At 56.4% G+C, this 115,343-nt stretch carries 101 protein-coding genes and 1 riboswitch (1 of these 102 running past the window's edge); of the genes, 60 read left to right on the top strand and 41 right to left on the bottom strand.

From position 1 onward, the window contains the following. Together mog and VSX58_RS15360 are read left to right on the top strand one after the other, a co-directional pair. On the top strand, window positions 1–406 hold the 3' portion of the coding sequence (gene mog, locus VSX58_RS15365; protein ID WP_327618852.1) for a molybdopterin adenylyltransferase. It extends 182 nt beyond the left edge of the window; only the last 406 of its 588 coding nucleotides appear in the window; its start codon lies off the left edge, out of view; its stop codon occupies window positions 404–406. 127 nt (window positions 407–533) lie between these two features. Beyond that, window positions 534–1,871 carry an MFS transporter gene (locus VSX58_RS15360; protein ID WP_327618851.1) on the top strand — a complete coding sequence of 446 codons (1,338 nt, stop codon included), beginning with the start codon at window positions 534–536 and terminating at the stop codon, window positions 1,869–1,871. Between the two features lie 152 nt (window positions 1,872–2,023). Here the strand turns inward: VSX58_RS15360 and satP are convergent, their stop codons facing one another. Then, window positions 2,024–2,596 carry an acetate uptake transporter gene (gene satP, locus VSX58_RS15355; protein WP_327618850.1) on the bottom strand — a complete coding sequence of 191 codons (573 nt, stop codon included), beginning with the start codon at window positions 2,594–2,596 and terminating at the stop codon, window positions 2,024–2,026. Between the two features lie 526 nt (window positions 2,597–3,122). On the opposite strand from satP, the gene dnaK reads away from it, so the two are divergent. After that, window positions 3,123–5,039, top strand: coding sequence for a molecular chaperone DnaK (gene dnaK / locus VSX58_RS15350; RefSeq protein WP_327612198.1), 1,917 nt, complete (start codon window positions 3,123–3,125; stop codon window positions 5,037–5,039). A 111-nt stretch (window positions 5,040–5,150) separates the two neighbouring features. Continuing rightward, complete coding sequence (gene dnaJ / locus VSX58_RS15345) at window positions 5,151–6,278, top strand: molecular chaperone DnaJ (protein WP_327612197.1); 1,128 nt, start codon at window positions 5,151–5,153, stop codon at window positions 6,276–6,278. A gap of 189 nt (window positions 6,279–6,467) precedes the next feature. Here the strand turns inward: dnaJ and rpsT are convergent, their stop codons facing one another. After that, a complete protein-coding gene (gene rpsT, locus VSX58_RS15340; protein WP_009111382.1) occupies window positions 6,468–6,731 on the bottom strand; it encodes a 30S ribosomal protein S20 in 264 nt (87 codons plus the stop codon). Window positions 6,732–7,147: 416 nt separating this feature from the next. On the opposite strand from rpsT, the gene ribF reads away from it, so the two are divergent. The 9 genes from ribF (at window position 7,148) to VSX58_RS15295 (ending at window position 19,906) form a co-directional block, all read left to right on the top strand. Then, window positions 7,148–8,089 carry a bifunctional riboflavin kinase/FAD synthetase gene (ribF, locus tag VSX58_RS15335; protein WP_327618849.1) on the top strand — a complete coding sequence of 314 codons (942 nt, stop codon included), beginning with the start codon at window positions 7,148–7,150 and terminating at the stop codon, window positions 8,087–8,089. Between the two features lie 32 nt (window positions 8,090–8,121). Next, entirely contained in the window at window positions 8,122–10,935 is a 2,814-nt protein-coding gene (ileS, locus tag VSX58_RS15330; RefSeq protein ID WP_327618848.1) for an isoleucine--tRNA ligase, read from the top strand. Continuing rightward, window positions 10,935–11,432 carry a signal peptidase II gene (gene lspA, locus VSX58_RS15325; protein WP_327618847.1) on the top strand — a complete coding sequence of 166 codons (498 nt, stop codon included), beginning with the start codon at window positions 10,935–10,937 and terminating at the stop codon, window positions 11,430–11,432. The genes ileS and lspA overlap by 1 nt, the downstream gene beginning before the upstream one ends. Before the next feature lie 11 nt (window positions 11,433–11,443). After that, window positions 11,444–11,917, top strand: coding sequence for an FKBP-type peptidyl-prolyl cis-trans isomerase (gene fkpB, locus VSX58_RS15320; RefSeq protein WP_327618846.1), 474 nt, complete (start codon window positions 11,444–11,446; stop codon window positions 11,915–11,917). Then, on the top strand, window positions 11,898–12,848 hold the full coding sequence (gene ispH / locus VSX58_RS15315) for a 4-hydroxy-3-methylbut-2-enyl diphosphate reductase (RefSeq protein ID WP_327618845.1): 951 nt from the start codon (window positions 11,898–11,900) through the stop codon (window positions 12,846–12,848). Before fkpB ends, ispH begins: the two co-directional genes overlap by 20 nt. A gap of 268 nt (window positions 12,849–13,116) precedes the next feature. Then, on the top strand, window positions 13,117–13,938 hold the full coding sequence (dapB, locus tag VSX58_RS15310) for a 4-hydroxy-tetrahydrodipicolinate reductase (protein ID WP_327618844.1): 822 nt from the start codon (window positions 13,117–13,119) through the stop codon (window positions 13,936–13,938). 433 nt (window positions 13,939–14,371) lie between these two features. Next, a complete protein-coding gene (gene carA, locus VSX58_RS15305) occupies window positions 14,372–15,520 on the top strand; it encodes a glutamine-hydrolyzing carbamoyl-phosphate synthase small subunit (protein WP_327618843.1) in 1,149 nt (382 codons plus the stop codon). A 15-nt stretch (window positions 15,521–15,535) separates the two neighbouring features. After that, window positions 15,536–18,763, top strand: coding sequence for a carbamoyl-phosphate synthase large subunit (gene carB, locus VSX58_RS15300; protein ID WP_327618842.1), 3,228 nt, complete (start codon window positions 15,536–15,538; stop codon window positions 18,761–18,763). Window positions 18,764–18,973: 210 nt separating this feature from the next. Continuing rightward, window positions 18,974–19,906 carry an SDR family oxidoreductase gene (locus VSX58_RS15295; protein ID WP_327618841.1) on the top strand — a complete coding sequence of 311 codons (933 nt, stop codon included), beginning with the start codon at window positions 18,974–18,976 and terminating at the stop codon, window positions 19,904–19,906. A 44-nt stretch (window positions 19,907–19,950) separates the two neighbouring features. Here the strand turns inward: VSX58_RS15295 and VSX58_RS15290 are convergent, their stop codons facing one another. Further along, window positions 19,951–20,565 (bottom strand): LysE family transporter, encoded by a 615-nt coding sequence (locus VSX58_RS15290; RefSeq protein WP_327618840.1) that lies wholly within the window; start codon window positions 20,563–20,565, stop codon window positions 19,951–19,953. Between the two features lie 163 nt (window positions 20,566–20,728). On the opposite strand from VSX58_RS15290, the gene VSX58_RS15285 reads away from it, so the two are divergent. From VSX58_RS15285 to folA, 3 genes are all read left to right on the top strand, one after another. Continuing rightward, window positions 20,729–21,505 carry a threonine/serine exporter family protein gene (locus VSX58_RS15285; protein WP_327618839.1) on the top strand — a complete coding sequence of 259 codons (777 nt, stop codon included), beginning with the start codon at window positions 20,729–20,731 and terminating at the stop codon, window positions 21,503–21,505. Then, entirely contained in the window at window positions 21,496–21,966 is a 471-nt protein-coding gene (locus VSX58_RS15280; RefSeq protein WP_327612186.1) for a threonine/serine exporter, read from the top strand. The genes VSX58_RS15285 and VSX58_RS15280 overlap by 10 nt, the downstream gene beginning before the upstream one ends. A 105-nt stretch (window positions 21,967–22,071) precedes the next feature. After that, window positions 22,072–22,554: a type 3 dihydrofolate reductase gene (gene folA / locus VSX58_RS15275; protein WP_327618838.1), complete on the top strand. Its 483-nt coding sequence runs from the start codon at window positions 22,072–22,074 to the stop codon at window positions 22,552–22,554. A 50-nt stretch (window positions 22,555–22,604) separates the two neighbouring features. Here the strand turns inward: folA and apaH are convergent, their stop codons facing one another. The 6 genes from apaH to lptD form a co-directional block, all read right to left on the bottom strand. Beyond that, the gene (apaH, locus tag VSX58_RS15270) at window positions 22,605–23,441 is read right to left on the bottom strand and encodes a bis(5'-nucleosyl)-tetraphosphatase (symmetrical) ApaH (protein WP_327618837.1); all 837 of its coding nucleotides are present in this window, start codon (window positions 23,439–23,441) and stop codon (window positions 22,605–22,607) included. A gap of 2 nt (window positions 23,442–23,443) precedes the next feature. After that, window positions 23,444–23,821 (bottom strand): Co2+/Mg2+ efflux protein ApaG, encoded by a 378-nt coding sequence (apaG, locus tag VSX58_RS15265; protein ID WP_327618836.1) that lies wholly within the window; start codon window positions 23,819–23,821, stop codon window positions 23,444–23,446. Between the two features lie 14 nt (window positions 23,822–23,835). Then, the gene (gene rsmA / locus VSX58_RS15260; protein ID WP_327618835.1) at window positions 23,836–24,654 is read right to left on the bottom strand and encodes a 16S rRNA (adenine(1518)-N(6)/adenine(1519)-N(6))-dimethyltransferase RsmA; all 819 of its coding nucleotides are present in this window, start codon (window positions 24,652–24,654) and stop codon (window positions 23,836–23,838) included. After that, the gene (gene pdxA / locus VSX58_RS15255; protein WP_327618834.1) at window positions 24,647–25,648 is read right to left on the bottom strand and encodes a 4-hydroxythreonine-4-phosphate dehydrogenase PdxA; all 1,002 of its coding nucleotides are present in this window, start codon (window positions 25,646–25,648) and stop codon (window positions 24,647–24,649) included. The genes rsmA and pdxA overlap by 8 nt, the downstream gene beginning before the upstream one ends. Further along, window positions 25,648–26,943 carry a peptidylprolyl isomerase SurA gene (gene surA, locus VSX58_RS15250; protein ID WP_327618833.1) on the bottom strand — a complete coding sequence of 432 codons (1,296 nt, stop codon included), beginning with the start codon at window positions 26,941–26,943 and terminating at the stop codon, window positions 25,648–25,650. Before surA ends, pdxA begins: the two co-directional genes overlap by 1 nt. Window positions 26,944–27,035: 92 nt before the next feature. Next, window positions 27,036–29,396 carry an LPS assembly protein LptD gene (lptD, locus tag VSX58_RS15245; protein ID WP_327618832.1) on the bottom strand — a complete coding sequence of 787 codons (2,361 nt, stop codon included), beginning with the start codon at window positions 29,394–29,396 and terminating at the stop codon, window positions 27,036–27,038. Window positions 29,397–29,705: 309 nt separating this feature from the next. Here lptD and djlA point away from each other — a divergent pair, with 309 nt between their 5' ends. Beyond that, window positions 29,706–30,572, top strand: coding sequence for a co-chaperone DjlA (gene djlA / locus VSX58_RS15240; protein WP_327618831.1), 867 nt, complete (start codon window positions 29,706–29,708; stop codon window positions 30,570–30,572). 90 nt (window positions 30,573–30,662) lie between these two features. Here the strand turns inward: djlA and rluA are convergent, their stop codons facing one another. The 4 genes from rluA to VSX58_RS15220 all read right to left on the bottom strand — a co-directional run bounded on the left by rluA (window position 30,663) and on the right by VSX58_RS15220 (window position 38,534). Then, entirely contained in the window at window positions 30,663–31,316 is a 654-nt protein-coding gene (rluA, locus tag VSX58_RS15235; RefSeq protein ID WP_327618830.1) for a bifunctional tRNA pseudouridine(32) synthase/23S rRNA pseudouridine(746) synthase RluA, read from the bottom strand. 13 nt (window positions 31,317–31,329) lie between these two features. Further along, on the bottom strand, window positions 31,330–34,233 hold the full coding sequence (rapA, locus tag VSX58_RS15230; protein ID WP_327618829.1) for an RNA polymerase-associated protein RapA: 2,904 nt from the start codon (window positions 34,231–34,233) through the stop codon (window positions 31,330–31,332). Window positions 34,234–34,479: 246 nt separating this feature from the next. Beyond that, complete coding sequence (locus VSX58_RS15225; RefSeq protein WP_327618828.1) at window positions 34,480–36,846, bottom strand: DNA polymerase II; 2,367 nt, start codon at window positions 36,844–36,846, stop codon at window positions 34,480–34,482. A 119-nt stretch (window positions 36,847–36,965) separates the two neighbouring features. After that, on the bottom strand, window positions 36,966–38,534 hold the full coding sequence (locus VSX58_RS15220) for a sensor domain-containing diguanylate cyclase (RefSeq protein ID WP_327618827.1): 1,569 nt from the start codon (window positions 38,532–38,534) through the stop codon (window positions 36,966–36,968). A gap of 788 nt (window positions 38,535–39,322) precedes the next feature. Between VSX58_RS15220 and VSX58_RS15215 the strand changes: the two genes are divergently transcribed. The 11 genes from VSX58_RS15215 to VSX58_RS15165 all read left to right on the top strand — a co-directional run bounded on the left by VSX58_RS15215 (window position 39,323) and on the right by VSX58_RS15165 (window position 51,139). After that, a complete protein-coding gene (locus VSX58_RS15215) occupies window positions 39,323–40,387 on the top strand; it encodes an ABC transporter substrate-binding protein (protein WP_327618914.1) in 1,065 nt (354 codons plus the stop codon). Between the two features lie 179 nt (window positions 40,388–40,566). Beyond that, a complete protein-coding gene (locus tag VSX58_RS15210; RefSeq protein ID WP_327612173.1) occupies window positions 40,567–41,466 on the top strand; it encodes a branched-chain amino acid ABC transporter permease in 900 nt (299 codons plus the stop codon). A gap of 59 nt (window positions 41,467–41,525) precedes the next feature. Beyond that, window positions 41,526–42,509, top strand: a complete 984-nt coding sequence (locus VSX58_RS15205; protein WP_327618913.1) for a branched-chain amino acid ABC transporter permease — start codon at window positions 41,526–41,528, stop codon at window positions 42,507–42,509. Continuing rightward, the gene (locus tag VSX58_RS15200; RefSeq protein WP_327618826.1) at window positions 42,499–43,278 is read left to right on the top strand and encodes an ABC transporter ATP-binding protein; all 780 of its coding nucleotides are present in this window, start codon (window positions 42,499–42,501) and stop codon (window positions 43,276–43,278) included. Before VSX58_RS15205 ends, VSX58_RS15200 begins: the two co-directional genes overlap by 11 nt. Next, window positions 43,271–43,966, top strand: a complete 696-nt coding sequence (locus VSX58_RS15195; protein WP_327612171.1) for an ABC transporter ATP-binding protein — start codon at window positions 43,271–43,273, stop codon at window positions 43,964–43,966. Before VSX58_RS15200 ends, VSX58_RS15195 begins: the two co-directional genes overlap by 8 nt. Before the next feature lie 234 nt (window positions 43,967–44,200). After that, window positions 44,201–44,971, top strand: a complete 771-nt coding sequence (locus VSX58_RS15190) for a DedA family protein (protein WP_327612170.1) — start codon at window positions 44,201–44,203, stop codon at window positions 44,969–44,971. Window positions 44,972–45,480: 509 nt separating this feature from the next. Further along, window positions 45,481–46,089 (top strand): fimbrial protein, encoded by a 609-nt coding sequence (locus VSX58_RS15185; protein ID WP_327618825.1) that lies wholly within the window; start codon window positions 45,481–45,483, stop codon window positions 46,087–46,089. Between the two features lie 194 nt (window positions 46,090–46,283). Further along, window positions 46,284–46,985 carry a fimbrial biogenesis chaperone gene (locus VSX58_RS15180; RefSeq protein ID WP_327618824.1) on the top strand — a complete coding sequence of 234 codons (702 nt, stop codon included), beginning with the start codon at window positions 46,284–46,286 and terminating at the stop codon, window positions 46,983–46,985. Between the two features lie 11 nt (window positions 46,986–46,996). Beyond that, entirely contained in the window at window positions 46,997–49,483 is a 2,487-nt protein-coding gene (locus tag VSX58_RS15175; RefSeq protein WP_327618823.1) for a fimbria/pilus outer membrane usher protein, read from the top strand. Next, window positions 49,474–50,472, top strand: coding sequence for a fimbrial protein (locus VSX58_RS15170; RefSeq protein ID WP_327618822.1), 999 nt, complete (start codon window positions 49,474–49,476; stop codon window positions 50,470–50,472). The genes VSX58_RS15175 and VSX58_RS15170 overlap by 10 nt, the downstream gene beginning before the upstream one ends. A gap of 13 nt (window positions 50,473–50,485) precedes the next feature. Further along, complete coding sequence (locus VSX58_RS15165) at window positions 50,486–51,139, top strand: fimbrial protein (RefSeq protein ID WP_327618821.1); 654 nt, start codon at window positions 50,486–50,488, stop codon at window positions 51,137–51,139. A gap of 113 nt (window positions 51,140–51,252) precedes the next feature. Here VSX58_RS15165 and VSX58_RS15160 read toward each other — a convergent pair whose 3' ends face one another. The 10 genes from VSX58_RS15160 to sgrR form a co-directional block, all read right to left on the bottom strand. Further along, the gene (locus VSX58_RS15160; RefSeq protein WP_327618820.1) at window positions 51,253–51,957 is read right to left on the bottom strand and encodes an EAL domain-containing protein; all 705 of its coding nucleotides are present in this window, start codon (window positions 51,955–51,957) and stop codon (window positions 51,253–51,255) included. Window positions 51,958–52,126: 169 nt separating this feature from the next. Beyond that, window positions 52,127–52,696: a helix-turn-helix transcriptional regulator gene (locus VSX58_RS15155; protein ID WP_327618819.1), complete on the bottom strand. Its 570-nt coding sequence runs from the start codon at window positions 52,694–52,696 to the stop codon at window positions 52,127–52,129. Between the two features lie 11 nt (window positions 52,697–52,707). After that, window positions 52,708–53,409 (bottom strand): flagellar brake protein, encoded by a 702-nt coding sequence (locus tag VSX58_RS15150; protein WP_327618818.1) that lies wholly within the window; start codon window positions 53,407–53,409, stop codon window positions 52,708–52,710. An 853-nt stretch (window positions 53,410–54,262) separates the two neighbouring features. Further along, window positions 54,263–54,556 carry an acetolactate synthase small subunit gene (gene ilvN, locus VSX58_RS15145; protein ID WP_327618817.1) on the bottom strand — a complete coding sequence of 98 codons (294 nt, stop codon included), beginning with the start codon at window positions 54,554–54,556 and terminating at the stop codon, window positions 54,263–54,265. A 4-nt stretch (window positions 54,557–54,560) separates the two neighbouring features. Beyond that, complete coding sequence (gene ilvB / locus VSX58_RS15140; RefSeq protein WP_327618816.1) at window positions 54,561–56,225, bottom strand: acetolactate synthase large subunit; 1,665 nt, start codon at window positions 56,223–56,225, stop codon at window positions 54,561–54,563. 112 nt (window positions 56,226–56,337) lie between these two features. Further along, window positions 56,338–56,439, bottom strand: a complete 102-nt coding sequence (locus tag VSX58_RS15135; protein WP_327612159.1) for an ilvB operon leader peptide IvbL — start codon at window positions 56,437–56,439, stop codon at window positions 56,338–56,340. Between the two features lie 117 nt (window positions 56,440–56,556). After that, entirely contained in the window at window positions 56,557–57,195 is a 639-nt protein-coding gene (gene thiQ, locus VSX58_RS15130) for a thiamine ABC transporter ATP-binding protein ThiQ (RefSeq protein WP_327618815.1), read from the bottom strand. Next, window positions 57,179–58,789: a thiamine/thiamine pyrophosphate ABC transporter permease ThiP gene (gene thiP / locus VSX58_RS15125; protein WP_327618814.1), complete on the bottom strand. Its 1,611-nt coding sequence runs from the start codon at window positions 58,787–58,789 to the stop codon at window positions 57,179–57,181. Before thiP ends, thiQ begins: the two co-directional genes overlap by 17 nt. Then, window positions 58,765–59,754 carry a thiamine ABC transporter substrate binding subunit gene (gene thiB, locus VSX58_RS15120; protein WP_327618912.1) on the bottom strand — a complete coding sequence of 330 codons (990 nt, stop codon included), beginning with the start codon at window positions 59,752–59,754 and terminating at the stop codon, window positions 58,765–58,767. Before thiB ends, thiP begins: the two co-directional genes overlap by 25 nt. Window positions 59,755–59,848: 94 nt before the next feature. After that, window positions 59,849–59,966: riboswitch (TPP riboswitch) on the bottom strand. A gap of 42 nt (window positions 59,967–60,008) precedes the next feature. Further along, entirely contained in the window at window positions 60,009–61,667 is a 1,659-nt protein-coding gene (sgrR, locus tag VSX58_RS15115; RefSeq protein ID WP_327618813.1) for an HTH-type transcriptional regulator SgrR, read from the bottom strand. Between the two features lie 90 nt (window positions 61,668–61,757). Between sgrR and sgrT the strand changes: the two genes are divergently transcribed. Beyond that, complete coding sequence (gene sgrT, locus VSX58_RS15110) at window positions 61,758–61,922, top strand: glucose uptake inhibitor SgrT (protein ID WP_327612155.1); 165 nt, start codon at window positions 61,758–61,760, stop codon at window positions 61,920–61,922. Window positions 61,923–62,121: 199 nt separating this feature from the next. Here the strand turns inward: sgrT and phnE (VSX58_RS15105) are convergent, their stop codons facing one another. The 8 genes from phnE (VSX58_RS15105) to leuA all read right to left on the bottom strand — a co-directional run bounded on the left by phnE (VSX58_RS15105) (window position 62,122) and on the right by leuA (window position 70,575). After that, window positions 62,122–62,940 (bottom strand): phosphonate ABC transporter, permease protein PhnE, encoded by an 819-nt coding sequence (gene phnE / locus VSX58_RS15105; protein ID WP_327618812.1) that lies wholly within the window; start codon window positions 62,938–62,940, stop codon window positions 62,122–62,124. Next, complete coding sequence (phnE, locus tag VSX58_RS15100) at window positions 62,940–63,746, bottom strand: phosphonate ABC transporter, permease protein PhnE (RefSeq protein ID WP_327618811.1); 807 nt, start codon at window positions 63,744–63,746, stop codon at window positions 62,940–62,942. Before phnE (VSX58_RS15100) ends, phnE (VSX58_RS15105) begins: the two co-directional genes overlap by 1 nt. Beyond that, window positions 63,746–64,576: a phosphonate ABC transporter ATP-binding protein gene (gene phnC / locus VSX58_RS15095; protein WP_327618810.1), complete on the bottom strand. Its 831-nt coding sequence runs from the start codon at window positions 64,574–64,576 to the stop codon at window positions 63,746–63,748. Before phnC ends, phnE (VSX58_RS15100) begins: the two co-directional genes overlap by 1 nt. 57 nt (window positions 64,577–64,633) lie before the next feature. Next, the gene (phnD, locus tag VSX58_RS15090; RefSeq protein ID WP_327612151.1) at window positions 64,634–65,596 is read right to left on the bottom strand and encodes a phosphate/phosphite/phosphonate ABC transporter substrate-binding protein; all 963 of its coding nucleotides are present in this window, start codon (window positions 65,594–65,596) and stop codon (window positions 64,634–64,636) included. Window positions 65,597–65,884: 288 nt separating this feature from the next. After that, the gene (leuD, locus tag VSX58_RS15085; RefSeq protein WP_327618809.1) at window positions 65,885–66,487 is read right to left on the bottom strand and encodes a 3-isopropylmalate dehydratase small subunit; all 603 of its coding nucleotides are present in this window, start codon (window positions 66,485–66,487) and stop codon (window positions 65,885–65,887) included. Between the two features lie 13 nt (window positions 66,488–66,500). Continuing rightward, complete coding sequence (gene leuC, locus VSX58_RS15080; RefSeq protein WP_327612149.1) at window positions 66,501–67,901, bottom strand: 3-isopropylmalate dehydratase large subunit; 1,401 nt, start codon at window positions 67,899–67,901, stop codon at window positions 66,501–66,503. 2 nt (window positions 67,902–67,903) lie between these two features. Further along, window positions 67,904–68,995: a 3-isopropylmalate dehydrogenase gene (leuB, locus tag VSX58_RS15075; RefSeq protein ID WP_327618808.1), complete on the bottom strand. Its 1,092-nt coding sequence runs from the start codon at window positions 68,993–68,995 to the stop codon at window positions 67,904–67,906. Further along, on the bottom strand, window positions 68,995–70,575 hold the full coding sequence (gene leuA / locus VSX58_RS15070; RefSeq protein ID WP_327618807.1) for a 2-isopropylmalate synthase: 1,581 nt from the start codon (window positions 70,573–70,575) through the stop codon (window positions 68,995–68,997). Before leuA ends, leuB begins: the two co-directional genes overlap by 1 nt. A 518-nt stretch (window positions 70,576–71,093) precedes the next feature. Here leuA and ilvI point away from each other — a divergent pair. The 5 genes from ilvI to def all read left to right on the top strand — a co-directional run bounded on the left by ilvI (window position 71,094) and on the right by def (window position 76,384). Continuing rightward, entirely contained in the window at window positions 71,094–72,812 is a 1,719-nt protein-coding gene (ilvI, locus tag VSX58_RS15065; protein WP_327618806.1) for an acetolactate synthase 3 large subunit, read from the top strand. A gap of 2 nt (window positions 72,813–72,814) precedes the next feature. Beyond that, the gene (ilvN, locus tag VSX58_RS15060; RefSeq protein WP_327618805.1) at window positions 72,815–73,306 is read left to right on the top strand and encodes an acetolactate synthase small subunit; all 492 of its coding nucleotides are present in this window, start codon (window positions 72,815–72,817) and stop codon (window positions 73,304–73,306) included. A gap of 227 nt (window positions 73,307–73,533) precedes the next feature. After that, on the top strand, window positions 73,534–74,538 hold the full coding sequence (gene cra, locus VSX58_RS15055; protein ID WP_327612145.1) for a catabolite repressor/activator: 1,005 nt from the start codon (window positions 73,534–73,536) through the stop codon (window positions 74,536–74,538). A gap of 87 nt (window positions 74,539–74,625) precedes the next feature. Beyond that, complete coding sequence (locus VSX58_RS15050) at window positions 74,626–75,876, top strand: DUF2075 domain-containing protein (protein WP_327618804.1); 1,251 nt, start codon at window positions 74,626–74,628, stop codon at window positions 75,874–75,876. Then, complete coding sequence (def, locus tag VSX58_RS15045; protein WP_327618803.1) at window positions 75,863–76,384, top strand: peptide deformylase; 522 nt, start codon at window positions 75,863–75,865, stop codon at window positions 76,382–76,384. The genes VSX58_RS15050 and def overlap by 14 nt, the downstream gene beginning before the upstream one ends. Window positions 76,385–76,424: 40 nt before the next feature. On the opposite strand, the gene VSX58_RS15040 is transcribed toward def, so the two are convergent. Continuing rightward, a complete protein-coding gene (locus tag VSX58_RS15040) occupies window positions 76,425–76,898 on the bottom strand; it encodes an L-alanine exporter AlaE (RefSeq protein ID WP_327618802.1) in 474 nt (157 codons plus the stop codon). 893 nt (window positions 76,899–77,791) lie between these two features. On the opposite strand from VSX58_RS15040, the gene mraZ reads away from it, so the two are divergent. The 16 genes from mraZ to lpxC all read left to right on the top strand — a co-directional run bounded on the left by mraZ (window position 77,792) and on the right by lpxC (window position 95,636). Beyond that, window positions 77,792–78,250, top strand: a complete 459-nt coding sequence (mraZ, locus tag VSX58_RS15035; RefSeq protein WP_239782261.1) for a division/cell wall cluster transcriptional repressor MraZ — start codon at window positions 77,792–77,794, stop codon at window positions 78,248–78,250. Between the two features lie 2 nt (window positions 78,251–78,252). Then, window positions 78,253–79,194 carry a 16S rRNA (cytosine(1402)-N(4))-methyltransferase RsmH gene (gene rsmH, locus VSX58_RS15030; protein WP_327618801.1) on the top strand — a complete coding sequence of 314 codons (942 nt, stop codon included), beginning with the start codon at window positions 78,253–78,255 and terminating at the stop codon, window positions 79,192–79,194. After that, a complete protein-coding gene (gene ftsL, locus VSX58_RS15025; protein ID WP_319604624.1) occupies window positions 79,191–79,511 on the top strand; it encodes a cell division protein FtsL in 321 nt (106 codons plus the stop codon). Before rsmH ends, ftsL begins: the two co-directional genes overlap by 4 nt. Before the next feature lie 23 nt (window positions 79,512–79,534). Further along, window positions 79,535–81,298 (top strand): peptidoglycan glycosyltransferase FtsI, encoded by a 1,764-nt coding sequence (locus VSX58_RS15020; RefSeq protein ID WP_327612140.1) that lies wholly within the window; start codon window positions 79,535–79,537, stop codon window positions 81,296–81,298. Continuing rightward, entirely contained in the window at window positions 81,285–82,772 is a 1,488-nt protein-coding gene (murE, locus tag VSX58_RS15015) for a UDP-N-acetylmuramoyl-L-alanyl-D-glutamate--2,6-diaminopimelate ligase (protein WP_327618800.1), read from the top strand. The genes VSX58_RS15020 and murE overlap by 14 nt, the downstream gene beginning before the upstream one ends. Continuing rightward, window positions 82,769–84,130, top strand: coding sequence for a UDP-N-acetylmuramoyl-tripeptide--D-alanyl-D-alanine ligase (gene murF / locus VSX58_RS15010; RefSeq protein WP_327618799.1), 1,362 nt, complete (start codon window positions 82,769–82,771; stop codon window positions 84,128–84,130). Before murE ends, murF begins: the two co-directional genes overlap by 4 nt. Beyond that, window positions 84,124–85,206: a phospho-N-acetylmuramoyl-pentapeptide-transferase gene (gene mraY, locus VSX58_RS15005; RefSeq protein WP_327618798.1), complete on the top strand. Its 1,083-nt coding sequence runs from the start codon at window positions 84,124–84,126 to the stop codon at window positions 85,204–85,206. Before murF ends, mraY begins: the two co-directional genes overlap by 7 nt. Before the next feature lie 3 nt (window positions 85,207–85,209). Beyond that, complete coding sequence (murD, locus tag VSX58_RS15000; RefSeq protein WP_327618797.1) at window positions 85,210–86,526, top strand: UDP-N-acetylmuramoyl-L-alanine--D-glutamate ligase; 1,317 nt, start codon at window positions 85,210–85,212, stop codon at window positions 86,524–86,526. After that, window positions 86,526–87,728 (top strand): cell division protein FtsW, encoded by a 1,203-nt coding sequence (gene ftsW / locus VSX58_RS14995; RefSeq protein WP_327612135.1) that lies wholly within the window; start codon window positions 86,526–86,528, stop codon window positions 87,726–87,728. Before murD ends, ftsW begins: the two co-directional genes overlap by 1 nt. Beyond that, window positions 87,725–88,816: an undecaprenyldiphospho-muramoylpentapeptide beta-N-acetylglucosaminyltransferase gene (gene murG, locus VSX58_RS14990; protein WP_327618796.1), complete on the top strand. Its 1,092-nt coding sequence runs from the start codon at window positions 87,725–87,727 to the stop codon at window positions 88,814–88,816. Before ftsW ends, murG begins: the two co-directional genes overlap by 4 nt. A gap of 70 nt (window positions 88,817–88,886) precedes the next feature. Then, the gene (gene murC, locus VSX58_RS14985; protein ID WP_327618795.1) at window positions 88,887–90,347 is read left to right on the top strand and encodes a UDP-N-acetylmuramate--L-alanine ligase; all 1,461 of its coding nucleotides are present in this window, start codon (window positions 88,887–88,889) and stop codon (window positions 90,345–90,347) included. A gap of 8 nt (window positions 90,348–90,355) precedes the next feature. Then, window positions 90,356–91,276, top strand: coding sequence for a D-alanine--D-alanine ligase (locus VSX58_RS14980; protein ID WP_327618794.1), 921 nt, complete (start codon window positions 90,356–90,358; stop codon window positions 91,274–91,276). 1 nt (window position 91,277) lies between these two features. After that, window positions 91,278–92,144, top strand: a complete 867-nt coding sequence (gene ftsQ, locus VSX58_RS14975) for a cell division protein FtsQ (protein WP_327618793.1) — start codon at window positions 91,278–91,280, stop codon at window positions 92,142–92,144. Then, on the top strand, window positions 92,141–93,397 hold the full coding sequence (gene ftsA, locus VSX58_RS14970; protein WP_327612130.1) for a cell division protein FtsA: 1,257 nt from the start codon (window positions 92,141–92,143) through the stop codon (window positions 93,395–93,397). The genes ftsQ and ftsA overlap by 4 nt, the downstream gene beginning before the upstream one ends. 67 nt (window positions 93,398–93,464) lie before the next feature. Further along, on the top strand, window positions 93,465–94,616 hold the full coding sequence (ftsZ, locus tag VSX58_RS14965) for a cell division protein FtsZ (RefSeq protein WP_172290714.1): 1,152 nt from the start codon (window positions 93,465–93,467) through the stop codon (window positions 94,614–94,616). A gap of 102 nt (window positions 94,617–94,718) precedes the next feature. Next, window positions 94,719–95,636, top strand: coding sequence for a UDP-3-O-acyl-N-acetylglucosamine deacetylase (lpxC, locus tag VSX58_RS14960; RefSeq protein WP_327618911.1), 918 nt, complete (start codon window positions 94,719–94,721; stop codon window positions 95,634–95,636). Between the two features lie 11 nt (window positions 95,637–95,647). Here the strand turns inward: lpxC and VSX58_RS14955 are convergent, their stop codons facing one another. Beyond that, window positions 95,648–96,175, bottom strand: coding sequence for a DUF721 domain-containing protein (locus VSX58_RS14955; RefSeq protein ID WP_327618792.1), 528 nt, complete (start codon window positions 96,173–96,175; stop codon window positions 95,648–95,650). Window positions 96,176–96,203: 28 nt separating this feature from the next. Between VSX58_RS14955 and secM the strand changes: the two genes are divergently transcribed. The 3 genes from secM to mutT all read left to right on the top strand — a co-directional run bounded on the left by secM (window position 96,204) and on the right by mutT (window position 100,121). Next, on the top strand, window positions 96,204–96,716 hold the full coding sequence (secM, locus tag VSX58_RS14950) for a secA translation cis-regulator SecM (RefSeq protein WP_327618791.1): 513 nt from the start codon (window positions 96,204–96,206) through the stop codon (window positions 96,714–96,716). 98 nt (window positions 96,717–96,814) lie between these two features. Beyond that, window positions 96,815–99,523, top strand: coding sequence for a preprotein translocase subunit SecA (gene secA, locus VSX58_RS14945; RefSeq protein WP_327618790.1), 2,709 nt, complete (start codon window positions 96,815–96,817; stop codon window positions 99,521–99,523). Window positions 99,524–99,725: 202 nt separating this feature from the next. After that, a complete protein-coding gene (gene mutT, locus VSX58_RS14940; RefSeq protein ID WP_327618789.1) occupies window positions 99,726–100,121 on the top strand; it encodes an 8-oxo-dGTP diphosphatase MutT in 396 nt (131 codons plus the stop codon). A 47-nt stretch (window positions 100,122–100,168) separates the two neighbouring features. Here the strand turns inward: mutT and yacG are convergent, their stop codons facing one another. The 3 genes from yacG to coaE form a co-directional block, all read right to left on the bottom strand. Then, on the bottom strand, window positions 100,169–100,366 hold the full coding sequence (yacG, locus tag VSX58_RS14935) for a DNA gyrase inhibitor YacG (RefSeq protein WP_327618788.1): 198 nt from the start codon (window positions 100,364–100,366) through the stop codon (window positions 100,169–100,171). A gap of 121 nt (window positions 100,367–100,487) precedes the next feature. After that, window positions 100,488–101,240 (bottom strand): cell division protein ZapD, encoded by a 753-nt coding sequence (zapD, locus tag VSX58_RS14930; protein WP_327618787.1) that lies wholly within the window; start codon window positions 101,238–101,240, stop codon window positions 100,488–100,490. Beyond that, complete coding sequence (gene coaE, locus VSX58_RS14925) at window positions 101,233–101,859, bottom strand: dephospho-CoA kinase (RefSeq protein WP_327618786.1); 627 nt, start codon at window positions 101,857–101,859, stop codon at window positions 101,233–101,235. Before coaE ends, zapD begins: the two co-directional genes overlap by 8 nt. A 174-nt stretch (window positions 101,860–102,033) precedes the next feature. On the opposite strand from coaE, the gene VSX58_RS14920 reads away from it, so the two are divergent. Further along, a complete protein-coding gene (locus VSX58_RS14920; protein ID WP_327618785.1) occupies window positions 102,034–103,074 on the top strand; it encodes a GMP reductase in 1,041 nt (346 codons plus the stop codon). 98 nt (window positions 103,075–103,172) lie between these two features. Here VSX58_RS14920 and hofC read toward each other — a convergent pair whose 3' ends face one another. Genes hofC through ppdD form a run of 3 tightly spaced genes read right to left on the bottom strand, consistent with a single transcriptional unit; the run spans window position 103,173 to window position 106,269 of the window. After that, complete coding sequence (gene hofC, locus VSX58_RS14915; RefSeq protein ID WP_327618784.1) at window positions 103,173–104,378, bottom strand: protein transport protein HofC; 1,206 nt, start codon at window positions 104,376–104,378, stop codon at window positions 103,173–103,175. Then, window positions 104,378–105,823 carry a type II secretion system protein GspE gene (gspE, locus tag VSX58_RS14910; RefSeq protein ID WP_407654877.1) on the bottom strand — a complete coding sequence of 482 codons (1,446 nt, stop codon included), beginning with the start codon at window positions 105,821–105,823 and terminating at the stop codon, window positions 104,378–104,380. Before gspE ends, hofC begins: the two co-directional genes overlap by 1 nt. Continuing rightward, entirely contained in the window at window positions 105,823–106,269 is a 447-nt protein-coding gene (ppdD, locus tag VSX58_RS14905) for a prepilin peptidase-dependent pilin (protein ID WP_327618783.1), read from the bottom strand. Before ppdD ends, gspE begins: the two co-directional genes overlap by 1 nt. Between ppdD and VSX58_RS14900 the strand changes: the two genes are divergently transcribed. Beyond that, a complete protein-coding gene (locus VSX58_RS14900) occupies window positions 106,268–106,468 on the top strand; it encodes a hypothetical protein (RefSeq protein WP_327618782.1) in 201 nt (66 codons plus the stop codon). The two genes, ppdD and VSX58_RS14900, sit on opposite strands and share 2 nt — an antisense overlap. A 99-nt stretch (window positions 106,469–106,567) precedes the next feature. Here the strand turns inward: VSX58_RS14900 and nadC are convergent, their stop codons facing one another. Continuing rightward, the gene (nadC, locus tag VSX58_RS14895) at window positions 106,568–107,458 is read right to left on the bottom strand and encodes a carboxylating nicotinate-nucleotide diphosphorylase (RefSeq protein WP_327618909.1); all 891 of its coding nucleotides are present in this window, start codon (window positions 107,456–107,458) and stop codon (window positions 106,568–106,570) included. A gap of 380 nt (window positions 107,459–107,838) precedes the next feature. On the opposite strand from nadC, the gene ampD reads away from it, so the two are divergent. Further along, window positions 107,839–108,414, top strand: a complete 576-nt coding sequence (gene ampD / locus VSX58_RS14890) for a 1,6-anhydro-N-acetylmuramyl-L-alanine amidase AmpD (RefSeq protein WP_327612118.1) — start codon at window positions 107,839–107,841, stop codon at window positions 108,412–108,414. Then, window positions 108,411–109,265, top strand: coding sequence for a beta-lactamase regulator AmpE (ampE, locus tag VSX58_RS14885; protein ID WP_327612117.1), 855 nt, complete (start codon window positions 108,411–108,413; stop codon window positions 109,263–109,265). Before ampD ends, ampE begins: the two co-directional genes overlap by 4 nt. 57 nt (window positions 109,266–109,322) lie before the next feature. Here the strand turns inward: ampE and VSX58_RS14880 are convergent, their stop codons facing one another. Further along, a complete protein-coding gene (locus VSX58_RS14880) occupies window positions 109,323–110,681 on the bottom strand; it encodes an amino acid permease (protein ID WP_327618781.1) in 1,359 nt (452 codons plus the stop codon). Window positions 110,682–111,334: 653 nt separating this feature from the next. Between VSX58_RS14880 and pdhR the strand changes: the two genes are divergently transcribed. The 3 genes from pdhR to VSX58_RS14865 form a co-directional block, all read left to right on the top strand. Beyond that, entirely contained in the window at window positions 111,335–112,099 is a 765-nt protein-coding gene (pdhR, locus tag VSX58_RS14875) for a pyruvate dehydrogenase complex transcriptional repressor PdhR (RefSeq protein WP_327612115.1), read from the top strand. A 146-nt stretch (window positions 112,100–112,245) separates the two neighbouring features. Next, entirely contained in the window at window positions 112,246–114,909 is a 2,664-nt protein-coding gene (aceE, locus tag VSX58_RS14870) for a pyruvate dehydrogenase (acetyl-transferring), homodimeric type (protein ID WP_327618780.1), read from the top strand. A gap of 14 nt (window positions 114,910–114,923) precedes the next feature. Continuing rightward, a partial coding sequence (locus VSX58_RS14865; RefSeq protein ID WP_327618779.1) for a biotin/lipoyl-containing protein occupies window positions 114,924–115,343 on the top strand: 420 nt, incomplete at its 3' end.

Raw genomic sequence — 115,343 nt, 5'->3', positions numbered from 1 at the left:
GGTTGATGAACGCGGTTGTCATCTGGTGCTGACGACCGGCGGCACCGGGCCTGCGCGCCGCGACGTCACTCCCGATGCGACGCTGGCTATCGCCGATCGCGAAATGCCGGGTTTCGGTGAGCAAATGCGTCAGATCGGCCTGCAATTTGTGCCGACGGCGATTCTATCAAGGCAGGTGGGGGTGATTCGTAAACATGCGTTGATTCTTAATTTGCCGGGGCAGCCTAAATCGATCAAGGAAACGCTGGAAGGTTTAAAGGACGCAGATGGCAAGGTTGTCGTCGCCGGGATCTTCGCCAGCGTTCCCTACTGTATCCAGCTATTGGAAGGGCCTTACGTTGCAACCGACCCGACGGTAGTAGCAGCTTTTCGTCCTAAAAATGCCATACGCGAAATAAAAAACTGAAGTTAAACGATTTCAGAAATAACATTCAGCTTCGCTGGTGTATAAATATTTTGCCGGTATAGTAATTATAGGTTTACACTCTACGGCAAGATTTATTTTTCTTCACACTGGCATCGTACGGTAACTTATGGAAAGCGGGCATCAGCAACCACACTGTCGATTAAACGGACAGGATTACAAAACACTTTCTCTGGCGGCGCTCGGCGGCGCGCTGGAGTTCTATGATTTCATCATTTTCGTCTTTTTCGCGGCGGTTATCGGCGATCTCTTTTTCCCTGCCGATATCCCCGAGTGGCTGCGTCAGGTTCAGACCTTCGGCATTTTCGCCGCCGGTTATCTGGCGCGCCCGCTCGGCGGCATCGTCATGGCCCACTTCGGCGATCTGGTCGGGCGTAAAAGAATGTTTAGCCTGAGCATTTTGCTGATGGCCTTGCCTACGCTGGCGATGGGGATGCTGCCCACCTACCAATCGATCGGCATCGCCGCGCCGCTGTTACTGCTGCTGATGCGTGTGCTGCAAGGCGCGGCGATTGGCGGCGAGGTCCCCGGCGCGTGGGTGTTTGTGGCGGAGCACGTTCCCCGCGCCCGCATCGGTTTGGCCTGCGGTATTTTGACCGCCGGCCTGACGCTGGGAATCCTATTCGGATCGGCGATCGCCACATTGCTGAGCACCTTTTTGACCGCCGAACAGCTACTGGCCGGCGGCTGGCGTCTGCCTTTCTTTATCGGCGGGATTTTCGGTCTGGTGGCGATGTATTTACGCCGCTGGTTGCAGGAAACCCCGATCTTTATTGAAATGCAGGCGAATAAGAAGCTGGCCGCGGAAATGCCGCTGAAATCCGTGGTCGTCAATCATAAGCGGGCGGTGGCGGTGTCCATGCTGCTTACCTGGATGTTGTCGGCCTGTATTGTGGTCGTGCTTCTCATGGCGCCGACCTATTTGCAGAAAGTTTACGGCATCTCTGCCGCGCTGGCACTGCAGGCGAACAGTCTGGCGACGATCGCCCTGATGTTCGGCTGCGTCGTCGCCGGCCTGCTGATCGATCGTTTCGGCGCCAGCAAGATTTTTATTGGCGGCAGCCTGTTCCTGGCGGCGTGCAGCTGGTTTTTCTACAGCGTGGCGGCAGGCGACGCGCAATTGCTGTTCGTTGGGTATACGCTTACCGGGTTCAGCGTCGGGGTTGTCGGCGCGGTCCCCTGCGTGATGGTGCGGGCTTTCCCCGCCGAGGTGCGTTTTTCCGGGATCTCGTTTTCCTACAATGTGGCTTACGCCGTTTTTGGCGGATTAACGCCGATTTTCGTCACGTTGATTATGAAAGCGACGCCGCTGGCTCCGGCCTGGTATGTGTTAACGCTGGCGGGCCTTGGGGTGTTGATGGGGATCTATCTGCATCGCGATTTGAATAGCGAAGAAACGCGCCGGGATATCGGCGAAGAGGATTCGCGCTCCACGGTCGGCATTTAATACGTTTTCGCCGCCGAGAGTAGTACGGCGTAGATTGCTGACAAGCCCGTCGGTCAGCTCGAGATACTCGGAGCGGCCACGGGGGAGTCATCTCTAACGTTGCCGACAGCCTGACGGCGCCGGCCGGCTGGGCCGGCGCCGTTGCTTTACCTTTACTCCGCGCCGCGTTCGCCGATGGGCAGCACTTTACGGCCCGACTGTTCGTTGATCACTTCCGCCATCGCCAGATAGATGGCGCTTGCTCCGCAGAGAATGCCTTCGAAACCGGCAATGGTCAGCAGCGTATGGTTGCCGGTGAAATTGCCTATCGCCAGCAGTGCGAACAGCACGGTCAGGCTGGCGAATACCAACTGCAACGCAAAGCTGGCGCGTAATGTTGCGAAGAACATAAACAGGGTGAAAATCCCCCACAGACCGAGGAACGCCCCCAGGAAACGGGCGTCGCTGGCTTCAGCCAGGCCCATTTTAGGCAGCATGATAATGCCGACCAGCGTCAACCAGAAAGCGCCATACGAGGTGAACGCGGTAACGCCGAAGGTGTTGCCTTTTTTATATTCCAGCAAACCAGCCACGATTTGGGCGATGCCGCCGTAAAAGATGCCCATGCTGAGAATGATGGAAGAGAGTGGAAAAAAGCCTGCGTTGTGCAGGTTTAATAAGATCGTCGTCATCCCGAAGCCCATCAATCCTAACGGACCAGGATTCGCCAACTTGTTCGCGTGCATATATCCTCTGCGATAACAGATTATGAGTATTCCCTCTCGCTCTCGACGTTGACGCCGGGATGGCGACGACAGCAAGCACGTTGGGGTAAGTGTTTTATTACGGTGCCATTGTCGCCATCACGCCGGGAGTTTCCCTTTTTGTGGCGGTCTATCCTTGCCCGCCCCTTTACGGGCCGCGGCGCGGCCGCGGTAAAATTTTTTTCGCGGCGGGCGCGGCATCATATCGGCCGTTTTGCGGGGATACAACAGGGTGAATCAAGAATAGTTCGCGCGAACTGGTAATAAAGCCCACTTTTTTTTATTTCCCCCCTTGATGATGGGATTGTTGACCCCATCTTATTCTCAACCAAAACGGTTTGACCGAATAAGAAAGGGTTATGTCGGGTCGTTTAGCGCGTTTGGCCTTGTTGATATGAGGGGGCCGGAACAGCGGAAAAAACGATGCCGTGCAGTTGAAATACCGCATTCCGCCCGCATAGTAGGTTGAACTACCACACCGAATAGACTTTTTAGTGGAGATGTTTAGATGGGTAAGATTATTGGTATCGACTTGGGTACAACCAACTCTTGTGTAGCGATCATGGACGGTACGCAGGTTAAAGTACTGGAAAACAGCGAAGGCGATCGTACCACGCCTTCAATCATTGCTTACACGCAGGACGGTGAGACTCTGGTTGGCCAGCCGGCTAAACGTCAGGCGGTGACTAACCCGCAAAATACGCTGTTTGCAATTAAGCGTCTGATTGGCCGTCGTTTCAAAGATGAAGAAGTACAGCGTGACGCCAATATCATGCCGTATAAAATCGTTGAAGCCGATAACGGCGATGCCTGGTTGGAAGTGAAAGGCCAGAAAATGGCGCCGCCGCAAATTTCAGCGGAAGTGCTGAAGAAAATGAAGAAAACGGCGGAAGATTATCTGGGCGAATCGGTTACCGAAGCGGTTATCACCGTGCCGGCCTACTTCAACGATGCCCAGCGTCAGGCGACGAAAGACGCCGGCCGTATCGCCGGTCTGGAAGTAAAACGTATTATCAACGAACCTACCGCCGCGGCGCTGGCGTACGGTTTGGATAAAGAGGTCGGCAACCGCACTATCGCGGTGTATGACCTGGGCGGCGGTACTTTCGACATCTCTATTATCGAAATCGATGAAGTCGACGGCGAAAAAACCTTTGAAGTGCTTGCCACCAACGGCGATACCCACCTGGGCGGCGAAGACTTCGACAGCCGTTTGATCAACTATCTGGTCGACGAGTTCAAGAAAGAGCAGGGCTTCGATCTGCGTAACGATCCTCTGGCGATGCAGCGTCTGAAAGAAGCGGCGGAAAAAGCGAAAATCGAACTCTCTTCCGCGCAGCAGACCGACGTTAACCTGCCGTACATCACGGCGGATGCGACCGGTCCGAAACACCTGAATATCAAGGTGACGCGCGCCAAACTGGAATCGTTGGTCGAAGATCTGGTTAATCGTTCTCTGGAACCGCTGAAGGTTGCGCTGAAGGATGCCGGTCTGTCCGTTTCTGAAGTTAAAGACGTCATCCTGGTCGGCGGTCAGACCCGTATGCCGCTGGTGCAGAAGAAAGTCGCCGACTTCTTCGGTAAAGAGCCGCGTAAGGACGTTAACCCGGATGAAGCCGTCGCCATTGGCGCCGCGGTGCAGGGCGGCGTGTTGTCCGGCGACGTGAAAGACGTGCTGCTGCTGGACGTGACTCCGCTCTCCCTGGGTATCGAAACCATGGGCGGCGTGATGACGGCGCTGATCGCCAAGAACACTACGATCCCGACGAAGCACAGCCAGGTATTCTCTACGGCGGAAGACAATCAGTCCGCGGTGACGATTCATGTCCTGCAGGGCGAGCGTAAACGCGCGCAGGATAACAAATCCCTGGGGCAGTTCAATCTGGACGGCATTCAGGCCGCGCCGCGCGGTATGCCGCAGATCGAAGTTACCTTCGATATCGATGCCGATGGTATCCTGCACGTTTCCGCCAAGGACAAAAACAGCGGACGCGAACAGAAAATCACCATCAAGGCTTCTTCTGGTCTGAATGAAGATGAAATCCAGAAAATGGTGCGTGATGCTGAGGCGAATGCGGAGTCCGACCGTAAGTTCGAAGAGCTGGTGCAGACGCGCAACCAGGGCGACCACCTGCTGCATAGCACGCGTAAGCAGCTGGAAGAAGCCGGCGACAAGCTGGCCGCAGACGACAAAACGGCTATCGAGGACGCGCTGAAAGCGCTGGAAAGCGCGCTGAAAGGCGAAGATAAAGCGGATATCGAAGCGAAAATCCAGGCGCTGATTCAGGTTTCCGGTAAGCTGCTGGAAGCGTCTCAGCAGGCTCAGGCTCAGGCCGGAGCGGAGAGCGCCGCCGGCGATAACTCCGCCAGCAAAGACGACGACGTCGTTGACGCTGAATTTGAAGAAGTCAAAGATAAAAAGTAATCGCCCTTAAGCGGGCGCAGTAACGGTGACTAGGGACTGTTGCTGGCAACCAGCACGGGCGTTGAGGAAACTCTGCGCCCGTGCACGCATGTTGAGGGCAGGAAAAAAAGAATGGCGAAGCAAGACTATTACCAGATTTTAGGCGTTGCCAAAGATGCCGATGAGCGTGAAATCAAGAAGGCTTATAAGCGTCTGGCGATGAAGTTTCACCCGGATCGCAATCCCGGTGACCAAAATGCCGAAGCACGGTTCAAAGAGATTAAAGAAGCTTACGAGATCCTCACCGACTCGCAGAAACGTGCCGCCTACGATCAGTACGGCCATGCTGCATTTGAACAAGGTGGTATGGGCGGCGGCGGTTTTGGCGGCGGCGCCGATTTCGGCGATATCTTTGGCGACGTGTTCGGCGATATCTTTGGCGGCGGCCGTCGCCAGCGCGCCAGCCGCGGTTCCGATCTCCGCTATAACATGGAACTGACGCTGGAAGAAGCCGTGCGCGGCGTCACCAAAGAGATCCGTATCCCAACGCTGGAGGAGTGCGATGCCTGCCACGGCAGCGGCTCCAAGCCCGGCAGTTCCCCCGTCACCTGTCCGACCTGTCATGGCAATGGTCAGGTGCAGATGCGCCAGGGCTTTTTTACCGTTCAACAGGCTTGTCCGCACTGTCATGGCCGCGGGAAAATCATTAAAGATCCGTGCACTAAATGCCATGGCCATGGCCGGGTAGAAAAGAGCAAAACGCTATCGGTCAAAATCCCCGCCGGGGTGGATACCGGCGATCGCATTCGCCTGTCCGGGGAAGGGGAGGCCGGAGAACATGGCGCGCCGGCGGGCGACCTGTACGTTCAGGTTCAGGTGAAAGCGCATCCGATCTTCCAGCGCGAAGAAAATAACCTGTACTGCGAAGTGCCGATTAATTTTTCCATGGCGGCGCTGGGCGGAGAGATCGAAGTGCCGACGCTGGATGGCCGCGTGAAGCTGAAAGTGCCCGCCGAAACGCAAACCGGGAAACTGTTCCGCATGCGCGGCAAAGGCGTGAAGTCGGTACGGGGCGGCGCGCAGGGCGACCTGCTGTGTCGGGTTGTGGTGGAGACCCCCGTCAGCCTGAACGAACGGCAAAAACAGCTGCTGCAAGAGCTGCAGGAGAGTTTCGGCGGCCCATCGGGTGAAAGAAACAGCCCGCGCTCCAAAAGTTTCTTCGATGGCGTGAAGAAGTTTTTTGACGATTTGACCCGTTGACAGGCGCGTACCGTTAGCGAGACAGGATAAGAAAAACGCCGGCTATCTTTTTCAGCCGGCGTTTTTTTTACGTCGATCGCCAGGCGCAAAAAATTTCCGGGAGAAATTTTCGGCGTCGCGCCAGCGACGGCGGGCCACAAAAAAACCGGCCTGAGCCGGTTTTTCTAGCAGCAATATGCGAAACCGCAATTATTGCATAGCGTTGATGCGCGCAACCAGATTGGATTTATGACGTGCAGCTTTGTTCTTATGGATCAGGCCTTTGCTTGCCTGGCGATCCACGATCGGTTGCATATCATTAAACGCATTCTGCGCCGCTTCTTTATCGCCGGTAGCGATCGCCGCGTATACTTTCTTGATGAAAGTACGCATCATGGAGCGACGGCTTGCGTTATGCTTGCGGCGCTTCTCAGACTGTACGGCGCGTTTCTTAGCTGATTTGATATTAGCCAAGGTCCAACTCCCAAATATATTCTATCGAGGACAATTCAAAGGCCGAGGAATATGCCCTTTTAGCCTTCGTTTGTCAATGGATTTGTGCAAATAAGCGTCGTTTGTACGTCAACGCTTGTTACGTTGTGATGGCGCAGGATTTTAACAGCTTCACGCGGTGGAATACAGCTTTTCGCGCCATAAATTTGCCTGGGTGCCATTAATCATTGCTAAACCCGCCGGGCGCGGGGAAAACCCCGGCGGAATAGCGGATTTCTCGCCTGGCGGCAGCCGACGGCCGGCGCCGAAACGGCAAAAATTGCGGCGCTATCCGGCTCTCGGCTGCAAAAGGCGCGAATCGCGGGTTAACCTTACTCGCTGTACAAGGTATAATCCGCCGATTTCCATTATCTTAACCAATGTGTTCTGAGCCAGCCATGCAGCTAATTCGCGGTATTCACAATCTTCGGGCACGCCATTATGGCTGCGTGCTCACTATTGGCAATTTTGACGGCGTACACCGCGGACATCAGATGTTGCTGGAGCGCCTGAAGCGGGAGGGCCAGTCTCGCGGCCTGCCTGTGATGGTGATGATCTTTGAACCCCAGCCCCAGGAGCTGTTCGCCGCCGAGAGGGCGCCGGCGCGGTTGGCGAGCCTGCGCGATAAAGTGAATTATCTGCGAAAAGCGGGCGTCGACTATCTGCTGTGCGTCAGGTTCGACGCCCGCTTCGCCGCCAATAGCGCGCAAACTTTTATTTCTACCCTGCTGGTGGAAAAACTGGGCGTCAGGTTTCTGGTGGTCGGGGACGATTTCCGTTTCGGGGCTGGTCGGCAGGGCGATTTCCTGTTATTACAGAGGGCTGGCGCCGACGCGGGATTTGAGGTTATCAGTACGGATTCATTCTGTAATGATGGCCGGCGGGTGAGCAGCACGGCGGTACGCGAAGCGCTGATGCGCGACGATTTAGCGCTGGCGGAAAATCTGTTGGGGCACCCTTACAGTATTTCCGGGCGCGTGATCCATGGCAATGCGTTGGGCAGAACGATTGGCTTTCCCACCGCCAACCTGCCGTTAAGGCGGCAGGTATCGCCGGTCAACGGCGTCTATGCCGTCAGCGTGTACGGCCTTGGCGATGAGCCGGCGCCGGGCGTGGCCAACATCGGTTCGCGCCCGACGGTAACCGGAGACCAGCGCCAGCAGTTGGAGGTGCACCTGCTGGATAGGACGATGAATTTATATGGTCGTCATATCGAAGTGGCGCTGCGTAAAAAGATACGTAATGAACGGCGGTTTGCTTCGCTTGAAGCGCTAAAGCAGCAAATCGCCGACGATGTGGTGACTGCCCGACGCTTTTTCGGGTTAAAGACACCGGTTTAATTTTTCTAGCCGAAGACGAAATCGAGAATCTAATGAGTGACTATAAGACTACCCTGAATTTGCCGGAAACAGGGTTCCCGATGCGTGGCGATTTGGCCAAGCGTGAACCTGACATGCTGAAACGTTGGTATGAACAGGATCTGTACGGGATTATTCGCCGCGCTAAAAAAGGGAAGAAGACCTTTATTCTGCACGATGGCCCTCCGTACGCGAACGGCAGTATTCATATTGGTCACTCAGTCAATAAAATTCTTAAAGATATTATCGTTAAGTCGAAAACCCTGGCCGGCTACGACTCGCCGTATGTGCCCGGCTGGGACTGCCACGGTCTGCCGATCGAACTGAAGGTCGAACAGCTGATCGGTAAGCCGGGTGAGAAGGTCAGCGCCGCCGAGTTCCGCGCCGAATGCCGTAAATACGCGGCCGAACAGATTGCCGGCCAGAAGAAAGATTTTATTCGTCTCGGTGTGCTGGGCGACTGGGATCATCCGTACCTGACCATGGATTTCAAGACGGAAGCCAACATCATCCGTACGCTGGGACGGGTGATTGAGAACGGTCACCTGCATAAAGGCGCCAAGCCGGTTCACTGGTGCGCCGACTGCGGCTCCGCGCTGGCGGAAGCCGAAGTGGAGTACTACGACAAAACGTCGCCTTCCATCGATGTTGCCTTTAATGCCGTCGATGCCGCCGCCGTGTGCGCCAAATTCGGCGTGAAGCAGGTCGACGGCCCGCTGTCACTGGTTATCTGGACCACCACGCCGTGGACGCTGCCGGCCAACCGCGCGATTTCGCTGAATCCGGAATTTGTTTACCAATTGGTGCAGATTGATGGACGAGCGCTGATTCTGGCCGCCGATCTGGTCGACAGCGTGATGAAACGCATCGGCGTCGAGCAGTGGCAAGTCCTGGGCGAATGCAAAGGCAGCGACCTTGAACTGCTGCGTTTTCAGCACCCTTTCATGGGCTTCGACGTGCCGGCGATTCTGGGCGACCACGTTACGCTGGACGCCGGCACCGGCGCGGTGCATACCGCTCCGGGCCATGGCCCGGACGACTATGTCGTCGGACAGCAGTATGGGTTGGAAGTGGCCAATCCCGTCGGACCGAATGGCTGCTACCTGAGCGGAACCTACCCTGAGCTGGACGGCAAGTTCGTCTTCAAGGCCAACGATATCGTTGTCGAGATCCTGCGCGAACACGGCGCCCTGCTGCATCTGGAAAAACTGCTGCACAGCTACCCATGCTGCTGGCGCCATAAAACGCCGATTATCTTCCGCGCCACGCCGCAGTGGTTCATCAGCATGGATCAGAAAGGGCTGCGCAAGCAGTCGCTGTCCGAGATCAAACGCGTGCAGTGGATCCCGGACTGGGGCCAGGCGCGTATTGAAGCCATGGTCGCCAACCGTCCGGACTGGTGTATTTCCCGCCAGCGCACCTGGGGCGTGCCGATGGCGCTCTTCGTCCATAAAGAGACGGAAGAGCTGCATCCGCGCACCAAAGAATTGATTGAAGAAGTGGCGAAGCGCGTTGAGCAGGATGGCATTCAGGCATGGTGGGATCTTGACCCGAAAGCGGTGCTGGGCGCCGACGCCGAGCATTACGTCAAGGTTCCCGATACGCTGGACGTGTGGTTCGACTCCGGGTCGACCCACGCTTCCGTGGTTGACGTCCGTCCTGAATTCGGCGGCCATGCGGCGGATATGTATCTGGAAGGTTCCGATCAGCACCGCGGCTGGTTTATGTCTTCCCTGATGCTGTCGACGGCGATCAAAGGCAAAGCGCCTTATCGTCAGGTGCTGACCCACGGTTTCACCGTGGACGGCCAGGGACGCAAAATGTCCAAATCGATCGGCAATACCATCAGCCCGCAGGATGTGATGAACAAACTGGGCGGCGATATTCTGCGTCTGTGGATCGGTTCGACGGACTATTCCGGCGAAATCGCGGTATCCGATGAGATTCTGAAACGTTCGGCGGACGCCTATCGCCGTATTCGCAACACCGCGCGCTTCCTGCTGGCCAACCTGAACGGATTCGATCCGCAGAAAGATAAGGTGAAGCCGGAAGAGATGGTGGTGCTGGATCGCTGGGCGGTCGGCTGCGCGCAGGCGGCGCAGGAAGAGATTGCCGAAGCCTACGACAGCTACGATTTCCACCGCGTGGTGCAGCGTCTGATGCAGTTCTGTTCTATCGAGATGGGTTCATTCTATCTCGATATCATCAAGGACCGTCAGTATACCGCGAAGAGCGACAGTATCGCCCGCCGCAGCTGCCAGACGGCGCTATACCATATTGCCGAGGCGCTGGTGCGCTGGATGGCGCCGATTCTCTCTTTCACCGCGGATGAGATCTGGGGATATCTGCCGGGAGAACGCGCGCAGTACGTGTTTACCGAAGAGTGGTACGACGGCCTGTTCGGTCTGGATGCGGATGAAGTCATGAACGACGCATTCTGGGCCGACATGCTGAAAGTGCGCGGCGAAGTGAATAAGGTCATCGAGCAGGCGCGCAACGACAAGCGTATCGGCGGATCGCTGGAAGCCTCCGTCACGCTGTATGCCGACGCCGCTCTGGCGGATAAGCTGAATCAACTGCATCAGGAGCTGCATTTTGCCCTGCTGACCTCCAAAGCCAGGGTCGAGTCGTATGAAAATGCGCCTGCCGATGCGCAGAGCACTGAACTACCTGGATTGAAAATTGCCTTAAGCAAGGCGGAAGGGCATAAGTGTCCGCGCTGCTGGCATTATGAGTCAGATATCGGTGCTGATAGCGAGCATCCCGACATTTGTGGCCGCTGCGCGACCAACGTCGGCGGCAAAGGTGAAGAGCGTAAATTTGTCTGATGAATAAATCGATCTGTTCGAGTGGGCTGCGCTGGCTTTGGCTGGCGCTGTTGGTTCTGGTCGTCGACCTCGGCAGCAAACAGTGGATTCTATCCCACTTCGCGCTGGGGGAGACCCAGCCGCTGATTTCGCATCTTAATCTGCACTATGCCCGTAATTATGGGGCGGCGTTCAGTTTTCTGGCGGATAAAGGCGGCTGGCAGCGCTGGTTCTTCGCCGGCATCGCCATCGCCATTGTGGTGGTTATGCTGGTGCTGATGTATCGCGGCAGCGCGAGCCAGAAGCTGAATAACATCGCCTATGCGCTGATTATCGGCGGCGCGGTGGGGAATCTGTTTGACCGGATGTGGCATGGCTTCGTCGTCGATTTTATCGACTTCTATGTCGGCGACTGGCATTTCGCCACCTTTAATCTGGCGGATAGCGCCATCTGCGTCGGCGCGGCGCTCATCGTGCTGGAAGGCTTCGTCAATAAGCATGATGATACGGCTAAATAAAAGGGTCGCTGATGTCTGAGACGGTACAGAGCACCAGCGCCGTGCTGGTGCATTTCACCCTGACCCTGGAAAACGGCACCGTGGCGGAATCCACCAGCGAAAACGGCAAGCCCGCGCTGTTCCGCCTTGGGGACGGCAGTTTATCCGCGGCGCTGGAACAGCAGTTGCAGGGCTTGGCGCGCGGCGCGCAAAAGAGATTCACGCTGCCGCCGGAGTCGGCCTTCGGCCCGGTGAACCCTGATATGATCCAGTTCTTCCTGCGGCGCGATTTCGCCCGTACCGGGGTGCCGGAGGTGGGGACGATTATGTTGTTCAGCGGCGCCGGCGGCAATGATATGCCGGGTATTATCCGCGATGTGACGGAAGAGTCGGTTACGGTGGATTTTAACCATCCGCTGGCAGGCCAATCTATTACGTTCGATCTGGAAGTATTAGCTATTGACCCATCTCGGCAGGAGGTCCCGCATGCAAATCTTGCTGGCTAACCCGCGCGGCTTTTGCGCCGGGGTTGACCGCGCCATCAGCATTGTTGAACGGGCGTTGGAGATATTCGGCACGCCGATTTATGTGCGCCATGAAGTGGTGCATAACCGCTATGTCGTCAACGGGCTGCGCGAGCGCGGCGCGATATTTATTGAGCGGATAGAGGAAGTGCCGGACGGCTCGATTCTGATTTTCTCCGCGCACGGCGTCTCCCAGGCGGTGCGCAACGAGGCTAAAAACCGCGATTTGACGGTGTTCGACGCCACCTGTCCGCTGGTGACGAAAGTGCATATGGAAGTGGCGCGCGCCAGTCGGAAAGGGGTTGAGGCTATCCTGATCGGCCATGCCGGTCACCCGGAAGTCGAAGGCACCATGGGGCAGTACAGCAATGCCGAGGGCGGCATGTATCTGGTGGAGTCGCCGGATGACGTGTGGTGCTTGCAGGTAAAGGACGAAAACAACCTGTGCTTTATGACGCAAACCACGCTGTCGGTTGACGATACCTCGGCGGTCATCGACGCGCTGCGCGCGCGTTTTCCGCGTATCATCGGCCCGCGTAAAGATGATATCTGCTATGCCACCACCAACCGCCAGGAGGCGGTGCGCAGTCTGGCGGACATGGCCGACGTTGTGCTGGTGGTGGGCTCGAAAAACTCTTCCAACTCCAATCGGCTGGCCGAGCTGGCGCAGCGCGCCGGTAAGGCGGCTTATCTGATTGATACGGCGGAAGACATTCAGGAGTCGTGGCTGAGCGGCATCGCCCACGTCGGCGTGACGGCCGGCGCCTCGGCGCCGGATATCCTGGTGCAGCAGGTGCTCAGCCGTTTACAGGCGCTGGGCGGGAAGGTCACGGTTGAAATTCAGGGGCGGGAAGAAAATATCGTTTTTGAAGTGCCGAAAGAGCTGCGCGTCGAGGTGAAGCAAATCGACTAGACGCCCTGGGGGCGGGCGTTCTGCCCGCCCCCATCCCCGCCTGCTGAATAATCGTTATCTCCCAGTAATAATAATCTGATAAAAATGCATGTTTATGCGTTATTGCCGTTGAGCGGCCGGTTCGGACGCGCGCTGACGACGGTTTTTGCCGATTTGATTTCCCGCCGGCATAAATTTCTCATCGGATTAGAAATGCGCTGGCGGTCAGGCCTTGCGCCCGTTAACCTAATACGCATTTCGCAGCGGAAATAGCAAAGAGAGGGAAAAAATGCAGAATTCAACCATTCGTATCGCGGTTGCCGGCGCCGGCGGCCGCATGGGGCGTCAGCTGATTCAGGCGGTGGCGCAGGCCGAAGGCGCCGTACTGGGCGCGGCGCTGGAGCGTCCGGGCTCCTCGCTGGTCGGGGCCGACGCGGGCGAACTGGCGGGGCTGGGCAAATCCGGCGTGACGGTAAGCGATAGTCTGGAGGCGATTGGTGATGATTTTGACGTTCTTATCGACTTTACCCGCCCTGAAGGCACATTGGCCCATCTGGCGTTTTGTCGTCGGCGGCATAAAGCGATGATTATCGGCACCACCGGTTTTGACGAGCAGGGCAAGGACGCCATTCGCGAGGCCGCGCAGGAGATCGGGATTGTTTTCGCCGCTAATTTCAGCGTCGGCGTAAATGTGATGCTGAAGCTATTGGAGAAAGCCGCCAAAGTCATGGGGGATTATACCGATATCGAAATTATCGAAGCGCACCACCGTCATAAGGTGGACGCGCCTTCAGGCACGGCGCTGGCGATGGGCGAAACCATCGCCGATGCGTTGGGGCGGGATCTGAAAACCTGCGCGGTTTACGCGCGCGAAGGGCACACCGGGGAGCGCGATGCGAAAAGCATCGGTTTCGCCACCGTTCGCGCCGGCGATATCGTCGGTGAACATACCGCGATGTTTGCGGATATTGGCGAGCGGATTGAGATTACCCACAAGGCCTCCAGCCGTATGACCTTTGCTAACGGCGCGGTTCGTGCGGCAATATGGTTGAAGGGTAAGAAAAATGGACTTTTCGATATGAAAGATGTGCTTGGTTTGGATTGTTTATAGAAATATTTTTATTTAATTTATTGATACAAGTAGCGATTATTTATCTCTACTTGTATTTTATTAATCTTTGCGTATTTTTTAATTCTATTGCTTATTTTTTCTGGTTTTCTTGTTTTTTCTGGCCGATTGAGGCCGCTAAAAGCATAAAATCGTCAATGTTGGTTGATTATTGCGCTTTTTTTAGCTATGTGGGTTGGCAACCGTTTACTTTCCCTAGTTAACATGCTTTTTTAAGCTAAAGGTGGAGTATTCATATCATAAAGCATAAAAAGAGAGGAAAAAGTGCGGTTGAAGTGGACAACTTACCCGGCCATCATTAAAATGCGCCCAATTTGCCAAAAATTTACCTTGAAGGTGGTTTTTGCGTTGATTTAGATCGATTAATCTGAATTAATATGCAAATAACATGATTTTTTATTCCTTGGAGGGTGTTTTGATTAAGTCAGCGCTGTTGGTTCTGGAAGACGGAACCCAATTCCATGGTCGGGCCATCGGGGCAGAAGGGTCGGCAGTGGGGGAAGTGGTCTTCAATACGTCGATGACCGGATATCAAGAAATCCTTACCGACCCATCCTATTCCCGCCAGATCGTCACTCTCACTTATCCCCATATCGGTAATGTCGGCGCCAACAAAGCCGATGAAGAATCCTCATCCATACAGGCTCAGGGCCTGGTGATACGCGACCTGCCGCTGATTGCCAGCAACTATCGCAGCGAAGAGAGCCTGTCTGAATACCTTAAGCGCAACAACGTCGTCGCCATTGCCGATATCGATACCCGCAAACTGACCCGGCTGCTGCGCGAGAAAGGCGCGCAAAACGGCTGCATCATCGCGGGCGATGAGCCGAACGCCCAGCTGGCGCTGGAAAAAGCGCAGGCTTTCCCCGGTCTGAAGGGGATGGATCTGGCGAAAGAGGTCACGACGACGGAGAGCTATAGCTGGTCGCAGGGGAGCTGGACGTTGGCGGGCGGCTTGCCTGGCGACAGGCCGGAGAGCGAACTGCCGTACCATGTGGTGGCCTATGACTATGGCGTGAAGCGCAATATTCTGCGCCTGCTGGCGGATCGGGGATGCCGGCTGACGGTGGTGCCGGCGCAAACTTCGGCGGAAGAGGTTTTGCAGCTTAATCCGGACGGTATTTTCTTGTCGAACGGTCCCGGCGACCCGGAGCCTTGCGACTACGCCATCCGGGCGATTAAAACTTTTCTGGCAACGGATATCCCGGTATTCGGCATCTGTCTCGGCCACCAGTTGCTGGCGTTGGCGAGCGGAGCGCGGACCATCAAAATGAAGCTTGGGCACCACGGCGGCAACCATCCGGTAAAAGATCTGGATAACAACCGGGTGATGATCACCGCGCAGAACCACGGTTTTGCCGTCGATGAAAATAATTTGCCCGACACGCTGCGCGTGACGCACATATCCCTGTTTGACCAGACGGTGCAGGGAATTCATCGCACTGATAAACCGGCGTTCAGTTTTCAGGGGCACCCGGAAGCCAGCCCCGGCCCACATGATGCGGCGCCGTTTTTCGACCATTTTATTGAATTGATTAAGACTTACCGTTCTTCAGCTAAATAAATCAGGAGCGAGAAAATGCCAAAACGTACAGATATTAAAAGCATCCTGATTCTGGGCGCGGGTCCGATTGTCATCGGCCAGGCCTGTGAGTTCGACTACTCGGGCGCCCAGGCGTGTAAAGCGCTGCGCGAAGAGGGATACCGCGTCATCCTGGTGAACTCGAACCCGGCGACCATTATGACCGATCCGGAAATGGCCGACGCCACCTATATCGAGCCGATTCACTGGGAAGTGGTGCGCAAAATTATCGAAAAAGAGCGCCCGGACGCGGTATTGCCGACCATGGGCGGCCAGACGGCGTTGAACTGCGCGCTGGAGCTGGAGCGTCAGGGCGTGCTGGCTGAATTCGGCGTCACCATGATCGGCGCCACCGCCGACGCCATCGATAAAGCCGAAGATCGCCAGCGTTTCGACAAGGCGATGAAGAAGATCGGTCTGGAAACCGCGCGCTCCGGCATCGCGCACAATATGGAAGAGGCGCTGGCCGTCGCTGCCGACGTCGGTTTCCCCTGTATTATCCGTCCCTCCTTTACCATGGGCGGCACCGGCGGCGGTATCGCCTACAACCGCGAAGAGTTTGAAGAGATCTGCGAGCGCGGCCTGGATCTCTCGCCAACCAAAGAGCTGCTGATTGATGAATCCCTGATCGGCTGGAAAGAGTACGAAATGGAGGTCGTGCGCGATAAAAACGACAACTGCATCATCGTCTGCTCCATCGAAAACCTTGACGCCATGGGGATCCACACCGGCGACTCCATTACCGTCGCGCCCGCGCAAACGTTGACCGACAAAGAGTACCAAATCATGCGTAACGCTTCGATGGCGGTGCTGCGTGAAATCGGCGTGGAAACCGGCGGTTCGAACGTGCAGTTTTCGGTGAATCCGAAAAATGGCCGTCTGATCGTTATCGAGATGAACCCGCGCGTTTCCCGCTCTTCGGCGCTGGCGTCCAAAGCGACCGGCTTCCCGATTGCGAAAATCGCCGCCAAACTGGCGGTCGGCTATACGCTGGATGAGCTGATGAACGATATTACCGGCGGGCGCACGCCGGCATCGTTCGAGCCTTCCATCGATTACGTCGTCACCAAGATTCCGCGCTTTAACTTTGAGAAATTCGCCGGCGCCAACAACCGTTTGACCACGCAGATGAAATCGGTGGGCGAAGTGATGGCGATTGGCCGTACGCAGCAGGAGTCGCTGCAGAAAGCGCTGCGCGGCCTGGAAGTCGGCGCGACCGGCTTCGATCCGCAGGTGGATCTGGACGATCCGCAGGCGCTGACCCTGATCCGCCGCGAGCTGAAGGATGCGGGCGCCGATCGGATCTGGTATATCGCCGACGCTTTCCGTGCCGGGCTATCGGTGGACGGCGTCTTTAACCTGACCAATATCGACCGCTGGTTCCTGGTGCAGATTGAAGAGCTGGTGCGTCTGGAAGAGCAGGTCGCCGAGAAGGGCGTTACCGGCCTGGATGCCGAATTCCTGCGCCTGCTGAAACGGAAAGGCTTCGCCGACGCGCGTCTGGCCGCGCTGGCCGGCGTGGCTGAAAACGAAATCCGCAAGCTGCGCGATAAGTTCGATCTGCATCCGGTGTATAAGCGCGTGGATACCTGCGCGGCGGAATTCGCCACCGACACCGCCTATATGTACTCCACCTATGAAGAGGAGTGCGAGGCCAACCCGCATCAGGATCGCGATAAAATCATGGTGCTGGGCGGCGGGCCGAACCGTATCGGCCAGGGCATCGAGTTCGACTACTGCTGCGTTCACGCCTCGCTGGCGCTGCGCGAGGATGGTTATGAAACCATCATGGTGAACTGTAACCCGGAAACCGTTTCGACCGACTACGACACCTCCGACCGCCTGTACTTTGAGCCGGTTACCCTGGAAGACGTGCTGGAAATCGTACGCATCGAGCAGCCGAAAGGCGTTATCGTGCAGTATGGCGGCCAGACGCCGCTGAAGCTGGCGCGGGCGCTTGAGGCGGCCGGCGTGCCGGTTATCGGCACCAGCCCGGACGCCATTGACCGCGCGGAAGATCGCGAACGCTTCCAGCAGGCGGTGAACCGTCTGGGCCTGAAACAGCCGGCCAACGCCACCGTCACGGCGATTGAGCAGGCGGTGGAGAAAGCGCGCGACATCGGCTATCCGCTGGTGGTGCGTCCTTCCTACGTGCTCGGCGGCCGGGCGATGGAGATCGTGTACGACGAGATTGACCTGCGCCGTTACTTCCAGAATGCCGTCGTGGTTTCCAACGACGCGCCGGTGCTGCTGGACCGCTTCCTGGACGACGCCATTGAGGTCGACGTCGACGCCATCTGCGACGGCGAACAGGTGCTGATTGGCGGCATTATGGAGCACATTGAGCAAGCGGGCGTTCACTCCGGCGACTCGGCCTGTTCTTTACCGGCCTATACGCTGAGCAAAGAGATTCAGGACGTGATGCGCCGGCAGGTAGAAAAGCTGGCGTTCGAGCTCTGCGTGCGCGGCCTGATGAACGTGCAGTTCGCGGTTAAAAACAATGAGGTCTACCTGATTGAGGTTAACCCGCGCGCGGCGCGTACCGTCCCGTTCGTTTCCAAAGCCACCGGAGTGCCGCTGGCGAAAGTGGCCGCCCGCGTGATGGTGGGACAGTCTCTGGCGCAGCAGGGGGTAACGCAGGAAGTGATCCCGCCGTACTACTCGGTGAAAGAAGTGGTGCTGCCGTTCAACAAGTTCCCGGGCGTTGACCCGATTCTGGGGCCGGAAATGCGGTCCACCGGCGAAGTGATGGGCGTGGGGCGCACATTCGCCGAAGCGTTCTCCAAAGCGATGCTGGGCAGCAATTCACAGATGAAAAAATCCGGGCGCGCGCTGCTGTCGGTGCGTGAAGGCGACAAGGCCCGCGTGGTGGATCTGGCGGCCAAACTGCTGAAGCACGGCTTTGAGCTGGATGCGACGCACGGTACGGCCATCGAACTGGGTGAAGCGGGCATTAATCCGCGTCTGGTGAACAAAGTTCATGAAGGCCGTCCGCACATTCAGGATCGCATCAAAAACGGCGAATATACCTACATCGTCAACACCACGGCGGGACGTCAGGCCATCGAGGACTCCAAGCTGATTCGCCGTAGCGCCCTGCAATACAAGGTGCATTACGATACGACGATGAACGGCGGATTCGCCACCGCGATGTCGTTAAATGCCGACCCGACGGAAAAGGTCACCTCGGTGCAGGAGATGCACGCCTTGATTAAAGGCCGCTAATCAGGCCTAGGCGGGTAGAAAGGGCCGGCGTTAATACGCCGGCCTACGCCTTTCCCTCATCCCTTCCGGATCGTTTACGCCTGCTCTCACCCTCTCATTCGCTATGTTTTTGGCGATCTTTAGAAATAAGCCAGAATGATCGTCTATCCTTAAGCCTATTGTTTGAATTTTTATGCGCTAAGCAATATTTCAACAATGTAGGAGGTGAGTATGAGTGCCAACCCAAAGGATCCGCGCCGCGGTCAAAACGCCTTATCCCCGCTAACCGGTAAAAACCCGGCCGAGGCGTATGCCAAACCGCCTTTTGACCTACAGCCCCAGACGCCGCCAGGACTGGCCGGCAAAATGCGGCCCGTTCCCGACCATGGTGAAAAAAGCTACCGGGGCAGCGGGCGTCTCGCCGGCCGCAGGGCGTTGATCACCGGCGGGGATTCGGGGATCGGGCGGGCGGTCGCCATCGCTTACGCCAGAGAGGGCGCCGACGTGGCGATCAATTATCTGCCGGAAGAGGAGCCGGACGCGCAGGAGGTTATTGCGCTGATACGTGCCGAAGGGCGCAACGCCGTCGCTATTCCCGGCGATATCCGCACGGAGGATTTCTGCCGTCATCTGGTCGGGGAGGCCGTCGAAAAACTGGGCGGGCTGGATATCCTGGTGAACAACGCCGGACGTCAGCAATATCACGACGCCATTGAGGATCTGACCACGGAAGATTTTGATGCGACCTTTAAGACCAATGTGTACGCGCCGTTTTGGATCACCAAAGCCGCGCTGGCGCATTTGCAGGCGGGGTCCGTTATCATCAACACCTCATCGGTGCAGGCGTTCGCCCCCAGCGCCATTCTGCTGGATTATGCGCAGACCAAAGCCTGCAATGTCGCCTTTACCAAAGCGCTGGCTAAACAGCTGGGGAAAAAAGGCATTCGCGTCAACGCGGTGGCGCCCGGCCCCTACTGGACGGCGTTGCAGCCGAGCGGCGGTCAGCCGACGGAAAAAGTGGCGGAGTTTGGCGGCGATAGCCCGCTGGGTCGTCCCGGTCAGCCGGTGGAGATTGCGCCGCTGTATGTGACGCTGGCCTCGGCGGAAAGCAGCTATACCTCCGGCCAGGTATGGTGTTCCGATGGCGGAACCGGCACCGCCTGAGCGCAATAAACGGCCCGCGGCGCGGGCCTTGAACCTAAAACCCTCTAGCTCAGCGCAACCTTGATGCCGAGCGCCACCAGAACCGTCCCCAGTAACTTATCCACCAGCTTTTGCGCCTTCTCCAAACCGTAGCGCACGGGCGCGCTTTGAAACAGCACCACCAGCAGCGGCCACCAGATAACCGACAGCCCCCAGATGATCGCGGCATACCAGAGCTTTTCGCCGACGCCGGAATTAATGTTGAGCACCTGGGTAAAGACGGCCAGGAAGAACAGCGTCGCTTTCGGGTTGAGCAGATTGCAGAGATAACCCTGTAAAAACGCTTTTTTCAGGCTGACGCGCTGCGGCGTTAAGTGCGCAAGATGCATTTTACTGCCGCCGCGCGACAGCAGGGCCTGGATCCCGACCCATATCAGGTAAGCGGCGCCGGCGTACTTCAGCAGATTAAACAGCCATGGCGTGGTGGTGATGACCACGGCCAGCCCCGCGACGCAGTACGCCATATGCGTGGCGACGCCGCAAATTACGCCGAGCGCCGTCATCAGCGCGGCGATTCTCGGGTAGCGCACCGAATTTTTGATAACCAGAAAAAAGTCCGGGCCGGGGGAGAGCATGCCCAGCGTGGCGATGGTGGCGACAAACAGCGATGTTTCGAGCATGATGTGCTCCAGTTGGCGAAAAAAGTCAGATAAAACGGATAGAATGATAGCGCCGGAGTCATTAATTAGCATCACCAATATTGGCTATTGGCCCGCAATATGTTAACAAGTTGCCTGGCTTTATTCAGGGTTATTCTTCCGTGCTTAGGATCGGGATAAAAACATGGTTGGTGAAATAGCACAGCAGAGGGAAATTACCCGGCTGTGTATTCAGTGCGCGCTTTTGCTATTGCAGCACGGCGCTGAAAGTATGGTGGTGGAAAAATTATCTTCCCGGCTTGGCGTGGCGCTGGGCGCCGACAGCGTCGAGACGTCGATCTCAGCCAATGCCATTGTGCTAAGCACGATAATCCAGGGGCACTGCCTGACGTCCACGCGCAATAATGTCGATCGCGGCATCAATATGCATGTGGTGACCGAAGTGCAGCACGCGGTGATTATGGCCGAGCATAAACTGTTGGACGTCGCAGGGGTGGAAAAACGTTTCGCCCACATCAAGCCGTTGCGCTATCCGCGTTGGCTGATGGTGTCGGTCGTCGCGCTCTCCTGCGGCTGCTTCAGCCGGCTGAACGGCGGCGGGTGGGACGCCTTCGTGGTGACGCTGCTCGCCAGCGGGCTGGCGATGTATGTTCGGCAGATACTGACCGGGCGTCGCTTTAATCCGTTGATCAATTTTTGTATTACGGCATTTGTCGCCACTTCGGCCTCCGGTCTGCTGATGAAGCTTCCCCAGTTCCAGCAAACGTCGACCGTGGCGATGGCGGCCAGCGTACTGCTGCTGGTGCCCGGTTTTCCGCTGATTAACGCGGTGGCCGATATGTTCAAAGGACACGTTAATACCGGGCTGGCCCGCTGGATGGTAGCCAGCCTGCTTACGCTGTCGACCTGTATCGGCGTGGTTATGGCGTTGGCGGTATGGGGGTTGCGCGGATGGGCCTGAGTCTGCTGTGGGCGTTGTTGCAGGATATGGCGCTGGCGTCCGTGCCGGCGTTGGGGTTCGCGATGGTGTTTAATGTCCCGCTGCGGGCATTGCACTATTGCGCGGCGCTCGGGGCGCTGGGGCACGGCGTGCGCTTTATCGCCATGCACTTCGGTCTGAATATCGAGTGGGCTTCTTTTCTGGCGGCCATCACCATCGGCATAATCGGTATTCGCTGGTCGCGCTGGCTGCTGGCGCACCCCAAGGTTTTTACCGTGGCGGCGGTGATCCCGATGTTTCCGGGCATTTCCGCCTATACCGCGATGATTTCCGTGGTGGAGATTTCGCATCTCGGCTATAGCGAGGAGCTGATGAGCGTCATGGTGACCAATTTTCTGAAGGCCAGCTTTATCGTCGGCGCGCTCTCTATCGGCCTGTCGCTGCCGGGGATATGGCTATATCGTAAGCGGCCCGGCGTGTAGCCCATCGGAGCCTTCTTATATTGCTGTTTGCCCGCGCGTCCGTGTCGACGAGGGCGGAGGCTTTCCGTATAGTGTCAGCAATTTTCCGACCTACAGGGTTTCACCATGGTTATTAGTTTGATTGCCGCGTTGGCTGTGGATCGCGTTATCGGCATGGAAAACGCCATGCCGTGGCATTTGCCGGCGGATTTGGCATGGTTTAAGCGTCATACCTTAGGCAAGCCGGTGGTGATGGGGCGCAATACTTTCCGCTCTATCGGCCGGCCGTTGCCCGGCAGACTGAATATTGTCGTCAGCCGCCATCCCGGCGATGACGAGGGCATCACCTGGGTCTCCTCGCTGGATGAAGCCATTGCGGCCGCCGGCGATGCGCAGGAGGTGATGGTGATCGGCGGCGGCAGCATTTATCAGCAGATGCTGCCCCAGGCTAACCGCCTGTATCTGACCCATATCGACGTGGAAGTGGAGGGCGATACCCACTTTCCGGATTATGAACCTGACGAGTGGCAGTCCACGTTCAGCGAGTTTCATGATGCGGATGAGCGCAATTCGCATAGCTACTGTTTCGAAATTCTGGCAAGAAACTGACTCTTTAGCCCGCTCCGCGGCGTCGCCGGACGCGGGCATCGCGTAGTCGGTTATTCGATATTGCCCGCGGCGGGACACGATAAGGACGGCTGCTTAAAGTAGCGCTTATCTTGCCAACGCAGCATGCTCAACTCCCCTCCCCAGCAGCAGCCCGTATCCAGCGCGTAGATATTTTCCGGCGTGCCTTTTCCGTTCAGCGATGCCCAGTGCCCGAAAGCGATGGCGTATTCCCCGGCGATCTGACCGGGGAGATCGAACCAGGGCTTGAGCAGCGACGGCGCCTGGGTAGGCGCTTCCTTGCTGATCATATCCAACTGGCCGCCGGCGAAGCAGTAGCGCATGCGGGTAAAGACGTTGGTACTGAAACGCAGGCGGGGCAGGCCGCTGAGTTTGGGGTTCCAGCTGTTCGGCATATCTCCGTACATGGCGTCGAGAAACAGCGGATAGCTGTCGCTGCTCAGGATGGACTCCACTTCGCGCGCGCACATTTTAGCCGTCTCCAGATCCCACTGCGGCGTAATCCCGGCATGCGCCATCACCAGCTTTAAATCTTCGTCAACCTGCAACAGCGGCTGCCGGCGCAGCCAGTTAATCAAATCGTGGACGTCCGGCGCATTCAGCAGCGGATTGAGCCGATCCTTGGGTTTGTTGCGGCTGATCCCCGCGTAGACGGCGAGCAAATGCAGGTCGTGATTGCCCAACACCAGCCGCACCGACGGCCCCAGCGAACGGACAAAACGCAGCACGCCGAGCGAGTCGGGACCGCGAGCGACCAGATCGCCCGTCAGCCATAACGTATCTTGTTCGGGATTAAAGGAAACTTGCGCCAATAGCGCTTCGAGTTCAACCAAACAGCCGTGAACGTCGCCGATTAAATAAGTAGACATAGTTAATGTATCAATGAGGGAATAGCCAGACGGAATACGGGAATAGTGACTTGAAAAGCGTCGCCCTGATGATCGAGCATATGGTAATGCCCCTCCATCGTGCCCAGCGGGGTTTCCAAAATGGTGCCGCTGGTGTACTGAAATTCGCTTCCCGGCTGTATTACCGGCTGTTCTCCGACCACGCCTTCGCCCTGAACTTCCGTCTGACGGCCGTTGGCGTTGGTGATCAGCCAGTAACGGCCGCAAAGTTTTACCTCATGCCGCCCCAGATTGCGCACCGTAATCGTATAAGCGAATACGAAACGTTCTTCGTCAGGCTGCGATTGCGACTCGACGTAGAAACTCTGAACCTGTACACAAACACGGGGCGCATTGATCATCACGACAACTCCAGTTATTCCTGTGCCGGGGGATGCGCGGTCAGCCAGTTCGCTAACCGGCAGTATTGCTCGACCGTAACATTTTCGGCGCGACAGCTCGGGTCGATGCCCAACTCAGCCAACTGCTCGGGCGTAAAGAGATTGCCCAGGCTGTTGCGCAGCGTTTTGCGTCGCTGATTAAACGCCTCGGTGGTAATCCGGCTCAATAAGCGAATATCATTTACCGGATACGGAACCTGGGCATGAGGAACCAAACGGACAACGGCCGAGTCGACTTTCGGGGCCGGTTTAAACGCCGTCGGCGGCACTTCCAACACCGGGATCACCTGGCAGTAATACTGCGCCATCACGCTTAAGCGCCCGTAGGCCTTGCTGTCGGGGCCGGCGACCAGACGGTTGACGACCTCTTTTTGCAACATAAAATGCATGTCGCGAATAGCCTGAGTATAGCTGAACAGATGGAACATCAGCGGCGTGGAAATATTATAAGGCAGATTGCCGAAAACGCGCAGAGGCTGCCCGGCCTGTTCGGCCAGCGCCGAAAAATCCACCGTCATGGCATCTTGCTGAATGATGGTCAGCTTCTCCTTCAGCGTCGGATGGGTTTCTAGCCGCGCGGCCAGATCGCGATCCAGTTCGATGACGGTAAAACGATCCATGCGTTCCCCGACCGGCTCCGTCAACGCGCCCAGTCCGGGGCCGATCTCAACGATAGCCTGACCCGGCTGCGGATAGATCGCCGCAACGATGCTGTCGATCACGAAACGATCGCTTAAAAAGTTTTGCCCAAAGCGTTTACGGGCGAAGTGACCTTGGTGTACTCGATTATTCATTAATATTCTGTGTCATTTTAATGGCAAGGTTTAACGCGGTGGTAAAGCTGCCGGCATCGGCGGCGCCGGTGGCGGCCAGTTCCAATGCGGTGCCGTGATCGACCGAGGTGCGAATAAACGGCAAGCCCAGCGTGATATTTACCGCCCGGCCGAATCCCTGATATTTCAGCACCGGCAGCCCCTGATCGTGATACATCGCCAGCACCGCGTCCGCGTGTTGCAGATATTTCGGCTGGAACAGCGTATCCGCGGGCAGCGGGCCGAGCAGGTCGATCTCCTGCCGGCGCAGTTCGTCCAACGCCGGCGTGATGACGTCCAGCTCTTCGCGGCCCATATGGCCGCCTTCGCCCGCGTGGGGGTTAAGGCCGCAGACGTAGATGCGCGGCCGGCTGATGCCGAACTTGGTCTGTAAGTCATGATTCAGGATGGTAATGACCTCATGCAGACAGTCGCGGGTAATGGCGGCGGAGACGTCGGCGAGCGGCAGATGCGTGGTGGCCAGGGCTACGCGCAGCTCTTCGGTCGCCAACATCATGACCACGCGCTTGCAGCGGCTGCGATCGGCGAAAAACTCGGTGTGTCCGCTGAACGGCACGCCGGCGTCGTTGATAATGCCTTTGTGAACCGGCCCGGTAATCAGGGCGGCGAACTCGCCGTTTAGACAGCCGTCGCAGGCGCGCGCCAGCGTATCGACGACATAGGGACTGTTGTTGACGTTAAGCCGTCCCGCCACCACGGTCGCCGGGGCGGGGATCGCCAGCACGGTCAGGCTTCCGGCCTGCTGCGGGCGCGCGGGCTCGCCGGGCTGGTAATCGCGCAGCGTCAGCGGTAAGCGCAGTTGCAGCGCGCGGCTCATCAGCAGATCGGGGTCGGCGCAAACCACCAGCTCCACCGGCCACGCCCGTTGCGCCAGGACAATCACCAGGTCGGGGCCAATCCCGGCGGGTTCGCCGGGGGTAATCACAACGCGTTGCGTACCGCTTTCAGTGTGCATTAATTATTTGCGCCATCAATGATTTTTACATAAGCCGCCGCGCGTTGTTCCTGCATCCAGGTTTGCGCTTCTTCGGCGAACTTACGGTTAAACAGCATCCGGTATGCGCGATCCTTCTGCGCCGCGTCGGTTTTATCGACCTGACGGGTATCCAGCAGTTGAATCAGGTGCCAGCCGAAGGAGGAGTGAACCGGTTGGCTGATTTCGCCCTTTTTCAATTTCAGCAGCGCATCGCGGAAGGCCGGATCGTACATATCCGGGGATGCCCAGCCCAGATCGCCGCCCTGATTGGCCGAGCCGGGATCCTGCGACAGCTGCTTCGCCTGAGAGACGAAGTCGGTGGCGCCGCTCTTTATCTGCTGGGCGACTTCCGTCAGTTTCGCTTCTGCCTGGCCGTCGGTCATCACCACGGACGGCCTCAGAAGAATATGGCGGGCATGGAACTCGGTGACCGACACCGTTTTATTGCTGCCGCGAATATCGTTAACGCGTAAAATGTGGAAACCCACGCCGGAACGGATCGGGCCGACGATCTGGCCTTTTTGCACCTGCATCAATCTTTCAGCGAACAGCGTCGGGATCTCCTGCAGCTTGCCCCATCCCATCTGCCCGCCGTTCAAAGCCTGGGAGTCGGCGGAGTAGGAGATGGCCAGTTTACCGAAATCGGCGCCTTCGCCGAGCTGTTTCACCAGGGAGTTAGCCAGATTCTCGGCCTCATCCACCTGCTGCTGGCTGGGGTTTTCCGGCAGCGGAATCAGGATGTGGCTGAGGTTCAGCTCGGCATCTTCGCCCGTCTGGTTGGCGATCTGTTTCGCCAGGGCATCGACCTCCTGCGGCAGAACGCTGACGCGGCGGCGCACTTCATTATTACGCACTTCGGCGATCAGCATCTCTTTGCGGATCTGTTCGCGATAGGTATTGTAGTTAATCCCTTCGTAAGCCAGCTGGCTTTTCAACTGGTTAAGCGAGATGCGGTTCTGCGCCGCGATATTGGCGATGGCTTGATCCAACTGACTGTCCGTCACCTGAAGGCCCATTTTTTGCGCCATTTGCAGAACGATATTGTCCATGATCAGACGATCGATAATCTGATGACGCAGCGTCGCGTCATCCGGCAACTGCTGGCCCGCATGCTGCGCGTTCAGCTTGACTGACTGAAAAAGACCGTTTACATCACTCTCTAATACAACGCCGTTATCCACTACCGCCGCAACTTTATCAACCACTTGTGGCGCTGCGAACGCGGTAGAGGCCGCCAGTGCCAATCCGAGAATAAGCGTTCTCCAGTTATTCATACCTTTCCCATTTATTTCATCCGCAAGGCGGGCTAGAAGTTTCATTGACACAGTCTGTCTGCCGCAACGATTTATGCTTGCCGTTCCGTTTATCAGAACGCGCGCTGGTAAGGCAGAATGCCTGAACGCAGCATTTTTTCGGAGCCCAGACTGTAATTATTGCTTAAACCACGTAACTCGATGTTAAACGACACTTTATTGTCATATACGCTGCTGGCGCTGGTGCTGTCCCAGTCGGTGATTTTACGTTCATAACCGACGCTGACGGCCCAGCAGCAGGTATTATACTGCACGCCAATCAACTGGTTGGCCGGCTGATTGGCCTTGGTGTCGTAATAGTAAGCGCCCACCACGGCCCACCGGTCGGCGATCGGCCAACTGGCGGTGACGCCGACTTGTGAAATCCCCTGCTGAAAGCCGGGGTTCTGCACGTTTGGCAGCATGGCCCGTATATATTCGGGGCTGGCGTAACGGTAGTTCAGCTGCACCAGCCGCTCGGCGTCCTTACGATATTCCACCACGGCGTCGCCCAGCGCCACTTCGTTGAGGCGGGCGTCGTACTGCATTCCTCCCCGTAGGCCCCAGTTGTCGTCAACCTTCAGATAGGAGTCGCCGGCCCATACCATGCTGCCGTTATCGTCGCTGCGGTCGAACGACATATTGCTATCGCCGGTGCGCGGGCGATCGAAATAATAAATTTGACCTATGGAAGCATTAAAACGTTCAACCAAAACGTCATCATAAATTCGCGATGTCACCCCGGTGGCGATTTGGTTCGCCGAAGCGATGCGATCCAGACCGCTGTAGCTGCGGTCGCGGAACAGACCGGAGTAGTCGGATTGCAATAGCGTTGAATCGTAGGTATGGATATCGCTTTGATTGCGATACGGCACATACAGGTATTGCGCCCGCGGCTCCAGCGTTTGGGTGTATCCCTGCGACCAGTTCATCTCGCGCTCGAACACCATCTTGCCGTCCACCTTGAACTGCGGCATTACGCGATTCACCGACCCCTTCAGATCATTTTTGGCGTTATCGGTAACCGACGTGTCGGCCCGGTAACGCTCAAGGTTAGTCTGTTGATAATGCGTCGCCAGCAGTTTGGCTTCGCTGTTCAGGCTCCCCAGGCGGTTGGAGAGCGGGAGGCTGATTGTCGGTTCAATATGCAGACGCGTCGCTTCCGGCCGGTTGGCGTTCACGTTGGTGAATTTCACCGCCTGGCCGTAGAGGCGCATATCGAACGGGCCGACGTCATTCTGGTAATAATTGATGTCGAGCTGAGGTTCGGCGCGGTAGACGTCTCGGCTGCTTGAGCCGGAAAGCAGCTGGAACTGCTTGGCGGATAGCGTGGTATCCCAGTTTTGGTTGGCGTAGCCCGCGCTGAATTTCTGCGTCAGGTAGCCGTCGGTGCTTGAACCGTATCTAGAGTCCAGATCGGTGAAGTAGCGATTGTCGCTGACCTTGGTATAGTCGGCGTTGAAACGCCACACCTGGTCCATCACGCCGCTGTGATCCCAGTGGAATAGCCAGCGGGTGTCGTTATCGTCCTCCGGGGCGTCTTTGGCGTATTCGCTGTCGTCGGGGAGCCAGTCGAGTTCTATCGTCCCTTCGCCCGGCGCGGTCAGATAACGAAATTCGTTCTGGAACTGCATGCCGCGTTTGGTTTGCAGGTGCGGCGTGATGGTGGCGTCGAAGTTCGGGGCGATATTCCAATAGTACGGCGTGATAAGCTCAAAGCCGTTGCTGCTGCCGTATTTGGCGTTGGGAATCAGGAAACCTGAGCGTCGCTTATCGCCAATCGGCAACTGCAGATAGGGGCTGTAGAACACCGGCACGCCGCCGATCTTGAAGCGCGCGTTCCAAATTTCGGCCACCTGCTCTTCCCGATCCTGAATCACTTCCGAACCGACGACGCTCCAGCTATTATCTCCCGGCAGGCAGGATGTAAAGGTGCCGTTCTCCAAAATGGTATAGCGGCTGTTGGCGCGCATTTTCATTTTGTCGGCCGCGCCGCGCCCTTGGCGACCCACCATCTGGTAATCGCCTTCATACACATCCGTGTCTTTGGTATTAAGGTTCGACCAGGCTTTGGGGCCTTTCAGGATCACCTGGTTGTCATCGTAGTGAACGTTGCCGGTTGCGGTAATGGTGCGGGTCGGCGCGTTCTGCGCATCGGATCCGATCTGGTTGAGCTCCACCTGTTCGGCGGTCAGGACGCTGTTGCCCTGCTCAATGTTCACGTTGCCGATGAAGCGGGCGCTGTCGGGGTAGCTGGCCTCGGTTTTGTCGGCCTGAATATTTACCGGTAATTGGTTCGGATCGCCTTCGACCAGCGGCCTGTCGTACGTGGGAACGCCCAGCATGCACTGTTGGGCGAGATCGGCCAGCGATGGTTGACTGTAAAGCGCCGACCAGATCAAGGTGGCCAGCAGGGTTGGAAAACTTTTTTTCATACGCTGTATCAGGTATTCCGTTATCAGAGGCTTCTTGCCGGCAAACGGTCAGAGACTATATCAGTCGTCAGCGTTGCGCCAGTGTTATCCCCGTCATACTTCAAGTTGCGCGCGCGTTGGCTGCGTGACTCGCCCCGTTGGGAGCGCTACAGGCGCTGTTCAAAAACGCGTTGGCGTTTTTGTCCCGCAACTCGAATTACTTAGGGTATAAATCCCCGCAGTTTTATACGCGCTGCCGTTAGGTGCAAAGATAAATGACGGGTATGATAAAGCAATTTTTAGCCGACGGCATGAGGATTTGAGGAGTATATGCGGTATTGGGGGAAGTTGCTGGGGCTGGCGCTGGGTATTATGTCCGGCGGCGGCGTCTGGGGAATCATTATGGGACTGCTGATGGGGCACATGGTCGACAGGGCCAGAGCGTCGCGTCGCCGTCACTTTTTTTCCGCCCAGTCCACGCGCCAATCGCTGTTTTTCCTCACCACTTTTCAGGCGATGGGCCACCTGACCAAATCCAAAGGGCGGGTTACCGAGGCCGATATCCGCATCGCGACCCAAATGATGGATCGCCTGGAGCTGTTCGGCGCGGCGAGAACGGCGGCGCAGCACGCCTTTCGCGAGGGGAAGGCCAGCCACTTTCCGTTGCGTCTTGAACTGCGCAAACTGCGCGACGCCTGCCTGGGCCGTTTTGATTTAATTAAGATGTTTCTGGATATTCAAATTCAGGTGGCGTTCGTCGATGGGGCGCTGCATCCCAACGAGAGGCGGTTGCTGTATGTCATCGCCGACGAACTTGGCGTAAGCCGCGAGCAGTTTGAGTTTTTTCTGCGCAATAGGGAAAGCGCGGCCGGCCACTCCGCATCCGGCGCCGGGCAGGGCGGAAAGTCTTATCAGCGGCGCGGCCAGTCGTCCAACGGCTATTCCTACGGCGGGTATCGCCAGCCCGCCGCCGCGCGCGGACCCACGCTGGAGAGCGCCTGCCGCACGCTGGGCGTGCGCCGCGACGACGATGCGGCGACGATTAAGCGCGCCTATCGCAAGCTGATGAGCGAGCATCACCCGGATAAGCTGGCGGCGAAAGGGTTGTCGCCGCGCATGATGGAAATGGCCAAACGTAAAGCCCAGGATATTCAGGCGGCCTATGAATTGCTGAAAAGCGCGCATCAAGCGAAGTAATCGCCCGCGCATCTCCCCCTCCGTCCGCCATCTCCTTTCGCCGCCCGCCGCGCAGACCCGATGAAACTCAGACCCGATTACGCGGGACGCTTAGAACTCCGCCTCACAGCGAAAGTGCATCGGCGTTTTGAATTCAGGATGCGTAATGCGCAGTTCCTGCGCGTGCAGCAGCAGGCGGGGCGCTTTGGCTCTGGCCTGCGGATGCGCGTAGAAACCGTCCCCCAGAATCGGGTGGCCTAAAGCCAGCAGGTGTACGCGCAGCTGGTGGGAACGCCCGGTGATCGGCGTCAGTTTGACGCGCGTGGTGCCATCGTCGTCGCGGGATAACACCTGATACTCGGTTTGCGCCGCTTTGCCCTGCTCGAAACACACTTTCTGTTTCGGGCGGTTCGGCCAGTCGCAAATCAGCGGCAGGTCGATTAATCCCTCGTCGCACGCTATCCAGCCCCAGACGCGGGCGATGTAGGATTTTTCCGGCTCCCGCTCGCGAAACTGGCGTTTTAACTCGCGCTCGGCGGCTTTGGTCAGCGCCACGACGATAACGCCGCTGGTGGCCATGTCTAGACGGTGGACGGACTGGGCGTCCGGATAATCCGCCTGAATGCGGCTCATCACGCTGTCTCGGTGCTCCGGCGCGCGGCCGGGAACCGAGAGCAGGCCGCTGGGCTTGTTCACCACCATGATGTGCCGATCCTGATACAGGATATGCAGCCAGGGATCGGTAGGGGGATTGTAAGGTTCCATCAAGGCTCCCAAATTACTGATGCGCGACCACCACCAGACGGATGGCGTCCAGACGCCAGTTCGCCTCATGAAGATTGGTTAATACCTGTTCGCGCTGATTTTCCAGCGCGCGCAATTCATCTTCACGAATGTTGGGGTTTACCGCCTTGAGCGCTTCCAGACGCTCCAGCTCGCGGCTCAGCTGCCGATCGGCCTGAGTCTGCGCGTCGGCGATCAGTTGGCGGGCCTGCGCCTCCACCAGCGGCTCGGCCTGTTGCAGCATGGCGTGCACGTCCGCCTGCACGGCATTGACCAGCTTGCTCGACGTATGGCGATTGACGGCGCTGAGCTGGCGGTTGAAGCTCTCAAATTCCACCTGCTCGGCCAGGTTGGCGCCTTTACGGTCGATCAGCAGCCGAATCGGCGTCGGCGGCAGGAAGCGCGTCAGCTGCAGGCGTTTCGGCGCCTGCGCCTCCACCACATAGACGAGCTCGGCCAAGAGGGTGCCGACCGGCAGCGCCTTGTTTTTCAGCAGGGAGACGGCGCAGCTGCCGGTATCGCCGGACAGGATCAGATCGAGCCCGTTGCGGATCAGCGGGTGCTCCCAACTGATAAACTGCGCGTCTTCGCGGGATAGCGCCTGTTCGCGGTCGAAGGTGATGGTGCAACCGTCCTGCGGCAGGCCGGGGAAATCAGGCACCAGCATATGGTCGGACGGCGTCAGGATAATCAGATTATCGCTGCGATCCTCCTGATTGATGCCGACGATATCGAACAGATTGAGGGCGAAGGCGACCAGATTAACGTCGTTATCCTGCTCGGCGATCGACTGGGCCAATAGCTGCGCCTGTTCGCCGCCGTTGGAGTGCATTTCCAGCAGGCGGTCGCGGCCCTGTTCAAGCTGCTGTTTGAGCCGCTCGTGCTGCTGCCGGCAGGCGCGGATAAACTCATCCAGCCCTTGCTGTTCGCCCTGGGCGGTCAAGCGTTCGATCAATTCGTCGTAATGCGCATCATAGATGGCGCGGCCGGTCGGACAGGTGTGCTCAAACGCATCCAGCCCTTCGTGATACCAGCGCACCAGCATCGCCTGGGCGGTGTTCTCCAGGTAGGGGACCATTATCTGGATTTGCCGCGTCTGCCCGATGCGATCCAAGCGGCCGATACGTTGCTCCAGCAGATCGGGGTTGAACGGCAGGTCGAACATAATTAGATGGCTGGCGAACTGAAAGTTACGGCCTTCAGAGCCGATTTCCGAGCAGATCAGCACCTGGGCGCCCTCTTCTTCAGAGGCGAAATAGGCGGCGGCGCGGTCGCGCTCCAGAATCGATAATCCTTCGTGGAACACCGCGGCGCGGATGGCTTCACGGGTGCGCAGCACCTGCTCCAACTGCAGCGCGGTAGCGGCCTTGGCGCAGATCACCAGTACCTTTTCGTCGCGGTGCGCGATCAGGTAGTCGAGCAGCCATTCAACGCGCGGATCGAAGCTCCACCAGGTGGCGTCGTCCCCTTCCAACTGCTGATAGATTTGCTCCGGATACAGCATTTCGCGCGCGCGGGCCTCCGCGGGCTTATTCGCGCTCATGATGCCGGAAACCTTGATCGCCGTCTGATACTGGGCGGGCAGCGGCAGGCGGATCTGGCGCAGCGTGCGCTGGGGGAAGCCTTTGACCCCTTGACGGGTATTACGGAACAGCACGCGGCTGGTGCCGTGCCGATCCATCAGCATGGCGATCAGCTCCTGGCGCGCTTTAAGGTTGTCGTCGCTGTCGCTGTTGATCGCTTTCAGCAGCGGCTCGATATCCTGTTCGCCGACTAGTTCGCTCAGCGCATTAAGTTCGGCGGCGTCGGCCTTCTCCCCGGAGAGCAGCGAGGTCACCGCGTCGGCGACCGGACGATACTGGCGCTGTTCATCAACGAATTCCCGGTAGTCGTGGAAACGGTTCGGATCGAGCAGGCGCAGACGGGCAAAGTGGCTTTGCTGGCCCAGCTGTTCCGGCGTGGCGGTAAGCAGCAGCACCGCCGGGATATTTTGCGCCAGCCGTTCAACCGCCAGATACTCCTCGCCGGGCCGCTCTTCGCTCCAGGAGAGATGGTGCGCTTCGTCCACCACCAGCAGATCCCAGCGGGCGTCGACCAACTGATTGAAGCGCTGCGCATCGCGCCGCACGAAATCCAGCGAACAGATAACCAGCTGTTCGGTTTCAAAAGGATTGCTGCTATCGAGCTTGGCTTCGGCGTAGCGTTCGTCGTCAAACAGCGAGAATAGCAGGTTGAAGCGGCGCAGCATCTCCACCAGCCACTGATGCTGCAGGGTTTCCGGTACGATAATCAGCACGCGTTCGGCGCGCCCGGCGAGCAGTTGCTGATGGATAATCATCCCGGCTTCAATGGTTTTGCCCAGACCGACCTCATCGGCCAGCAAGACGCGCGGCGCGTGGCGTTGCCCCACTTCGTAAGCGATATACAGCTGGTGCGGGATCAGGCTGGCGCGCATGCCGCGCAGCCCGCCCCACTGCTGCAGCGCCTGTTGGTGCTGATTTTTACGCGCGCGATAGCGCAGGGCGAAGCGATCCATGCGGTCGATCTGTCCGGCGAACAGGCGGTCCTGCGGTTTGTTGAACGTCAGCTTGCTATCCAGCAGGATTTCGCGCAGTTCGGCCGCCGAGTCATCGTCCAGCCGCCGGCCGCTATAGACCAACAGGCCATTCTCATCGCGGACGTCCTCTATCTTGAGCTGCCAGCCTTCGTGGCTGGTGACGGTATCGCCGGGGTTAAACATCACGCGGGTGATGGGGGCATCGCTGCGGGAATAGAGGCGGTTTTCGCCGCTGGCCGGGAAAAGCAGGGTAATCATGCGGGTGTCGACGGAAACCACCGTTCCCAATCCAAGTTCGCTTTCCGTATCGCTTATCCAGCGCTGACCAAGTGTAAAAGGCATAAATTCTTTGCTCGATGTTTGTCTGTGTCGGGATAGTGTCAGGCCATACTTCGCTATTCGCGCATTCTCCGTCATTCTCCAAGCGCGGGGCTATCGCCTGCGCCTTGCATACCATCGGGTATTGCGGAGAAGGGGCGTCCGCCACGAATAAAATAAGGGTATCGTTGCCGTATGAGAAAGGGCGCTATGGTAATGGATGGCGGCGCGTTCGTCACCTGATCAAACGCCTTGCGCCGCCGCGGTTAATTAAAATAGCCCCATCTGGCCGGTAACCAGAGTGGTGAAATCATCGTGCAGGAAGGGCAGAATGGCATCCGCCACCGGCCGTAGCTGGCGCTCGACATAGTGTTGATAGTCGAGCGGCGCATGGCTGGTTTCCAGCGGCTCCGGCCCGTTTGTGGTGATGACGTAGCTAATCCAGCCGCCGTTCTGATATTGCAACGGACGCCCCTGTCGACGGTTGTAATCATCGGCGATTTTGGCCGCCCGGGCGTGGGGCGGCACGTTGCGCTGATAATCCTCAAGGCGGCGGCGCAGCCGCTTGCGGTAAATCAGCAGGTCGTCGAACTCGCCGTTCAGGGTTTTACGCACGTAATCGCGCAGCCACTCCTGATAGGCTCTTTGCTGAAAGATCAGCAGATAGAGCTGTTGCTGAAACCGCTGCGCCAGCGGCGTCCAGTCCGTGCGTACGGTTTCCAGCCCTTTGAATACCATTTTCTCGCCCTGCTCGGTCGCCACCAGCCCGGCGTAGCGTTTTTTACTGCCCTGTTCCGCGCCGCGAATGGTCGGCATCAGAAAACGGCGAAAGTGGGTTTCAAACTCCAGCTCCAGCGCGCTAGTCAGCCCGTGGGTTTGGCGTAAATGGCTTTGCCACCACTGATTCACCTGTTGTATCAGCTGATTGCCGATACGGCTCGCCTCCGCTTCCGTATGGGGGCGTTTCAGCCATACGAAGGTGGAGTCGGTATCTCCGTAGATCACCTGATAGCCCTGAGCCTCGATCAGCTCGCGGGTTTTAAGCATAATTTCGTGACCGCGCAGGGTGATGGAAGAGGCCAGGCGGGGATCAAAGAACCGGCACCCGCTGGATCCCAACACGCCGTAAAAGGCGTTCATGATGATTTTCAGCGCCTGAGACAGCGGCTTATTGTCGGTGAGTTTGGCGCTTTCCCGCTGCCGCCAGATCTGTTCGACGATCGCCGGCAGGCAGTGGCGATCGCGGGAAAACCAGGCGCCGCGAAAACCGGCGACGGCGTGCCGTTCGTCGGGCTGCTGCATACCGACGGCCAGGCCGACCGGGTCGATCAGAAAGGTGCGGACGATCGACGGATACAGGCTTTTGTAATCCAGAACCAGCACGGAGTCGTAGAGGCCGGGACGCGAGTCCATCACGAATCCTCCCGGGCTGGCTTCCGGCGCGATTTCGCCCAGATTGGGCGCCACATAGCCTATCCGGTGCATGCGCGGCAGATAAAGGTGGGTAAACGCCGCCACGGATCCGCCGCTGCGGTCGGCCTCCAGGCCGGTGACGCTCGAACGCTCCAGCAAAAAACGCATCAGCCCCGTTTTGTCGAAAATGCGCGTCACCAGCCGGCAGTCCTGCAGGTTATAGCGGGCAAGCGCGGGCTTATCTTCGGCAAAGCGGCGATCGATCTCGTCCATGCGCTGATAGGGCGTATCGATCGCTTTGCCTTCGCCCAGCAGCGACTGCGCGACGAATTCCAGGCTGAACGAAGCGAAATTCCAGGTGGCCGATTTCAGCGCTTCGATCCCGTCGATAATCAGACGCCCTGCGGCGTTGGCGAAAAAGTGCCCCGGTCTGAACCCGTGTTCGCGCCACTCCAGCTCCGCGCCGTCGCGCCCCAGCCGCAGAGGAATGCGATAACGCTCGGCGTGTTTTTGCAGTACCTGCAGGTCGAACTGCACCAGATTCCAGCCGATGATGGCGTCGGGATCGTGCCGCTGCAGCCAGTCGTTCAGCTTTTCCAGCAGTTGGGGACGGCTGGCGACATAGTCCAGGGCGAAATCGTCCGCGGCGGCGGCAGGGCCGTTCGCCGGGCCGAGCATATAAACCTGGCGCTGGCCGCAGCCCTCCAGCCCGATGCAGTAAAGCTCGCCGTGGCGGTTGGTTTCGATATCCAGCGAAACCAGCCTGAGGCTGGGGCGATAGTCCGGGTTGGGCTTCATGCGCGCCTGGGTCAGCAGACCGGAAGCGTCCGGTTCGCCGCTCAGCCAGACGGCGGCGGTGATAAAACGCTCCATCAGGAAACGCTCGGGCGGGCGAATATCGGCTTCATAGACCTGAACTCCGCCCTCGCGCAGCACTTTTTCCAGCTTCAGCAGCTGGCGGTATTGGCGGCAGTAGAGGCCAAGCAAAGGCTGGTGATGAAAATCCTGCAGGGCGAGCGGCCGCAGCCGCCAGTGTCTTTCGCGGCGCAGCAGCGCGGCGGCCCGCGTTTGTTGCGACGCCGGGATAAAGGCGACGGCCTGTTGCAGCGGCAGGCGGGCCCGCAGCGGCCCGTCGTCGGTCGCCAGCCAGAACTCCACCTGGGTGCCGGTCGGGGTATCGCGCCAGTGGCGGGTAAGGATGAATCCCTGACGGATCTGGGTCACTAAGGCTGCCTTTTCGCTGCGATAATGTGCTTAAGTATGGTTATTTATACAGGTATTGTCCAGGCGTTTGCGACATCCCTGTCGCGAGGGGCAGGGCCGATAGCGGCTGCGTGGAGCGGTCAGGCGGCGGTAATTACCCGGTTGCGCCCTTCCTGTTTGGCCTTATACAAGGCTTCGTCCGCCGCTTTAAAGGCCTGTTCGATGGTGATGTTAGCGGCGCCCGGAGACCATAGCGCAACGCCCAGCGAGATAGTGATGCTGCCGACTTGATCAATCACGGTTTCCTGCGTCGCGGTGCGCAGCCGCTGCGCGATGCCGGTCGCGATAGCGAGCTCGGTTTCAGGCAGCAGAATCAGAAACTCTTCCCCTCCGCTGCGGCACAAAATGTCGGACTCGCGCGAACAGGAGCGAATGATCCGCGCCATATCTTTAATCACGTTATCGCCGGTGTCATGGCCGAAGGTGTCGTTGACGCGCTTAAAATGATCGATGTCTAGCGCGATGATGGCGAAGCTTTTCTGCCCGACCAGCCAGTAGCGCAGGATGCTTTCCATCCCGCGACGATTGAGCAGGCCGGTCATCGGGTCGGTTTGGGCCTCGGAGCGCAGTTTGCCGATTTTCTTCTGCAGCAGATCGATGCCGATCAGCATGGCCTGTTTGAGCTGCGTCGCCTCAAAATACCAGGAGTGAATCTTCCTGATATCGTCGGAAACATTGAGCGAGTCCATCTTGTTGGCGCTGCGGGCCAGCAGCCACAGCGGCTGGGCAATGAAACGCGCCAGCAGCCAAACGCCGAAGATGGTGAGCGCCGCCAGCGGGAACGAATGGCGCAGCACATTCATCATCAGGCTATCCAGCGGCTTCAGCGTCTCCTTGGTCGGGCGTACCACCACCACTTCCCAGCGGTTGGCGGGAACGATACCGTAGCCGGCAAGCATTTTCGCGCCCTGGGCGTTCAGAATTTCCTGGCTGCCATTGCCGTTCTCCGGGGGGGCGATCGTCAGATCGTTATTGACGATTTCGCCGATTCTCTCGATATCTTTGTGGTACAGCATCTTGCGGTTTTTGTCGGTAACATAAATGTAGGAGCCGTCCCGGTAGTAATGCTGATCAAGCAGCGTATTGAGAACGCTGGGTTTCTTTAGATAGATGGAGGCGCCGACAAACCCCTGGTATTGGCCGTCCCGGCTAAATATCGGCGCTGAAATCAGCACCATGAGGTTATTGGATACGGAAATATAAGGCTCGCTGATCAACTGCTGCCTTTCCCGCAGCGCTCTCAGCGCGCCGGGGGTGGTCAGTTTTTGCCCGATAAGGTGCGACGCGTGGGGAAAAGAGGCTCTGAGCACGCCGTGTTCGTCGACGATCACCGCCGAGTTGAAGCTGTGGCTCTGCAATCCGATGCGTTCGGTCTCTTTCGTCAGGCTCGGCGCATCGTTCATCCGGGAGGAGACGGTGCCGGCGCTATAGGCCAATTGCTGCAGGGCCGAGTTGAAAAAAAGATCCGTCATGGCGGCCAGCTTGGTGGCGTAAACGCGGTTAGCCTCCAGGGTGTTGTCGATCAGAAGCTGGCGCTGCACCCGGTAACTGGCGTAGAAGCTGTTGGCCAGCATGATTAGCGCGCTGGTGATAGCCAGCAGCAATATCAGTCGGCGTAATCCGATGTGATTGAAGAGTTTTAACAACATATTTTTTTGGGCAGATTGACGCAGTGATGAGAAATGGCCGCTATCATAGGTGTAGATGTATAGCCTGTAAAATAATTGCTATGAAAATCATTATCGATGTAATTATATTATTCTTTATTACATGACATGATGTGGTTAGCGCGGAATCTATGGCGCGATTCACTCGCGTACGCAATCCCGAACGGCAAATCTGAAAAGCAGCGAAAGTTTATTATAGAACCCCCGCGAAGTAATTATAAATTTTCTACAACTCCTTAATTATCCAGACATATCGGTACGCTGTTTTCAGTATAAAAATTTGGCGACGCCATATTTAAAGGATTTGTCACTATAAACGCCGGGATTAAGAGGGCATGGATGGAATGTAAATAAGGTCTTATCTTCATCAAGGAGGAATATGGACAATCCGCGATGGGAGACTGATTTACTTATAGAATTTTGTCATTTATGCCGACGCACTTTTTAAAAGCAACGGCGAAACAAATTGGTGCATCCCGCTTCCTTCACCCCTTCCTCTCCTATTTTATCTGGTGCGATAAATCAATTTTTTCTTTTTTTATTAATCTGTTAATCATGTTTTGAACGCTCTGGCACATTTATTGCTGAATTTGATTCGGCCAACAGCATATATCCCTGCTGCACCTTTGGGATTTTTACACGCAGTAACAGGCTTTATCCATTATCGGGATTGGAACCACTCATTAATTAAAGAGGCGATCATGAATAAAAAAATTGTCAGGATTACTGTAGCAGCATTCGTTTCCTCCGCCCTCTGCGCCGGCGGCGCAATGGCTGCCGAAGTGAAAATCGGTGTGGTTCTGCCGTTGAGCGGGGCGCTTAGCGGTTATGGGCAACCCTCGCAGAAGGGCGTTGAGCTGGTGAATAGCATGGAGCCGACGCTGAAAAACGGCGATACGATTAAACTGGTTATTATCGATGATAAAAGCGATAAGGTCGAAGCGGCTAACGCCATGCAGCGCCTGGTCTCCAGCGATAAAGTCGATGCGGTGATCGGCGAAGTGACCTCCACCAATACCATGGCGATGACCAAAATGGCGGAAGACACCAAAACGCCGCTGGTTTCCCCCACCGCCACCAACGACCGCGTTACCCGCAACCGCGAATATGTCAGCCGCGTATGCTTTTCCGATAGTTTCCAAGGGGTGGTGGGCGCCAATCTGGCATCGCGTGATTTAGGCGCGAAAACCGCCGCCATCATGTTCGACAGCAGCAACGACTACTCCGTCGGCCTGGCGAAATCCTTCCGCAGCCAGTTCCTGAAGAACGGCGGCACCATCGCGATCGAAGTTCAGGCGCCGGGCGGAAGCAAGGATTTCAAAGCCCAGCTTTCCACCATCAAAGCGAAAAATGTCGACATGATCTACATGCCGATCTATTACACCGAAGGCGCGCTGATCGCCGTACAGGCCAAACAGCTGGGGCTGAAAGTGCCGGTCGTCGGCGGCGACGGCCTGGCGGCCGATCCGGTATTCTTTAAGCTCGGTCAGGACGCGGTTGAAGGTTACATGACCACCGATTACTACTCGCCGAATGCCAAGGAACAGACCCCGGAAGGCGAAAAATTCATCAAGGCCTGGGAAGCGAAATATAAAGAGCCCACGCATACCTGGGGGGCGATGACCGCGGACGCTTACAAGATGATCGTCAACGCGATGAACCAGTGCAGCGATCCCAAAGACCGCGTCTGCGTCAACCAGAAAATCCGCGCAACCAGTAACTTTACCGGCATTACCGGCACCCTGACGCTGAAAGATGGCGATGCGATCCGCAACGCCGTTATCAATGAAGTCAAAGATGGGCAGCTGGCCTTTAAAACGGTGGTTAACCCTTAAGTCGCATAAAAAAGCCGCGGGCCTCCCTGGCTGACGTCAATGCCGTTTGATATTGCGATGCCCGCGGCGGTAGGCGGGCATCGCGACGGCGCCGACCCGTCTGGAAAAACGGACTTGCGCCAGCGCGGGCGTCGGCAGATGCGGCTATGGATAGGCCAAGGTAAATAAGGATTGAATTTATGGATGCTGCCATTTTCTTTCAGCAAGTGGTTAACGGCATGAGCCTGGGCAGTATGTATGCGCTTATCGCCATCGGTTACACCATGGTGTACGGCGTATTGCGGCTGATCAACTTCGCTCACGCCGATATCATGATGGTTGGGGCGTTTTTGGCGTTATTCGGCTCAACCACCTTTGAGCTGCCTTTCGGGGCCGCTATTTTATTCGCAATTCTCTTTTCGGCGTTGCTGGGCGTTTGCATCGACCAGATCGCCTATCGTCCTCTGCGTCAGGCTTCCAAGATCTCGATGCTGATTACCGCGATTGGCGTGAGCTTCTTTCTGGAGAATCTGTTCAACGTGCTGTTTGGCGGCAGCCCGCGTTTCTTCGCCGCGCCCGAATTCTTCAATCAGACCGTGACGTTCGGCAGCATCATTATCACCAATGTGGCCTGGCTGGTGCCGTTAGTCACGCTGGCGCTGCTGGGCTGCATTCTTTTCATCCTGTATCGCACACGTCAGGGAATGGCGATCCGCGCGGTGGCCTTCGACGTCAATACCGTGCGCCTGATGGGGGTGGACGCCAACCATATTATCGCCTTTGTCTTTGCGCTGGGCAGTTCGCTGGCGGCGCTCGGCGGTATTTTTTACGCCACCAGCTATCCGACGATCGACCCGTTAATGGGGGTGCTCATCGGCCTGAAGGCGTTTGCCGCCGCCGTGTTGGGCGGTATCGGCAGCGTAACGGGGGCGGTGATCGGCGGCTTTATTTTGGGATTCACCGAAGTGGTCGCCGTAGCGGTATTTCCTGAACTGGGCGGATATAAAGACGCCTTTGCATTTATGTTTTTAATCCTGGTTTTACTATTCAGACCGGTAGGCATTATGGGTGATGAAAGACTGGAAAGGAGCCGCTTTTGATGAGAATGCCGACAAATTCATTTTCGCTGCTGATAGGCTATATCGGGTTATTCGTCATTATGCTGCTGATGTTGCTCGCCTTGCAGAATGTCTTTGACGATTATGTTATCCGTATAGTCTGTAATATCTTTATTTTTATGATCCTGGCGGTAAGTTATAACCTGATAAATGGCGTAACCGGACAGCTTTCGCTCGAACCTAATGGCTTTGTCGCCGTCGGCGCTTATATTACCGCACTGCTGTTATTAAGCGCCGACACTAAAATGGATATGTTCGAAATGGCTTCCCCCAGCCCGCTGATATTGGCGGTGCATACCACATTTTTACCCGCGTTAATTATCAGCGGAATTTGCGCTTCAATATTGGCGGTCTGTCTGGCATTCCCGGTGTTCCGGGTGCGTGGCGATTATCTGGCGATTGTTACACTGGGTTTCGGATTTATTATTAAAATATTGGCGATTAATAATCCGCAAATTACCAATGGCGCGATCGGCCTGAATGAAATTCCGCAGGCCAGCCATATGCTTTACTGGTGCGGATTTATCGCCCTGATCGCCGTATTGATTATTTTGCAAATCGTCTATTCGAAATATGGGCGGGCGATGAAAGCGGTGCGCGATGATGAAGACGCGGCGATAGCGATGGGGATTAATACCTTCAAAATTAAAACCTGCGCGTTTGCCACCAGCGCTTTTTTAGAGGGCGTGGGCGGCGGATTATTGGCGTCGCTGCTGACCATTATCTCTCCCGACCTGTTTGATTTCATGCTGACGTTCCAACTGTTGATCATCATTGTTCTCGGCGGGCTCGGCAGCACCACCGGCGCTATTATGGGCACCATTGTGGTGGTGGGCAGCGGCGAATGGCTGCGTTTCCTCGACCAGCCGTTAAGTTTCTTCGGCGAGGATTTAGGCTCTTATCCCGGTTTACGCATGGTCGTATTCTCGCTGGTGCTGCTGATTATTATGCTGTTTGCCCGCGAAGGGCTGTTGGGCAAGCAGGAAATTTGGGAACTGAACAGGAAGCGCCGTCATGGAAAATAAAACTATCCTTAGCGTGGATAATATCATCATGCAGTTCGGCGGGTTGCGGGCCATTGACGGCGTTAGCTTTACGCTTAATCAAGCTGAAATATTTGGCCTTATCGGTCCGAATGGCGCGGGTAAAACCACCTTATTTAACGTCATTACCTCAAACTATAAACCCACCTCGGGAACGGTTATGTTGGGGAGTGATAAAATTACCGGGTTAAAACCGAATCAGGTGGTGAATCGCGGTATCGCCCGCACCTTTCAGAATATTCGTTTATTTAATTCGATGACGGTGCTGGAAAACGTATTAATCGGCTTCGATCGCTCAATTCATTATTCGTTTATTGAAGCGGCGCTGCATATGGGACGCTTTTTCGCGGCGGAAAAACAGGCCAAAGCGAGGGCGATGGAGATTCTCGACTATATCGGCATCGCCGAACACGCGCAGTCGCTGGCGACCAATCTGAGCTATGGCAATCAGCGCAAAGTCGAGATCGCCCGCGCGTTGGCGACCTCGCCGACGCTGCTGCTGCTGGACGAACCGGCGGCGGGGATGAATCCGCGGGAAACCAATGAGCTGGCGCAGCTGATTTTTAAAATGCGCGATGATTATAAATTAACGATTTTACTGATTGAACACGATATGTCTTTCGTCAATACCTTGTGTGAACGGGTGCTGGTGCTGGATTACGGTAAACCGTTATTCAGCGGCGCCACCCATGAGGCGATCAATAATAAAGAGGTGATCGCCGCGTATCTTGGAGATGTCGATTATGCTTAAGGCCGATGATCTACAGGTATTTTACGGGTTGATTCAGGGATTGAAGGGCATCGACATCGAGGTAAGGAACAGTGAAATCGTGACCCTGATCGGCAGCAACGGGGCGGGAAAAACCTCAACGCTGAACGGTATTATCAACCTGGTGAAATCCACCGGGCAGGTGAACTTCCTGAATGAGGATATCTCCCATAGCCTGACGCATCAGATCGTCAGAAAAGGGCTGGCCCTGGTGCCTGAAGGGCGCAAGGTGTTCACCAACCTGACCATTGAAGAAAACCTGCGCATGGGGGCGTACAACAACCCGGTTAACTTCAACTATCTGAAAGATAAAATGTATACGCTGTTTCCACGCTTAAAGGAGCGCCGCAGCCAGCTGGCGGGGACCATGAGCGGCGGCGAGCAGCAGATGCTGGCGATCGCCAGAGCGTTGATGAGCGAACCGGTATTGCTGATGCTGGATGAGCCGAGCCTGGGGCTTGCGCCGAAGATAGTCGGAGAGATGTTCAATATTATTAAACAGCTGCAAAAAGAGAATATTACCATCCTGTTGGTCGAGCAGAACGCGACCGCCGCATTGAAGATCGCCGATCGCGCCTATGTGCTGGAGAACGGCAAGATCGTCCTGAAAGGAAGCGCGCAGGATATTCTGGCCAACCCGGAGGTGAAGAAGATGTATCTGGGGGGCTAGATGAAAAGGTGCTGACGCCGCTCCCGCAGTCATACTCTATATACGTCGTCCCCGCGCTCGGTAAGCGGGGACCCGCTTTTCCAGACAGCGCGCCGCCGCCGGAGATGCCCGCCTGCGGCCGCGGGCATGACGGACCAAACGGGCGGCATAATCCCTTCCATACTGAAAATGACCGGTTGACGACATCGTGCAAGATCCAGACAATCCCCTTTTTCACAACAACGGGCGGAATCTATGGAAGCATGGCTGGATCATCTGGTAACACAATCTTTAACCTATGCGCTGATCGCGGTCATGCTGGTTGCCTTTCTGGAGTCTCTTGCGGTCGTGGGGCTGCTGCTGCCGGGAACGCTGATGATGGCGACGCTCGGGGCGCTGATCGGCAGCGGCAAGCTGGGGCTGTACCCGGCGTGGGGCGTGGGGATTATCGGCTGTCTGCTGGGCGACTGGATCTCGTATTTTATCGGCCGGCGTTTTAAGGAGCCGCTGCATCGCTGGTCGTTTCTGAAAAAGCACCAGACGATGCTGCGTAAGACGGAGCATGCGCTGCATCAGCATCATATCGCGACGGTGCTGATTGGCCGCTTTGTCGGTCCGACGCGCCCATTGATCCCCATGGTCGCCGGTATGCTGGAGCTGCCGCCCTATAAGTTCGCGCTACCCAATATTATTGGCAGCCTGACCTGGCCGCCGGTCTATTTCTTTCCGGGCATTCTGGCCGGCGTCGCCATCGACATCCCCAGCGCGACCCATAGCGGCGGCTTTAAATGGCTGCTGCTGGCGACGGCGCTGCTGGTATGGAGCGCGGTATGGCTGTGCTGGCGCTGGCGGCGGGGCGATAAAGGTAAAAAACGCGACTGGCTCAGTCAGCGGCTGCCTATGAATCGTCTGCGCTGGGTCGCGCCGCTCTCGCTGGCGGCGGCGGGCGCGAGTCTGGCGCTGCTGATACAACACCCGCTAATGCCGGTTTATTGCCGCCTGTTATGGCAGGTGCTGAATGGCTAAACCGGGCCGATAAATAATAAAGGGCGGCGCATCATTCAGACGGCGTTTTTTTATGACGGGCTCCCTGCCCGTCACCCTTCGGGCCGTCGCAGGCGACGTTGAAACGTGCCGCCTCTCTTCCGCCTCCTGGCGATCCATCACATCCGTTTTTCTTCTTACCATTACCCGTCGGAAGACGCGTTGTAAATTACTCGATAAAATATTTTAACTATTATTTTTCTATCATTAATAGATTAAAACTATAAATCCCTTTACGTAACAATATGTGAAGAATGTATATTTTCCGTAAATAGCATTCTTTGACGCTGGTAGGCTTTGCGTGGGTTGTCTAGCCGAAGCCCGCTTTTTTGATGCCTTCATATTGCGAGGTCGGTTCCCGATTGGCTTCCGGCAAGTCGAAGTTTCTATTAACGGCAGCACGGGCCGGCCCGGCGTAAATCCTATCCGGCCTGGTGTTGATTGACTGTTTGTCTATTGATACTTAACTCTCCTCGACATAGGAAATGGCAATGAAAAAGGTACTCCTCTCATTAGCAGTGGCTACTGCAACTCTTGGTATCTCTGCGGCTAACGCGGCGGATCAAAATGTAGGCGGCGGCCAGGTTAATTTTTTCGGTAAAGTGACCGACGTATCTTGCACCGTTTCGGTAAACGGCCAGGGCAGCGACGCCAACGTTTATCTTTCGCCGGTTACGCTGACCGAAGTTAAAGCGGCGGCGGCGGATACTTATCTGAAACCGAAATCTTTCACTATCGATGTGACTAACTGCCAGGCGGCCGACAAAACCGCGCTGAATGATGCGACCAAACTGGGCGTTAACTGGACCGGCGGCAACCTGCTGGCCGGCGCGAATACCAAACAGCAGGGCTATTTGGCCAACACCGAGAGCACCGGCGCGCAGAATATCCAGCTGGTTCTGGCGACCGACAACGCCACCGGTCTGACGAATAAAATCATTCCGGGAGACGACTCCCAGCCGAAAGCCGCGGGCGATTCCAGCGTTGTGAGCGACGGCGCCCGCTTCACTTACTACGTCGGCTACGCCACCAACACCCCGTCCGCGGTGACGACCGGCGTCGTCAACAGCTACGCCACTTACCAGATCACCTATCAGTAATTCGCGTCGCAACCGTAAAAGATCGCTCCTGCAAAAGAAGCGGCTTAAGGCCAACCCTAAAGCGGCAGAATACTGCCGTCTCAGAGTACTGGTAAAGTCAGATATTACTCGCCCCGTGTATCTCGAACTTATCACGATGGGGTTGTCGTTAATTTCAAGCGGCAGAACGCTGCCGCTTATTTTCTGAGGCCAGAATGAAACCTATCGCCCTTTTTTTCTGTTTCATTTTCAGCTTTTCCGCTTACGCCAATAACATCATCGTTAACGGCACGCGTTTTATTTATCCTGAAAATGAAAAAGAGATAACGGTACAGCTTTCTAATACCGCGGAACGCCCGGCGCTGGCGCAGACGTGGCTGGATAACGGCGATGCCGATGCGACGCCGGATACCATTAGCACGCCTTTTATTATTACCCCGCCTATTTCCCGCGTTGATGCCAAGAGCGGCCAGACTTTGCGTATCAAGCTGGTCAACGGCGGCGCGCTGCCTAAAGATAAAGAGTCGCTATGGTGGCTGAATATTCTTGAAATACCGCCGGTTGTCGCCAACGAAAAAAATGAAGGGCAAAATATTCTGCAGCTGGCGATTCGCTCGCGCTTTAAGTTTATTTACCGCCCGGATGGTTTGGGCAATCGCAATACGGCTGCCGAACGACTGACGCTGACCGGCCAGGGCGGCGCGGCATCAATAAATAATCCGACGCCATTTTATATCACCGTTACCCGTATTTCCCGCAATGGCGGCTCCGCGCTGAATAATAAAACCGTAATGCTGGCGCCGTTATCCAGCCAGAATATCGCGCTCTCTTCCTCAGTGAATAAAGGCGAGACCCTGACGGTTAATAATATCAATGACTATGGCGCCGATGTCGCGGTAAAAATAATCGTCAAATAAGGGAACGTACGATGAAGCAGAGGCCCATCTGTCCGGGAAGATTAAGTACGGCGATAGCGTTGGCGTTGTGCTGCTTTCCGCTATTCGCGGGGGCACAGGAAGGCTCCGGTTCCGAATATCGGTTCAACGACGGCTTTATTGTCGGCAGCCGGGAAAAAGTCGACCTGTCGCGCTTTTCCACCAGCGCCATCGCAGAGGGCGTCTACTCGGTGGATGTCTATACCAACAACGAGTGGAAAGGGCGCCACGAGCTCAATGTTACCCGCGATAAAAATGGCGAGTTGGGCATTTGCTACACCAGGGAAATGTTGATTCGGTTCGGCGTAGCGACCGATAAGCTCAACCCCGACCTCAGCCGGGAGCGCGGTTTTTGCGGGCGGCTGAAGGCGTGGCGGGATGATGCGACGGTCAAAGACAATTTAATCCAGTCCTCGCTGCGGCTGGAAATTTCCGTGCCGCAAATTTATGAAGACCAGCGCTACAAAAATTACGTCGGCCCGGAGTTCTGGGATAAGGGCATTCCCGCGCTGAATTTGGGGTGGATGGCCAATACCTACACCAGCCATAACGCTTCCGCCAACGCGGCGGACGACAGCAGCGCCTATCTGGGCCTCAATGCCGGTTTGTCCTGGGACGGCTGGCTGTTGAAGCATATCGGCAATGTCGACTGGCAGCAGCGGCAGGGCGGCGCGCATTGGAACAGCAACCAGACCTATTTGCAGCGTCCCATTCCGCAGCTCAACTCCATCGTCAGCGGCGGCCAGCTATTCACCAGCGGCGAGTTTTTCGACACCATCGGCCTGCGCGGCGTGACGCTGGCGACGGATGACAATATGTTCCCTGACGGCATGCGTTCATATGCGCCGGAAATTCGCGGCATCGCGCAAAGCAATGCGCTGGTGACCGTTCGTCAGGGCAACAACCTGATTTATCAGACATCGGTGCCGCCGGGGCCGTTTACGCTGCAGGATGTTTATCCTTCCGGATACGGCAGCGACCTCGAAGTCTCCGTTAAAGAGGCGGATGGGTCGGTACAGGTTTTCAGCGTGCCTTACGCCTCGATCGCGCAGTTGCTGCGCCCGGAGATGACGCGCTACGCCTTATCCGTCGGCAAAGTGGATGACGGCGTCCTGCGTCATCAGCCGATGCTGTATCAGGGAACCTGGCAGCGCGGTTTAAACAACACCTTCACCGGTTATCTCGGCGCCACCGGGTTTAACGAGTATCAGGCGTTTTTAGCCGGAACGGGGATGAACACCGGCATCGGCGCGCTATCGTTCGACGTCACCCATTCGCGTCTGAAGGTGAACCGCGCGGATAGCAGCGGCCAGAGCTACCGCGCCACCTTCAACCGCATGTTCACGGAAACCCAAACCAGCATCGTGCTGGCGGCGTACCGTTATTCGACGAAAAACTATTACAACCTGAGCGATGCGCTCTACGCGGTCGATCAGGAAAAGAACGGCGATCGTCGCTATACCCGCTGGCGGGAGAAAAATGGCTTCAGCTTTACCGTTAACCAGAACCTGCCCGACGGCTGGGGCGGCTTTTACCTGAGCGGCAGGATTTCCGATTACTGGAACCGTTCCGGAACGGAAAAGCAGTATCAGCTCAGTTACAACAATATGTACGGCCGTCTGTCTTGGTCGCTCGGCGTGCAGCGCGTCTATACCCCCGACAGCTCCGGGTATCGCCGCGATGACCGCGTCTCGCTGAACTTTAGCTATCCGCTCTATTTCGGCGACAGGCGTACGGCGAATCTCACCTCGAACACGGTGTTTAATAACTCCCGCTTCGGCAATACGCAGCTGGGGGTCAACGGTTCCCTGGATAACGAAAACAACCTTAACTACGGCGTCTCTACCGCCGCGTCTCGCGGCGGCGAACACAATGTGGCGCTGAACGGCAGCTACCGTACGCCGTCGGCGACGCTATCGGGCAGCTACAGCCAGGGCGAGGGCTATCGTCAGAGCGGGGTCGGCGCCAGCGGCACGATAATCGCCCATCGCCGCGGGGTGGTTTTATCGCCGGAAACCGGCAGCACCCTGGCGCTGGTGGAGGCCAAAGACGCGGCCGGCGCCTCGCTGCCCGGCTCGCCCGGCACCCGTGTGGACAGCAACGGCTACGCCGTTCTGCCGTACCTGCGTCCCTATCGCATCAACGCGGTTGAGATCGATCCCAAAGGGAGCAATGAGGATATCGCCTTCGACCGCACGCTGGCTCAGGTGGTGCCCTGGGAAGGGAGCGTGGTGAAGGTGACGTTCGGCACCAAGGTGCAAAACAATATCACGCTGCGCGCCCGGCAGTCCGACGGCTCGCCTTTGCCGTTCGGCGCCACCGTATTCTCTTCGTCGGACCGGGAGATCGGCATCGTCGGCCAGGGCAGCATGCTATTCATCAACGATGCCGACGTTCAGCGGGCGACGGTGAAATGGAGCGGCGGGCAGTGCGTGGTCAACCTGGGTCAGGAAAAAATAAAGGAAACAGTATGTCGCTGAATTGTGCGCTGCGTCTGGCGATCGGGCTGCTCGCCCTGATCTCTTCTTCCGTTTACGCCAGCTGTACCCGGCTCACGCAGCAGCCGACGGTGCAACTGGATATGATTATGGGACGGATTGTGGTCAATCCCGATCTGCCGGTGGGGTCGGTGATTGCGACGCAGAACTGGACGATGTCGGCGGCCAATGGTTCCAGCTACTGGTGTACGGCGGGAACCAATGTCTTCGTCGCCAGTATGGTGGCTTCCGGCGCCACCGATCTCGGCAATAAGGTCTATTCCACCAACGTGCCGGGCATCGGCCTGCGCTTTAGCCGCGGCGGCTCTACGGTGAATATTGTTTATCCGGGCTCGTTTTCATCAACGATCTATCGCCCGACCTACTACTCCCTGGAGGGCTCCCGCTTCACGCTGGAAGTGATTAAAACCGCGTCGGTAACCGGCAGCGGCACGCTGGCCAGCGGTAAATACACCTCATATGACTGGCAGTCCGGCAACGACCCCATTTTGGAAACCTATCTGAGCGCGAACGCGATAACCATCGTTTCGCCCTCTTGTAAGGTGATTGGCGGCGATAATATGAATGTGGATATCGGCGCCATTAAGCGCAGCGATCTGAACGGCGTGGGAACCTACGCCGGCGGTAAAGCGTTTAATTTGCAACTGCAGTGCAGCGGCGGCATCAGCGTGTCGGGCTTTGCCAATATCAATACGACATTCTCCGGTACGTTGGCCACCGGCACGACGGAGAGCCAGGGCGTATTGATTAATGAAAAAAACGACTCCTCCGCGGCGAAGGGCGTTGGCGTTCAGGTGTTAAAAGATGGGGCGCCTATTCAATTTAATAAAAAGTACAATATCGGCACCTTGCAATCGACGGAAACCCGATATATTACGCTGCCTTATACCGCGCGTTTTTATCAGTATCTATCGACGATAACCAGCGGCGAGGTGGAGTCCCATATGGTATTTAATCTGACCTACGATTAGTCCGGGAGAATATATGTTGGGTTATGCCGGAAATAAAATAGTTAACGGGTTAACAGCGGCAGTTTTTATCAACGGCGTTATTTTATCCGCCTTCGCTTATGGCGCGTCGCCTGAATATGAAAATAGGCCGGGCGGCGTTTTCGGCGCCGTTACGGATATTTCCTGCCGTGTCTCGTTGAATGGCAAAAGCGCGTCGGGAAACGGCGATATATGGCTGGCGCCGATAAGCCTTACCGAGATCCATAGCCGCGCGGCCGGCATTTTTATGAAACCGCAGGCGTTTACTTTACAGCTGTCTCACTGCGGATTAATTTCCGGCAGGGGCGATATGATTAGCCAGCAGACGCTACGCAATATTAGCGCGCGCTGGGTCGACGGCTCTCTTATCGATAGCGCGAATAATGAGCGTTCCGGCTATTTGGCCAATACGCTGTCTGATGGCGCGGCCCATGTTTATCTGGCTTTATCGACGAATGATAACAATACGCTGGATGAATCAAATAAGATTATTCCCGCGGATCCGTCGCAGAATCAGGTGCGGATGCAGCGGAGCGCTGCGGATGAAGTGACGTTTACCTATTATATCGGTTATGTTACGCATATGCCTGCGCAAGCGACCTCCGGGCCGATAATCAGCAGGGCGACCTGGGAGCTGGTGTATAACTAAACGGATTCGTCATATGCATTTGCATTGGCACCGAAGGGCGAGCTCCACGGATGGAGCGAGTCACAAAGCCAATGCGTATGCAATCTGCGGTATGGCGGGCATACTTTCGCGCATCATTGCGGAATAAGCTCGTCAATACTGACCTCTTTCCAGTAGTGCCCTTGAATCGCAAACCAATCCATTCCCTGCAGCCACTGCTTATGTTCCTCATTCTCAACGCCTTCAATAATAACTTTATGCTTATTATTATATAGGAAAGTAATTAAGGACTTCATTAACTGTTTTCCCGACTCTTTTTTCATAAGATACCAGAAAGTGTCTTTGTCTATTTTTATAAAATCGAAATGATAACGGCCAATGATATTCATTCCGGCATATCCAGAACCGAAGTCATCCAGCCAGAAAACGGGTGTTTGCATATCCTTCCTCGCGGGCAGATAGTCATTGATAAGGCTATTGGAGTACTCATTTATCTCAAAATGGACGCAGCCAATTTCTTGGATTCTGCTCATCATACGGTTGTCATGCAGCAGGGTAAGGGTGTGATCGTCAACGTTTATCGTTGCGTAAATATTATTTTCCAAAAACCAATTTTTATATTTTTCTATTAACGCCAGCTGTTCCATGAAAATAACTTCACGAATGCGGTTGCCAGCGTTGCGAAAAAAATAATCAGAAGAAACATGAGTGGAGTAAAATCGGGTTAGGCATTCAACGGCGACAAGTTTCCCCTGCGGGGAAAACATTTTTTGAAAGACATAACTAATCGATATGTCATTTCGCGATAAACTTTTAGGGATAACTATTTTATTGTTCATTATCTCTCATTAGATGGTTAGTAAACTAAAAAAGACGGAATTGTGTATCAAACGTATGCGCTGTGTGTAATAATTTTAAATTGACAATAATATGGCTAATTCCGATCGCCAGTTAATCTCCGCTATTTTATACTTTTTGAGAATGCCTGGCGATATTTTTATTCGTTTTTCAGTTGATTATTTTTACGATTGTTTTGTTCAATTCCATAGAATTATGAATTCTCAGCTTGTTCAAGATGTTCATTTTATGAGAATGAACCGTTTTATACTCGATATTGAGCGCATGGGCTATTTTTTTACCGCTATATTTTGCAACGATAAGCTCCAGAACCTGGCGTTCTCTCATGGTTAATTTTTTGTTAATACGCGGCGCGTAGCTATCTATGTAGGATCGGTACTTGTTAATTACCGCAGCAAACTCGGCAAGAGATGACTTTTCCGTCAGAATTAATGGATTGTCAAGCCTGATCAGTTCACTGCATATGTTTGAAATTTCGCTTCTGACGATTAAAACGACGGTTGAGTGCGATAGCAGCGATCTGTTTTTGTTCAGCAAAGAGATGGCTTCAGCGGAAGATATGTTCTTGCTGATAGTGTTAAGAAAAATAAGCCTGCCGATGTTACTAGGCTGAATTATATTTAATTTACTGAAGCAAAGGCAGTTTACCTTTTTATTCATTGAGATCAGGTAATTATAGATGGAGTAGCCTATAAAATTATTATCTGTATAGAGTAACATTATATTATCCTTTATAACACTCTCTTTTTACGTTTGTTTTCCATAATTAACTCCATGACTAACTTTTCTATTTTTATTTTGTCAGCAGGGTTTTTAAAGTTGAATTGACAGGATATTTGATAATAAATATGGCACTTCCCATCAGTATCAATTCTGTTAACAGTAGTGACGTTTTTTATTGTCAGATTGGTGGTGAATTCGCCATATAGCGCAAATGCTAAAATTGAGTTTTTGAGCATTGCATCACTGACGAGAAATTTCATATTAGGATTTTCCGATATTAATGCGCATCCTTCATTGGAAATATCTTTTATCTTGAACTGGTAGTTTTCCCCGTTTTTATATCTTCCGTAGCACGAAAAATCATAATCATTTTGTAATAATACTCGCTGATGGCGTCTTCTCTGGGCTACCATAATGTTTTCTGGTAGAATAAAAGAAAATTTATTATTGCAGTTCTGGCTATAGGCGCGTTTCAGCGCGCAACTGAATTCTATTTTTCCGCAATCACTATGCAGGATGAACCCAAATATTTTATTTTTTTGAATTTTCTCACTAATGTTTATATGAAATTCAGAGAAATCCACTTTTGTTATTCTGGTTATAATGCTCTTATCATTAAGTTTTATTTCTATATCCGTCTTCCTTCTCAGTTCTTCACGAAAAATGGCGATAATCTCGTATTTGTTTTTTTTTATCATTCCACATGCCATATATACTCGCCATATTTCAAACTGTATGTGCGTTAACCGAACTTCACCGCCCAAATCACTTATCTGAGTAAGGATATGGAATTAATAAGAAACATCCTATCCCTTATCAAAAGTTGGTCTTTGGCTGATAATGTTCGTTCCCGACGTATTCTCTATTAATTACTTCTTTCCCGAAGCCGTGATGATTTAAGATATAAATCTATTACTTAGCGTTTTTTATTACTAATAGATAAAAATATTTTATGGTTTTCTGTTTCAATTTTCTTATGTTAGTTGATTTGATTGACGATGTTTATTAATAGTACACGTTAATAACTATCTTTATTATGAAATTGATTTGTAAAAGCAGAGTAATAAGCGTTGTTTTTTATTTGTTTGTGTGCTATGAAAATGACGGTTTTTTTGCGAAATTTGTTGTTGTTTTGTTAATTGTTGGTGAACTTAATAATGGGCGTCGAGACGAATAAGAAATGATGGCTTTTTATTTTATCGATATGCAATTAACGCGCTCGGCGTTATTCAGCGTCATGTGTGAGGTTAATATATTCTAAATAATTCGCGGCGTAGGAAGAGGGTAATCAAAGAACAAATTCAGCGGAAACGAATTCGCCCAGCCAACCGTTGGCTGGGCTGCGCCGAGAGGCATCCCGTCTCCTATTAATTCCGGCGAACTTATTTAAGTCAGTCATTTTAGGGGCTAAAAATTTGCCGGGAGCGTTTTTCAACGTCACAAAGTGACGGTCCGAAGGGCGACGGGCAGGAAGCCCGTCGTAAAAAAACGCCGGGAGCGTTTTTCAACGTGACACAGTGACGGCCCGAAGGGCGACGGGCAGGAAGCCCGTCGTAAAAAATGTCACCGATAAAATTCCGAGACCTGATCAAAAATACGCATTTCATCGCCGTGGCGGCGTACCTGGAGTACATCCTCCAGCTTTTCGACCTGGCTGATCATCTGCTGCAGGCGCCGATCGTCCTTTACCAGCAGCCAGATGCGGCTTTCGTCGCCGCCAGGCAGCGGCATACATAAAATCCCCTCAACGTTAAACGCCCGGCGGGCGAATAGCCCGCATACATGGGACATGACGCCGGGGTGGTTGCGGACCGCCAGCTCCAGCGTCACCTGGTTTGAAATAGATTGATTCGGCATGGTATTAGTCTCCAATCATATCGATGTTGGCGGCGCCCGGCGGCACCATCGGGTAAACTTTTTCATTGGCGTCAATGAGCACATGGATCAAGGCGGGACCCGGCCGATGCAGCGCTTCAGACAACGCCGCGCGCGGATCTGGCGCGGCGTTCAGATCGCAGGTGGAAAAGCCGAAGCCGGCGGCGATAGCCAGAAAGTGGGTGCGATAGGGGTAGTCGGCCGCAAAAATGCGCTGCTGAAAGAACAGCTCCTGCTGCTGATGCACCAGGCCGAGAGATTGGTTGTTCATCAGAACTATTTTAACGTTCAGTCCCGCTTCCGCCGCCGTCGCCATCTCTTGAATATTCATCATCAGGCTGCCGTCGCCGGAGAAGCAGACCACGGTTCGCTCAGGCTCGGCCAGCGCGGCGCCGATGGCGGCGGGCAGGCCGAATCCCATGGTGCCCAGCCCGCCGGAGGTCAGCCACTGGCGCGGCCTGCGCAGCGGATAAGACTGCGCGACCCACATCTGATGCTGGCCGACGTCGGTGGCGATGACGGCGTCGTCGCTCAGCGCTTCCGCGGTCGCCCGTATCAGCCCGTAGTGGCTTAACGGGTTGTCCGCGTCCGGCATGTTGAAAGGGAACTCCCGGCGCAGCGCGCTGACCGCGTCAAGCCAGACGGCGCGCCGCCGGGGTTCGACCAGCGGCAGCAATTGGTCCAGCGCCTGCGCGACATCCGCATGCAGCGCGACGTGCGGCTGTCTGATTTTCCCCAGTTCGGCCGGATCGATATCAATATGGATAATGCCGGCCTGCGGGCAAAACTGTTCGGCTTTGCCGATCGCCCGGTCATCGAAGCGGGCGCCCAGCACAATGAGTAGATCCGCCTGCTGCAAGACTAAATTGGTCGAGCGCGCCGCGTGCATGCCCAGCATTCCCAGCGACAGCGGATGATCGGCCGGCATAGCGCCTAATGCCATCAGCGTCATGGCGGTGGGCAAACCGGCGCGCTCCGCCAGTTGAACCGCCTGACTATGCGCCGACGCGTTGATGATGCCGCCCCCCAGGTAGAGCACCGGACGCTGTGCGGCGTTAATCATCGCCGCGGCCTGCTCTATTTTCCGCCGGTCGACGAGCGGCGGCGCGGAGTCGGGCGCTATCGCCGGAAGTTCATCCAGCTCGATTTCTGCGGTTTGCACATCTTTGGGAATATCTATCCATACCGGACCGGGGCGGCCGGACTGGGCGATGCGAAAGGCTTCGGGAATAACGCGCGGCAACGCTTCGATATCGCGCACCAGGTAATTATGTTTGGTGACCGGTATGGAGATGCCGTAGGTGTCGACTTCCTGAAAGGCGTCGGTGCCGATCATGCAGGAAGAGACTTGCCCGGTGATGCAAACCAGGGGGATCGAGTCGAGTTTGGCGTCGGCGATGGCGGTCAGCAGGTTGGTGGCGCCGGGCCCGCTGGAGGCCAGACATACCCCGGCGCGCCCGCTGGCGCGCGCCATGCCTTGCGCGATAAAGCCGGCGCCCTGCTCATGGCGCGCCAGTATATGGCGGATGGTTTTACTCTGCCCGAGAGCATCATAAAGCGGCAGGGCGGCGCCCCCGGGAATGCCGGCGACCGTGGTGACGCCCTGTTGTTCGATCAGCCGAACGATCAGCTGGGCTCCTGTATAACGCATGTTCATATCCTTCATCAGAGCCGGCGCGGTATCGGAGCGGGGAGGGAGAAATAAGAAACCCCGCTCGGCTTGCGCCGGCGGGGTTGGGGAATCTTTCTGGATTCGGAACCCGTTACGGCGCGCTGCCGACGACCACCACGACCACGCGCACGACGACGACCGCGTCAACATGCGCGGTGTTTAGTAGTGCGAAAGTGGCTGAAGGCTGTCTCATGGGGATCCTATTAATCGTTTGCAACCGCTTCATCTAAACATAACTAACGGAAAAGACACAATACCCGCGAGGGGATAAAAAGTTGCCGTGGTTCACAAATCCGGTTTTCGGCGCGCGCTATCGCCGTTCGACGATATGTCCGTCGTTCACGGTAACGCTGCGGTGGGCGATATAGTCCGCGTCATCCAGATTGTGCGACACCATCAATAGCGTGAGCCGGCGCTCGTCGCAGATTTGCTCCAGCAGTTGCAGCATCTCCTGGCGTAATGCCGGATCGAGCGCGGAAAAAGGCTCATCCAGCAGCAAAATCGGCTGCTGGCGCACCAGGCAGCGCGCCAGCGCGGCGCGCTGACGTTGGCCGCCCGACGCCTGTGACGGCAGCCGGCCGAGCAGATCGGTTAACCCGACCCGTTCGGCGATTTGCCGCAGCGTTTCACGCTGCGCGGCGTTAAGGCGCAGGCCGGGGTGCAGACCGAGCGCGATATTTTTCTCAAGCGTCAGGTGGGGAAAGAGATTGTTCTCCTGAAAGAGAATGGATACCGGCCGTTTCGACGGCGGAGTATGGCGGTGATCCTCCCCGTTGAGGCGTAATTCGCCGCTTTCCGCCGACAAAAAGCCGGCGATCAGATTCAGCAGCGTGCTTTTCCCGGCGCCGCTGGGGCCGAGGATCGCCACTCGTTCCCCGCGCTGGACGCTTAGGTCGAAACGCATGGGAAAGTTTTGATAGAGGTAGGTGAGTTTATCGAGAAAGATCATCGCGATCCGCCAGTTTTTCAATCAGGGTGAACAGCGTAAAGCAGAGCAGCATCAGCAACAATGCGGTAACGGCGCCGTCAACGCTGCGATAGGCCCCGATCTGCTGATAAAGGTAAAGAGGCAAGGTGCGGAAATGCTCATTGCCGAACAGGGCGATGACGCCGAAATCGCCGATGGACAATACGCAGGCGAACGCCAGCGCCTGAGCCAGCGGCTGTTTCAGCGCGGGCAGTTCAATGATTTTCAACCGTCGCCAGCTGCGGAGGTCCAGCGACAGACACAGGCGATTATAGCGTTCGGCGACGTCCACCATGGGATTTTCCAGTACCTTAAGCGCGTAAGGGATGGCCATCAGGGCGTTGGTCATCACCACCAGCCCATAGGGCGACTCCGGCAGGCCGAACGTATTGTTCAGCAGCAGGAAAAAGCCGGTTGCCAGTACGATGCCGGGCATGGCGAGGATCAGCATGCCGCTCAAATTCATTAACTGGCCGTAGAGCGCTTGCTGACGCAGCTTAAGCTCCCGGCTGCTCCACAGCAGCATCATCGTCAGAATAACGCATATGACGCCCGCCGCCAGCGCGATACGCAGCGAGGTGAACAGCGCCTGCCACAGCGCGGGCTGTCGCACTACCGCCAACAGCGAGGGGTTGACGCCGTCGACCACGACGGCCAGCAGCGGCGGCGCGATCAGCAGTAACGCCGCGCCGATCAGCAGGCTATCGCCTATCCGGCTGAACAGGCTGTCCTGCGGGTTACGCCACGTCGCTTGCTGCGTGCTGCCGACCGGCAGGATCCTGCCCAGACGCTGGCTCAGCAGAACCAATCCCAGGCAACAGGTCATCTGAATCAGCGCCAGCAGCGCGGCGCGCGACGGATCGTAATCGAAGCTCAGCGCCTGATAAATCGCCAGTTCGATGGTGGTCGCCCTGGGGCCGCCGCCCAGCGACAAAACGGTGGCGAAACTGGCGAAGCAGAGCATAAAAATCAGCGAGGCCACCGGCAGGATCTGGCGGCGCAGCCAGGGCCATTCGACGATGCGGAAGTGCTGCCAGCCGTTCATTCCCAACTGGGCGGCCAACTGGCGCTGCTCGATGGCGATGCCTTCCAGCGCTTGCAGCAGCAAACGGGTGGCCAGCGGCAGATTGAAGAAAATATGCGCCAGCAGAATACCCTGCAGCCCATAAGGGGAAAAAGCGTATGGCAGACCAAAGAGATCGAGCAGACGCGCCAGCCAGCCCTGGCGCCCGTAAACGCTCAGCAAACCGAAAACCGCCACCAGCACCGGCAGAACCAGCGTCATGGAGCATAGGCGCAATAGCAGGCGATGGCCGGGAAAGCGCCTGCGGTACAAGGCCCTAGCCAGAAAAATCGCCGGCGCGGTGGAGAGCAGCGCCGACAAAAACGCCTGCCAGAACGTGAAGCGGACAACATGCCACAGATAGCCGTCATGCCGCAGGGTTTGCCACTGGCTGTCCGGCGCCTGCAGCCATAAGGCGCCGAAAGCCAGCGTCGCTACCGTAATCAGCAGCGTTGCGGCCAGCCGTCCGGGCCACAGGCTTCCCGCGCTCAGCGGCTGACGGCCTGTTGCCACGCCCGGATCCAATTATTCCGCTGTTCCGCAACCTGTTGCGAGTCGTACTGCAAGGCTTTGTTCGGAATGACGAGGTCGGCGAATCCGGCCGGCAGATCGGTTTTGATCGCCGGATACATCCAGTTGGCGGTCGGGATCGCCTGCTGGAACGCCGGGGTCAGGATAAACTGCATGAAACGATGGGCCAGCTCCGGGTTCTTGCTGGCGGCAAGCTGTCCGGCGATCTCGATTTGCAGGTAATGCCCTTCGCTGAAGTTTGCCGCCGCGTAGTTGTTTTTCTTCTCTTCAATGATGTGGTAGGCGGGAGAGGTGGTATAGCTGAGCACCAGATCGGCTTCGCCCTTCAGGAACAGCCCATAGGCTTCGCTCCAGCCTTTGGTGACGGTCACCGTTTTTTTCGCCAGCTTTTGCCATGCCTGCGGGGCTTCATCGCCGTACACTTTCTGCATCCACAGCAGCAGACCTAACCCCGGGGTGCTGGTGCGCGGGTCCTGGTAGATCACTTTCCACTGTTCGGGGCTATCCACCAGTTCATGCAGGCTCTTCGGCGGATTCTTCAACCGATTCTTATCGTAGACGAAGGCGAAGTAGCCGTAGTCGTAGGGAATAAAAGTGGTATTGTCCCAGCCGCCGGGAACATCAACGACGGCTCCGGTATCCAGATTGTGTTTGGCGAACAGGCCGGTCTGTTGCGCCGCCTGCAGCAGGTTATTATCCAGCCCCAGGATAATATCCGCCTTGCTGTTTTTTCCTTCCATGCGCAGCCGGTTCAGCAGCGAGGCGCCATCTTCCAGAGCGACGAAATTCAGCTCGCACGCGCACTCTTTTTCAAAGGCGGTTTTAATCACCGGGCCGGGGCCCCACTCGGAAGCGAAAGAGTCATAGGTGTAGACCGTCAGCGCCGGCTTGGCGAACGATGCGGCCGATGCCGTCAGCAACAGGGCGGGGAGGATTTTTTTCCATATGGAGGTGGAACGCGGCGACCGCGCCGGTTTGGATAAAGCGATATGTAACACTTTGCACTCCTGTCGTCATAGGGTGGCAAAGGTCTTTGAGTTAGCGACGAGCACTCCCAAATCCCTTCGCCGGTATTAACCGGATCAGGTTCGACGGGTATTTTCTCAGCGAAAACCGCGCCGCGCCGGCGCCAACGTTTTCCGCACCCCGTTGAGAACGCACCATTGTAAAGAGTTATGGTGAGCAGCGAAAGCCGGGACGTTCAGTTTTCCGGCGGCGCGAACCAGGCGGATTTAAAGTCAAACCATCCCAGGGTATTCATGCGGATGCCGCGCATGCTGCGCTGCCCCTGAAGCTGCAGCCAATTGTGAAACAGCGGATGCAGCTGATCGTTGCCGACCAGCTTTTCCCCCCATTCGGCCACCGACAGCGTCTTGCCGCGCCACAGGGCGGCGTCCCCGGGCAGATCTTCATTCAGGCAGTGCTGTACCAGCGGCTGCTCGTAAAGGAGGGCGAACAGCGAGAACTCCAGCGGCAGATAACAGTTGTTGCTGCTTAGCCAGATATCGCTTTGCGCCTCGCCGCGATACCACGCTTCGTAGCTTACCGTCTGTATATCGAGCCGCACGCCCTGCTCCTCCAGCACCTTTTTCATCAGATCGCCGATAACCCGGTATTCAGGATGCTCGCGGTAGAGGGTCAGGGTAAGCCGCTGTAAATCTTCGGGCTTTTGCTGCGCATCGACGGGATTGCGGTGATGCCAGCGCGGGAGCAGGCCGTAAGCCGGCGACCAGTCGCGCTGGCGGGACATATCCGCATGGCGCAGCAGGGCTATCGGGTTGAGCGTGCGGCACAGCCAGCGGCGCACCGCCGGTTGACTGGCCTGCGCCGAACGCATATCGAAAAGAAGGAAATAACAGCCTTCCTCCATACGGCTTTCCAACTGGTTATGAGACGAGTCGTCCGATTCCAGATGCAGAGAGCAGGGATAGATCTCGGTGGCGTCGGGAATAACCCAGATATTGACTTCGTCAATCAGCGCGCGATAGCCGAAATAGTCATCGAACGCTTTGATCTTCAGCTGGTTATCGTTATTGCGCACTACCGCGTAAGGGCCGGTTCCGATAGGGCGGCGGGCGAAATCAGGCAGGGTGCGCCACTCCTCCGGCAAAATCATCGCCGAAACGCTGCCGAGCAGCCACGGCAGCCAGTCGTCGGGGCTGGTCAGCCGAACGTCAATCACGAACGGCATAGGGGAGGTCACCTGGTCGATATGTGAAAATAGCGGGGAGTCGGTAAGCCGGGTCAGCGAACTGATGACATCCGCCATGGTGAGTTCCCGTCCGTGGTGGAAACGGATGGAAGGGCGCAGATAAAAGCGCCAGCGCAGCGGCGATAGCATCTGCCAGTGGTGGGCTATATCGGGTTTTAGTTCCCCGTTTTCCTCATTTATGTTGGTCAAACCGCTGAATATCTGACGGGCGATATGCGTTTCCGAACGCCGGAGGGGCGAACCCGGCAGCAGGTTACGCAGCGGACGGTAGTAAAGAATACGCAGAATATGTTTGCCCTGGCGGAAGCTGCGGCCGAGGTGCGAAAGCAGCATCTGCCGTACGGTCTCCTTATCGCCCACCAGCTGTACCAACTGGTCGATACGATCCTGCTCCAGTAGGTCTTCAGCCCGCTGCTGCTGCAGCGCCAGCCCGGTGTAGACAAAGGTGAGCCGCGAGCGTTTACTGCGTCCGGCCTCCGCCTGCCAGATAAGCCAGCCTTGCTTCTGCATCGCTCCGAGCAGCGAACGGATATGGCGGCGGGAGCAGCTTAATACCCCCGCCAGCTCTTGCAGCGTCGTTTCGGCGCTCTGCCCTTGATAGCGCTGCCACAGACGAATGAACTGTTGTTGCAGACGAGATGAAGACATAAAAGAGGAACTCCCCGCGCTAAAGTCATCAATTTATCTTTCCTTATATTACGTTGATACTTTCATGCAAGGAAAGCGGGGAGGTGGATTATGAAAACTTCATCACTGTATCGGTTCTATCAAACCTATCTTGCCGCCGGTAAAGCCAACTGGCTAAGCGGGATATCGGTACAACAGCGGGTTGCGTTATTGCAGCAGGCGACGCAGTGGCAAATCGAGGAGATGCCGGAAGAGGCTTACCGCCACTGGATATAGCCAATCGTAGGTTACGTGTAGAAAAATATTCTGAGTAATGGTGCGGTTTCACCAGCCAGCGAACCTTCCGCTGGCTTTTTTTTCGCTGTCATCACCCGTTCAGCTAATAATGCCGATCGTTTAAGCGCCGAGATACTCGGGGCGACCACCGGGGCGAGGCGTTTCCCCTAAAAACCGGCTTAAGTGAACGGCATTACGTTCAGGTGATGGCTTTTCTCACCGCCGCCGATATCCATTCAGACGCCAGCACGGTCAGTAGAATCAGCAGAAAGATGACGACGATCTGCGGCCAGGCCAGCATATTGAGCGAAGCCTGTAGGTTGAGGCCAAGGCCGCCGGCGCCCACCAGACCGAGAATGGCGGATTCGCGGATGTTGATATCCCAGCGAAATACGGCAATGCCGAGTAAGCCAGGCAGGATCTGCGGGACTATCGCATAGTCAATTACCTGAATCGGGCTGGCGCCTGTCGCCATCACGGCTTCCACCTGCTTTTCATCTATCTCTTCGATCGCTTCATACAACAGTTTTCCGATAAAACCGATGGAGCGCAGCGCGATGGCGATAGTGCCGGCCATCATGCCGGGGCCGAGTATCGAAACCAGCAATAACGCCCAGATTAATGAGTTGATGGAGCGTGACGAGACGATGATCAGCAGCGCGACAGGGCGGATAAACGCCGCCGCCGGCGTGGTGTTGCGCGCCGCTAGAAAAGCGACGGGCACGGCGATAAGCGCGCCGCCCAGGGTGCCCAGCGTCGCCATATTTATGGTATCCCACAGCGGGATAAGCAACTGCGGCAAATATGACCAGCGCGGCGGGAACGCGCGCGTCAGAATATCCTCTCCCTGCGCCGGCGCATCGTAGACGAACGACCAAATCGTATCCTTGGTCATCAACTGCCAACAAAAGAGGAAAAAGGCGGCCAGCGCCAGCCACCCCGCCCACTGCAGCAGCTCCGCGGCGGTTGTCTGATGACGCCATTCGGGGAGTGATGTTTTCGTCTCTAAGTCTGACATTATTGGATCCGTTTGCGGATAAGGCTGGAAAAGTATTCCGCCGCCATGACGATGGCGATGATGATGAGCAGGATGGCGCTGGCGCTATCATATTCGTAGCGGTCGATGGCGGTGTTCAGCGTGGCGCCTATTCCCCCGGCGCCAACGATGCCGATGACGGCGGATTCGCGGAAATTGATATCGAAGCGGTAGAGCGAAAGCCCGATCAACCGCGGCATAACCTGCGGCTGCACCGCGTAGTTCAGCAGCTGCGGCCAGGATGCGCCGGCCGCGCGGATCGCTTCGATCTGGGCGGCGTCGGTCTCTTCAATGTCCTCCGCCAGCAGTTTGGCGATAAAACCGACAGTGGCGAAAACCAATGTCAGAAATCCGGCGAACGGCCCAAAACCAAACATGGCCACCATCAGGATGGCGACGATAATCTCCTGGAAGGCCCGGGAGATGGCGATAATGCCGCGGCAAATCATATAGATTGGCATCGGCGTCAGGTTGCGCGCCGCGCCGACGCCGATGGGGATGGCGATCAGAATACCGACCACCGTCGAGCATAGCGTCATGGTCAGGCTCTCCTGCAGCCCGGGCAGAATATCGCGCCAGCGCGAGAGGAAATCCGGTTGCAGAAATCCCTGCAAGAAGCGCCAGCCCCGGTCGAGGCCTTCCCAGGCCCGCAGCCAGTTCACTTCCATTGAGGAAAGCGCCGCGAACAGATAGAGCGCGCATCCGCCGTAGGCGAGCCAGCGCATCGCCCGGTTGCGGATAAAGCGCGGAGGCCGCCGCCAGACGGCGGGATAACGGGTAGCGGTCATTACAGGCTCTCGATTATTTTGCCGTCGGGAAGATCCAGACGGGCGGCGGCGTCAGTCTCGTCGTCCTTTACCTGCCGACGCATCGCCGCCCAATCTTCTTCGCCGTAAATGCGCGTCAGCGCGCTGTTGTCCAGCCGATCGGGCGATCCGTCGAAAACAATTTCGCCGGCGCGCAGGCCGATGATGCGTTCGACAAAATTCTGCGCCAGCACCACATCATGAATATTGATGATGGCCGGCAATCCTCGCTCCCGGCAAATTTCGCTAATCAGCCGCATAATCTGCCGGGACGTTTTAGGGTCAAGCGACGCCGTCGGCTCATCGATCAGCAGTAGTTCCGGGTCTTGCGCCAGCGCGCGAGCGATACCGACGCGCTGACGCTGGCCGCCGGACAAGGCATCCGCGCGTTTGTCGACATGGTCGCGCAGCCCCACCCGTTCCAGCAGCGCAAAGGCGTTCGCCACATCCTGCGGCGGATAGCGGCGGAAAAAGCTGCGCCAGAAGGGCACGTATCCCAGACGGCCGGATAAGACGTTCTCCATAACGGTAAGCCGCTCGACCAAGGAATATTCCTGAAAAATCATACCGATACGACGACGAAAAGCCCTAAGCCGGGGACGCGGGGCGGCGGTAATCTCTTCATTGTGCAGAAAAATGCGGCCGTCGCTGGGCTCGATCAGCCGATTGATGCAGCGAATCAGCGTCGATTTGCCGGCGCCAGAGGGGCCGATCAGTCCGATAATCTGCCCCGCGGGGACGTCCAGGCTGACATTTTTCAGCGCTCTGTCGCCGATTCGGTAAGTTTTACTCAGATTGGCTATGCGCAGCATCACGACCTCCGATACGGGCGGCGGGGCCGGCATAGGCCAGCCCATTTTTATGGCGGGTCACTTGCATGTGTAGGTGACGCCGTTGGCTTCATCGATCTGGCGAATCACCTTCCAGGTATCCTTGAAGGTGATGGGGATAAATGTTTCCTGCGGCGGTTCGGAGTTTTTGAACTCGGCAAGCAGTTTCGATCCTTCCCACGGGTAGGTGAAAAACGCTTTCTTGATCTTTTCCTGGAGCGCCGGCGTCAGGTTATACGCCATACCGTAGCCGGTGGTCGGGAAAGTCTGGGATTTGTAGATCGACTTAATCTGGTCGGCCTTCACCACGTTGCGCGCGATCATGCGGTTTAACACGGAGTTGGCGACGGCGGCGGCGGGGTAGTCGTGGTTGGCGACCCCGAGGATCGAATTGTCGTGTTTGCCGGAGAATACCGGTTTGAAGTCTTTGCCCGGCACCATGTTGTATTCGGCTTTGAGGATCGCGGAGGGCGCTTTATAGCCGGAGTTTGAGGTTTCGGAAGTAAAGGCCAGCTGTTTCCCCTTGATGTCCTCGACCTTTTCAACGCCGGAGCCCGGCCAGGTGATGATCTCCATCTCATAGCCAAAAGCGCCCTGTTTGGAAGCCATCATCGCAAAAGGGTGAAAACCGGCGCAGGCTACGGCCAGCGGGTTGCCGCCGGTATTGAATCCCGCCACATGCAGGCGGCCTGCCCGCATCGCCTCTATTTGCGCGGCGTTGGACTGAACCGGGAAGAACTGTACTTTTTTCCCGGTCACTTTCGCCATGTGGTCGAGGAATCCCTGCCAGATATCCGCGTAAACCGCGGGATCTTCAACCGGGGTATAGGCGAAAATCAGCGTGTCGGGATCGACCAGCCGCTTTTTGTCGGTTGGGGTATCGGCGACCATATCGCCATCGGCATCGGTATAGCGGCTATCCAGTTTGAACTCCGCCTGGGCTGGAAGGGCGAATGTAACGATAGACAGTGACAGCGCCAACGCTGCGTAACGCATTTTCATGACGTTCTCCATGTGGCCAGAAGTGAGATAAAACAAGCAGTAACACATTAAAACTGTTTATATTGGGTAAAATTCACTCGGGTGATTATTGGGTGGAATCAATACAATTTTGTGAATGATCGACAACGGTTTTGTGACACTCGGCGCATCTGAAGGGGGGCGTGCTGCGGTATAACGCGGAAGGCAATGATAAGAGTGATAACTATACTGGCGATAAATTTATTTATTTTACTTATGTTTTTCCTGGCGGAAAAAAAAGAGGTTCCGCAGGGGAACCTCTTTGCGCGATCAGCGTAGAAACGCCGGCTGATTTTTTTCGTAATCGGCAATGGCCGCTTCGTGCTGCAGCGTCAAGCCGATGCTGTCCAGACCGTTGATCATGCAGTGGCGGCGGAAGCCGTCGATCGTAAACGGATAGCTTTTACCCCCGGCCAATACGACCTGATTCTCCAGATCGACGGTAAACGCGATCCCTTCCTCGCCGTCGACCAGCTTGAACAGGGTATCGATATCCGCTTCGCTCAGCGTCACCGGCAACAGTTGATTGTTGAACGCGTTGCCGTAAAAAATATCGGCGAAGCTCGGCGCGATCACCACTTTGAAGCCATAGTCGGTCAGCGCCCAGGGCGCGTGCTCGCGTGAAGAGCCGCAGCCGAAGTTTTCACGCGCCAGCAGAATGCTGGCGCCCTTATAGCGCGGCTTATTCAGCACGAAATCCGGGTTGGGCTGTTGGCCGGCGTTATCCAGATAGCGCCAGTCGTTGAACAGGTGCTGGCCGAAGCCGGTGCGCGTCACTTTTTGCAGAAACTGCTTGGGAATGATTGCATCGGTATCAACGTTAGCGGCGTCCAGAGGAACCACCAGACCCGTATGTTGAGTAAATTTAGCCATGTCGGTTTCTCTCTTAATTCAACTCGCGGATATCGGCAAAACGGCCGGTAACGGCGGCGGCGGCGGCCATCGCCGGGCTTACCAGGTGCGTACGGCCGGCTCGGCCCTGACGGCCCTCGAAGTTACGGTTGCTGGTGGAGGCGCAACGTTCGCCGGGATTCAGGCGGTCGTTGTTCATCGCCAGGCACATTGAGCAGCCGGGCAGGCGCCATTCGAAGCCGGCGTCGATAAACACCTTATCCAGTCCTTCCAGTTCGGCCATGGTTTTCACCGGGCCGGAACCGGGCACCACGATGGCCTGAACGCCGCTGGCGACTTTACGCCCTTTGGCGACGGCGGCGGCGGCGCGTAAATCTTCAATACGCGAGTTGGTGCAGGAGCCGATGAACACTTTATCAATGGCGACTTCGGTCAGTTTGACGCCGGGCTGCAAATCCATATACGCCAGCGCCTTGGCGGCGGAAGCGCGCTCGACCGGATCGCTGAAGGACTCGGGAGCGGGGATGGTCTGATTAACGGCGATCACCTGGCCCGGGTTGGTGCCCCAGGTCACCTGCGGCGCGATATCGGCCGCGTTCAGCGTAACGACGGCGTCGAAAGCGGCGTCATCGTCGGATTTCAGCGTGCTCCAGTAAGCGACGGCGGCATCCCAGTCCGCGCCCTTCGGCGCGAATTGACGGCCTTTCAAATAGGCGAACGTCGTTTCGTCCGGCGCGACCAGGCCGGCTTTGGCGCCCATTTCGATCGCCATGTTGCACAGCGTCATGCGGCCTTCCATGCTCAGCGCCCGGATAGCCTTGCCGCAGAACTCAACGACGTGGCCGGTGCCGCCCGCGCTGCCGGTTTTACCGATAATCGCCAGCACGATATCTTTAGCGGTAATGCCGGGGGCGGCATCGCCGGTCACTTCGATTTTCATGGTCTTGGCGCGGCCCTGTTTCAGGGTTTGCGTCGCCATCACATGTTCGACTTCCGATGTGCCGATGCCGAAGGCCAGCGAGCCGAAGGCGCCGTGCGTGGCGGTATGGGAGTCGCCGCAGACGATGGTCATACCCGGCAGCGTCATACCCTGTTCAGGGCCGATGACGTGAACAATGCCCTGATATGGGTGATTCAGATCGTACAGCTGCACGCCGAATTCGGCGCAGTTCTTGATCAACTCCTGCATCTGAATACGGGCCATCTCGCCGCAGGCGTTGATATCTTTCGTCTGGGTGGAGACGTTGTGATCCATGGTGGCGAAGGTTTTACCCGGCTGACGCAGCTTGCGCCCTTTGGCCCGCAGGCCGTCAAACGCCTGCGGCGAGGTCACTTCGTGTACCAGATGACGGTCGATATACAGCAGCGGCGTTTCATCCGGCGCTTCGTAGACCACATGCGCATCGAACAATTTTTGATATAACGTTTTACTCATGCTCATGCCCCTTGCGCAACAAACCGGGCGATGATGTCGCCCATTTCATCGGTTCCCACCGGGTTGCCTTCGCTGGCCAGATCCGCCGTGCGGTAGCCTTCGGACAGCGCCGTGTTCACCGCTTTTTCAACGGCGTCGGCGGCTTCATCCGCGCCCAGGCTGTAGCGCAGCAGCAGCGCCAAAGATAAAATCTGCGCAATCGGGTTGGCGATATTTTTACCGGCGATGTCCGGCGCGGAGCCGCCGGCGGGTTCGTACAGGCCAAAGCCCTGATCGTTCAGGCTGGCGGAAGGCAGCATGCCCATCGAACCGGTGATCATGGCGCATTCGTCGGACAGAATGTCGCCAAACAGGTTGGAACACAGCACCACGTCGAACTGGGAGGGATCTTTAATCAACTGCATGGTGGCGTTGTCGATATACATATGCGACAGCTTCACGTCAGGGTAGCCCTTGGCGATTTCGCTGACGATTTCGCGCCACAGGATAGAGCTTTGCAGCACGTTGGATTTATCGATAGAGGTGACGATGCCCCGGCGTTTACGGGCGGACTCGAAAGCGATGTGCGCAATACGCTCGATCTCGAAACGGTGATAAACCTCGGTATCGAATGCGCGTTCGTACTGACCGCTGCCTTCACGCCCTTTCGGTTGACCGAAGTAGATACCGCCGGTCAGTTCGCGCACGCACAGAATATCAAAGCCTTTTGCGGCAATATCGCCGCGCAGCGGGCAGAACGCTTCCAGACCCTGATACAGCCGCGCGGGACGCAGGTTGCTGAATAAGCGGAAATGTTTACGCAGCGGCAGCAGCGCGCCGCGTTCCGGCTGTTCGTCCGGCGGCAGGTTCACCCATTTCGGGCCGCCGACCGAACCGAACAGAATCGCATCGGCCTGTTCGCAGCCGGCCACCGTCGCCTGCGGCAGCGGCATTCCCTGACGATCGATGGCGATGCCGCCCACGTCGTATTCGCTGGTGGTAATCCGCATGTCGAAACGCTGGCGTACCGCTTCCAACACTTTGTGAGCCTGTACCATTACTTCCGGGCCAATACCGTCTCCGGGTAAGACGGCAATATGGTAACTCTTTGTCATCACACTGTTTCCTGACTATTTTGTTGTTTGCTGTTGTGCTGCTGCAGACGTTGAATTTCTTTTTCTACCTGCTGAGCGCGTTTGATATTGTTCAGAACGTTCACCATCGCCTGCGCGGAGGATTCAACGATGTCCGTCGCCAGGCCGACGCCGTGGAAACGGCGCCCTTGATAATCCGCCACGATATCTACCTGACCCAGCGCGTCTCTGCCCTGTCCTTTGGCGGTCAGTTGATATTTAACCAGTGAAATACGGTATCCGGTAATGCGGTTGATGGCTTGATAAACGGCGTCGACCGGGCCGTTTCCGGTAGCGGCTTCGGACTGGGTTTCATCGCCGCACACCAGTTTGACCGAGGCGGTCGCCATCACGCTGGAACCGGATTGTACGCTGAAATAGTCCAGGCGATAAAATTCCGCCTCTTCCTGCTTATTGTTGATGAAAGCCAACGCTTCCAAATCATAATCGAAAACCTGGCCTTTTTTATCGGCCAATTTCAGAAATTCGGCGTACAGATTATCCAGATTGTAATCGCTGTCTTTATAACCCATCTCTTCCATACGGTGTTTCACCGCCGCGCGGCCGGAGCGGGAGGTCAGGTTCAGTTGCACCTCTTTCAGGCCGATGGATTCCGGCGTCATGATCTCGTAGTTCTGGCGGTTTTTCAGCACGCCATCCTGGTGGATACCGGAGGAGTGGGCGAAGGCGTTTGAACCGACGACCGCTTTATTGGCCGGGATCGGCATGTTGCAAATCTGGCTGACCAACTGGCTGGTGCGGTAAATTTCCTGATGGTTGATATTGGTCTGCACCTGCAAAATATCCGGACGGGTTTTGATCGCCATGATCACTTCTTCCAGCGCGCAGTTGCCGGCGCGTTCGCCGATGCCGTTCAGCGTCCCTTCAACCTGGCGCGCGCCGGCCTGAACCGCGGCGATGGAGTTACCGACGGCCATGCCCAGATCGTCGTGGCAGTGTACGGAGATAATGGCTTTATCGATATTGGGCACGCGGTTGTACAGCGTGGTGATGATGCCGCCGAACTGAATCGGCGTGGTGTAGCCGACGGTGTCCGGAATGTTGATGGTGCGCGCGCCGGCGTCGATCGCCGCTTCAACGATGCGGCACAGGTTATCAATGGGCGTACGGCCGGCGTCTTCGCACGAGAACTCCACGTCGTCGGTGTAATTACGGGCGCGTTTTACCGAATGAACCGCTTTCTCCACCACCTGTTCAAAAGAGAGACGCAGTTTGGATTCGATATGCAGCGTGGAGGTCGCCAGAAATACGTGGATGCGGAAGGCTTCGGCGACGCGCAGCGCTTCGGCGGCGACGTCGATATCTTTGTCCACGCAGCGGGCCAGACCGCAGACGCGACTGTTTTTGATTTGGCGCGCGATGGTCTGTACGGATTCGAAATCACCCGGGGAGGAGACCGGAAAGCCGACTTCCATCACGTCAACGCCCATCCTTTCCAGGGCTTGTGCGATCTGGATTTTTTCCTTCACGCTCAGACTGGCCTGCAAAGCCTGTTCGCCGTCACGTAATGTGGTATCGAAAATAATAACTTGTTGGCTCATCGGTTTGATTCCTTATCGTATTTACTGGCGCCCGGCGAGTAGTAAAAAAAAACCCGCGCATCGGCGCGGGTTTTTTTATTGGATGGTGCGAAATCAGTTCTGAGTTTCGCCCACCGGCATACCGCGCAACGTAGATGCGTTTAGTAGTAGGCCTAGTAGGAAGAAAGCGTTGAACATGATATCTCGTCATCTGAAAATGGGTTTGCTGTCCCTATTGGTACTTGATTAGCAGGGTTATGTCAATATTTGATTTCTTTTGATGCGTAACGATTAAACGCGCAGGGGGGACGGCTACGCCGTTAAATAACGTTGCGGTTTTAGCGGATAACGGTAGACTGCTGCCCAAATCCTATACGACCGTTACCGTGCGGCGGCGCGGAGATACTGGCTTCAGGTTAGTCCGCCAGGTATATAATAAATGCGCTGTTGAATAAAATAGCAGTGGCAAAATTGAGCACGGGGATTCCCCCTGTCTATATAGAAGCGTACCCGCTTTCTGAATAAAAGAGGCAAAACCCATGGAGATGTTGTCAGGCGCCGAGATGGTGGTCCGATCGTTAATCGATCAGGGCGTAAAACATGTGTTCGGTTATCCCGGCGGTGCAGTGCTGGATATTTATGACGCCCTGCATACCGTTGGCGGCATTGAACATATTTTGGTGCGCCACGAACAGGGCGCGGTGCATATGGCCGACGGCTATGCGCGCGCCACGGGCGAAGTGGGCGTGGTGCTGGTGACCTCCGGTCCCGGTGCGACCAACGCCATTACCGGTATCGCTACCGCCTATATGGACTCGATTCCCATGGTGGTGCTTTCCGGCCAGGTCGCCACATCCCTGATCGGCTATGACGCCTTTCAGGAGTGCGACATGGTGGGAATCTCCCGCCCAATTGTGAAACACAGTTTTCTGGTCAAGCAGGCGGAAGACGTTCCAACCATACTGAAAAAAGCCTTTTATCTGGCATCCAGCGGCCGTCCCGGCCCGGTGGTGGTGGATCTGCCGAAAGACGTGATGAACCCGGCCAATAAGCTGCCGTACATGTATCCCGATCATGTCAGCATGCGTTCATACAATCCGACGGTTCAGGGACATAAAGGGCAGATTCGGCGCGCGCTGCAAACGCTGTTGGCGGCGGAAAGGCCGATTATCTACAGCGGCGGCGGGGTGATCAGCGCCGATTGCCATCAGGAATTGCTGACGCTGGCGGAACAGCTCAATCTGCCGGTAACCACCTCACTGATGGGGTTGGGCGGCTTCCCCGGAACGCACCGTCAATGCCTGGGGATGCTCGGCATGCACGGCACCTATGAAGCCAATATGGCTATGCACAATGCCGACGTGATCTTTGCCGTCGGGGTACGTTTTGACGATCGCACCACCAATAATCTGGAGAAATATTGTCCCGGGGCGACGGTACTACACATCGATATCGATCCGGCGTCGATCTCCAAAACGGTCGCTGCGGATGTGCCGATCGTCGGCGACGCCAAACAGGTGTTGGCCCTGATGTTGGAGTTGCTAGCGCAGGATGGCGCTCAGCAGCAGTTCGACGCCCTGCGCGACTGGTGGCAACATATTGAGCAATGGCGGGCGCGCCATTGCCTGAAATATCACCAGGAGGGCGATAGCATAAAACCTCAGTCGGTGATTGAGACCCTGTATCGTCTGACCGAGGGTAATGCCTATGTGGCCTCGGATGTGGGCCAGCATCAGATGTTCGCCGCGCTTTACTACCCTTTCGATCTTCCGCGTCGCTGGGTCAACTCCGGCGGGCTGGGCACCATGGGGTTCGGGCTGCCCGCCGCGCTGGGCATCAAGCTGGCGTTGCCGCAGGAGACGGTTATCTGCGTCACCGGCGACGGCAGTATCCAGATGAATATCCAGGAGCTTTCCACCGCGCTGCAATACGGCCTGCCGATTGTGGTGGTTAACCTGAACAACCGTTTCCTCGGGATGGTGAAGCAGTGGCAGGATATGATTTATTCAGGCCGCCACTCCAGCTCCTATATGGAATCCCTGCCGGATTTCGTCAAGCTGGCGGAGGCCTATGGCCATATCGGTATTTCCATCAATACGCCCGATGAGCTGGAAAGCAAGCTGGCGCAGGCATTGGCGCAGAAAAATCGTCTGGTGTTCGTGGATGTTCATGTCGACAGCAGCGAGCATGTTTATCCCATGCAGATCCGCGGCGGCGGGATGGATGAAATGTGGTTAAGCAAAACGGAGAGGACCTGATCATGCGGCGGATTTTATCGGTATTACTGGAAAATGAATCAGGCGCACTGTCGCGTGTCGTCGGTCTGTTCTCTCAGCGCGGCTACAACATCGAAAGCCTAACCGTGGCGCCTACCGACGATCCAACGCTGTCGCGCATGACCATTCAGACGGTCGGCGACGAAAAAGCGCTGGAGCAGATAGAAAAACAGCTGCATAAGCTGGTGGATGTACTACGCGTTAGCGAGCTGGGGCAAGGCGCCCACGTCGAGCGTGAAATTATGCTGGTGAAACTGCAGGCCACGGGCTACGGCCGCGAGGAGGTGAAACGCTGCGCCGAGATCTTCCGCGGGCAGATCGTCGATGTCACCACCTCGCTTTACACCGTACAGCTGGCGGGAACCAGCGATAAGCTGGATGCGTTTTTGAACGCGGTGCGCGAAGTGGCGGAGATCGTGGAAGTCGCTCGCTCCGGGATCGTCGGCGTATCGCGAGGCGACAGAATCATGCGCTAAGGCTATTTAGCTAACAAGACCCGGTCATCATCGGGTCTTTTTACTTTTGCATCTACAGATGCCGTATCGCCTGATTTTAACCTATGGATCGGCGGCAATCTGAAATGTGCGGGTATGTGATAAAAGCGGTTGCTGTTCAGCGGCGTCTGCGGTTAGATCTACGCCATATCCATGAGGAGCTTATGGTCATCGCTCTATTTATTTATCCGGCTTATTAAGGGGTTTCCGTGAAACTGGATGAAATCGCGCGTCTTGCGGGTGTTTCACGCACTACCGCCAGTTATGTGATCAATGGAAAAGCAAAACAGTATCGCGTCAGCGATAAGACCGTTGAAAAAGTCATGGCCGTGGTCAGAGAGCATAATTATCACCCCAACGCCGTCGCCGCAGGGCTGCGCGCCGGACGCACGCGCTCTATCGGCCTGGTGATTCCCGACCTGGAAAATACCAGCTATACGCGCATCGCCAACTATCTCGAGCGCCAGGCGCGGCAACGCGGATATCAGCTGCTGATCGCCTGCTCCGAAGATCAGCCGGATAACGAAATGCGCTGTATCGAACATCTGCTGCAACGCCAGGTCGACGCCATCATCGTGTCGACGGCGCTGCCGCCCGAACATCCGTTCTATCAGCGTTGGGCCAATGGCAGTCTGCCTATTATCGCGCTTGATAGGGCGCTGGATCGCGAACACTTTACCAGCGTGGTCGGCGCCGATCTTGAAGATGCCGAGATGCTGGCCCAGGAGTTGAGAAAAATTCCTGCGGAATCCGTTCTTTATCTTGGCGCGCTGCCCGAGCTTTCCGTCAGTTTTCTGCGCGAGCAGGGATTCCGTCAGGCCTGGGCCGGCGATCCCCGCGAAGTGGGCTACCTGTACGCCAATAGTTACGAACGCGGCGTCGCGGCGACGGTATTTGCCGACTATCTTAAAGATCATCCGATGCCTAAGGCGCTGTTTACCACCGCGTTCCCGCTTTTGCAGGGCGTAATGGACGTCACGTTGAAAATGAGCGGGCGTTTGCCGAACAATCTGGCGATTGCCACCTTTGGCGATAATGAATTGCTGGATTTTCTGGAGTGCCCGGTTTTATCCGTCGCCCAGCGTCATCGTGAAGTGGCCGAGCGGGTACTGGAACTGGTGCTGGCTAGCCTGGATGAGCCGAAAAGACCGAAGCCGGGGCTTAACCGTATCCGCCGCAACCTCTATCGCCGAGGTTCGCTCAGCCGACGTTAATTCCGCGCTTCATTGCGCCATATGACCCTCTGGAAAATATGGCGCCTGCAGGCAACGGACGCAATATTCATAAATCAACTGTTTATCATGTCAGAAATCAATCAAGCCAGCTTCAAGCTCTCACCGGAAAAAACGCTCGCCGACGAACAGTACGCATTGAAACGCCGTATTGAGGATTTTCTGAATACGCATCGAGGCGATCGGCATGCTTTCTTTGTGATTCACGGGGAAGCCGGAACCGGCAAAAGCGTTTTATTGAACGCCGTTTTTTGCGACATACAGACCCACGCCCGCCTTCAACCGCGTCACCCGCTGTACGGCAGTGAAAACTATCTGCTCGTTAACCACCCCGAGATGCTTAAAGCCTACAAAAATGCGGCGGACAATCAGCCCAGCCTGCGGAAGAAGGATTATGAGCGGCCCACCACCTTTATCAACCGCATGGACAAACGCGGAGCGATAGCGGATATCGTTCTGGTTGATGAAGCGCACCTGTTGCTGACCCGGCGCGATAGCTACAACCACTTTTTTTTCGATAACCATTTAGAGGAAATTATCCGCCTGTCGCGGATTGTCGTTCTGGTGTTCGACGAGCGGCAGGTGCTGAAATTTAAGAGCCTGTGGAGCGAGAGCCGGCTGTCGCGCATGATGAATCAGTGGCCGCAAGACGTTTATGTGCTGCAACACCAGTTCAGGATGCGGGCCGACGCGGCGGTCCAGCGCTGGATCCGCAGTTTCTGCCGGCGCGAGCTGCTGCCGTTGCCGTCTTCCGCCGCCGGAAGGAAAAGTGATTTCGAAATCCGGGTGTTCGATGACGCTCAGGCGATGTACGACGCCGTAAAAGAAAAAAATGCCTCCAGCGGGCTGTCGCGCATGCTGTCCACTTACGACTACCCTTATCGGCTGGACGGACAGGATTATTTTATCGAAGAAGGGCGGTTTCGCCTGCGTTGGGACCGCTCGAAACCCAGCGAGCGACTGCCGTGGGCGGAGCGGGAAGATACCATCGACGAAGTGGGATCGGTCTATACCGTTCAGGGCTTTGATCTGAACTACGTCGGTCTGATCCTGGGCCCCTCGGTGGCATGGGATGCGCGGAACGAGAGGATTGCGCTCGATCCCGCCAGATACGAAGACAGCACGGCTTTTCACGGCAGGGCGCAGATTGACGACAGTGAAGCGGTGAAAGAGCGCATTATGCTCAATGCCGTCAATGTGCTGATGACCCGCGCCATTTACGGGCTTTACCTGTACGCGCATGATGAGAAATTGCGGACAAAGCTTATATCGCTACAGAAAGCGAGTCGAATTAACGGAGATAACGATGAGTGCAACTGATGTGCTATGGATCGACGATCCGCGGATGCAACAGGTTTCCCGCCCTGTCGGCGCCATAGATGATAGCGTGAAGGCGGCGATCGAACGGATGTTCTCCGTCATTGATGAGATGAAAGATTCGGGGATTGCCGCCATCCAGCTCGGCATTCCGCTGCGCATCATCGCCATCGATATGGCGGACGAACATGGCGAGCGTCAGCGTCTGGCTTTGATCAACCCGCAGATAACCGCCAGCTCGGAAGAGAAGACGTCGCATCTGGAACTCTGTTCTTCCATTCCCGGGCATCCCATGCCGGCGGAGCGCGCAAAACGGGTGACGGTGACGTTTCTCGATCCGGACGGCGAGCGCCGGGAAATTGACGCAGGCGGGGAATTCGCCGTATGTCTGCAGCATGAGATCGATCACCTGGACGGGCTCTCGTTGCTCGACAGCCTCTCCGACCTGAAACGCAGCCGCTTAAAAGCGCAGCTTGCCAAGCGGCGCCGTAAGACGAAAACGAGCGAGTAGCATCTTCCCGCGCGCGCCGATAATCCGGCCGCGCGGGGCGTTAATTCGGCTGCCGCCTATTGGCATCGTGAAATTGACGGGGCGCCGCCACCTTGAATAACCGACGGCAGTATTCCAGAAAGTAGCCATACAGCACCCCCATCGCCATCGAGATAACCGCATTGCTGGCGACGGCGGTCAACATCTGCGCTTCGTCGGCCCCGATAGCCCAAAGAATGGCGAAATACACCGGAGACTGGAAACTGACATAGGCGAACAGGTCGGCGAGGTTGCGTATCAGCAAATGTTCCGATAGATGGCGTGTGGCGCAGGCGAGCACCCGGTCGCGGTAGAGGCCGTAGGGCCAGGCGATCACGATGTTGACCGGAATGGAGAGCAGGCGAGAAGAAAAAGATTGTTCAATGCTCATGCCGGACAGCCCGACTTCGATCGCCATGCCGGTGATAAAGCAGTAGATGACCAGCGCGAAGGTATCCGCGCTTGCGTTGCGTAATCGTGATGTCGAGGAGAACATACTCACTCACTCCAGCTTGGGATGGCGAAGAGCACAAAGGTCGGAACGAATGCCGATCTTTTGGTTTTTTGTTTTGCTTTTAAAATTTTATATAGTGTAGATCACTGCAGTGTTGCTTAATAAGTAGCTAAAAATATTTATTTCTAACCGTTTAATCAGCTTTTTCGCTACTTTATTTCCGGCAATGCGCGGAATCGCTAGTTTATGGCGCAATGATTGTTAAAGATGTTTTTAAACAATGAGTTGTGTTTTTTGTCCGCAGCGGCTCATGCGGATAGTTATATTAATAAAAAGGCGGATATTTGCGGCGGATAATAAATGTCGGGAATAGGCTATCCCGCTTTTAACCATAACCATTAAATGTCGCAGGGGATAATTAATCTGTTTATATAAACAGTGTTTTTATTTCCTTCGGTTGTGAAGTCGGCGCGGCGGAAATGTAAATTTCGCTCGATTTGGCGATTAATAAAGAAACAATGAGCGGGGATGTCAAAAATGTGATGTTGAGCAAATCTTATCGTTGGCAGTATAATGGCCTCAATCCTTGCAAGCCTTGTCTGGTCCGGTCTGCGTCGAGCTAGGACTATTCTGGAAGTGTTTATATTTGGTATCAGTCTGTGACAGTAAAAATAATCGATTGATGAGAATTTATTGCCATTTTTTTATGTAAATTTATTTTTTGAGTGAATTTTTCTTAAATTTTCATGACGTTAATCTTCATTAATTATCCATCCTTATTTTTTCTATCCTCATGTCGGCCCAAATCCATGCAGAAATAATTCCAAAGCGCGCCCGCTCTGGCTTGACAAGGTTTTCATACCCTCCGTACACTCTTCAATGTGGGAATTTGTGGGATAAAGTGGTGAAAAAGGTGGCGAAGGGGTAACTCAGGAATGTTTCGTGGGGCTACGCTGGTTAATCTCGACAGCAAAGGGCGGCTTGCCGTGCCAACCCGTTACCGGGATACGCTGAACGAGGAATCGCAGGGTCAAATGGTCTGCACCATTGATCTTCACCAGCCATGTCTGCTGCTTTATCCCTTGCCCGAGTGGGAAATTATTGAACAGAAGCTTTCTCGTCTGTCGAGCATGATCCCCGCCGAACGTCGCGTTCAGCGTTTGTTATTGGGACATGCCAGCGAGTGTCAGATGGATAATGCCGGACGTTTATTAATTGCCGGGACGCTACGCCAACATGCGGGCCTAACTAAAGAAGTGATGCTGGTCGGGCAGTTCAACAAGTTTGAGCTGTGGGATGAACAGACTTGGTATCAACAGGTCAAGGACGATATCGACGCAGAACAGTCGACTCAGGAAGCGCTGTCTGAGCGATTGCAGGACTTATCACTATAGTCATGCCGGAAAATTATAAACACACAACCGTGTTATTGGATGAAGCCGTTAACGGTCTGAACATTCGCGGTAACGGAATCTATATAGACGGTACTTTTGGCCGCGGCGGCCACTCTCGCCTTATTCTTTCCCAACTGGGTCCGGAAGGACGTTTATTGGCTATCGATCGCGATCCGCAGGCTATTGAAGCCGCTAAAGCGATAGACGATCCCCGGTTTTCCATTATTCACGGCCCGTTTTCAGCGCTGGCGGACTACGTGGCGGAACGCGATCTTACCGGCCGTATTGATGGCGTCTTGCTGGATCTGGGGGTCTCTTCTCCGCAGCTTGACGATCCCGAACGCGGTTTTTCGTTTATGCGCGACGGCCCGCTGGATATGCGTATGGACCCCTCGCGCGGCGTCGCGGCGGCGGAATGGCTGATGAAAGCGGAAGCGGATGATATCGCCTGGGTATTGAAAACATTCGGCGAAGAGCGTTTCGCCAAGCGTATCGCCCGCGCCATTGTGGAGCGTAACCGCGTCGAGCCCATGACGCGAACCAAAGAGCTGGCTGAGCTGATCGCGGCCGCCAGCCCGATTCGCGAGAAGCATAAGCATCCGGCGACGCGCAGTTTTCAGGCGATCCGGATTTATATCAACAGCGAGCTGGAAGAGATTGAACAGGCGTTGAACGGCGCGTTGAGCGCATTGGCTCCGCACGGCCGCCTGTCGGTCATCAGCTTTCACTCGCTGGAAGACCGTATTGTGAAGCGCTTTATCCGCCAGCAGAGCCGCGGTCCGCAGGTGCCGGCAGGCATGCCGCTGACGGAAGAGCAACTGCGCAGCCAGGGCGGACAAACGCTGAAGTCGGCGGGGAAAATGATGCCTTCCTCTGAGGAAGTGGCGGAAAATCCCCGCGCCCGCAGCTCCGTCCTGCGATTTGCCGAGAGACTGCCGGCATGATCGGGCATGAACGTCATGGATTGGTCGGCGTTATCGGCGAGGATCTGCTGCGTAATGCCAAGATCCCGACACTGTTGATGATCGCCGTTCTGGTTTCCGCGGTGTTTGTGGTAACGACGGCGCATAAAACGCGTTTATTGACTTCGGAGCGTGAACATCTGTTGCTGGAGCGCGATGCGCTGGACATTGAATGGCGCAACCTGATTCTGGAAGAGAATTCGTTAGGGGATCATAGCCGCGTTGAGCGGATCGCGACGGAAAAACTGAAAATGGGGCATGTCGATCCGTCACAGGAAAATATTGTGGTCAAGCAATGAACTAAACAGGCATTCAATTAAGCATGAAAGCAGCTCGTACAGGAAGATTAAAACGCCAGGAAGACCAGGCCAGCTTTGTTAGCTGGCGTTTTGCGTTGCTTTGCAGCTGTATCCTGTTGGCGATGGTCGGGCTGATGGTACGCGCCGCTTATCTGCAGGTGATCAACCCCGACAAGCTGGTGCGCGAAGGAGATATGCGTTCCCTGCGCGTACAAGAAATACCGACGGCCCGCGGCATGATCAGCGATCGCGCGGGGCGTCCTCTGGCGGTGAGCGTGCCGGTCAATGCGATCTGGGCCGATCCGAAGGAGCTGAATGACCACGGCGGCATCACCCAGGATACGCGCTGGAAGGCGCTTTCCGATGCGCTCGAAATTCCGCTGGATCAAATGGCCGCGAAGATTAACGCCAATCCCAAAGGGCGTTTCGTCTATCTGGCGCGCCAGGTTAACCCGGCAATCGGCGAATATATCCATAAACTGAAGCTGCCCGGCATCAACCTGCGTCAGGAGTCGCGCCGCTACTACCCTTCGGGCCAGGTGACTTCCCATCTGATTGGTTTTACCAATATCGACGGACAGGGGATTGAAGGGGTCGAAAAGAGTTTTGATCGCTGGTTGACCGGGCAGCCGGGCGAACGTACCGTGCGTAAGGATCGGTTCGGCCGGGTGATTGAAGATATCTCCTCCGTTGACAGTCAGGCCGCGCACAATCTGGCGCTGAGCATCGACGAGCGTTTGCAGGCGCTGGTCTACCGTGAACTGAACAACGCCGTGGCCTTCAACAAGGCGGAATCCGGCACCGCGGTACTGGTCGACGTGAACACCGGAGAAGTGCTGGCGATGGCGAACAGCCCGTCTTATAACCCCAATAACCTGGCCGGCACGCCCAAAGATATTATGCGTAACCGCGCCATTACCGATATTTTCGAACCCGGCTCCACCGTGAAGCCGATGGTGGTAATGACCGCGCTGCAGCGCGGGGTGATCAGAGAAAACAGCGTTCTCAATACCCTGCCTTATTATGTTAACGGCCACGAAATCAAGGACGTGGCGCGTTATAGCGAATTGACCCTGACCGGGGTTCTTCAGAAGTCGAGTAACGTCGGTGTTTCCAAGCTGGCGTTAGCGATGCCGTCCTCTGCGTTGGTCGATACATACTCGCGCTTTGGATTGGGAAAGGCGACCAATTTGGGGTTGGTCGGAGAAAGCAGTGGCTTATACCCGCAAAAACAACGGTGGTCTGACATAGAGAGGGCCACCTTCTCTTTCGGCTACGGGCTAATGGTAACGCCGTTACAGTTAGCGCGAGTCTACGCCACCATCGGCAGCTTCGGGGTTTTCCGCCCGCTATCGATCACCAAGGTCGATCCGCCGGTTGCCGGAGAACGCGTGTTTCCCGAGGCGTTGGTGCGTACCGTGGTTCATATGATGGAAAGCGTCGCCCTGCCGGGCGGCGGCGGCACCAAGGCGGCCATTAAAGGCTACCGGATTGCGATTAAAACCGGGACGGCGAAAAAGGTCGGGCCGGACGGTAAATATATCAATAAATATATCGCCTATACGGCGGGCGTCGCTCCCGCCAGCAACCCTCGGTTTGCTCTGGTCGTTGTCATCAACGATCCCCAGGCCGGCAAGTATTACGGCGGCGCGGTTTCCGCGCCGATATTCGGCGCCATCATGGGGGGGGTTCTGCGTACCATGAACGTAGAGCCTGACGCCTTGCCCTCGGGTGACAAAAGTGAGTTTGTGATTAATCGAGAAGAGGGTTCAGGTGGCAGATCGTAATTTGCGCGAATTATTAGCGCCGTGGGTGCAGGGTGCTCCGGCGTGCGCGCTGCGGGAAATGACATTAGACAGTCGCAATGCGGCTGCCGGGGATCTGTTTGTCGCCGTCGTCGGCCACAAAACGGACGGGCGGCGCTATATCCCGCAGGCCGTCGCGCAAGGCGCGGCGGCGATTATTGCCGAAGCCGGGGATGAAGCCGCCGATGGGACGGTGGATGAAACGCATGGCGTACCGGTGGTGTATCTCAGCAATCTGAACCAGCGTCTTTCCGCTCTGGCGGGACGCTTCTATCAGCAGCCGGCTGAAAAATTACAGTTAATTGGCGTGACCGGCACCAATGGCAAGACCACTACGGCGCAGCTGTTGGCGCAGTGGAGCCAGGCGTTGGGAGAAACCAGCGCCGTGATGGGCACGGTCGGCAACGGCCTGCTGGGGCACATTACGCCGGCGGAAAATACCACGGGTTCGGCGGTCGATGTGCAGCATACGTTACGGCAACTGGTCGATCGCGGCGCGACCTTCGCGGCCATGGAAGTGTCGTCCCACGGCCTGGCGCAAGGTCGGGTGGCGGCGCTGCCGTTTTCCGCCGCGGTGTTCACCAATCTGAGCCGGGACCATCTGGATTATCATGGCGATATGGAGCATTACGAAGCCGCCAAATGGTCGCTGTTCGCCGAGCATCGCGTAGGGCAGATGATTATCAATGCGGATGACGCCGTCGGCCGCCGCTGGCTGGATAAGCTGCCGGATGCCGTCGCCGTCACCATGGAAAACAACCTGGTTCCCGGCTGCCGCGGCCGCTGGCTGAAGGCGACCGTCGTCGATTATCGCGACAACGGCGCCGTTATTCGTTTCGACTCCAGCTGGGGGCCGGGCGAGATTGAAAGCCGCCTGATAGGCGCGTTTAACGTCAGCAATCTGTTGCTGGCGCTGGCCGCTCTGCTGGCGCTGGGTTATCCCCTGAGCCGTTTGATTGCCGCCGGCGCGCATCTGCAGCCGGTATGCGGCAGGATGGAAGCGTTTCACGCTCCAGGCCGCCCGATGGTGCTGGTGGACTATGCCCACACCCCGGATGCGCTGGAAAAGGCGCTGGAGGCCGCGCGGCTGCATTGCGCGGGCCGGCTGTGGTGCGTCTTCGGCTGCGGCGGCGATCGCGATAAAGGTAAGCGCCCGCTTATGGCGGGAGTCGCGGAGCAACTGGCCGATCGCGTCGTGGTGACCGATGATAACCCGCGCAGCGAAGCGCCTTCCGCCATTATCGACGATATCTTGTCGGGCTTTCTGGATGCCGGGCGCGTTCAGGTCATTCATGGGCGGGCGGAAGCCGTTACCCGCGCCGTGATGCAGGCGCAAGAGAAGGATGTGGTGCTGGTGGCGGGTAAGGGCCATGAGGATTATCAATTGATTGGCGATCGCCGTCTGGACTATTCGGACCGTCTTACCGTCGCCCGCCTGCTGGGGGTGATCGCATGATTCGCGTCTCCTTACGACAGATAGCCGCGGTTTTGAACGCCGAATTGATTGGCGGGAACGTCGAGATCGATGAAGTTTCAACCGACACGCGTAAGCTAAACGCCGGCAGCCTGTTCGTCGCGCTGCAGGGCGAGAAATTCGATGCGCATGACTATGCTGAAGCGGCTTTAACAAGCGGCGCCGCGGCGTTGCTTGTCAGTAAGCGCTTACCTGTCGATGCGCCGCAACTGCTGGTGCCGGATACGCGTCTGGCGCTGGGGAAACTGGCGGGCTGGGTAAGAGAGCAGTCAAGCGCGCGCGTCGTGGCGTTAACCGGCTCGTCCGGTAAGACGTCGGTCAAGGAGATGACCGCCGCGATCCTGCGTCAGTGCGGCGATGTGCTTTATACCGCCGGCAACTTTAACAATGATATCGGCGTGCCGCTGACGCTATTGCGTCTGACGCCGGCGCATCAGTTCGCGGTCATTGAACTCGGCGCCAATCATATCGGCGAGATTGCCTACACCACCGATCTGGTGCGTCCACAAAGCGCCTTGGTCAACAACCTCGCCGCCGCGCATTTGGAGGGTTTCGGTTCTCTAGCCGGCGTCGCTCAGGCGAAAGGGGAAATCTTTGCCGGCCTGCCCGCCGATGGGACGGCGATTATTAACGCGGACAGCAACGATTTCCCCCACTGGCAGAGCATGCTGAATCATAAAACGCTGTGGCGCTTCTCGCCCCAGGCGGCCGACGATGTCGATTTCTTTGCCAGCGACGTCAAGGTGCATGCCCAGGGGACGACGTTCAATCTGCATACGCCGTTTGGGCGGATCGACGTCACGTTGCCGTTGCCGGGGCGTCACAACGTGGCGAATGCGCTGGCCGCCAGCGCGCTCTCCATGTCGGTCGGCGCGACATTGGCGGCGGTCAAAAGCGGGCTGGCGCAAATCAAGGCGGTGCCGGGTCGTCTGTTTCCTATCGCGCTGGCGGAAGGAAAGCTGCTGCTGGATGACAGCTACAACGCCAACGTCGGCTCAATGACGGCCGCGGCGCAGGTGCTTGCCGAAATGCCCGGATACCGGGTCATGGTGGTCGGCGATATGGGCGAACTGGGCGAGCACGCCGCGGAGTGTCATCGCCAGGTAGGGGAAGCCGCGCGCGCCGCCGGTATCGACAAGGTATTGAGCGTAGGAAAGTTAAGCGAGCTGATCGGCCGCGCGAGCGGCAATGGCGAACATTTTCAGGATAAAACCGCACTGGTTGCAAGACTTGGCGCGCTGGTGTCTGAGCACCAAATAATAAGCATATTGGTTAAGGGTTCACGTAGCACTGCGATGGAGCAGGTAGTACGCGCATTACAGGAGAATGCAACATGTTAGTGTGGCTGGCCGAGCATCTGGTCAAGTTTTATTCCGGCTTTAACGTCTTTTCCTATTTGACGTTTCGGGCCATCGTCAGCCTGCTGACCGCATTGGTGATTTCTTTATGGATGGGGCCGCATTTGATCGCCTGGCTGCAGCGGCTGCAGATTGGGCAGGTGGTGCGTAATGACGGGCCGGAGTCGCATTTCAGCAAACGGGGAACGCCGACGATGGGCGGCGTGATGATTCTGGCCTCCATCGCCATTTCGGTGCTGATGTGGGTGAATCTCGCCAATCCGTACGTCTGGTGCGTGCTGGTCGTGCTGCTGGGTTACGGCTTTGTCGGCTTTATTGATGATTATCGCAAGGTGGTGCGCAAAGACACCAAGGGGTTGATCGCGCGCTGGAAGTATTTTTGGCAGTCGCTGATCGCGCTGGCGGTGGCGTTCGTCATGTATTCGATCGGTAAGGACACGCCGGCGACGCTGCTGGTGGTGCCGTTCTTTAAGGACGTTATGCCGCAGCTCGGGCTGCTCTACATCGTGCTGGCCTATTTTGTGATTGTCGGCACCAGCAATGCGGTGAACCTGACCGACGGTCTGGACGGGCTGGCCATCATGCCGACGGTATTCGTCGCCGCGGGATTTGCGCTGGTCGCCTGGGCGACGGGGAACATGAATTTTGCCGGTTATCTGCACATTCCTTATATCCGGCACGCCAGCGAACTGGTGGTCGTCTGCACGGCGATTGTCGGGGCAGGGCTCGGTTTTCTATGGTTTAACACCTATCCCGCCCAGGTTTTCATGGGCGACGTGGGTTCGCTGGCGCTGGGCGGCGCGCTGGGCACCATCGCGGTGCTGCTGCGCCAAGAGTTTCTGCTGGTGATTATGGGCGGCGTGTTCGTGGTGGAAACGCTGTCGGTCATTTTGCAGGTAGGGTCTTTTAAGTTACGTGGTCAGCGCATTTTCCGTATGGCCCCGATTCATCATCATTATGAACTTAAAGGGTGGCCGGAACCGCGCGTCATCGTACGTTTCTGGATTATTTCGCTGATGCTGGTGCTGATCGGCCTGGCAACGCTGAAGGTACGGTAAAATATGGTGGACTATCAGGGTAAAAAAGTCGTCATCATCGGGTTGGGGCTAACCGGCCTCTCCTGCGTCGATTTCTTTCTCGCGCGCGGCGTGCTGCCGCGCGTAGTGGATACCCGCGTCAGTCCCCCCGGATTGGATAAGCTGCCGGAAAATGTCGAGCGCCATCTCGGCGATCTCAATGAGTCCTGGCTGATGGATGCCGATTTGATCGTGGCAAGCCCGGGCATCGCCCTGTCCACCCCCATCCTGCGCGACGCCGCGGACGCGGGCGTTGAAATCGTCGGCGATATCGAGCTGTTTTGCCGTGAAGCCCAGGCGCCCATCGTGGCGATTACCGGCTCCAACGGTAAAAGCACGGTGACGACGCTGGTCGGCGATATGGCGCGCGCCGCCGGTTGGCAGGTGGGCGTGGGGGGAAATATCGGCCTGCCGGCGCTGCGGCTGCTTCAGCATGAGTGCCGGCTTTACGTGCTGGAGCTGTCGAGTTTCCAACTGGAGACCTCCAGCAGCCTGCATGCGGCGGCGGCGACCATTCTGAACGTGACCGAAGACCATACCAACCGCTATCCGTTCGGCCTGCAGCAGTATCGCGCCGCGAAGCTGCGTATTTACGAAAACGCCAAGGTGTGCGTGGTGAATGCGGACGACGCGCTGACGATGCCCGTTCGCGGCGCGGATGAGCGCTGCGTCAGCTTCGGCGTCGACGTCGGCGACTACCACCTGAACCGCCAGCAGGGAGAAACCTGGCTGCGGATTAAAGGGGAGCGGGTATTGAACGCCCGGGAAATCAAGCTGGTAGGGCAACACAACTACACCAATGCGCTGGCGGCGCTGGCGCTGGCCGATGCCGTCGGCATTCCGCGCTCGTCCGCTTTAACCGCGCTGACCGCTTTTACCGGGCTGAACCATCGGTTCCAGCTGGTTTGGGAACGCAACGGCGTGCGCTGGATAAATGATTCCAAGGCCACCAACGTCGGCAGTACCGAAGCGGCGTTAAACGGTCTGAAAGTCGAGGGCACCTTGCATCTGTTGCTGGGGGGAGACGGCAAATCCGCCGATTTCTCTCCTTTGCTGCCCTACTTTCAGGGCGATAACATCCGGCTTTACTGTTTCGGCCGCGATGGCCGGCAGCTGGCGGCGCTGCGCCCGGAAATCGCCGAGAACACGGAGACAATGGAGCAATCCATGCGGCTGATAGCGGGACGCGTGGCGCCCGGCGATATGGTGTTGCTGTCGCCTGCGTGCGCCAGCCTCGATCAGTTCCGCAGTTTTGAACACCGGGGCGATGAGTTTGCCCGCTTGGCGGAGGAGTTGGGCTAATGCGCTTCTCTGGGCTGGCGTTAATCGAACGTTTAAGAAACTGGGTTATGGGGTCGCGGGAGAGCGATTCGCTAAGCCTGGTGCTGTATGACCGCACTCTGGTGTGGTTGACGTTCGGGCTGGCCGTCATTGGTTTTGTGATGGTGACCTCGGCTTCGATGCCGATCGGACAGCGTTTGGCGGACGATCCTTTCCTGTTCGCCAAGCGCGACGCGTTGTATCTGGGGCTGGCCTTCGCCCTGGCGATGGTGACGCTGCGCATTCCGATGGAGATTTGGCAACGTTACAGCCCGGTTCTGCTGTTGGCGGCGATGCTGATGCTGCTGGTGGTGCTGGCGGTCGGCAGCTCGGTGAACGGGGCGTCGCGCTGGATCTCCCTGGGGCCGCTGCGTATTCAGCCCGCCGAATTGTCCAAGCTGGCGCTGTTTTGCTATCTCTCCAGCTATATGGTGCGCAAAGTGGAGGAAGTGCGTAATAACTTCTGGGGCTTCTGCAAGCCGATGGGCGTGATGGTGGTGCTGGCCGTGCTGCTGTTGGCGCAGCCGGATCTGGGGACGGTGGTCGTGCTGTTTATTACTACGCTGGCGATGCTGTTTTTGGCGGGCGCGAAACTGTGGCAGTTTCTGGCCATCATCGGCTGCGGTATTTTCGCCGTTTGCCTGCTGATTATCGCCGAGCCTTATCGTATGCGGCGCGTGACCTCCTTCTGGAATCCGTGGGAAGACCCGTTCGGCAGCGGCTACCAGTTGACCCAATCGCTGATGGCGTTCGGGCGGGGCGAACTGTGGGGGCAAGGCCTGGGAAATTCGGTGCAGAAGCTGGAGTATCTGCCGGAAGCGCATACCGACTTTATTTTCTCCATTTTAGGCGAAGAGCTCGGCTATATCGGTGTGGTTTTAGCGCTGTTAATGATATTCTTCGTCGCTTTTCGTGCGATGTCCATCGGACGGCGTGCGCTGGAGATCGACCAGCGTTTTTCCGGCTTTCTGGCGTGCTCCATCGGCATCTGGTTCAGTTTTCAGACGCTGGTAAACGTCGGGGCGGCGGCGGGAATGCTGCCGACCAAAGGGCTGACGCTGCCGTTAATCAGCTACGGCGGTTCAAGTTTGCTGATTATGTCGACGGCCATTGTTTTGTTGTTACGCATTGATTTTGAAACGCGTCTGACAAAAGCGCAGGCGTTTACGAGGAGCGCCAGATGAGTGGCGAAGGAAAGCGTTTACTGGTGATGGCCGGCGGCACGGGAGGACACGTTTTCCCCGGTCTCGCCGTCGCGCACCATTTGATGGCTCAAGGCTGGCAGGTGCGGTGGTTAGGCACCGCGGATCGTATGGAAGCGGATTTGGTGCCCCGGCACGGTATCGATATTGATTTTATCCGTATCTCCGGGCTGCGGGGGAAAGGATTGAAAGCCCAGCTGAGCGCGCCTGTGCGCATTTTCCGCGCCGTGCGCCAGGCGCGGGCGATTATGCGTAGCTATAAGCCGGATGTGGTGCTGGGGATGGGCGGTTATGTTTCCGGTCCCGGCGGTTTGGCCGCCTGGCTGTGCGGCGTTCCCGTGGTGCTGCATGAGCAAAACGGCATCGCCGGGCTGACCAATCGCTGGCTATCGCATATCGCCAGGAAAGTCTTACAGGCCTTCCCCGGCGCGTTTCCGCGGGCGGAGGTGGTCGGCAACCCGGTAAGAAGCGATGTGCTGGCTCTGCCGGCGCCGGAAATCCGTCTGGCCGGACGCAGCGGGCCGATTCGCGTTCTGGCGATCGGCGGTAGTCAGGGCGCAAGGATTCTGAATCAGACGCTGCCGGGCGTCGCCGCGCGCTTAGGCGACGGCATTACGATTTGGCACCAGGTCGGTAAAGGCGCTCTGGCGGAGGTGCGGCAGGCCTATCGGCAGGCCGGCCAGACTCAGCATCGGATCGCCGAATTTATTGATGATATGTCCGAGGCATACGCCTGGGCCGACGTTGTGGTATGCCGCTCCGGAGCGCTGACGGTCAGCGAGATCGCCGCGGCGGGATTGCCGGCGCTGTTCGTGCCTTTCCAGCATAAGGATCGGCAGCAATATTGGAACGCTCTGCCGCTGGAAAAAGCGGGGGCGGCGAAGATTATCGAACAGCCGCAGTTTAACGCGGCGTCCGTAAGCGACGTCCTGGCGCGCTGGGATCGCGCCACGCTGATGTCGATGGCGCAAAAGGCGCGTTCGGTGTCCGTTCCGGATGCGACCGAGCGCGTGGCGGCGGAGGTCTGCGCCGCCGCAGGCGGCCGAACTACCGATGTAGTTCATGGTTAGATGATTGATTAATTTAATATCGCCGGGCGGTACCGCCGCCGGGGATTGAATAAGGTAGCGATAGAAAAAAGTGAATACTCAACAACTGGCGAAACTGCGTTCAATCGTGCCCGAGATGCATCGCGTCCGGCACATCCACTTTGTCGGCATCGGTGGCGCCGGCATGGGCGGTATCGCCGAAGTGTTGGCTAATGAAGGTTATGAAATCAGCGGCTCCGATCTGGCGCCGAACGCCGTGACGCAACAGCTGAGCGAGCTGGGGGCGCGGATTTATTTTCATCACCGGGCTGAAAACGTGCTGAACGCCAGCGTGGTCGTTGTTTCCAGCGCTATTTCCGCCGATAACCCGGAGATCGTGGCGGCGCACGAGGCGCGTATCCCGGTGATTCGCCGCGCGGAGATGTTGGCGGAATTAATGCGTTTTCGTCACGGCATAGCCGTTGCGGGAACGCACGGCAAAACCACGACGACGGCGATGGTCGCCAGCATTTATGCCGAGGCCGGGCTGGATCCGACGTTTGTCAACGGCGGTTTGGTCAAGGCGGCGGGAACGCACGCGCGTCTGGGCTCCAGCCGCTATCTGATCGCCGAAGCGGATGAAAGCGACGCCTCGTTCCTGCATTTGCAGCCGATGGTGGCGATCGTAACCAATATCGAAGCCGACCATATGGATACCTATCAGGGCGACTTTGAGAATTTGAAGCAGACGTTTATTAATTTCTTGCACAATTTGCCGTTTTACGGACGGGCGGTAATGTGCGTGGATGACGACGTCATCCGCGAGCTGCTGCCGCGGGTCGGGCGCCATATCACCACCTACGGCTTTAGCGATGACGCCGATGTGCGCATCGCCGGCTATCGGCAGGTCGGCGCGCAGGGGCACTTTACGCTGGCGCGTCAGGATAAGCCGCTGCTGCACGTCACGCTGAACGCGCCCGGCCGCCATAACGCGTTGAACGCCGCCGCCGCCGTCGCCGTGGCGATGGATGAAGGCATAGACGATGGGGCGATTTTACGCGCGTTGGAACGATTTGAAGGAACCGGCAGACGGTTCGATTTTTTAGGCGAATACCCGCTGGAGCTGGTTAACGGCCAGAGCGGCAGCGCCATGCTGGTGGATGACTACGGACACCATCCGACGGAAGTCGACGCCACCATCAAGGCGGCGCGGGCTGGCTGGCCGGACAAGCGTCTGGTGATGATTTTCCAGCCGCATCGCTATACGCGTACGCGCGACCTATACGATGACTTCGCGCATGTTCTGTCGCAGGTGGATGTGTTGCTGATGCTGGATGTGTATCCGGCGGGCGAATCGCCGATTCCGGGCGCGGATAGCCGCTCTCTGTGCCGCACCATTCGCGGACGCGGTAAGATTGATCCGATTTTAGTGACCGATGTGGATACTTTGCCGGAACTGTTGTCACAGGCGCTACGTGATGGGGATCTGATCTTGGTGCAAGGCGCCGGCAATATTGGCAAGCTGGCGCGGAAACTGGCTGATTCCAGGCTACAGCCGCAGATAAGTGAATGAGGAACATCATGACAGAGAAAGTCGCTGTACTACTTGGTGGAACCTCTGCCGAACGCGAAGTATCGTTGCTTTCAGGTCAGGCGGTGCTGGCAGGTTTGCAGGAAGCGGGGATTAACGCCCACGCTATCGATACGCGCGAGTTTCCGGTGACGCATCTCAAGGATGAGGGGTTCACGAAAATTTTTATCGCGCTGCATGGCCGCGGCGGCGAGGACGGCACGTTACAGGGCCTGCTGGAGTTTTTACGGCTGCCCTATACCGGCAGCGGCGTGATGGCGTCGGCGCTGACGATGGATAAACTGCGCACCAAGCTGGTGTGGCAGGCGTTAGGGTTGCCGGTGTCGCCTTTCGTCGCTCTGAACCGGCAGACCTTTTCCGCCATCGACGCGGATGAACTGGCGAAAAAATTCGTCCACTTGGGCATGCCGTTGATTGTTAAACCCAGCCGCGAAGGCTCCAGCGTGGGTATGAGCAAGGTTAACCAGATCGGCGAGTTACGGGCGGCGCTGGAGACGGCTTTCCGCCATGACGACGAGGTTCTGGTGGAAAAATACCTGAGCGGCCCGGAGTATACGGTCGCTATCCTGGGCGATGAAGTGCTGCCCTCCATTCGTATTCAGGCCGCGGGCACGTTTTACGACTATGAGGCGAAATATCTGTCGGATGAGACGCAGTACTTTTGCCCAAGCGGTTTGTCGCCGGAAAAAGAGCAAGCGCTGGCCGAGCTGTCGATGGCGGCTTACCGCGCGCTGGATTGCAGCGGTTGGGGCCGGGTGGATCTGATGATGGATAGCGATGGCGCGCCTTATCTGCTGGAAGTGAATACCTCTCCAGGTATGACGAGCCACAGTCTGGTGCCGATGGCGGCGCGGCAACGGGGCCTGACGTTCTCACAGCTGGTTGTCAGGATCCTGGAGTTGGCTGACTGATATGTCGCAGGCAGCACTGAATACGCGTGGACGAGAACACGAGCCTCGCGGGACGCGCCGCAGTAATGGCGGCCAACTGGCGGGATTGATTTTCCTGCTGATGGTAGTAGGGACGATCGTCTGGGGCGGCTGGATGGTCGTGGAATGGATGAAAGACGCCAGTCGTTTGCCGTTGTCCAGAATGGTGGTGACGGGAGAAAGGCAATACACCACCAACGACGATATTCGTCAGGCGATTTTAGCGCTGGGTTCGCCGGGCACCTTTATGACCCAGGATGTGAACGTGATCCAGCAGCAGATTGAGCGTCTGCCGTGGATCAAACAGGCCAGCGTACGTAAGCAGTGGCCGGATGAATTGAAGATTCATCTGGTTGAATATGTTCCGGTCGCGCGTTGGAATGACCTATTAATGGTTGATAATGACGGGAATTCTTTCAGCGTGCCGGCCGAGCGCATCGGCAACCGCAATATGCCGCTGCTGTATGGACCGGAAGGCAGCGAAAAAGAGGTGCTGGAAGGGTATCGGACTATGAGCCGAACGCTGGCCGCAGGAAAGTTTACCCTGAAAATGGTGGCGATGAGCGCGCGCCATTCATGGCAGCTGGCGCTGAATGACGATACTCGCCTTGAACTGGGGCGGGACGATCGGGCCCGGCGTTTAGATCGCTTTATCGAGCTTTATCCGCTGTTGCAACGTCAGGCGCAGAGCGATAACAAACGTATCAGCTATGTCGATCTGCGATATGACTCTGGTGCGGCGGTAGGCTGGGGGACGGCCTTGTTTGAACAGCAGAACGCCGATGGGCGGCAAGATGGCGATCGGCAACAGAATAGTAATCAGAATCAGGCACAGGCTAAACAACAATGATCAAGTCGACGGACAGAAAACTGGTAGTTGGGCTGGAAATCGGTACGGCAAAGGTGGCTGCGCTGGTGGGGGAGGTTCTGCCCGATGGCATGGTCAATATTATCGGGGTGGGCAGCTGTCCGTCTCGCGGTATGGATAAAGGCGGCGTCAACGATCTTGAGTCGGTCGTCAAGTGCGTTCAGCGCGCGATCGACCAGGCCGAACTGATGGCTGATTGCCAGATTTCCTCGGTTTATCTGGCGCTCTCCGGCAAACATATCAGCTGTCAGAATGAGATAGGCATGGTGCCTATCTCGGAAGAAGAGGTCACGCAGGAGGACGTGGAAAGCGTGGTGCATACCGCCAAGTCGGTACGCGTGCGCGATGAGCACCGCGTTCTCCACGTGATTCCGCAAGAGTATGCGATTGATTACCAGGAAGGTATTAAGAATCCGGTCGGATTGTCCGGCGTGCGTATGCAGGCGAAAGTCCACCTGATTACCTGCCATAACGACATGGCGAAGAATATCGTTAAGGCCGTAGAGCGCTGCGGCCTGAAAGTGGATCAGCTGATTTTCGCCGGTTTGGCGTCCAGCTACGCCGTATTGACGGAAGATGAGCGGGAACTGGGCGTTTGCGTTGTCGATATCGGCGGCGGAACCATGGATATCGCGGTTTACACCGGCGGCGCCCTGCGGCATACCAAGGTTATCCCTTACGCGGGTAACGTGGTGACCAGCGATATCGCCTACGCCTTCGGCACGCCGCCGACCGACGCCGAAGCGATCAAAGTCCGTCACGGATGCGCGCTGGGGTCGATCGTCGGCAAAGACGAAAATGTCGAGGTTCCCAGCGTCGGAGGGCGCCCGCCGCGCAGCCTGCAACGGCAGACGCTGGCGGAAGTGATCGAACCACGTTACACCGAACTGTTGAATTTGGTGAACGACGAACTTTTACAGTTGCAGGAGCAGTTGCGTCAACAAGGCGTTAAGCACCATCTGGCGGCGGGTATCGTGCTTACCGGCGGTGCGGCGCAGATAGACGGCCTGGCGGCCTGCGCGCAACGGGTGTTCCACACTCAGGTGCGCATCGGTCAGCCGCTAAATATTACAGGTCTGACGGATTATGCGCAGGAACCTTACTACTCCACGGCGGTCGGGTTACTGCATTACGGTAAGGAGTCTCACCTGGGCGGTGAGCATGAGGTCGAAAAACGCGCTTCAGTGAGCGGCTGGTTCAAGAGAATCAATAGCTGGCTGAGGAAAGAATTTTAATTTATCAAAGAGATCATTTAGCACAGTTTATGATCTCGAAGTTACAGGCACAAAGCGGAGAGAAACTATGTTTGAACCAATGGAATTAACCAACGACGCGGTGATAAAAGTCATCGGCGTTGGCGGCGGCGGCGGCAACGCCGTCGAACATATGGTGCGCGAACGCATCGAAGGCGTTGAATTCTTTGCTGTGAATACCGACGCGCAGGCGTTACGCAAGACGGCGGTTGGGCAGACGATTCAGATCGGCAGCGGCATCACCAAAGGTCTGGGCGCCGGCGCCAACCCCGAAGTCGGGCGTAATTCAGCGGAAGAGGATCGTGAAGCGCTGCGTACGGCGCTTGAGGGCGCCGATATGGTATTTATCGCCGCAGGCATGGGCGGCGGTACCGGTACGGGCGCCGCGCCGGTCGTCGCCGAAGTGGCGAAAGATCTGGGCATCCTGACCGTCGCCGTGGTGACCAAGCCTTTTAATTTTGAAGGCAAAAAACGTATGGCTTTCGCGGAGCAGGGCATCGCCGAGCTGTCTAAACACGTCGACTCCCTGATTACCATTCCGAATGATAAGCTGCTGAAAGTTCTGGGTCGCGGCATCTCGTTGCTGGATGCGTTCGGCGCGGCGAACGATGTCTTGAAAGGCGCGGTGCAGGGTATCGCCGAATTGATTACCCGTCCCGGCCTGATGAACGTCGACTTTGCCGATGTTCGCACCGTGATGTCCGAAATGGGTTATGCCATGATGGGCTCGGGCGTGGCCCGCGGCGAAGACCGCGCGGAAGAAGCGGCCGAAATGGCGATCTCCAGTCCGCTGCTGGAAGATATCGACCTGTCCGGCGCGCGCGGCGTGCTGGTCAACATTACGGCCGGCTTCGACCTGCGTCTGGATGAGTTCGAAACCGTGGGCAACACCATCCGCGCGTTCGCCTCCGACAACGCGACGGTGGTTATCGGTACCTCGCTCGATCCGGAAATGAATGACGAACTGCGCGTGACCGTGGTCGCCACCGGCATCGGTATGGATAAGCGTCCGGAAATTACCCTGGTGACGAATAAGCAGGCTAGCCAGCCGGTTATGGATCATCGTTACCAGCAGCACGGCATGACGCCGCTGACACAGGAAAAACCGGCTGCCAAAGTGGTCAACGATCAGAATCCGCAGACCAATAAAGAGCCCGATTACCTGGATATTCCGGCGTTTCTGCGTAAGCAGGCGGACTAATCGCGTCCGACGACGTTGGAATCTCCGCTCTTTGTGCTAAACTGTACCACCGAGCCTAGTGTATGCTAGGTCGGTAGGTTCAGTAACATGCGAGATAAAATGATGATCAAACAACGTACATTAAAACGTATTGTTCAGGCGACAGGGGTCGGTTTGCATACCGGCAAGAAAGTCACCCTGACCATGCGTCCTGCACCGGCAAATACCGGGGTCATCTATCGTCGCACCGACTTGAATCCACCGGTTGATTTTCCGGCTGATGCAAAATCCGTGCGTGATACCATGCTCTGTACTTGCCTGGTTAATGAGCATGACGTGCGTATTTCTACGGTGGAGCACCTTAACGCCGCGCTTGCAGGGCTAGGAATCGACAATATCGTCATTGACGTTGACGCGCCGGAAATCCCCATTATGGACGGCAGCGCCAGTCCTTTCGTGTACCTGCTGCTGGATGCCGGTATCGAAGAGCTGAACAGCGCCAAGAAATTCGTGCGCATCAAGCAACCCGTGCGCGTTGAAGATGGCGATAAGTGGGCCGAAATGAAACCGTTTAACGGCTTCAGTCTGGATTTCACTATCGATTTCAACCACCCGGCCATTGATGCGGGCAACCAGCGCTATCGCCTGGATTTCTCCGCCGACGCCTTCGTGCGTCAGATCAGCCGCGCGCGCACCTTCGGCTTTATGCGCGATATCGAATACTTGCAGTCCCGTGGGTTGTGCCTGGGCGGCAGTATGGATTGCGCGATCGTGGTGGATGATTACCGCGTGCTGAACGAAGACGGGCTGCGCTTCGAAGATGAGTTTGTGCGTCATAAGATGCTGGACGCCATCGGCGACCTGTTTATGTGCGGCCACAACATCATCGGCGCGTTTACGGCGTTTAAGTCAGGCCATGCTTTGAACAATAAACTGTTGCAGGCGGTGTTGGCCCGGCAGGAAGCGTGGGAATACGTCACGTTTGAAGACGACGCGGAATTGCCGCTGGCGTTTAAAGCGCCGTCGACCGTTTTGGCTTAACGCTTAAGTCGTTATTTCTTATTACGACTGGTTTTACTGGTACTCTCTCCGGCCAGTGAGGCCAGTCGTTCTAGTATTTTGCGTAATCTTTCCGGGCTGTGGCTCGCCAAACCTCTTAATGTTTCCGCGCTTTGCTCGCTCAACTGACGTAATGGCTTTTGCTCCGCCTGGTCAGGCGCGGCGATCTCGCTCTTTTTCACCATTTCCTGTCCTTTTGCGGCGAGCGCCGGATTAATCCTGATGTCGATCGAAGCTAATGATGGTAATATTTGGGCGCGTAATGCAGAGAGTAACGCCGGCTGTTCATAACGTAACCGCATCAGCCAGTTAGCGTTGGCGGTTTCCAAAACCAGCAGCCCCTGCCGATAGTTGGCGACGCGGCACCAGGGGTGTAACTGCGCGGGAAGAATTCCACGTACCGCCCGGTTAAGTTTTAATAATGCGATAGCGCGCTGCTGCACATCACGCAGCGGGCCGGAACCCGCGGCCGATGCGCTATCAAATAGGGATTCCAGTGATTGTGGGCGGCTATCACGCATAAATCAGGCTCCGACGGACGTTAAACTAGTGATCGGTATTCTAAATCGTTGGCGACAATTTGGCAGACGTTATTTCTGGCCGCATCTCCTTTTGGGGATGGTCGCGGCGAGTTTCGGCCTGCCCAACGGCCTGAATGCCTCGCAGAAGGTGGCTCCGCTACCCGACGCATCCTCCAGCGTCAGCCGTCAGAACAGCGTATCGCTCAGCCTTACCGATTTAGTGGCGCTTAAGGAAGCGCACCGCCGCTCCTCTTTTGGCGTGGACTACTGGCATCAGCATGCCATCCGCACGGTAATCCGTCACCTCTCTTTCGCATTGACCGCTCCGCAGCAGATAAACGCGCGGCAGGTTGATGACTTACCTTCGCACTCGCTGGTATTGCTGGATACGCTGAACGCGCTGTTAACGCGCGAAGAGAAGCCGCCCGCCATTATTCGCCTGACAGGGCGAACCTCCGTTTTTCCCTTAACGCATCATCAGACCGGGATCTGGCTGGCTCAGGTTCGCGGCATCCGCGCCGGACCCTATTCCCACAGTTGAAACATATTGATGCTTAATTAAATGCTGTAGGACCTTTCCCCAGTTTTCTGATGTTGTGCAGCCACTGGATGAGTGGCGTTTATGAGATTAAATTTATTATGGCCTTGAATATATTAACTAAAATTTTTGGTAGCCGTAACGATCGCACCCTGCGCCGCATGCGCAAGAAAGTTGATGTTATTAATCGTCTGGAACCTGATATGGAAAAGCTGTCGGACGATGAGCTGGCGGCCAAGACCCATGAATTCCGCGAGCGCCTGAAAAAAGGCGAATCGTTGGATAGCCTGCTGCCTGAGGCGTTCGCCGTGGTGCGTGAATCCAGTAAGCGCGTGTTCGGCATGCGTCACTTCGACGTTCAGCTACTCGGCGGGATGGTATTGAATGAGCGCTGTATCGCCGAAATGCGTACCGGCGAAGGTAAAACGCTGACGGCGACGCTGCCCGCCTATCTTAATGCGTTGACCGGCCGCGGCGTCCATGTGGTGACGGTGAACGACTATCTGGCGCAGCGCGATGCGGAAAATAACCGTCCGCTGTTTGAGTTTCTCGGCCTGACGGTGGGGATTAACCTGCCGGGCATGCCGGCGCCGGCTAAACGTGAGGCCTATGCCGCTGATATTACTTACGGCACCAACAACGAATACGGTTTTGACTATCTGCGCGACAACATGGCCTTCAGCCCGGAAGAACGCGTACAGCGTAAACTGTATTACGCGCTGGTGGATGAAGTCGACTCCATTCTGATCGATGAAGCGCGTACGCCGCTGATTATCTCCGGCCCGGCCGAAGATAGCTCCGAGCTCTATATTCGCGTCAACAAAATTATCCCTCATCTGATCCGTCAGGAGAAAGAGGATTCGGATACCTTCCATGGCGAGGGCCACTTCTCGGTTGATGAAAAATCACGCCAGGTTAACCTGACCGAACGCGGTCTGGTGCTGGTGGAAGAGCTGTTGGTGAAAGAAGGCATTATGGATGAGGGCGAATCGCTCTATTCGCCGGCCAATATTATGCTGATGCACCACGTCACCGCCGCGCTGCGCGCGCATGTGCTGTTCACCCGCGATGTGGATTACATCGTAAAAGACGGCGAAGTGATCATCGTCGACGAGCACACCGGGCGTACCATGCAGGGGCGCCGTTGGTCCGATGGTTTACATCAGGCGGTGGAAGCGAAAGAAAACGTCGCTATTCAGAATGAAAACCAGACGTTAGCGTCAATCACCTTCCAGAATTACTTCCGTCTGTATGAAAAACTGGCCGGGATGACCGGTACGGCGGATACGGAAGCCTTTGAATTCAGCTCGATCTATAAGCTGGATACCATCGTTGTTCCGACCAACCGTCCGATGATCCGTAAAGATCTGCCGGACCTGGTCTATATGACGGAACATGAAAAAATCGACGCCATCATTGAAGATATCAAAGAGCGCGCGGGGAAAGGACAGCCGGTGCTGGTGGGGACGATTTCCATCGAGAAGTCGGAAGTGGTTTCGCAGGCGCTGGAAAAGGCCGGCATCAAGCACAATGTGTTGAACGCCAAATTCCACGCCATGGAGGCGGATATCATCGCGCAGGCCGGTCAATCCGGCGCGGTTACCATCGCCACCAATATGGCCGGCCGCGGTACGGATATCGTCTTGGGCGGCAGTTGGCAGACGGAGATCGCCCGGCTGGAAAACCCGGATGAAGCGCAAATCGCCGAAATTAAGGCGGCATGGCAGAAACGTCATGATGCGGTGTTGGCGGCGGGCGGCCTGCATATTATCGGCACCGAACGCCATGAATCGCGCCGTATCGATAACCAGCTTCGCGGTCGTTCCGGTCGTCAGGGGGACGCGGGCTCTTCCCGTTTCTATCTGTCGATGGAAGATGCGCTGATGCGTATTTTTGCTTCCGACCGCGTCTCCAACATGATGCGTAAGCTGGGTATGAAACCCGGCGAGGCGATTGAGCACCCTTGGGTAACCAAGGCGATCGCCAACGCGCAGCGTAAGGTGGAAAGCCGTAACTTTGATATTCGTAAGCAATTGCTTGAGTATGACGACGTCGCCAACGATCAGCGTCGGGCGATTTACTCTCAGCGTAACGAACTGCTGGATGTTTCCGATATTAGTGAAACCATTAACAGCATTCGCGAAGACGTGTTCAAGGTGGCGATCGACAGCTGCATTCCGCCGCAGTCGCTGGAGGAGATGTGGGATATCGAAGGTCTGGAACAGCGCTTGAAAAACGACTTCGATCTGGATATGCCCATTAAAGAGTGGCTGGATAAAGAGCCGGAGCTGCATGAAGAAACGCTGCGTGAGCGTATCTTACAGCAGGCGATTGAAGTTTATCAGCGCAAAGAAGAGATTGTGGGCAGCGAGGTGATGCGCAACTTTGAGAAAGGCGTCATGCTGCAAACGCTGGACTCCCTATGGAAAGAGCATTTGGCGGCGATGGACTATCTGCGCCAGGGGATTCACCTGCGCGGCTATGCGCAAAAAGATCCCAAGCAGGAGTATAAACGCGAGTCTTTCTCCATGTTCGCCGCCATGCTTGAATCGCTGAAATATGAAGTGATCAGCACGCTGAGCAAGGTGCAGGTTCGCATGCCGGAAGAGATCGAAGCGCTGGAACAGCAGCGCCGCGAGGAAGCGGAACGCCTGGCTCGCCAGCAGCAACTGAGCCATCAGGATGAAGCCGCCTCGGCTACCGGCGCCGGCATGCCGGTTCAGGCGGAGCGCAAGATCGGCCGTAACGATCCCTGTCCTTGCGGTTCAGGGAAGAAATATAAGCAGTGCCACGGCCGTTTACAGAAGTAATCGACATAAACTGAGTAATAAATAAAGGCGGTGCTATACCGCCCCAGACTGATGACCAAGTCAGATATTAGGGGAAACACGAGGGGAGGTTCCCACAGGGACGCCTCATCCCCGTAGTCGCCCCGTGTATCTCGATCCGACAGACGGGTTTGTCAGCAACCTCAGGCGGTGCTAGACCGCCTTTTATTTGATAGGACGTACCATGGATCAAAAACGGTTATCCGTTGCGGTGGGTATTATTCGCAATGCCGAGCAAAAGTTCTTTATTGCCCGCCGACCGGCCGGCGTCCATATGGCCGGCATGTGGGAGTTCCCGGGCGGGAAAGTCGAAGCCGGCGAAACGCCGGAGCAGGCGCTGATTCGTGAGCTGCGCGAGGAAACGAGCATTGAGGCTGAAAACCCGCAGCCGCTGGGCGATAAAACGTTCTCCACGCTGGAACGCGTGATAACGCTGCATTTTTTCCTGGTGGAGCACTGGCGGGGCGAGCCGTACGGTCGCGAAGGGCAGGCCTCTCGCTGGCTGCGGGTTGATGAGCTGTTAGAGGATGAATTCCCGCCAGCGAATGCGGAAATGATCCGCTGGTTGAAGGCTAATTAACGGTTGAAAAAAGCGGCTGAAAAACGGCCGTCGCCGGGCCTGCGGGCCTAGCGATGGGATTCGCTCCACTCTTCGCTGTCTGAAATGATATCGTCGCTGGGGATGCGCTTTTCCTCATCGGCCCATTCCCCCAGATCGATAAGCTGGCAGCGTTTGCTGCAAAACGGGCGATAAAGACTTTTTTCACTCCATTCGACCGATTTTTTGCAGGTCGGACATTTTACGATGGTTACCTCGTTACCCATGGGGTTCTCCTATATCTTTTCTGCCCTACGGCTTTCAGGGGGTTGGGTTGCAGCCCCAATGGGACCGCCGCCTGAAATCCATCGGGGATAATCTAACTTATTATTATTTACTCATCCGCTTTTAACAGCAGGCCAGCTCAAACGTCAGGCGCGGCGGAATTTGCCCATTCTCGCTATCCAACGATAGAAAACGGATGGCGTAGCGCGTTTTATGACCAGAAATTTGCGGGTAAAGTTGATAGGCCAAATCGATACGCAGGCGCAAAAGATCGGCGTCCGACGCGTTGTCCTGGAAGAAGCCGTTGAGACTAATCTGCGGGCGAAAAGCCGCGGAATGGCGGATCAGCTCCAGTATCATGGTCAGCGATTTTTTCAACGGCGTGAGCGAATCGAGCCAGCCGGCGACGAGCCGTTCGCGCTGATCCTGTGGCTGATACAGCCAGATATGCAGGGTCGGCAGGTCGAAACTGCAGCAGCCTCCCGGGATGCTGAGCCGCTGGCGAACCATGGCGATCAGGCGATCTTCGCGCAGTGTTTGTCCCATCCGCGGCGCGGCCATCAGGACGGTCGACTGCTCTTTTAGCTGCTGGCGCAGAGAATGGATTCGCTCCATATCGACACCCGGTACATCGCTCCATTGCAGTAGCTTCTGCTGCTGGCGCTCCAGCTCTTTCAACAGTTCGGCGCGAACATCCCCGCGTTCCAATATATCCATCAGATCGGCAATGGCGCGGAAGAATGTCAACGCGCTTCCCATGTCGGTCAGGGAGTGGTTGTGATGCAGCTGTTGCAACAACGACTCAATACGCAGCCAGGTGCGCATTTTTTCGTTTAGCGGATATTCAAACAAAACGGTTGAGGAAGCGTCACTCATTTTTAGTAATCCTGTTAGCGGCTGAGGCGGCGAGCTCAAGATAGTGTCGGTGCAATTGCGCAACACGTGAAGCAAGCGCCCCTTGGCTACGGTTATTATCAATAATATCATCGGCGTGAGCCAGGCGCTGTTCGCGAGTAGCCTGGGCCGCCAGTATATTTTCAGCCTGTTGACGGCCAATGCCGTCGCGGGCCTGGGTGCGTTCAAGCTGCGTATTCCGGTCCACATCGACAACCAGAACACGCTGGGCATGCTGTTGTAAACCGTTCTCTACCAGTAATGGCACCACCCACAATACATAGGGCGTGGTCGACGCTTGAATCTGAGACCGCGTTTCCGCATGGATTAATGGGTGCAATAGATTATTCACCCATTGTTTCTCCTGCGGAGAGGAAAAGATTATTTGACGTAGCGCCGCACGATTCAAAGAACCATCGGCGTTAAGAATAGGGTCGCCGAATCGGCGTTTAATGGCGTCCAGCGCGGGTTTTCCGGGTTCAACGACCTGACGCGCAATGATATCCGCATCAACGATAGCTACCCCAAGTTTAGCAAACTCATCGGCTACCGTGCTTTTCCCACTGCCGATACCGCCGGTTAAGGCTACGATATAGGTCATATGCCGATTTTTAAAGTTAATGGGTAAATTTATCCAATTTTATCCCAAATGAAGGTAAATTCGCAGTCTTGCCGCAGGATTATTCCTGCGTATGATAACGTCACTGGGAATGGCATTAATCTTATTGCTCGCAATTTTTGCGAATCGTCGCCGCTAACCAGGAATCCAAAGCTCATGCGTATCGAAGAAGATTTAAAGTTAGGCTTTAAAGACGTCCTCATCCGACCTAAACGTTCTACTCTCAAAAGCCGTTCGGAGGTGGAGCTTGAGCGTCAATTCACGTTTCTCCACGCCGGGGGAGACTGGTCCGGCGTACCGATTATCGCCGCCAATATGGATACCGTCGGGACGTTCCGTATGGCGGAAGCGTTGGCATCCTTTGATGTATTAACGGCGGTCCACAAACACTATTCGCTGGAGCAGTGGAGCGATTTCGTGCGGCGTACCTCCGCCTCCGTACTGCGCCATGTGATGGTATCGACCGGCACCTCGGAAGCCGATTTTATTAAGCTGAAGCAGATTCTGGCGCTGTCGCCGGAACTGAAGTTTATCTGTATCGACGTCGCCAATGGTTATTCGGAGCACTTCGTCACCTTTCTGCAGAAAGCGCGCGAAGCCTGCCCTGATAAGGTCATCTGCGCCGGCAATGTGGTGACGGGGGAAATGGTCGAAGAGCTGATTTTATCCGGCGCCGATATCGTGAAGGTCGGCATCGGCCCTGGCTCCGTCTGCACCACCCGCGTGAAAACGGGTGTTGGCTATCCTCAATTGTCCGCGGTGATCGAGTGCGCCGACGCCGCGCACGGCCTGGGCGGACAGATCGTCAGCGATGGCGGTTGCTCCGTTCCCGGCGATATCGCCAAGGCTTTTGGCGGCGGGGCGGATTTTGTCATGTTGGGCGGCATGCTGGCTGGGCACGATGAGTGCGAAGGCACGATCGTTGAAGAGAATGGCGAGAAAATGATGCTGTTTTACGGCATGAGTTCGGCTTCTGCGATGGAGCGCCATGTGGGGGGCGTCGCCGAGTATCGCGCGGCCGAAGGGAAAACGGTCAAACTGCCGCTGCGCGGGCCGGTTGACGACACCGTGCGCGACATTCTGGGCGGATTGCGTTCCGCCTGTACCTATGTCGGCGCTTCCCGCTTGAAAGAGCTGACGAAACGCACCACGTTTATTCGCGTTGCCGAACAGGAAAACCGCGTTTTCAATAGCTGATTTTCCTACGCTCTTCCGGCTGCCGTAAAAAGAGGCCCGCGGCAGCCTGATGGAGGCGGCGCCAACTATGACGCTGATAAGCGATCGTATTGGCCGGCTTAGTTTCCGGCCAATACACCGCCCAGTTGAAAAATCGGCAAATACATGCCGATGACCAGAGCGCCCACCATTCCCCCAACAATCAGCATCATGACAGGTTCCAGCGTTTGCATCAGCGTCTGCGCCTGCTGCCGCGTTTTTCTCTCGTACCACTGGGCCAGCTGCGCAAACTGCGTATCCAACTCCCCGGTCTCCTCGCCGACCCGGATCAACTGCCGGCAAGGCTCCGGAAATAGGGCGGCATAGCGTTGCGTCGCCTGATTCAGCGTAATGCCCTGGTTAATCTCTACTTGCATCTGCCGAATGGCGCGCTGGTAAACCGGGTGATGGATCATCGCCGCGGCATCCAGCCCCGCCGGCAGCGTCAGCCCCGCGCGCTGCGTCATCGCCAGTATATTAAATATCTGGCTCAGACAGTTGCCGCGAATCAGATTGGCGATGACGGGCAACCTGAGTAGCCACGCCTGCTCTTTTTCCCGCCAGCGGCGCCTGCGCTGGCGTAAGTTGACATAGACCAGCGCCGCGGTCGATGTGAGGATAAAGCCGGTGGGGCCGTGGTCGGCGAACCCTCGCGACAGGGACAGCAACCGTTGGGTAAACCAGGGGAGTGGCGTTTCGAAAGAGGCATACAGGCGGGAAAACTCCGGTAACACCAGGGTCAGCATCAATACGCTGATCAGCGCGGCAACGATCAATACGAAACAGGGGTAGCGCAGCGCCTTCATGACTTTTTGTTGTAGCCGGGATTTTCGTTCCTGTTGCCGGGCCAGTTGCAGGCAGCATTCGTCAAGGTTTCCCGTCAGTTCGCCGACGGCAACCAGGGAACGGTAAATGATGGGGAAAATATGCGGATACGCCGTTAGCGTTTCAGACAGCGATTTCCCTTGGGCTATCTGCGCGCCGATTTCGTTTAAGACGCAACGCCAGCCCGCACGCTCATGCTGTTCGGCCATCAGCTTAAGCGCCTCCAGCAAGGGAAGCCCCGCGTGCAGCAGCATGGCTAACTGTTTGATGAGTTCGTTGAGCTGCTCTCCTCTCCAGTAGCGCGGCGACAGATACTGGCCGGTTTTCAATGACAGGGGCTGATATCCCTGAACGATCAAACGGCTATAGGCCTGCTTTCGATGGCGGCCGATCATCTCCCCGTGGAGCAAAGCGCCTTCCTGCGTAATGGCCCGCCAGTGATAGAGACGTTCCCATTTCATCACGCCACCTCCCGGCCGAGAGCGCCGGCGCCAACGATGCGGTAAATCTCCGTTATTGAGGTTACGCCTTCATTGACCCGCGCTAAACCCGCTGCAAGAAGGGGAAGCGAACCTGATTGGCGAGAGAGTTGCGTGAGCCGGCTATTACTCGCATTATCGGCCAACGCCTGCCGGAGCTCGGGAGTTATCACCAATAATTCATAGATGGCGATACGGTCATAATAACCGGACAAACAGTGACCGCAGCCTTTGGCCTGCCAGTGCCTTAGCGGGCCGCGCCACAGTTCCGCCGGCAGGTGGGAAAGCGGTTCGGCCGGCGTTTTGCAATGGGGGCACAGACGACGAACCAGGCGTTGGGATATCACCAGCTTTAGGGCCGCGGCGATCAGATAGCCCGGAATGCCGAGGTGGCGCAGCCGGGTCAGCGTTTCCACCGCGGAGTTGGTATGCAGCGTCGACATAACCAAATGGCCAGTTTGCGCCGCCTTTACGGCGATGTCGGCGGTTTCGCTATCGCGGATCTCGCCGACCATAATGACGTCCGGATCCTGACGCAGCATTGCGCGCAATATTCTGCTGAAGTCCAGATCCGCTTTGGGGTTGATCGCCGTCTGATTGATCCCCGGCAGCGGGATTTCAATGGGATCCTCCACGCTGCAGATATTGCGGCTGACATCGTTCAGCCAGCGAATGGCGCTGTATAGCGTGACGGTTTTACCGCTTCCGGTCGGGCCGGTTACCAGAATCATGCCCTGCGGCAGGCTGAGCACCCCGGTAAGCCGGGCCAAATCGTTCTCGACAAGCCCCAGCTTATCCAGCGCCAGCTCTTGCCGCTGCGTTTGCAGGATACGCAGCACCACTTTTTCGCCATATTGCACGGGCAGGGTCGCAATGCGTAACGAATAGACCCGCTGGTCCAGCGTTATGCTGAATTGTCCATCCTGCGGCAACCGCCGTTCCGCGATATTCAATCTGCCCATGATTTTCAGCCGGGCGGTAATGCGCGCGGTCAGTTCGGCCGCGGGGGACGCTATTTCCTGTAATACCCCGTCAATGCGTAAACGGATGCGGCAGCAGGTCGGCAACGGCTCCAAATGAATATCGGATGCGCGACGCTGAATCGCCAGGCGCAGGGTTTGGTTGATAAAGTGAACCGCCGGGGCATCTTCGTCATTGCCGCGATCTTCCGGTTCGGCGTGGTAATCCTCCGGCGCTTCCGCAACGGTTTTTAGCGGATTGAGCCGTTGCTCCATCTTCGCCAGCGGCCACTGTTCAATTAAGATCTGACGGTTACCGGCAAAACGCAGAGCGGCGAGCATTTCCGCCGAGGGGGAGCCGTGGACCGCCACCGACAAGCTGTGTTCATCCATGTTCAGGAGTAACGCCTGATAGCGCTGGCACAGGATCTGCAGCTCATGGGCGAGATGTTGCGCGTCAGCCATCATTAACCCGCCGTGTCGTCAAAACGGAAAACATCCTGACAGGCGGATTGCAGGCCGTCTGTTTTACTCTCGGCAACGCAATTTTTCGTCCAGCGCGATGCGCCGGCGTCCGTGTCCCAAACGGGGGTCAGCACGACGCTCAATCCCTGTAGGGTGGACTGTCCGGTTAGGGTGATGACGCCCTGATTAACGCCTACCGTACTGACATAGCGTGAAGCCCGGCTGCCGGGAATGCCCTGGCTCCCCGCGTTGCAGGTTGAGAAGGCCGCATTTTCCAGCCCGCAGAGGTCGACGGCGGTTTTATATGACGCCATGGTCTGCAGCATATCGGTCATCGCGGCCTTTTGCAGATAGCCTTGATAGGCCGGTACGCCGATGGCGCTGAGGATGGCGACGATCGCGATGACGATCATCAGTTCAACCAGGGTGAATCCCCGTTGTTTATTCATGTTATTTTCCCGTGGTGTGGTGCGTATCGACAAGATAGGGAACATGCTGGTCGTTGGCGACAGCATCGGGTTGACGCGGGAATGGGGCGCGGAAAAAATTTTATGGTTTGCTGAATATGAAATGATTTTTGCGCGCGGTTTCGCAATATCGGGCGCGTATTTGCGTCCTGCAGAGCGTAAAGAGCAGAGGCGAATCTAAATCAGGGCCGCGCCATCCTGGGGTGCGGCGGGCGTTATCGGACTAACGGATCTTAAGCCCGGATTAACGATTGACGGCAGGCGCGGCTTTGACGTTTTTTCACAGAAAACGCATCGACAGATCCAGCGCGCGAACGTGCTTGGTCAGCGCGCCGACGGAGATATAGTCCACGCCGGTTTGCGCATAATCGCGCAGCGTCTCTATGGTGACATTGCCGGATATTTCCAGTAGCGCTCGTCCCCGGGCGATGTTTACCGCTTCGCGGATTTTCTCCAGGCTGAAGTTATCCAGCATGATGATGTCCGCGCCGGCATCCAGAGCTTGGCGTAGCTCATCCAGCGACTCCACTTCCACTTCTATCGGCACATCGTCGCGCAGTAAAAAGGCTTTTTCCACCGCCAGCCTGATTGAACCCGCGGCGATGATATGGTTTTCCTTTATCAGAAAAGCGTCGGATAAGCCCAGACGGTGGTTATCGCCGCCGCCGCACGACACGGCGTATTTCAGCGCGGTTCTTAATCCCGGCAGCGTTTTGCGCGTGTCGAGCAGCCGGGTGCGGGTGCCCGCCAGCAGCGCGACGTAACGGCTCGCTTCCGTCGCCACGCCGGACAGCGTTTGCAGGAAATTCAGCGCGGTGCGCTCCCCGGTCAGGAGCTGTTTGGCCGGGCCGGTTATCTCGCACAGGGTTTGATTGGGCGCGATGACGTCGCCATCGGCAACGTCCCAGACAATGGACGTGGCTCCGCCGAGCTGAGCGAAAACCTCCTCAAGCCAGCGCCGGCCACAGAATATACCGGCTTCACGGGTAATCACGCGGGCATGGGTCTGAGTATTATCCGGTAACAATCGTGCGGTAATATCTTGCGAGGCATCGGCGACGCCGCCCAAGTCCTCACGCAATGCCAGTTGAACACTGACGGGAATATCCTGCGCAATACGATTGAGCAGGTCGGTTTGACGCTGTTCCTGACTGTAGCGGCGCGTTGTCATCACAAAAAGCTCCGACGGGGGATCCAATGCCCTATGCTACCCCGTTTGAGTTAGGGTATCCAGATTAGATAACATTTATAATTCAAGTGATTAGCAGTTTTTTGCACTTTTTCCGTCCGCCGGCGGGCGATGGGGGCTGATTATCAAGAGGCAAAAGTGAACGGCATCAGACGGAACGGTAGCCTGTCGGCCCGGCGCGCAAATTGCGCCTTTGGGGCGCATAGCGCGGCCGGCGATAAATCTATTGGGTTTATATCCAGTCGGTCAGGTATGATGTTGGGATACAGGATAATTCGTGACGGATGGGGTCTGGTTAAACATTATTCCAATTAACAGTACCTTATTCAGCCCGGCAAACGACATGATGCGAGGTTATCGCGATGCTTTTGGAAAATGGCTGGTTATCGGGAGTAAAACAGGTTCCTTCCCCACATTGCGATAGTCGCCCCGACGACGAGCCTCCTTCTCTGCTGGTGGTCCACAATATCAGCCTGCCGCCGGGCGAATTCGGCGGACCTTACATCGACCAACTGTTTACCGCGACGCTGGATCCTGACGCGCACCCTTATTTCGCCGGCATCCATCACTTACGCGTTTCCGCCCACTGCCTGATTCGCCGGGATGGAGAAATCATTCAATACGTGCCTTTTCATCTGCGGGCCTGGCACGCCGGCGTTTCTGCGTTTGAAGGGCGCGAGCGGTGCAACGATTTTTCCGTCGGCATCGAGTTGGAGGGAACGGATACGTTACCTTTTACGACTGAACAGTACGCCCGGCTGGTTGCGGTAACGCGCTTGCTGATCGACGCTTACCCGATTACGCCGTCGCGAATTACCGGACACAGCGATATCGCCCCCGGACGTAAGACCGATCCCGGACCGGCTTTTGACTGGGATTTCTATTACCGCCTGTTGCAGGAAAATCGGATAGAGAACGCAGGGAGTATAAAACGATGACGTTGTTTACATTGCTGCTGGTATTGGCGTGGGAGCGTTTATTCAAGCAGGGCGAGCATTGGCAATTGGATCACCGCCTTGAACCGGTGTTCCGCCGTCTCTCCGCCCCCTCTTTATTGCAAACGCTGTTACTGACGCTGTGCTGCATGGGCGCGGCGGCCGTCCTGCTATGGCTGGCCGGGGGGCTCTTGTTCGGCCTGATTCTATTGCTGCTGTGGGTGGTTATCTGCCTGATGTGCATCGGCGCCGGGAGCGTTCGTCGGCACTATCGCCGCTATCTGCAGGCGGCTCAGAACGGCGACGCCGACGCCAGTCGGGAAATGGCGTCGGAGCTGGCGTTAATTCACGGTTTGCCCGTAGAGGCGGGAGAGCAGGAACGACTAAAAGAGCTGCAGAACGCGCTGCTATGGATTAACTTTCGCTTTTATCTGGCTCCCCTGTTTTGGTTCACCGTGGCGGGGCCTTATGGCCCCGTCGCCGTAGTCGGCTATGCTTTTTTACGCGCTTGGCAGACCTGGTTGGCGCGCCACCATACGCCGCTGGCGCGCGCGCAGTCGGGCGTTGATGCATTGCTGCACTGGCTTGACTGGATCCCGGTGCGTCTGGCCGGCGCGGCTTATGCCTTGTTGGGACACGGAGAGAAGGCGCTGCCGGCGTGGTTCGCCTCGCTTGGCGACTACCGTAATTCGCAATATTGGGTGTTGACGCAGCTGGCGCAGTTCTCGCTGGCGCGTGAGCCGCATATCGATCCGGTTGAAACGCCGAAGGCCGCGGTGGCGCTGGCGAAAAAAGTCACGCTGACGCTGGTGGTGGTGGTGGCTTTGCTGACGATTTACGGCGCGCTAGTGTAAGCGAGGGAGGCGGCATGGCCGGCGCTGCCGGCCATGCGTTTCGGGTACTCAGATGAGTTAGTTCGCCTGATTTTTCCGTTTCACGGCATAACCGACTCCCAGAATAACCAGCCAGACCGGTATCAGGATCACTGAAATGCGAATGCCCGGCGTCAGGTACATGATGACCAGAATGCCGGCCAGGAACAGCAGACAAATATAGTTGCCCAGCGGATAAAACAGCGCCTTAAACCGGGTTACCGTTCCCTCGTGGTCCTTTTTGGCCCGGAACTTCAGGTGGGCAAGGCTGATCATGGCCCAGTTTATCACCAACGCCGAGACCACCAGCGCCATCAGTAATTCAAACGCTTTGCCCGGGATCAGGTAATTGATCAGTACGCAGAGCGCCGTGGCCAGGGCGGAAACGCCGATCGCCACGACGGGGACGCCGCGAGCGTCAACCGTTTTCAGCACTTTGGGCCCATTGCCCTGATTCGCCAGGCCGTACAGCATACGGCTGTTGCAGTAAACGCAGCTGTTGTACACCGACAGCGCCGCGGTCAGAACCACGATGTTCAGTACGGTTGCCACCACGTTGCTGTTCAGCTCATGGAAGATCATGACAAAGGGGCTGCCGCCTTCCACCACTTTCCCCCACGGGTAAAGCGACAGCAGGATGGTCAGCGAACCGATATAGAAGATCAGGATACGGTAGAGAACCTGATTCGTCGCCCGTGGAATGCTTTTCTCCGGATTATCCGCTTCCGCCGCGGTGATACCGACCAGCTCCAGCCCCCCGAACGAAAACATGATCACGGCCATCGCCATCAACAGCCCGGTGGTGCCGTTGGGGAAGAAGCCGCCCTGAGCCCACAGGTTGGTGACGGTCGCTTCCGGACCCCCGGCGCCGCTAATCAATAACCAGCCGCCAAACACGATCATGCCGATAATCGCCGCCACTTTAATGATGGCGAACCAGAACTCCATTTCGCCGTAAATTTTGACGTTCGCCAGGTTGATGGCGTTGATCACCAGGAAGAAAACGGCGGCGGAAACCCAGGTGGGAATATCGGGCCACCAGTACTGAACGTAAATGCCGACGGCGCTAAGTTCCGCCATGGCGACCAGAACATAGAGCACCCAGTAGTTCCAGCCGGAGGCGAAGCCGGCAAAGTTTCCCCAATACTTATAAGCGAAATGGCTGAAAGAACCGGCCACCGGCTCCTCTACCACCATTTCTCCCAATTGGCGCATGATAAGAAAAGCGATCAGCCCGCCTATGGCGTATCCCAAAATGACCGACGGTCCGGCCATTTTGATCGTCTGAGCAATGCCGAGAAAAAGCCCGGTGCCCACTGCGCCGCCCAGGGCAATCAACTGAATATGACGGTTTTTTAAGCCACGCTTTAACGTTCCGTCCTGTTGTTGACCATCCATTAATTTAACCCTCTTGCCGTTGTTGACAAAAACCAACTGCCCCCAGAAAAGCGCAGCGTATTTATGCGGTTACGTTTGTGTAATTTTTATTTTACGCTAGGGCGAGAATTATTATTCCCACATCGCTATCGTTTGTCAGAGAATAGTGGCAAGCAGGAAAGATTGCACTGATTTCTTGATGGCCCATAAACAAAAATTATAACTGCATCAATGTCTCATGCATGGGCTGGTTATCCCGATGGTCAGAGAATATTTTTGGCCCTTCGTTTTTTATCCTCTCTTTTTACCTTTTCGTCGCGCGTTTGCCCAATGCGCGGCGAAGAGCGCGCCAATAATCGTTTTTTTTCGCCGCTGATTTGAATAAAAAATCATATTAAATGAATTTTTATTGATTTTTATCGGAGTTTAAACGGTTCAGCATTGCCTGATTTTCGTTTCATGAAAGTTAAAACAAAGGCGGACGGATTAATGGTAATACCTGCGGTGTACTATCACTTTTCCTTACATTGCCCGCGCATTTGTTAAAATCTGGGGAGATTGGTGATTTTGCTCAACCTCCTTATGGACAGAAGGTGAATAATTTGTTACTTTAGCGTCACGTTTTTGAAATTGGTATTACCAATTGACTCCGCGCCATTCGCAGAGATGAATCCATGGCATACAGCAAGATCCGTCAGCCCAAGCTGTCAGATGTGATTGAGCAGCAACTGGAGTTTCTGATCCTTGAGGGAACGTTGCGCCCCGGCGAGAAATTGCCTCCGGAGCGTGAACTGGCCAAACAGTTCGATGTCTCCCGCCCTTCTCTGAGAGAAGCCATTCAGCGTCTGGAGGCCAAAGGATTACTTTTGCGCCGTCAGGGCGGCGGCACTTTCGTACAGGCCAATCTCTGGCAAAGCGTCAGCGATCCGCTGGCCGCCTTACTGAGCAATCATCCTGAATCACAATTTGATCTGCTTGAGACCCGTCACGCGTTGGAAGGCATCGCCGCCTATTATGCCGCGCTGCGCGGAACCGAGTCGGATTTGCAACGTATCCGCGAGTGCCATGCCGTGATTCAGCAAACCCGCGAGGCGGGCGACCTGGCGGCGGAGTCGGAAGCGGTTATGCAGTATCAGATAGCCGTAACAGAGGCGACCCATAATGTGGTGCTGCTGCACCTGCTGCGCTGCATGGGGCCGATGCTCGAACAGAATGTCAGACAGAATTTTGAATTGCTTTATCTAAGCCGGGAAGTGCTGGCGCAGGTGAGCATTCATCGCGCCGGGATTTTTGAGGCGATTGTCGCCCGCGAGCCTGAGAAGGCGCGCGAAGCATCACATCGTCATCTGGCGTTTATTGAGGAAGTATTGCTGGATCTTAACCGGGAAAATAGCCGACGAGAAAGGTCATTACGCCGGCTCCAGCAACGCAAGGATTGAGCGTCCCTTCTTGTTTCGGGACGCTGAATACGGCGACTACGACGATGAGCCTGTCTTCATGCGTTTTGCCTGCGGCGGCAGATGACACAGAATGCAGGAAGACAGGCTCCAACAAACTAACTTATTAGAGAAGATAAGGAAAAACCATGTCAGATCGTTTAAATAATGACGTGGATCCGATCGAAACCCGCGACTGGCTGCAGGCGATCGAATCGGTCATCCGTGAAGAGGGTGTTGAGCGCGCTCAGTTCCTGATTGATCAGGTTCTGGGCGAAGCGCGTAAAGGCGGAGTCAGCGTTGCCGCCGGCGGTAGCGCAAGCCAATACATCAACACCATCGCAGTGGAAGACGAACCGGAGTACCCAGGCGACCTGGATCTGGAAAGACGTATCCGTTCAGCCATTCGCTGGAATGCGGTCATGACGGTGCTGCGCGCTTCGAAAAAAGATCTGGAGCTGGGCGGTCACATGGCTTCTTTCCAGTCTTCCGCCACCTTCTATGAAGTCTGTTTCAACCACTTCTTCCGCGCGCGCAACGCGCAAGACGGCGGCGATCTGGTTTACTTCCAGGGTCATATCTCTCCCGGCGTTTATGCCCGCGCTTTCCTTGAAGGCCGCCTGACCGAAGAACAGATGAATAACTTCCGTCAGGAAGTGCATGGCAAGGGGCTCTCTTCCTACCCGCACCCGAAACTGATGCCGGAATTCTGGCAGTTCCCGACCGTCTCCATGGGCCTAGGCCCGATTGGCGCCATCTATCAGGCTAAGTTCCTGAAATACCTGGAGCACCGTGGTCTGAAAGATACGTCTAAACAGACCGTTTACGCTTTCCTGGGCGACGGCGAAATGGATGAACCGGAATCCAAGGGCGCCATCACCATCGCGACCCGCGAAAAACTGGATAACCTGGTGTTCGTCATCAACTGCAACCTGCAGCGTCTGGACGGCCCGGTTACCGGCAACGGCAAGATCATTAACGAACTGGAAGGCATCTTCGGCGGCGCCGGCTGGGAAGTGATCAAAGTTATCTGGGGCGGACGCTGGGATGAACTGCTGCGTAAAGACACCAGCGGCAAACTGATCCAACTGATGAATGAAACCGTCGACGGCGACTATCAGACGTTCAAATCCAAAAGCGGCGCCTATGTGCGCGAGCACTTCTTCGGTAAATACCCGGAAACCGCGGCGCTGGTGAAAGACTGGACCGACGATCAGATCTGGGCGCTGAACCGCGGCGGACACGATCCGAAGAAAGTCTACGCCGCGCTGAAAAAAGCGCAGGAGACCAAAGGCAAGCCGATTGTTATTCTGGCGCATACCATTAAAGGTTATGGTATGGGCGAAGCGGCCGAAGGCAAGAATATCGCCCACCAGGTTAAGAAAATCAACATGGAGGGCGTGCGCTACTTCCGCGATCGTTTCAACGTGCCGGTCAGCGATGAAAGCATCGAAAAACTGCCGTTCATTACCTTCGATAAAGATTCCGCGGAGTACAAATATCTGCACGAGCGTCGTCAGGCGCTGGAAGGCTATCTGCCGTCCCGCCAGACCAGATTCAACGAAACGTTGGAACTGCCGACGCTGGAAGATTTCGCTCCTCTGCTGGAAGAGCAGAACAAAGAGATCTCCACCACCATCGCTTTCGTTCGCGCCCTGAACGTGATGCTGAAGAATAAGTCGATCAAAGATCGTCTGGTGCCGATTATCGCCGATGAAGCGCGTACCTTCGGTATGGAAGGTCTGTTCCGCCAGATCGGGATTTACAGCCCGAACGGTCAGCAATATACCCCGCAGGACCGCGAACAGGTCGCTTACTATAAAGAAGATGAAAAGGGGCAGATCCTGCAGGAAGGGATCAACGAACTGGGCGCCGGTTCGTCCTGGCTGGCGGCGGCAACGTCCTACAGCACCAACGACCTGCCGATGATTCCGTTCTATATCTACTACTCCATGTTCGGCTTCCAGCGTATCGGCGACCTGTGCTGGGCGGCGGGCGATCAGCAGGCGCGCGGCTTTCTGATTGGCGGTACTTCCGGCCGCACTACGCTGAACGGCGAAGGTTTGCAGCACGAAGACGGCCACAGCCACATTCAGTCGCTGACCATTCCGAACTGTATTTCTTACGACCCGGCCTATGCTTACGAAGTCGCCGTCATCATGCATGACGGTCTGCATCGTATGTATGGCGAAGCGCAGGAAAATGTTTACTACTACATCACCACGCTGAACGAAAACTACCACATGCCTGCGATGCCGCAGGGTGCGGAAGAGGGTATCCGCAAAGGTATCTACAAACTGGAAACGCTGGAAGGCGGCAAAGGCAAAGTGCAGCTGCTGGGCTCCGGCTCTATCCTGCGTCACGTGCGTGAAGCGGCGCAGATTCTGGCGAAAGACTACGGCATCGGTTCCGACGTCTTCAGCGTAACGTCCTTCACCGAACTGGCCCGCGACGGTCAGGACTGCGAACGTTGGAATATGCTGCACCCGACCGAGGAAGCGCGCGTGCCTTACGTGGCTCAGATTCTGAGCGATGCGCCGGCCGTGGCGTCCACCGACTATATGAAGCTGTTTGCCGAGCAGATCCGCAGCTTCATCCCGGCCAGCGATTATCGCGTACTGGGTACCGACGGTTTCGGTCGTTCCGACAGCCGCGAGAACCTGCGTCACCACTTTGAAGTGGATGCGTCTTACGTCGTGGTTGCGGCCCTGGGTGAACTGGCTAAACGCGGTGAAATCGAGAAGAAAGTGGTTGCAGAGGCGATCGCCAAATTCGAGATCGATGCAGATAAAGTTAACCCGCGTCTGGCATAAGAGGTAAAGATTACATGGCTATCGAAATCAACGTACCGGATATCGGTGCAGATGAAGTTGAAGTCACCGAAGTGCTGGTGAAAGTGGGCGACAAGGTTGAAGCTGAACAGTCGCTGATCACGGTTGAAGGCGACAAGGCTTCCATGGAAGTGCCTTCTCCGCAGGCCGGCGTGGTGAAAGAGATCAACGTCTCCGTCGGCGACAAAGTCGAAACCGGCTCACCGATCATGGTCTTCGATTCCGCCGACGGCGCGGCAGAGTCCGCGCCCGCTAAAGCGCAAGAGAAGCAAGAAGCGGCGCCGGCCGCGGCCCCTGCGGCATCCGCGACCAAAGAAGTGAACGTGCCGGATATCGGCGGCGACGAAGTCGAAGTCACCGAAGTGCTGGTGAAGGTAGGCGACAAGGTTGAAGCTGAGCAGTCGCTGATCACCGTT

Source organism: Brenneria populi, from assembly GCF_036016195.1.
Taxonomy (GTDB): Bacteria; Pseudomonadota; Gammaproteobacteria; order Enterobacterales; family Enterobacteriaceae; genus Brenneria; species Brenneria populi.
Note: the sequence above shows the minus strand (reverse complement) of the source record. Positions and strands in the feature narration are given on the sequence as shown.

Coding starts and splice junctions, on each gene's coding strand:
- VSX58_RS15360 (WP_327618851.1), top strand. CDS start 534: ATGGAAAGCGGGCATCAGCAACCACACTGTCGATTAAACGGACAGGAT.
- satP (WP_327618850.1), bottom strand. CDS start 2,596: ATGCACGCGAACAAGTTGGCGAATCCTGGTCCGTTAGGATTGATGGGC.
- dnaK (WP_327612198.1), top strand. CDS start 3,123: ATGGGTAAGATTATTGGTATCGACTTGGGTACAACCAACTCTTGTGTA.
- dnaJ (WP_327612197.1), top strand. CDS start 5,151: ATGGCGAAGCAAGACTATTACCAGATTTTAGGCGTTGCCAAAGATGCC.
- ribF (WP_327618849.1), top strand. CDS start 7,148: ATGCAGCTAATTCGCGGTATTCACAATCTTCGGGCACGCCATTATGGC.
- ileS (WP_327618848.1), top strand. CDS start 8,122: ATGAGTGACTATAAGACTACCCTGAATTTGCCGGAAACAGGGTTCCCG.
- lspA (WP_327618847.1), top strand. CDS start 10,935: ATGAATAAATCGATCTGTTCGAGTGGGCTGCGCTGGCTTTGGCTGGCG.
- fkpB (WP_327618846.1), top strand. CDS start 11,444: ATGTCTGAGACGGTACAGAGCACCAGCGCCGTGCTGGTGCATTTCACC.
- ispH (WP_327618845.1), top strand. CDS start 11,898: ATGCAAATCTTGCTGGCTAACCCGCGCGGCTTTTGCGCCGGGGTTGAC.
- dapB (WP_327618844.1), top strand. CDS start 13,117: ATGCAGAATTCAACCATTCGTATCGCGGTTGCCGGCGCCGGCGGCCGC.
- carB (WP_327618842.1), top strand. CDS start 15,536: ATGCCAAAACGTACAGATATTAAAAGCATCCTGATTCTGGGCGCGGGT.
- VSX58_RS15295 (WP_327618841.1), top strand. CDS start 18,974: ATGAGTGCCAACCCAAAGGATCCGCGCCGCGGTCAAAACGCCTTATCC.
- VSX58_RS15290 (WP_327618840.1), bottom strand. CDS start 20,565: ATGCTCGAAACATCGCTGTTTGTCGCCACCATCGCCACGCTGGGCATG.
- VSX58_RS15285 (WP_327618839.1), top strand. CDS start 20,729: ATGGTTGGTGAAATAGCACAGCAGAGGGAAATTACCCGGCTGTGTATT.
- VSX58_RS15280 (WP_327612186.1), top strand. CDS start 21,496: ATGGGCCTGAGTCTGCTGTGGGCGTTGTTGCAGGATATGGCGCTGGCG.
- folA (WP_327618838.1), top strand. CDS start 22,072: ATGGTTATTAGTTTGATTGCCGCGTTGGCTGTGGATCGCGTTATCGGC.
- apaH (WP_327618837.1), bottom strand. CDS start 23,441: ATGTCTACTTATTTAATCGGCGACGTTCACGGCTGTTTGGTTGAACTC.
- apaG (WP_327618836.1), bottom strand. CDS start 23,821: ATGATCAATGCGCCCCGTGTTTGTGTACAGGTTCAGAGTTTCTACGTC.
- rsmA (WP_327618835.1), bottom strand. CDS start 24,654: ATGAATAATCGAGTACACCAAGGTCACTTCGCCCGTAAACGCTTTGGG.
- pdxA (WP_327618834.1), bottom strand. CDS start 25,648: ATGCACACTGAAAGCGGTACGCAACGCGTTGTGATTACCCCCGGCGAA.
- surA (WP_327618833.1), bottom strand. CDS start 26,943: ATGAATAACTGGAGAACGCTTATTCTCGGATTGGCACTGGCGGCCTCT.
- lptD (WP_327618832.1), bottom strand. CDS start 29,396: ATGAAAAAAAGTTTTCCAACCCTGCTGGCCACCTTGATCTGGTCGGCG.
- djlA (WP_327618831.1), top strand. CDS start 29,706: ATGCGGTATTGGGGGAAGTTGCTGGGGCTGGCGCTGGGTATTATGTCC.
- rluA (WP_327618830.1), bottom strand. CDS start 31,316: ATGGAACCTTACAATCCCCCTACCGATCCCTGGCTGCATATCCTGTAT.
- rapA (WP_327618829.1), bottom strand. CDS start 34,233: ATGCCTTTTACACTTGGTCAGCGCTGGATAAGCGATACGGAAAGCGAA.
- VSX58_RS15220 (WP_327618827.1), bottom strand. CDS start 38,534: ATGTTGTTAAAACTCTTCAATCACATCGGATTACGCCGACTGATATTG.
- VSX58_RS15215 (WP_327618914.1), top strand. CDS start 39,323: ATGGCTGCCGAAGTGAAAATCGGTGTGGTTCTGCCGTTGAGCGGGGCG.
- VSX58_RS15210 (WP_327612173.1), top strand. CDS start 40,567: ATGGATGCTGCCATTTTCTTTCAGCAAGTGGTTAACGGCATGAGCCTG.
- VSX58_RS15205 (WP_327618913.1), top strand. CDS start 41,526: ATGCTGCTGATGTTGCTCGCCTTGCAGAATGTCTTTGACGATTATGTT.
- VSX58_RS15200 (WP_327618826.1), top strand. CDS start 42,499: ATGGAAAATAAAACTATCCTTAGCGTGGATAATATCATCATGCAGTTC.
- VSX58_RS15195 (WP_327612171.1), top strand. CDS start 43,271: ATGCTTAAGGCCGATGATCTACAGGTATTTTACGGGTTGATTCAGGGA.
- VSX58_RS15190 (WP_327612170.1), top strand. CDS start 44,201: ATGGAAGCATGGCTGGATCATCTGGTAACACAATCTTTAACCTATGCG.
- VSX58_RS15185 (WP_327618825.1), top strand. CDS start 45,481: ATGAAAAAGGTACTCCTCTCATTAGCAGTGGCTACTGCAACTCTTGGT.
- VSX58_RS15180 (WP_327618824.1), top strand. CDS start 46,284: ATGAAACCTATCGCCCTTTTTTTCTGTTTCATTTTCAGCTTTTCCGCT.
- VSX58_RS15175 (WP_327618823.1), top strand. CDS start 46,997: ATGAAGCAGAGGCCCATCTGTCCGGGAAGATTAAGTACGGCGATAGCG.
- VSX58_RS15170 (WP_327618822.1), top strand. CDS start 49,474: ATGTCGCTGAATTGTGCGCTGCGTCTGGCGATCGGGCTGCTCGCCCTG.
- VSX58_RS15165 (WP_327618821.1), top strand. CDS start 50,486: ATGTTGGGTTATGCCGGAAATAAAATAGTTAACGGGTTAACAGCGGCA.
- VSX58_RS15160 (WP_327618820.1), bottom strand. CDS start 51,957: ATGAACAATAAAATAGTTATCCCTAAAAGTTTATCGCGAAATGACATA.
- VSX58_RS15155 (WP_327618819.1), bottom strand. CDS start 52,696: ATGTTACTCTATACAGATAATAATTTTATAGGCTACTCCATCTATAAT.
- VSX58_RS15150 (WP_327618818.1), bottom strand. CDS start 53,409: ATGGCATGTGGAATGATAAAAAAAAACAAATACGAGATTATCGCCATT.
- ilvN (WP_327618817.1), bottom strand. CDS start 54,556: ATGCCGAATCAATCTATTTCAAACCAGGTGACGCTGGAGCTGGCGGTC.
- ilvB (WP_327618816.1), bottom strand. CDS start 56,225: ATGCGTTATACAGGAGCCCAGCTGATCGTTCGGCTGATCGAACAACAG.
- VSX58_RS15135 (WP_327612159.1), bottom strand. CDS start 56,439: ATGAGACAGCCTTCAGCCACTTTCGCACTACTAAACACCGCGCATGTT.
- thiQ (WP_327618815.1), bottom strand. CDS start 57,195: ATGATCTTTCTCGATAAACTCACCTACCTCTATCAAAACTTTCCCATG.
- sgrR (WP_327618813.1), bottom strand. CDS start 61,667: ATGTCTTCATCTCGTCTGCAACAACAGTTCATTCGTCTGTGGCAGCGC.
- sgrT (WP_327612155.1), top strand. CDS start 61,758: ATGAAAACTTCATCACTGTATCGGTTCTATCAAACCTATCTTGCCGCC.
- phnE (WP_327618812.1), bottom strand. CDS start 62,940: ATGTCAGACTTAGAGACGAAAACATCACTCCCCGAATGGCGTCATCAG.
- phnE (WP_327618811.1), bottom strand. CDS start 63,746: ATGACCGCTACCCGTTATCCCGCCGTCTGGCGGCGGCCTCCGCGCTTT.
- phnC (WP_327618810.1), bottom strand. CDS start 64,576: ATGCTGCGCATAGCCAATCTGAGTAAAACTTACCGAATCGGCGACAGA.
- phnD (WP_327612151.1), bottom strand. CDS start 65,596: ATGAAAATGCGTTACGCAGCGTTGGCGCTGTCACTGTCTATCGTTACA.
- leuD (WP_327618809.1), bottom strand. CDS start 66,487: ATGGCTAAATTTACTCAACATACGGGTCTGGTGGTTCCTCTGGACGCC.
- leuC (WP_327612149.1), bottom strand. CDS start 67,901: ATGAGTAAAACGTTATATCAAAAATTGTTCGATGCGCATGTGGTCTAC.
- leuB (WP_327618808.1), bottom strand. CDS start 68,995: ATGACAAAGAGTTACCATATTGCCGTCTTACCCGGAGACGGTATTGGC.
- leuA (WP_327618807.1), bottom strand. CDS start 70,575: ATGAGCCAACAAGTTATTATTTTCGATACCACATTACGTGACGGCGAA.
- ilvI (WP_327618806.1), top strand. CDS start 71,094: ATGGAGATGTTGTCAGGCGCCGAGATGGTGGTCCGATCGTTAATCGAT.
- ilvN (WP_327618805.1), top strand. CDS start 72,815: ATGCGGCGGATTTTATCGGTATTACTGGAAAATGAATCAGGCGCACTG.
- VSX58_RS15050 (WP_327618804.1), top strand. CDS start 74,626: ATGTCAGAAATCAATCAAGCCAGCTTCAAGCTCTCACCGGAAAAAACG.
- def (WP_327618803.1), top strand. CDS start 75,863: ATGAGTGCAACTGATGTGCTATGGATCGACGATCCGCGGATGCAACAG.
- VSX58_RS15040 (WP_327618802.1), bottom strand. CDS start 76,898: ATGTTCTCCTCGACATCACGATTACGCAACGCAAGCGCGGATACCTTC.
- mraZ (WP_239782261.1), top strand. CDS start 77,792: ATGTTTCGTGGGGCTACGCTGGTTAATCTCGACAGCAAAGGGCGGCTT.
- rsmH (WP_327618801.1), top strand. CDS start 78,253: ATGCCGGAAAATTATAAACACACAACCGTGTTATTGGATGAAGCCGTT.
- ftsL (WP_319604624.1), top strand. CDS start 79,191: ATGATCGGGCATGAACGTCATGGATTGGTCGGCGTTATCGGCGAGGAT.
- VSX58_RS15020 (WP_327612140.1), top strand. CDS start 79,535: ATGAAAGCAGCTCGTACAGGAAGATTAAAACGCCAGGAAGACCAGGCC.
- murF (WP_327618799.1), top strand. CDS start 82,769: ATGATTCGCGTCTCCTTACGACAGATAGCCGCGGTTTTGAACGCCGAA.
- mraY (WP_327618798.1), top strand. CDS start 84,124: ATGTTAGTGTGGCTGGCCGAGCATCTGGTCAAGTTTTATTCCGGCTTT.
- murD (WP_327618797.1), top strand. CDS start 85,210: ATGGTGGACTATCAGGGTAAAAAAGTCGTCATCATCGGGTTGGGGCTA.
- ftsW (WP_327612135.1), top strand. CDS start 86,526: ATGCGCTTCTCTGGGCTGGCGTTAATCGAACGTTTAAGAAACTGGGTT.
- murG (WP_327618796.1), top strand. CDS start 87,725: ATGAGTGGCGAAGGAAAGCGTTTACTGGTGATGGCCGGCGGCACGGGA.
- VSX58_RS14980 (WP_327618794.1), top strand. CDS start 90,356: ATGACAGAGAAAGTCGCTGTACTACTTGGTGGAACCTCTGCCGAACGC.
- ftsQ (WP_327618793.1), top strand. CDS start 91,278: ATGTCGCAGGCAGCACTGAATACGCGTGGACGAGAACACGAGCCTCGC.
- ftsA (WP_327612130.1), top strand. CDS start 92,141: ATGATCAAGTCGACGGACAGAAAACTGGTAGTTGGGCTGGAAATCGGT.
- ftsZ (WP_172290714.1), top strand. CDS start 93,465: ATGTTTGAACCAATGGAATTAACCAACGACGCGGTGATAAAAGTCATC.
- lpxC (WP_327618911.1), top strand. CDS start 94,719: ATGATCAAACAACGTACATTAAAACGTATTGTTCAGGCGACAGGGGTC.
- VSX58_RS14955 (WP_327618792.1), bottom strand. CDS start 96,175: ATGCGTGATAGCCGCCCACAATCACTGGAATCCCTATTTGATAGCGCA.
- secA (WP_327618790.1), top strand. CDS start 96,815: ATGGCCTTGAATATATTAACTAAAATTTTTGGTAGCCGTAACGATCGC.
- mutT (WP_327618789.1), top strand. CDS start 99,726: ATGGATCAAAAACGGTTATCCGTTGCGGTGGGTATTATTCGCAATGCC.
- yacG (WP_327618788.1), bottom strand. CDS start 100,366: ATGGGTAACGAGGTAACCATCGTAAAATGTCCGACCTGCAAAAAATCG.
- zapD (WP_327618787.1), bottom strand. CDS start 101,240: ATGAGTGACGCTTCCTCAACCGTTTTGTTTGAATATCCGCTAAACGAA.
- coaE (WP_327618786.1), bottom strand. CDS start 101,859: ATGACCTATATCGTAGCCTTAACCGGCGGTATCGGCAGTGGGAAAAGC.
- VSX58_RS14920 (WP_327618785.1), top strand. CDS start 102,034: ATGCGTATCGAAGAAGATTTAAAGTTAGGCTTTAAAGACGTCCTCATC.
- hofC (WP_327618784.1), bottom strand. CDS start 104,378: ATGAAATGGGAACGTCTCTATCACTGGCGGGCCATTACGCAGGAAGGC.
- gspE (WP_407654877.1), bottom strand. CDS start 105,823: ATGATGGCTGACGCGCAACATCTCGCCCATGAGCTGCAGATCCTGTGC.
- VSX58_RS14900 (WP_327618782.1), top strand. CDS start 106,268: ATGTTATTTTCCCGTGGTGTGGTGCGTATCGACAAGATAGGGAACATG.
- ppdD (WP_327618783.1), bottom strand. CDS start 106,269: ATGAATAAACAACGGGGATTCACCCTGGTTGAACTGATGATCGTCATC.
- nadC (WP_327618909.1), bottom strand. CDS start 107,458: ATGACAACGCGCCGCTACAGTCAGGAACAGCGTCAAACCGACCTGCTC.
- ampD (WP_327612118.1), top strand. CDS start 107,839: ATGCTTTTGGAAAATGGCTGGTTATCGGGAGTAAAACAGGTTCCTTCC.
- ampE (WP_327612117.1), top strand. CDS start 108,411: ATGACGTTGTTTACATTGCTGCTGGTATTGGCGTGGGAGCGTTTATTC.
- VSX58_RS14880 (WP_327618781.1), bottom strand. CDS start 110,681: ATGGATGGTCAACAACAGGACGGAACGTTAAAGCGTGGCTTAAAAAAC.
- pdhR (WP_327612115.1), top strand. CDS start 111,335: ATGGCATACAGCAAGATCCGTCAGCCCAAGCTGTCAGATGTGATTGAG.
- aceE (WP_327618780.1), top strand. CDS start 112,246: ATGTCAGATCGTTTAAATAATGACGTGGATCCGATCGAAACCCGCGAC.